Below are 115,343 nucleotides of genomic sequence, written 5' to 3'. Positions count from 1 at the left end.
AACCTTTATTCGAGTTCTCTGGAGCTTGCGCAGGTTGTGGTGAGACTCCATACATGAAACTGATCACTCAACTTTTCGGTGACAGAATGATGATCGCTAACGCTACAGGTTGTTCTTCAATCTGGGGTGGTTCTGCTCCATCAACTCCTTACACTAAAAATGCTGAGGGCAAAGGTCCAGCTTGGGCTAACTCATTATTTGAGGATAACGCTGAGTACGGTCTTGGTATGCAGCTTGGTGTTGAAAAAGTAAGAACTAGACTTGCTGACTTCATGAAAGAAATCGTAACTCTAGATATTGAAAAAGCTCCGTTTGAAGCATGGCTTGAAGGTTCTGCTGACGCTGCGGCCTCTAAAGCTGCAACATACCAGATCCTACCAATGCTTGGTAAAGATCTTGGTGATGCGAGAGCTAACGAATTACTAGCAGAAATCGAAAGCTTAAAAGACTACCTAATCAAGAAATCTGTATGGATTATCGGTGGTGACGGCTGGGCTTACGATATCGGTTACGGCGGTCTTGATCACGTTCTTGCTTCAGGCCAAAACGTGAACGTATTCGTATTCGATACTGAAGTTTACTCAAACACTGGCGGTCAGGCTTCTAAATCTACTCCAGTTGCAGCTACAGCTCAATTCGCTGCTGCAGGTATGAGAATCAAGAAGAAAGACCTTGGCCTCATGATGACGACTTACGGTTACATCTATGTAGCTCAAGTTTCAATGGGTGCTGATAAGAACCAAACTATCAAAGCGATCAAAGAAGCTGAAAGCTATGATGGTCCATCACTAATCATCGCATACGCTCCATGTATCGCACACGGTATCAAAGAGGGTATGGGAAGAACTCAGAACCAAATGAAAGAAGCTGTTGAGGCTGGTTACTGGCATACTTGGAGATTTGACCCACGTGTTGCAGAACAGGGCAAAAATCCATTTACTCTAGATTCTAAAGAACCGACTAAGAGCTTTAGAGACTTCTTATTATCAGAAGTTCGTTACACTAAACTTCAAAAAGCATTCCCAGAAGTTGCAGAAGAACTATTTGCAGTTGCTGAGAAGCAAGCTAAAGAGCGTCTAGCTAGCTATGTTAGATTCTCAAAAATGGAGTACTAATCCATAAAAAGAAAGCCATCTCGAAAGAGATGGCTTTTTTATCGCTTGAAGACGTTTCAAATCATTGTTTAACCATATGGATTTTGGGCATCAGTAGAAAAAGGGGTGTGATATGATGAGTGAAGCAAATCCAACACTACATGAAGTGCTAGTCGCAAAGTTTGACAACGATACAGTCGCAGAAATGTTAATTGAAATACTTAACGACAACGACATTCCTGTACATACGGTATATAAGGGGCTTGGAGAAGCCAGTCTTATTTATCTGGGAATGAATCAAACCGGTGTCGAACTTTATGTCGGTGAAGACAACGTTGAAAAGGCAAAAGAAATAGTCATGCAGTTTACTAATGAATAAGTCGCCAAGTGGCGACTTATTTTTTATGCAAGATCGTCGATGATATTGTTGGCCCATTTGTCGGAAAACAACCGGTAGAATCCGAGGACGGCTTTTGTCACTTCTTCTAAAGAGACGAGCGCGACACAGATGTAGATGGGGAGCCCCCAAACAGCGGTCGACAGAAAGGCCATAGGAACTCCGATCAAGTAGACGCTTGAAATCTCCATGACGAGCGAATAGGTCGTATCTCCTCCACCTCTAAGCGTACCGATGATCTGGAGCGCGTTGCAGATTTTTAAAGTCATGAAAAATCCTATGACATACATGATGTTGACGGCGTTGTCACGCACCAGGTCCGAAACGTTGTATAGCTTTACAAAGAGTGGTCCGGTGAGCATGAGAAGACCGCCGAGTGCGATACCGCTCATGACGGCGAGCATATTGAAATAGCGTGAATACTTGATAGCCTCTTCCCTTTTGTTATCGCCAAGAAGATTGCCTATCATCACGGCAGCGGAGCTTCCGATGCCGAATGCGAGTACGAAAAAGATCCTATCCACAGTCTGCGCGATCTGAACGGCCGCATATGCCTCGGTGCCTGACCTGGCGTAAGCGGCGACATACAATGAAACTCCAATCGACCAGAAAAATTCATTTAAAATGACAGGGAAAGACTTTTTGAGTATTTTTGCTGCAAAGACCCTGCCAAAATCGAAGTAATCGCGTATCTTCGCACGTAGGGGATGATCGCTTGTGAAAATCCGTCCGATGATAATGCTGAACTCGACAAGTCTTGCGATCACAGTCGCAATGGCCGCTCCGACTACTCCAAGCGCCGGGAAGCCCAGCAGACCGAAGATCAGCACCAGATTCAGTATGGAATTTGTTATAAGAGAAGCGACGCTTGCGACCATGGGAAGCTTGGCATCGCCCACCGACCTGGAGGAGATGGCAAAGCTGAAACTGACCGCTGTGAAGAGGTAACTCCAGCCGACGATACGCATATAGGACGCGCCGAGTGAGATCACACCGACGTCTTTAGAAAACAAGCCAAGTACCTGACTCGGGAAAGCGATGGCCAGCACCGAAAACACGACGGCCCCGATAAGGCTGATTGTCAGCGCGACGCCCAGGGTCTTGTGTATGCTGTGTAAATCCCTTTTACCCCAGAACTGTGCGACAAACATCGCTCCTCCGCTGTTTGTTCCAAAGAGCAGAAGAACGAAAATGAAGAACAACTGATTGCCTAGTCCGACAGCGCTGATGCTGCGCTCGCCAAGCTGTCCGATCATGACCACATCGAGTAGGTTGAGGGATGAGGAAATCACGTTCTGAACCACAACGGGAACTCCTATCGTCAGCAGGGTGCTAATGAATACTTTATCTTTAAACATTTGTTTTATCATAGATACCTCCAATCCGCATAAAAAGAGTATAGCATAAGTGATTAAACGTATGAAAGTTAATACTTGCAGGTGTACTATCACAGCATTATTACCGATAACTAGTAATTTGTGCGCACTCTCTGTTATAATAGGAATATATGATTGAAAGAGAGGGATAGATTATGGAGAAAATTGCTATTATAACGGATTCAAGCTGTGATTTGACCAATGAACAGCTAGGCAGTAACAATATTGAAATGCTATCACTGAAGATTATTTATAAAGACCGAGAGTATAGAGATAGAACCGAGATAACTTCCGATGAGATTTACAGGAATCTTGGTATTGAGGTTCCAAAAACCTCGCTACCAGCTCCTGGAGATGTGCAGGAACTTCTTGAGAGGCTAAAGAGTGAAGGATTCACACATGTTCTTGGAGTATTCATTTCTTCGGGGCTTAGTGGAACCTTCAACATGGTCAAGCAGATCACATCTGATTTTAAGGAGATGAAGGTCTCGCTTGTCGATTCAAAGTCCCTGTCGCTCGGCTTAGGATTTGCGGTGCTCGAGGCGGCGAAGTCGGCAAGGGAAGGCATGGAATTCAACGACCTGGTTGAGCATGTGAAATCCTTGCGTCAGAAGATAAACACCTACTACGTGATAAAGACGCTTGAATATCTAAAAAGAGGCGGTAGAATCGGTAAGGTCGAAGGTACCGTTGGTGATCTACTCAACATCAAACCCATCATTTCAGTAAATGAGGAAGGCGTCTACTATACCTATAAAAAGGTAAGGGGCCGAAAAAAATCAATTGTCGAACTGATTGAGATCGTCAAGTCTCACGCGGGTCAATCGATCAAAGTAGGCGTGCTTCATGGCGATGCGGAGGAAGAAGCTTTTAAGATCAAAGAGGTCATCGCCACATTTGACTATGTTAAAGAGGTCGTGCTGGAACAGATCAGCCCGGTACTTACCGTGCACACAGGCCCGGGCCTACTGGGTGTTGTCATTCAGGAGTTGACTTGATGAATATTAAATTGATTATTGCCTATGACGGTACACACTACGCCGGATGGCAACGGCTGAAAGACAAAAAATCTATTCAAGGTAAAATAGAGGAAACGCTGACTCAGCTTCTTGAAGAACCCATCGAGATAATCGGTGCGGGTAGGACGGACGCGGGTGTTCATGCGATGGGACAGGTCGCGAACTTTAAAACAGTCAAGAAGGTAGATCCTAAAAAGCTCAAGACGGACCTCAATCACTATTTGCCTGCCGATATCCGCGTACTGGCTGCTGAAAAAGCGGACCCGAGGTTCCATGCAAGACATAATGCGACAGTAAAGCACTATAGGTACAATATCCAGCAGGATATCGTGCTGCCCTTTGAAAGGGATTACAGTGTTCAAGCCGAGAAGCAGCTCGACCTAGACGCCATGCAAAAAGCAGCCAACATACTGATCGGCAAACACGACTTCACCAGCTTCACCAATGTGAAGATCGGCAAGAAATCACCAGAAAAGACGATTGAAGATATTTTTGTTTCAGAAGAAGAGGGGCAAATCACCATCGATTTCTTTGGAGACGGATTTCTCTACCATATGGTCAGAAAGATTGTAAGCACCCTGCTGGCAGTCGGATACGGAGAACTTTCATTCCTTGAGGTAAGAAGAATACTCGATGCGAAGAACCGTTCAGAAGTTCCGGGACTTGCTCCGGCAAAGGGACTGTTTTTAGTACAGGTCATGTATAACGATGAGGACGATGCGTAAAAGCGCATCGTTTTTTTGTGCTCATTATGCTATGATTAGGTTTAGGGGGAACTATCATGAAGTGGGACTATCAGAGGCTTGAAAAACAACTTGAATACCATCCGCAAAATGCAATTGAAGAAATTCGAAGGCATTATTGCCATGCCTACCATATGGATAGCCACAAGCGGTTTGAACTGCTGTATCTGATAGCGAAAGGCACTTATTTGACCGGCAATTACCAAAGTGCCAAAGCCCTCTCTGATTACGCTCTTTCTAACGCAAGCTTATCTCTACTCGAAGAAACAAAATGGCTGAATCTAAAAGCGGGTGTGCTCAATATCCAAGGATATTTTGTCGAAGCTCATGATCTGTATCAGCAGTCGGTTTATCGTGCGAAGCTGATGAACAGAAATGACCTGCTTTATAAACTATATAACAATCTGGGATACATATCGAACGACCTTCAGGCATACCGTGAAGCCTGCGGTTATTTTGAAAAGGCGATTGAAAATGACGATTATGGCGGAAACGGCCATTTAGGAATGTATTGCCACTATGCTTTCGCTCTTTCCGGAGTAGGCCAACAGGACAAAGCCCTCGAACTGATCGACGAGGTCGTGATGAAAATCGAGCAACAGCTCGGCAAGCGGTGGCTGGGCTTCGCTCTAGAAAGCAAGGGGAGGATACTTGCCTCAGTCGGAAGAGAGCGTGAGGCACTTGCTTGTTTTAGAAGGGCAAAACATCAGTTTTTAAAAACTGATATTAAAAAGGATCTTGCTATGCTCAACAAGCGAATGGCTGAGGTCTACCTGAGACTCGGGGAGACACAGTCCGCTACTGAGTGTTTTGAACATGCGACTGAAGCCTTGATCGAGTTGGATCTGGCACGACTCATCGGCAATAGTTTTTATGAACTGGGTTGTTTATATGAAAAGTCGGGCAACATTGAACAATGTCTTGAAAACCATAGAAAACATGTGGAACTCAGCAGTGAGATCCACCGGCATATCAAGAAGCAGCAGATTGACAGACTCAACGCCAATGTCGAAAGGCATAGGCTCAAAAGTGAAAAGGTGATTGCCAACAGGCAGTCGGCCTTACTTGAAGAGATGAACGTCAATCTGGTGAAGGAAACCAAAGCGCTAAATATCGCCACTCAAAAGCTTGATGAACTTGAGCGGTTTTCGATGGCGCTTGCAAAGACTAGGTCAAAGGACGACATCTACCGCTTGTGTACCACCCACCTTCCAAGGATGATCGGCTATTCAGATTTTTTAGTCGGATTTTTATCGGAGGACAAGCAGCTCATCGATTTCGAGTACATAGAATCAAAAGGTGAAATCCTTAGGAACTTCAAACAGGACCTGACCTTTCCAAGCTATGCCTATCATGCGATCAGCTCGAAGCAGACGGTCAGAATAGGAAGTGATAGCTTTGATTTCAATCAGTCATTTAAGGGAAAGGATAAAGGGGCCGGACCATCACAGTCGATGATGTTTGTTCCGCTTTTGACATGCGAAAACTCCATTGGAGTGATCAGTGTGCAGCACCATCATATCGATTACTACAGCGACTACGACGAGGCCCTGTTCAATCTGTTCGGCCTGGTGGTCGCCGGTGCTTTAAACCTTCACGACAAACAAAAGGAAATCGCCAAACAGCAGGTCATGCACCATCATACCTTAGTCGCCTTAAGGGATAAGAATTTCGAACTGAAAGAAAAATCGAGCATGGACCCATTGACCGGATTGTTCAATAGGACGGGACTTGCAAATGGCATTTCGCAGTGGATGATGAGTACGCCTATGCCATGTGAGATGGTGGTGACCGTGATGGACCTTGATCATTTTAAGCGCTTTAACGACACCCATGGACATGTCAATGGCGATAGGCTGCTGAAATTGCTTGGGAAACTGATTAAGGATAAATTTGTTAAGGACGATTTTTTAGTGACAAGATTTGGCGGGGAAGAGTTTCTTGTGATCGCATCGGCAATTCATGTCAGAGCGATCGGCCAAGCCTGCGTAGAACTCTTAGAAGAAGTTAAGGGACTGACAACCCTTTTGGATCTGAATGACAAGGTGACGATCAGTATCGGCATACATACTGGGATTCTAACAAAGGAAGCTGATTTTTACAATTTGATCAAGGCTGCCGATCAACAACTGTACCGTGCCAAATTACAAGGACGAAATCAAATTTCGACTGCATGAGGAGTGGCGTTATGGGACTAAGCCAACAAGAGATAGGAATACTTAGCAATGAGCTGAATATGGCAATGTCGACGAACCCTATTAAGGCCTATGAGCTGGTGGAGGACCTGTTAGGAAGTGTTGAAGCGCAGGACGACCTCGACTTCTATTTTGAGTTGCTTTTAAAAAAAGCAAACATAGAACTCACATTAAGCCATTACAGCCAGTCGCTAAATTCAATCAATCATCTGATTGCCATGTGTTATGATCATGAAAACTATACCATGCTATGTAAAGCGTTCAATTCAAAAGGTAACGCACTTGCCGAGCTTGGTGTCACGGATAGGGCGCTCAACGCCTATATGAAGACCATGCGACTGGGTGAGGAGCATAAGGTGGAGCTTGTGATGAGTGTCGGTGCCAATAACATCGGTGAACTCTACAACGACCTTGGCGATATCGACAGCGCATACCATTATTACGAGCTTGCCTACAAGCATCTGGATGAAACCACATCCAATCGCAACCTATACCACAGGCTCAAGTCGATCATCCTGATCAACCTAGGTGAAATCGAGGCGATGAGAAAAGCCTATGAAAAGGCGATGGACTACTGCAATCAAGTGTACGAGCTCTCCAATCGGGAGAATGTCGATCTGGAACTCTCGCATGTGAAATACGTGGAGATGATCGTTCACTTCGGTAGAGGTGAGTACGAGTTGATGGATGCCAGGTATAAGGAATCCATCGAGATCTGCCAGCAGTTGGAGGACAACAGGAACTTGATCAGGACCATCATCTACTATTCCAAGCTGAAGGGACAGCTGGGCGCGGACCTGACCGAAATCATCGAAATTCTTGAGTTCGCAAGGAGTCTGTCGTTGAAGGAAGGTAATTTGATTCCACGTATGGAACTGCATGTGGAGCTTGCAAAGGCATATGATCTGATAGGGGATCAAGAAAAGTCCATAGAGTACTTCAAGGCGTATCAGACGCTTGAGAAGGAACATAGCAAGCAGATCAATCTTCAACAGATCAATGCGATGCAGATCAGGTTTGAAATCGAGGAGTCTTTGGAAGAAAGAGCGGTGGTCAAACAGAAGAATGAAGAGCTAAGACTAAAGTCTGATGAGCTTGTGGCAAAAAAGAACCAACTGGAACAAGCGTATACACGCATTCAGCTGATCAGTAAGATCGGTCAGCAGATCACATCCACACTGGACCTTTCAGAGATCATGTTTTCGGTGTTCAACAGTTTGAGATCGCATATGCCTATCGACGCCTTTATCATGGTGATGCTCAACGATGAGGGCACGCATCTTGTGAACCTGACCACTTTTGAAGAAGGTCAACTCGAGTCGGATATTTGCATTTCGATAGAGGATCCCAATAGCCTTTTGGCAAAAGTCTATCGTGAGTCGTCGCTGGTAAGGTCTGGTGATGTCGCTTTAGAAATGCCTGAGTTTAGCGAGAAGATGCTTGTGACAAACGAGATTGCCGTACAATCACTGATTTGTGTGCCGCTACGTTATAATGACAATGTCATAGGTGTGTGTTCTGTGCAGTGTTATGAAAAGGATGGTTATGATGAGGACCAGTTCGATTTGATAAACGCCCTAAGCGCTTATCTTGCCATCGCGATAAACAATGCGAAAAAGTCGAAAAAACTGGAACAGGAAATCACAACGAGGCTTAAGGCCCAAAGGGAGCTCGAGAGGTTAAACGCAGAGCTAAAGAACATTTCTGAGATAGACGGTCTGACAAAGGTGCCTAACAGAAGGCGGTTTGAAGATGTCTTTGAGCAGCTCTTTGAAATCGCGATGATTAAAAAGACAGAAATCCATCTGATGATGATTGATATAGACTACTTTAAAATGTTTAACGACCATTATGGACATTTAAAGGGTGACGAAGTATTGATAGCGGTCGCGCAAAAGCTAAACAAGGCGTTTAGGTTTAGCGGACGTCTGTTTGCCAGATATGGTGGAGAGGAGTTTGTGGCTGTGATGACGGACATCACCTCAGAGGAGGCGTATGTTCTCGCTCAGGAACTGAGGACAGCCATTTCTGAGCTTGGAATCATCAATGAAATGACGACGACAGGTTTTCTGACGATCAGTATCGGACTTGCGACCATCGTACCCAAAGAAAACGACGAACGCAGAATGCTCATCCTTTTTGCAGACGAATGCCTGTATGAAGCGAAGAACAAAGGCAGAAACCGTGTGGAAGTACATAACTATAAGAGTAAAGAGAATGCATAGGCATTCTCTTTATTATAATCTGTTCAGCTATAATCTATTTTTAAACCGCATCTCACCGTTTTCAGTCAGCTCAAACGTCAGGTTAGACTGATAGATTTTCTGGTGAGGGTGTTTTCTCATCTCGTCAAGGAGCGAGATGAATTGCTGGATGAACATTCGGATGGTGATGGAAGAAAAGGCGAGCTTACTTTTTTTCATCTCCATAAGGACCAAATGGCAGGCGTTTTCGAAGGTAGGCATCTCCATCTGAGCGTAGGCGACCTGGTAGATACTCATGATGTTCTCACTGATCAGGTATAAGTCATCGGTTGTCAGAGATGCGATATCAAAGAGTTGCTCCTGATGGTTTTTCATACCTTCTACAAGGCCGAAACGCTGGGCAAGGGGAATATGGCTTGCAACTCCTGTTGAGGGATCCATGTAAAACTCTGGAGTTCCGGCAAGGATGACCCCGAAATTTCCAAGTGCTCCTCCAAATTGCGAATCGATGATTTCTCTTAGGGTCGCATAGGTCGACGTTCTGCTGTCCGCCCTTAAGCTGCGGATCAGGTCCAGCTCGTCGATCATAAGTATGAGTCCCTTATGGCCGAGTAGTGTCACAAGATGTGAGAAAGCCTTGATAAAGTGAAAGGCGTTGTTCTGATCGATTGTCCCGACGATTCCAAAATCGCGTTTTGCAGCTGCGGGAATATTCTTATCACCACGAAGCCAGGCTGCGCATACGTGAGCCTTTTCGGTGTCGTTTACAAGGGATGCCCTGATATAGCCTAAAAAGGCCCTGCTGAAGGAATCGTGATGCCTGTTCATCTCATCGATGACGAATTTGATCTGATGGCTTGCAAGGCTCCGGTCCGGTGAGTGCCTTAAATTATCGATCCAAATGCCGAACATGTCTTCGAATGAGGCCATGTTTGAACCGTCTGTGGCATATAGGTTGTGCATGATTTCATGGTATAGCTCATCCAGGCGGTTTAACTTGAATCCCTGATCGATCGTGATTTGAGAAACGACAAAACCACGTTTGACGGCCTCATACCTAAAGTGACTGAGCGTATGACTTTTACCGCTGCCGTATTCACCTTTTATCAGAAGTGCGTTTGTCTTATTGTTTTCCAGTTCCTCGATAAAAAGTCTCAACCTGTCGGTGATTTTCTTTCTGTCGATCGTACCACTAAGTATGGGTCCTGGAACGACTCCCATTCTAAATGCGTTTAGTAAGACAAGTGCGTCGGTCTGTGTCAAAGCGGTCACCTCCTTCATTACCATTCTAGAGTAATTTTACAATAAAAACAATGTATCAGTTAAGTTGACTATCCGATTAAGGGGAGGTTGCGATGAGCGTAATCGTTATTGGCAGTGGCCCGTCTGGACTGATCTGCGCACTTGAATGCGCCAGAGCCGGTCTTGAAACCACAATTATCGAAAAAAACAAGGTCTTGGGTAAAAAAATACTTGCCTCAGGAGGCGGGATGTGCAATTATACGCACGATGAGGATAAGGATATCCTCATGACCCATTATGGAACAAAAGGAAAACAGCTGAGACATGCCCTAAAAGCATTCGACGCAAGAGATGCGATCGCCTACCTCAGATCACTTGGCGTTGAGCCTTTGATCAGGGAAGATGGCAAGGTTTTTCCTAAAAGTCTGAAAAGCAGCAGTGTCATCGAAGCATTTGCCGGCGCGCTGAAAGAGTTTAAGGTGAAGATCCTCATGGATGAACCGGTGACCGGTGTGGAGGCTGTGGATGGGAAGTGGCTGGTCAGAACACTTAAGGATGAGTATACAGCATCGACGGTTGTTGTGGCGACTGGGGGAGCAAGTTATCCGCTTCTGGGGACCACAGGAGACGCCTATGCCTGGTTCAAGGCGCTTGGCGTAGACATTATGGCCATCAAGCCGGCGCTTACGGGTATCTCATTAAGTGACGCCTTTACCCCTTTATCAGGACTTAGCTTTAAAGGGGTGACACTGACGATCCTGAGAAAGGGCGGGCAGGTCCTGAGGTCTACGGATGACCTGCTTATCACTCATAAGGGGTTTTCAGGCCCGCTTATCTTGAATTCGAGCAGAAGCTTTGAACCGGGCGATGTCCTATCCTTTAATTTTTTGGACATGGATAAGTCCCAGTTCGACCGTTTTCTTATCGATTCGGCGACCCAAAACGGAAAAAGGCAGTTGAAGACGGTACTGGAGACGCTTGACCTACCAAAGGCCTTCATACTGGAACTCCTAAGTCGATCTGGGATTGACCCCACCTTGAAGATGAGCGAGGTATCCAAAAAGAACAGGCAGAGTCTAGGAGCGATCTTTACAGATTATAGAATAAGCGATTTCAAGGCGATCGGATTTAAACAGGCGATGGCAACCTCAGGCGGTGTTTCGCTTGAAGAGGTCTCACTAAAGACCTTTGCGCTGAAAAAGCACAAAAGAATATACGCTGTCGGTGAAGTTGTTGACATAGATGGCGATACAGGTGGGTATAATATACAAGCAGCACTTAGTATGGGATATTCTGCAGCAAAACAGATCGTGAAGGAGGAACTTGAATGAGCGACACGCTGATTGTATTTTATTCTTTAGAAGGAAATTGTAAAGGTATCTCCGAGCACCTTTCCAAAAAGTTCAACTTTGATACGTTGGCGCTTAAGCCTATCCATGATCTGGATCCAAACAGCATGAGCAAGCACATTAAAGGAAGGATTCAAGTCCTTTTAAATCAGCAGGTGGTTCTAGAGCAGTCGGATATCGACCTGTCCAAGTACAAGACCGTCATTATCGGTTCACCGGTTTGGATGGGAACTTTCGCTTCGGCGATTCAGACCTTCTTGGATCTTGCCACTTGGACGGATCAGCAGATCGCCCTGTTTGCGACTTTCGACAAGGACTGCGGACACATCTTTGAGAAATTCGGCGATGCGCTTGAGGGTTTTAAGATCATCGGTCAGGAAGCGTTCGACATTGAGAAGCAAAATGAGGATGAAATCTTCACAAGGGCTGAACTTTGGGTGAGAAGCATGTTTGATTTATAAGTAAAATATTAGGTGTCAGATATTTGGACACTTAATAATTGCTTACGTATTGACAATGAGTATCAATTCGAATAAGATTAGGGTATAAGATATGAGAACGACTATCAGCATCAAATTCTATAGTCATTTACTACTCAACTAGGAGGGATCGTATGCCTTTATCACATACAAAAAAGGGACAGACCGTAGTGCTAAAAGAGATTTCTTGGGGTAAAGAACTCAAAAGAAAATTGAACAATCTCGGCTTAACCGACGGTGTGAAATTAGAAATAGTCAAACATTCCAAACTGGGACCTTGGATCATCGAGGTTAGAGGTGCGCGTCTGGCGCTTGGAAGAGGAATCATCGATAAAATCGAAGTTGAATTAGCATAGTAGACAATTATAAGAAAGTATTGGCTCAAGTCAATACTTTTTAAAAGCTCGACGATGAGAATGGTTTTCATTACAAAAACGTATTATATATGAGGAGTAATAGCATGTCAACGATCAGAGTAGCTCTGGCAGGAAATCCAAACTGCGGAAAAACCACATTATTCAACGCCTATACAGGCGCCAAACACTATGTAGGAAACTGGGCGGGTGTGACAGTTGAAAAAAAATCAGGTGAATACAGATACGGCGACTATACGATAGAGGTCATCGATCTGCCTGGTACCTACAGCTTGTCGCCAAACTCCCTGGAAGAAAAGATCGCACGCGATTTTATCATGAGCGATGCCGTCGATGTCGTAATCAATATCGTTGACGCGTCGGCACTGGAGAGGAACCTTTATTTGACGACCCAGATCATTGAAACAGGCACGCCGATGGTGGTTGCGCTCAACATGATGGATGAGGTTGAAAAAACAGGTGGTACGATAGATATTGATGGTTTAAGCGAGAGGCTCGCAGTGGACTTCGTACCGATTGTAGCTGTAAAGAAGCGCGGACTTGAAGAAGTGATGGAACGTGTCATCGCACTTGCTGAAGGCAAAGTAGCCTACCGTCCGGTGGCGCCGGTCTACTCAAAGAAAGTGGAAGATGCGATTGAAAAGCTTCAGATGCAATTACCTCAGAGAAAAGACGCGCTACGTGTGATCGATGGAGATGAGTCCTTTATTCTGACGCACAATATCAAGATGGACGGACTCCAGAACATCACAGAAGCGGTGACCAAGGAACGATACGATTCTGTTGAAATCATCACAAGAAATCATTTTTTCATAAAAAACAGAAATTTCCATAAGCTTTCGGATGCGGTGGATACGCTGATGTTAAATCCTGTATTCGGGATTCCCATGTTTATCCTGGTGATGCTTGGCGTGTTCAAACTGACCTTTGATTTAGGTAACATCGGACTTGATTACATCGACGTGTTCTTTAGCGACTATCTCAGTGTTTGGGTCAGTGAGGCATTTATCACCATGGGTGTCGCCGAATGGATGAGAGCCCTTGTCGTGGATGGGATCATCGGGGGTGTAGGCGGAGTCCTTACCTTCGTGCCCAATATCGCAATCATGTTCATCGCAATCTCTTTTCTTGAGGATTCTGGCTATATGGCGCGTGTCGCCTTTATCATGGACAAGTACTTAAGAAGAGTCGGACTCAACGGCAAAGCTTTCATTCCAATGATCTTAGGGTTCGGATGTAATGTGCCTGCGATCATGGCGACAAGAACCCTAGATAACGAAAAGGACAGGTTGCTCACGATTCTAATCAATCCCTTCATGTCATGTGGTGCTAGACTTCCTGTATATGTTCTGTTTGCAGGAGCATTCTTCCCAGGCAACGAAACGCTTATCATGGGCTCGTTATACTTTTTAGGAATCGTCATCGCGCTGCTTGCGGCGTTTGTCTTAAGAAAAACAATTCTAAAGGCCGGAGAATCCCATTTTGTAATGGAGATTCCCCCTTACAGGCTTCCAAGTGTGAAATCGCTTTTGATTCACGTATGGGAACGTGTAAAAGGTTATGTATATAAGGCAGGTACCGTCATTTTCGCGGCTTCTGTTATCTTATGGTTTGTGATGAACTTCAACTTTAGTGGAATGGTCGAGATGAATGAGAGCTTCGGCGCCTCCATCGGGGGAGTCATCGGCTACTTCCTTACGCCTCTCGGATTCGGTTCATGGCAGGCCGGTCTTTCTCTTTTGACAGGTCTTGTAGCCAAGGAAGTGGTTGTGTCGAACATGGCGATCGCCTTCGGTTTTGCCGAGGACATAACAGCTGCAGGATTTTACCAGAACATGAGCGGGTTTTTCACACCGATAGCTGCGTATGCCTTCTTGGTATTCGTCCTACTCTACACACCTTGTGTGGCGGTTATCGGAGCGATAAAGAAAGAGACCAACTCTTGGAAGTGGACAGGTTTCTCAGTGGTTTATCAGTTGGCGATAGCTTGGTTTGTAGCCATGCTAGTCTATCAAGTAGGAACATTCATCTGGGGGTAATCAAATGGGAACACTCATCACAATTCTACTGGCGGTAGGAATAGGAATACTTGTCGCCATCAATGTGAAAAACACCATCAAGAACACGAAAAAAGGATCCTGCAGCGGATGCCCGAGCGACTGCTCGAGCGGTAGCTGCAGCACCAAGGTCAATATTGACGACTTATAAGAGTACTATCAGCCATGTGGATTCTAGCCGCATGGCTTTTTTTTTCTGCAATAGTATGATTGCAGAGTATTTAAAGGAGGACTGATTATAAAACCACACTAAGGGTTCTTTTTATGCAACTCTTTTATTACATTGTTTTTGCTCATTTGAAACCAGCTGAAACTTTTCATCTGAACATGTACTTTTAAGGCGCTGCGCTTGAAATGCAAGGAAGGATAGGTAGGTGAGTGATTATTGCCTTGCTTTTGGAGCGGAGCGTCTTAGGGAGAGTGAGATTTGATGAATGGCGGATAGTTATTAGGTGAATGAAGAATTGTTATGACCAACCCTTAGTGTGGTTTTATAGATGGCACTTCTCTTACATCCTCTGATTTAGAGTTTTGGGAGCAGTGCATATTTTGAAAACCACACTAAGGGTTCTTTTTATGCAACTCTTTTGCTAGCTAGCGGCTGATCATTAGGTGCTGGCTGGCATTTTTCAATTGAACATATACTTTTAAGGCGCTGCGCTTGAAATGCAAGGAAGGATAGGTAGGTGAGTGATTATTGCCTTGCTTTTGGAGCGGAGCGTCTTAGGGAGAAGGTGAGGGAGAGTGAGATTTGATGACTGGCGGATAGTTATTAGGTGAATGAAGAACTGTTATGACCAACCCTTAGTGTGGTTTTATAGATGGCACTTCTCGTACATCCTCTGATTTAGAGTTTTGGGAGCAGTGCATATTTTCAAAACCACACTAAGGGTTCTTTTTATACAACTCTTTTGCTAGCTAGCGGCTGATCATTAGGTGCTGGCTGGCATTTTTCAATTGAACATATACTTTTAAGGTGCTGCGCTTGAAATGCAAGGAAGGATAGGTAGGTGAGTGATTATTGCCTTGCTTTTGGAGCGGAGCGTCTTAGGGAGAAGGTGAGGGAGAGTGAGATTTGATGAATGGCGGATAGTTATTAGGTGAATGAAGAATTGTTATGACCAACCCTTAGTGTGGTTTTATAGATGGCACTTCTCTTACATCCTCTGATTTAGAGTTTTGGGAGCAGTGCATATTTTGAAAACCACACTAAGGGTTCTTTTTATACAACTCTTTTGCTAGCTAGCGGCTGATCATTAGGTGCTGGCTGGCATTTTTCAATTGAACATGTACTTTTAAGGCGCTTCGCTTGAAATGCAAGGAAGGATATTAGGGCTAGGAAGGATTGCCTTGCAGTTGGAGCGGAGCGTCTTTAAGAAAATGTGGAAGTCCACTTTATGCATTCCCATATCTGCTATAATGAATTAGGAGGTTTTCTTATGCCGATAAAAAATAAATTATTACATATTCTACCGATCGCCCTTGTGCTTATGATCGGAATCTGGTTTGACGATGTTCAGGGGGTTCGCTTTTTCACCCTGTTCGGATTGTGCGGGTTGATCGTATTACAGCACGTTTTCAGGGTTTTCTTTCATGAGGACAGGCGTGTTTTTATGACCTTTGTTTTAGAGATCCTGTTGCTGGTCATTTTAGAGATGCAGTCGCGCTATGTGGTCAATTACTTTTTCCATATCGCTTATCTCACGCTCCTGATCGATATGACATTCGGAGTCGCTGGTGTGAAGTGGTATCTGCTTGCCGGAGCCGCCGTGGCGGCATCCATGCTTAAATACGTCTACCTTTTAAGTATCAGCTTAAGCGTTGGAAACATCGCACAAACGGCGTTTTTGGGTCTTGTAGGCATCTCGCTGATTGTCGCCCTTTCACTCTTTAAAGAGATCGACGCCCAGCGTAGTGAGAAGGAAGTGCTCTACCAGGAACTGTTGAAGGCGCATAAGCAGCTCAAAGCCTATTCCGATCAGGTCAAGGAGCTTGCCGCCCTGGAAGAACGCACAAGACTCGCCCGTGAGATACACGACACCCTCGGGCACGACTTGATAGCGACGGTGATGTCGCTTGAAATGGCTCAAAGAAAGTCTGAGGATGATGAGCTAAAAGCAATACTGCAGCAGGCGAAAACCTCTGTGAAGAAAGGGCTAAGTGACATCAGACAGGTCGTCAGCGCCTTAAGGCTGCCGTCTGAGCGCTTGGGTGTAAAGGAGATCGAAAACCTGATCTCTGAATTCGAGAGCAAGAGTGACTGGACCATAATAAGGACCATCGATGTACCAGAGGAAGACCTAAATGAGCAAACGGTCACGACGCTCTTCAGGGTGGTTCAGGAGTCGCTAACAAATATCGCGAAGCACGCCCATGCAAGCTTTGTGCAGATCATCATCATCAAAGAAGAGGCCGGAATCGTGTTCAGCATCGCTGACAACGGAATAGGCGCACAGGATTCTGGTGAAGGGTACGGTTTAAAGGGAATCACAGAGCGGGTTGAGGCCTTATCCGGTGCCGTCAAATTTGAAACAGACAAAGGCTTTACCGTAAAAGGGATACTGCCGCTTGGGGGAGACCATGATTAGAATAATGATAGCAGATGACCAGCTCATCGTGCTTAGCGGATTGAAGACAATACTCAACATGGAAGAGGACCTAGAAGTGGTCGCCACCGCACCGGACGGTGAGGCGCTGCTCTTTGAACTGAAAAATCAGACATGCGATGTGGTCGTCATGGACATACAAATGCCTAACCTTGACGGTGTCGAAACCACCAAAAGGGTCAAGGATCTGTACCCCGAGGTTAAAGTACTGGTGCTCACCACCTTCTTAGACGACAATTACGTACTCGACGCACTCAAGTACGGCGCATCGGGCTACCTGCTAAAGGATACTGCGCCAGATGAGATTGCAAACGCCATAAGGACCGTAAGCGGAGGCGGCACACTCCTTAACGAACACGCTGCGACAACGGTGATGGCAAGGTTAAAAGGAACAGTCCAAGCGCCTGTAAGGAATCCGATAATCGATGAGCTTACCCAAAGAGAAGTGGATATCTTGAAACTGATCGGTCAAGGGAAGAGCAATAAGGAAATCGCAAAGTCGCTCTTTATCACGGAGGGAACGGTAAAGAACAACATCACACGCATGCTCTCAAAGCTTGAACTCAGAGACCGGACACAGCTTGCAATTTTTGCGATTCATAACAATGTCGTAGGCTAAGGACGCCCATGTGAGGCGCAGTAGTGACAAAAGTAATGGTTTAAACCATAAATCGAATGACTTTTGTGAGATTCGCGACACGTGAGGAAAGCCTATACTGGTATCAGGAGGTGTGGTTATGAAAAACACAGGCATGATTTTATTGGCATTAGTATTGGTACTTGCACTCGTCGGGTGTCAGTCCAAGGACTACGACAATTACCTTGAAGCGGTCGAAAGGACAGACCAGGTGCAAAGCGGTGTACGTGAAATGGAAATCGGTTACGGCCTTCAGGTCGATGAGGCCAAGATGGAAGGCGTGGACATCGAGCTGTTTAAGGCGATGAACAACATTGAACTGACGCTTACAGAAACCTTCGACAAGGAAGCGGGCAGGACCAAGTTTGATATCTTCACAGTATTCGGCGGTATAGGCATCGACAGTCAGGTAGTCGCTTCGAGCGATAGGGTCACAGTCGAGATACCGCTTTTAGGAAAATATGTTTACTTGAATCCCAAGGAGTTGAGTATGGATGAAGAGGTCCTCTCAGGCGCTGTGGTATATCAGCTCGATGAGGACACGCTAAAAAGTATCGACAAGGCGTATAGGGAAAGCTTTGGCGAAGAGGATGTCTTTAGGGGTGAGAATACGGTAATGGATACTCCGGACGGACTTGTGAAAGCGACTAAATATGAAGTGAGGATCAGCGATCCCGCACTTAGGAAATTCGCAAAAGAAGCACTAAGCGCTTTAGGGCAGGATGAAAACATAGACGCCTATCTGTCTTCCAATGAAACTCCACTAAAAAAGGAAGAGCTGATGAGCGCGATTGAAAAAGTGATCGATACGACTAAGCTCATGGAATTTGAGATCATCCATTACCTGGACCACGACGGTTATGTGATCGATAGAAGATTAAGCCTTGTCGCCAGTCTTGAGAATGAGGAAAGCTTTATCACAGGATTTAGGTTTGACATGCATATGACCCTAGGAAAAATTGGTGATGCGGTTTCTATAGAATTTCCGGATGTGGATGAGAAAGACATGATTCCTTTAGAAAACCTAGAAGAGGAACTCCCGAAACTGCTGGAGAGTTTCGATAAAGAATAACGGAGGCGAAGAGGATGTTACTTAAGGTTGAAAACCTAAAAAAGAACTACGGTACTTTAAAAGCCGTGGATGGAATAAGCTTTGAAGTGGAAAAGGGTGACCTGATCGGCTTGCTCGGACCCAATGGAGCAGGAAAATCGACGACGATTTCGATGATTTCGACCTTAATCGTCCCAAACGGGGGCACCATCAGCTACGGCGGAAAAGATATCGTCAAGAATCCAAAGGCGATACAGAAGCACCTTGGCATCGTCCCTCAGGAAATAGCCCTTTATCCGACGCTTAGCGGCATGGACAACATGAAGTTCTGGGGAAAGGCCTACGGGCTCAAAGGCCAGCATCTGAAGGACCGGATTGAAGTGGTATCTGAGATCATCGGTATCAAGGATAGGCTGAAGGACCGCGTGGACAAGTATTCGGGCGGTATGAAAAGAAGGCTCAACATCGGAGTGGCACTGCTTCACGAACCCGAGCTACTGATCATGGACGAGCCCACAGTGGGTATCGACCCGCAGTCGAGAAATCATATTTTAGAGACTGTCAAAGAACTCAACAGGCAGGGGATGACAATCATCTATACCTCCCACTACATGGAAGAGGTCGAGTTCTTATGCGACAAGATCAGCATCATGGACAAGGGTAAAGTCATCGCAAGCGGTACAAAAGAGGAGCTTCTTGAACTGGTGCCCCACAATGAACTGCTAACGGTCACCTTTGACAGGATAGAGGACGACCTGCTTGGAATCCTAAAAGGAATAAAAGGCGTTTCAGAAGTGAAACGCAAGGAGAACAAGGTCGAAATGATCGTTGAAGAGAACAATATCTTGAAGCGAATGATCGAGACACTTCAAGACACGGAGTATGAAGTGCTTTCGATCGATATTGAAAAAGCGAATCTTGAAACGGTGTTTTTACAGCTAACAGGTAAAGCGCTCCGAGATTAGGAGGGGACCTATGATGTTTATAAATCTATTGAAGCGGGATCTCAAGACAGCGCTTAGCGACAGGCAGGCGATCCTTACGCTGATCGTGATGCCCATCATCCTTGTGACCATACTTAGCTTTGCCCTATCGGGAATCTTCGAGGATGGAGCACCGGTATCTGTCATACAAGTCGGAGTCGTTTTCGATTATGAGGCGAAGGCACCTTCTGACTACCTGAGGGACACTGCTGCGGTGCTACTGCTTGATGATGCGGCGCTCAGCCAGTTTGACAGTGTGGAAGCGCTCGACTTTGAAGAACTGTTTATGACTGACTTTTTAGGAGCAGAGGAAATCGAGGAACTTGTCAGTGCGAAAGTCATGGACAGGGAGACGGCCTATGAAAGGGTCAAAGAAGGAAGTCTTGACAGCGTCATCATTTTTGACGGGAATTTTTATAGCAATTATATGATCAACAGTGCGACACCCCTTAAAAACCAGGCACCCATTCAAGTGGTGTCGAACAACGACAATTATCTTAAGAGACAGATCATCGAGATGCTGGTGGACGGTTTTTCCACCCGTATGGAGGAAATGTGGACTGTCAAGAACCTGATGATGGGTGAACTCTTGTCAAAAGGGGATGTGGCTATGTTTGAACAGCTGGGTACCCAGCTAGAAGCGCTGTTTTCAGCTGATGCCACAGGGGAGATGCTCGCCTTTAGCCAAGAAGTGATCAAGGGCAGGACGACCGTGACGGCACCGGCCTACTATACGATGGCCATGCTGGCGATGTTTCTGCTCTTTACAGCAGGCTACGGGTCAAGGCTGATGCTCGAGGAGCAGGAGGCCTATACGCTTCAAAGGCTTCATATGACAGGCGTATCCAGATGGATGATACTCATGAGCAAATTTGTACTGATGTTCCTTCTTGGCATGGTCCAGCTGGTCGCCATGGTGATGTTTTCAAGCATCGTCTTAGGTGTCGTTTGGGGAAGTCTGCTGGCTGTAGTACTTACAGCAAGCGCGTCGATTTTCGCAGTTGCCGGTATGGGACTAATGATCGCGGTGTATACCGTGAGAACCGGTAATTTCAAAGTAGCCAACATGCTTGAGTCCTTCATCTTTCAGGTCATGGCCTTTTTAGGAGGCAGCTTCATTCCCTTGTCGGTGCTGCCGGGATTCTTTAAGACACTCAGCAAACTGACGGTCAACGGCCTTACTATGAACGCGTTCTTGCAGAACATGCAGGGGTTCGACATGAGCAGCTACCGTTCGGATCTGTTTGCGCTTATCGCAATGGGAACAGCGTTTCTTACCATAGCGATTGTCGCCTACGGCAGAAAGGGGAAAACACATGAGAACACTATTATGGCTGAAACTTAAAAAACTCAAGGACGACTATAAGATCATGCTTGTCATGATGGTTCTCTCCATCGCTTTTGTCGCCATTTTCAATATGGCAGGCTATAGCGGTTCTGCTACGAGGATCGGTATCGAACGGTCAAGCATGGGTTGGGATGTGGAAGTAGAGGCAAGACTTGAAGGCGGTTCCAGCTACGAAATCATATGGTTTGAAAAGGGGCTTGGAAGCACTGCCCTTGATAAGACTGAAATAGATGTCCTATACGTGGTGGACGTGTACAGCGATGAAAAGATCGAAGTCAGCAAGTTCAAACTGAGAGAGGATATGAACGCCATCGCAGCCGAGCAGGCCTTCGAAGGAAAGTGGCGAGGACTTCTCTCGAGGGATGCGCTTGTCGACAAGGTAAGTGCTGTCTTATCGGGGATGTCGGGTACAAGCGCAGAGGCGACCTATTTAAAAACGGTCGACTACTTCGACAAGCAGGACCGCCGCGGGGTGGACATGATGCCTGTCGTATCGAGTCTGATCGAAACAGACAGCATCTGGTCGGGATATGACAGTTCCCTTCACGGACTGATCGGCTTCACCATCATGTTCGCCATGTACACTGTTACCTTCGGCGTAGGTGATATCATCACCGAAAAGAAAAACTACACTTGGCAAAGGGCGCTCGTGTCGCCGATAAAAAAATATGAAATCATGTTCGGCCATCTGGTGAGTATCTTCGTCTTAGGATTTTTGCAGATCATGACGGTCTTCATTTTCGGCCAGTTTGTCCTGAAGATCGATTGGGGAGTGGGCAACCTGGTGCCTGTCGCCATTCTGGTAGGTGCGTTCAGTTTTGCGATCACAGGCATGGGCCTTCTGCTTACGGGTATCGTCAAGTCGATGAGCCAACTCGGTGCCACAGCACCGATCCTGATCACCGGTTCTGCCATGCTTGGCGGGTGCATGTGGCCCCTTCAAATCGTAAATTCCAAAGTGATGCTCATGATGGCCAACTTCACGCCACAAAAGTGGGCCATAGAGGGCATAGAAAACCTAACGATGTACCACCTTGGAACAGACACAATCGCCACACCCCTCATCATGCTTTTGATCATGGGAACCCTGTTCAGCATCATAGGCTATGTGCTTGTAGACAGGCAGCAGGTGACGTGAGGGGTTTAAGAGAAGTGATATGGTTTAATAGAGTTAGGCGGGTGGAAACACCCGCTTTTGTTTTGCTTTTGCGAGGGTAGACATAAAGGGTCAAGTTTGTGGGGGGAGATGCCGATAATGTATGTATAACATGTAGATTGGATGTGAGACCATGAGGATAAATCGTGATTTGATGCAGGCTGCAAAGCAGCTTTACAATGATTTGAAAAGTCCTGAGGCGAATGCTGTAGGGGCTACGACTATAAAAGAAAACGGGACTCCTACAAATGAGAGTCCTGATTTGAGTGGGCTGACAAAAGAAACGCAGGATGGTGTCAAGCTGCTTACTTCTTTAGGTGTCGAAGCGACACCCGAGACGATTGATGCTGTCAATAAGTTCATGACTGAAGCACCTGGTACGACGGCTGAAAAGCTGATGGCTATTTCGATGATCGTGGACAAGGGAATGCCCCTTTCTCCGATGCTGATGTCGGATATCCACAATTCGCGCACAGTGTCGCTTGTGGATTTCATAGCCCCTCAGAAAGCCCCTGTGAGGGCGGGTCAAAAACAGGAGGAAGCCCTTGCGGATACAGGTAGTGCAAAGAATGCCGTGCTGTCTGTCGTCACATCGCTTGACGGTCTTTTACTGGATTTGTTGGAGGCCTTATCTACAGATAATCCACAGGTTGTGGACAGCGCTGTGGATAATACTTTTGACCAGGCGAGTTACGAACAAGCCAAAACCGACCTTTTGGGAGTTACAGAAAAAGCATCGGATGATGAGAATAGGTCTTTGCAGCATGAACCTAAAGGGCACGGCGAGCACTCTATAGGACATCAGGGTAAGGATTTTCTCGATGAGGACCATCTGGTGGAATTACTGGAGCAATTGACTGAAGCGGTAAAAGAAATGCCTGTGGACGAGGTGCAAGCGCTCGCATCCATGATGGTAGAGGCGCTTCCGCAGCAGGTAAGGATGGTGCTTGAGGAGACGGTCACTCCAAAACTTGCCCAGGTGAGGAACGAGTTCAATACCTTCAGAAAAGAAATCAACAGGCAATTGAACGACATTGTCTCAAAAGAAATACCGATGCCTAAAGAACACAAGGTACAGCTGCTTGACAAGCTGATCGATAAGTTGGATCAGGCGGTGATGAAATCGGAGATAGGGCTATATATCAGCCTCAAAGGCGAAAGGGACTTGTTAAAGCAGTCCGCTGTGCTTTCTGAGGCCAAAACCCACTTGATGAAGGGTGATATCGTAAAGGCCGAGGACCTTGTAAAGCAGGTCGTAAAAGCCATCGACGAGATGACATTCAAGCCTACGCTTAAAAAGGCGGTGGTTGTGATGCCGCTTGTTCAGTCCAAGCTTCAGGACGGTATTGGCTATGAGGATATCAAGGAATGGGGCAGGGACATGGTGGAGGAGTTTTCAAACAGTGAAAAATCACCCGCTGTTCTGACGCACTACCTAAGAAGGATGGGCGTGAACCACGAAGCCGAGGTTTTTCAAAAAGTCTTCGGGTCTGAGGGGAACAAGGCTTCTGAAACGATGCCGTCAAAACCCCTTGAAAATCTTAAGAGCATGCTGATGAGCCTGGCAAAAACAGGTGCCACAAGCGCTGAGCAGGAAACCGTCGCAAAGACACTATCGCATATCAACGGGCAACAGCTTAACATGAAGGTGACCGACAAACCGCAGCCGCAGCAGCTGATGATCAACATACCCATGAGTCTTGAAGGGCATCTTACTGACGTCAAGGTCTTTATCAAATCAAAACAGAAGGACATGAAGGTGGACTGGGAAAACTTCAACATGTTCTTCGTGCTCGACACCAAGGCTTTTGGTGATGTGGGAATCAAAGTGGCTTCAATCGATAAGAAGGTCAAGGTTGAGGTGCTCAACAACAATACAAATGCAGAAGCCGCCATCAAGCCGCTTACGGAAATGCTGAAAAACTATGTCGAGGATGTCGGATTTTCTGTCACAGGGATCAACTTCAATTCTTGGGGGAACGAGCATCCTACAAAAACGAATCCTCCAAAAGAAGTTGCGAAGCCTGAGCCCTTTTTAAGAGAGAACAGGGGGTTTGACTTTAAGGTATGATGACACCTAAAAAGCAAAGTGAAAACACGCAGATCGCAAGCGAACTGTTAAAGAGAAGCGCCACTCCCATCGAACAGGAGCTTGAAAGGCTTTCTGAGGAACTGGACACGGATATCAGAGACAACCTTCCGCCGCAAATGCTTGCAGTGGTGGTTGGGGTGCTAAAATTAATTGAAGATATCGAGGAGAAAAAAGATGAAGATCAATAAAGTGAGCAAATCGGGCGCAGCCCCTTCCAAAGTGAAGGCGCCTCAGGCTGTCGAAGGGACTTCGTTTTCTGACCTGATGGGTGATAAGAGAGAAAGCGACACGAGGCATGAGCTTGAACAGCTGATGCTTGCCATCCGGTCTGAGGGCGACAAGCTTGTGGATGCCAAAAACATCGAAGTGCTCGTGCACTACAAACGCATGGTAAAAGACTTTGTTTCAAGAGCGGTGGATTTTGCTTTTGAGATACAGGATAGAAAAGGTCTTTCCAGGTTCGGTAGGGGTAAGGTGCTCAAGGTGGTATCCCAGATTGACGCCTCACTCGTTGAAATCACACAGGAGTTTCTTGCTGAAGAAAGAAACAGGATCAAACTGCTTTCGAAAATCGGAGAGCTTCAGGGCATGTTGTTGAACATCTACGCTTAATCTTCGGAAACGTTTGCACCATAAAAATTTATTTATTGTGTTGACAGGAGGGGACAAATGTCATACACTCATATACAAATCAACTTGATTCTTCAAAAGCGATGACGAGAAGAGTAGGTTTAACAAAGTTTTCAGAGAGCCGGTGATGGTGTGAATCCGGTAACGGGAGTTAAATTGAAGAACATCTCCGAGCAGCTGACCGAAACTTTTTAGGAGTAGGCTCAGACGGGTTCAGACCGTTATATCTGTTAGGTATCGTAATCACCGTACCGAATGAGTGGGAAACCAACTAGAGTGGCACCGCGGAAGTCAAACCTTTCGTCTCTTATATACAGAGATGTTAGGTTTTTTGTTATTTTTGGGATGTTGGACTAGCTAACCTTGCCCGACTGAAATGACAATGCTCACTTCCACTCAATCGTAAAAGAAACGTGGCAACTACGTCTATTAAACGATAAAAGGAGAATTGTTATGAAAACAAAAACTAAAATCCCTACAGGTTATGTATCACACTTAAGTCTGATGGAGACTGAAATAGCGATTAAGACATTAAAGGACTACTTTGAGCGTACACTGGCTAAAAAACTGGACCTTTTAAGGGTTTCGGCGCCGCTCTTTGTAAAGCGTGAAAGCGGACTCAACGACGACCTAAACGGGGTTGAGAGACCCGTCGGATTCGACCATGAGGATTCTAGGGTCGAAATCGTACATTCACTTGCCAAGTGGAAGCGTATGGCTCTAGGAAGATACGGATTTGAAGTAGGCAAAGGCCTATATACCGATATGAACGCGATCAGACGCGATGAAGTGCTGGATGAACTCCATTCGATGTATGTCGACCAGTGGGACTGGGAGAAGGTCATCACAAAAGACATGCGAAGCGAAGCGACATTAAAAGAAATCGTAGAAGCCATCTACAGCGTATTTAAAGAGACGGCTGCACATATGAGTGCGATCTATCCTGTCCTATCCTTCGACCTTCCAGAGGAGATCTATTTCGTATCTACTCAAGAGCTTGAAGACATGTATCCTGAAATGTCGACAAAAGAACGTGAGGATGCGATCACAGAAAAACTAAAAGCCGTATTCATCAGCAAGATAGGCCATGATCTGGTTTCTGGAAAACCACATGACGGAAGGGCTCCTGATTACGACGACTGGACGCTAAACGGAGATATCGTCTTTTGGAACCCGGTTCTGAAGCAGGCTTTCGAGCTTTCGTCGATGGGTATCAGAGTGGATGAGGACGCCCTTGAGAAACAACTTGAACTGAGAGGCGCTTCGGACCGCCTGTCAATGCCTTTTCACAAAGCACTGATGGACGGTGAACTGCCCTATACCGTAGGTGGCGGAATCGGCCAGTCGAGAATCTGCATGTTCTTCTTACAGAAGGCTCACATCGGCGAGGTTCAGGCAAGTATTTGGGATCAGGAGACACACAGTGTTTGTCAAAAGCATGGTGTAGTGCTTTTATAAGCATACAGTAAAAGCGCTAATGGACACTTCTATCTGTGATAAACAGCTAGAAGCTTCCATAGCGCTTTTTAAGTTTTTTAATAAGTTTAGTCCATATCCGAATCGAGCTGCTCGGACAGGTAGACCGATTTGTTGGTGCATTTCTCGATCGCTTCCATGATGGTTCCCCTGAATCCGCTTTTTTCGAGTGAAAATAGCGCCTCTATGGAGGTGCCACCGGCTGAAGTGACATTGTCCTTAAGCTGTCCTGGGTGGACGCCCAAGTCTCTTACCATCTTTGCAGACCCGAGAACGGCTTGCGATACGAGCTTGTAGGCCTGGTCGCGGTTCATTCCCTTTAAGACAGCACCGTCTGCAAGGGCTTCGATGAACATGTAGACGATGGCGGGGGATGATCCCGAAATTGCGGTTACCACATCCATCAGTTCCTCGTTGACTACTTCAGTATCGCCAACACAGTTGAAAAGGGCCTGAGCGACGTTCATGTCCTCAGCTGTCGCGTGTTTGTTTGTGCAAAGCGCCGTCATCGCTTCTCTTACGAGTGCGGGAGTGTTGGGCATGGTTCTGATGACCTTCACCTTTTTACCGAAGCAGTTTTCAACATAGTCGGTGCTTACACCGGCTGCGACTGTGACGATGACTTGGTTTTCACTTACAAGATCTTTTATCTCATCGATGACTGTCTTGTAGTATTTGGGCTTGACAGTAAGGATGACGATATCTGCGAATTCTACGACCTTGCGGTTGTCATGGGTCACCCTTATCCTAAAGTCTCCACGGATCTTTTCGAGACGTTTGTTGCCCGGATTGCTGGCTTTTATAGCACTGGGAGAGAATTCACCAGAACTGATCATGCCCGAAATGAGCGCGTATGCGAGGTTGCCGCTGCCGATAAATCCTATCTTTTTTTCCATGCCTACCTCCTGGTTTTATTTTTAGCATAACTTGACACAGGTACTTGCGCAAGTGATGAGAAAAGATGTATATTAACAATGTGTAACAATTACCCTATTATATAAGGAAAACTAAAAGGAGACAAGGAAATGTCTAATATAAAACGATTTGATGCGGGAATCGATGCCAAGCGAATCGTCATCAAAGTAGGAACCAGCAGTTTGACCCATCCGTCAGGTCTCTTGAACATCAAGAAGATCGAGCAGCTTGTGAAGCAGCTGGCGGATCTTAAAAACAGCGGGGTAGAGGTGATCCTGGTCTCTTCTGGAGCCATCGGCGCAGGGATGGGAAGGCTTAAGGTGGACAAAGCCAAAAGCACCCTTCGCGAAAAGCAGGCGCTTGCGGCTGTGGGGCAAAACATACTCATGCATATGTACTTCAAGATGGCTGCAGAATACGGATTCGATGTGGGTCAGGTCCTGATCACGCGTGAGGACATCGTCGATGTCGAAAGGGGAGCCAACTCGAAAAATGTGATTGAGGCGCTTCTTGAAATGGGTGTCATGCCGATCATCAATGAGAATGACGCAGTGGCTGTCGATGAGATCAAGTTTGGAGATAACGATAGGCTTTCTGCTATGGTAGCGCAGCTTATCGACGCCCAGTGGCTGATTCTCTTATCTGATATTGACGGACTGTACGATGCAAATCCTAAAGAGGTGAAAGACGCCAAGCTGATCAGTCATATCCTCGGACTATCAGACGAACATAGATCTTTTGCGGGTGATTCGTCGACCAATCTGGGTACAGGTGGGATGACGACTAAGCTGATGGCTGTCGAAATCGCGCAGGAAAAAGGTATTCAGACGATCATCGCAAACAGCGATCAGGCAGATGTGATAACAAAAATCATGGACGGTGAGTTGATCGGAACATGGTTTGAAAGTGAGGAAAGCTAAATGATGAGCGTACTTAAAATATGTGAACTTGCCAAGCAGGCATCCTACAGACAGGGTGCCTATAAGGAACACGAACTCAATACGGCGCTGCTTTCTATCGCTGAAGGCCTTCGTGTGAACCAATCGGCGATCCTCAAAGAAAACGAAAAGGATATCCAGGCGGCTATCAAGGCAGGAATGAGTCAAGTGATGCTCGATAGGCTTAAGCTTACAGGGGAACGGGTACTTGATATGGCGGCAGGTGTCACCTCGCTTACCTTTTTAAAATCCTCCCACGGCAAGGTGCTTGAATCGAAGGTGCTTGAAAACGGACTCACAATCGAAAAGAGAAGCGTTCCCTTCGGTGTGATAGGAATGATCTACGAGTCCAGACCCAATGTCACGGTGGATGCCGCAGCCATCGCAATCAAGACAGGAAACGCGATCGTACTTAAAGGCGGAAAAGAAGCGATTCACACGAACCGTATCTTGGTTGAGATCATGAAAGAGGCACTTGAATCAAACGGCATTAGACCCGATGCCATAGGCTTTATCGATTCTGTGGATAGGACCGCTGCCGCGGAACTTTTGACGATGAGAGGATATATCGACATCCTGATACCAAGAGGAAGCGCAGGGCTTATCAACTGGGTCACTAAAAACGCCCAAGTGCCTGTCATAGAGACGGGTGCCGGGAACTGCCACATCTATGTCGACAAGGACGCCAACTTCACTATGGCGCTTGCAATCATAAAAAACGCGAAAACTCAAAGGCCTTCTGTATGTAATGCCGCTGAAAAAGTGCTGGTCCATAAGGAGATAGCAGAAAGCTTTTTAGCGGCCCTTGCAAGGGAGATCGGCGACAAAGTCACCTTCAGGGTCGACCCGCTGGCAAAAGCCTATCTGAAGGAATCAGAGCTGATGCTTGCAGACGAGTATTTCAAGGAATACCTGGACTATATCCTGGGCATTGGAATCGTAGACGATGTCTACGGCGCAGTGGACTGGATCAACAGACACAGCACCCACCATTCCGATGCCATCATCACTGATGATACGATCATCGCCGATTACTTTTTAAACATCGTCGACTCAGCGGCAGTCTACCACAACGCGTCCACCAGATTCACAGACGGAGCGGAATTCGGATTCGGCGCTGAAATCGGCATCGCCACCAGCAAGATCCACGCAAGGGGACCGATGGGCCTTAACGAAATGACAACCTACAAGTATGTCGTGATCGGTAACGGGCAGATTAGAGGGTAAGGGTTAGATTTCAGCGCTCCTTCAGAACGAAAGCTCGCGTGGTCGCTGGCCTTGTGCCAGCCCTCTTTTCCGTAATCTTATTTGGTAAATAGCAGAGCGGGTAGGTTTTATGTCTAGCCTCTCTTAAAACTATTTTATGGATTCATAAAAAAGAGTGGTTCCATATCAAAAAAAGCCGATCGCGAGATCGGCTTTTACTTTATTTTTGCTCCAGATACTGATCTAGCCCTCGGGATCTGAGTTCACAGGCGGGGCAGGTGCCGCAGCCGGATCCTATGACGCCGTTGTAGCAGGTGAGGGTTTCGTTTTTGATGATGTCGAGCACGCCGAGCTGGTCGGACAAGGCCCAGGTTTCTTTTTTGTCGATCCACATGAGTGGCGTATGCAGAACGAAGTCGAAGTCCATCGCCAGGTTTAAGGTCACATTGGTCGATTTGATGAAGACGTCCCTGCAGTCGGGATATCCGCTGTAATCGCTCTGCGACACGCCTGTGACGATATGGCTGACTCCTCTTTGCTTTGCGAAGACGGCGACAAAGGTAAGGAACAAGAGGTTTCTACCGTCCACAAATGAGTTTGGCGTGGTCTCGTTCTCTTTGACGTGTTCGACAGGAATGTCCACCCTTGTAAGGGAGTTGGGAGCAAGCTGGTTCAATAGGCTCAAGTCCAATATGTGATGCTCGAACCCGTGGTTCTTGCAGATGGTCTTCGCACACTCGAGCTCTTGGATATGCTTTTGTCCGTAATCGAAAGAGACGGCGATGACTTCACTGAAGCGTTCTTTGGCCCAAAAAAGGCAGGTGGTGCTGTCCTGTCCGCCGCTGAATACGACGACTGCTTTTTCATGATTCATGGTTAGACTCCTTTGGCATCGGGGTGCCAGATTATTTTATGAAGTTGAAGTTGAAGTGTCACGCCGTTCAGGCGGTGCTTTTTCATAAAATCGACCATCGCCTCTGGGGTGATGCTTCCAAAGACCGGGCTGAAGTAGATGTTGGTGCGGCCTGTAAGCGAGTACTTTTTGATGATGCTGTACGCCTCATCCATGTCGGCTTCAGAACCGATGACGAATTTTACGGTATCCTGTTTTCTGATAAGCTCCAGGTTTTCAAGGTGCATGGACTCAGTCATGCCGCTGCTAGGTAGCTTGTAGTCCATGATCAGATCGACAGCGCTTAAACCCTCATGCTCCAAAATCGGTCTGATCGGAACAGAACCGTTGGTCTCGATGTCGATCTTATAACGGTCGCTAACGAGTGCGGTGAGAAGTTCAACCGACTTATCGACAAGCAGCGGTTCGCCGCCTGTAAGTGTCACATGTTCAAGACCCGAAGCAAGTATGCTTGATTTTATCTCCTCTGCGCTCATCTTCACACTAGGCGCATCAGGAGTGATCGCCCATGCGGTATCGCAGTAGCTGCATCTAAGGTTGCATCCCTTTAAGCGAACGAAGGTGGCGAGTTTGCCAGCGTTAAGTCCTTCTCCGTTGATGCTGTCGAAGATCTCCACAACGTCATATAGCGTATCAGACATGAGAAACCTCTGAATAAGTGGCACGGTTTGTAGGAGTTTCAAAAACGGTCACACCGGACAGGTTGAAGCCTTGCGCCTTTAAGGCGTCGTGAAAATGTTTGGCAAAGCATTCCGCCGTCGGTCTGAAGTCGATTTTGATGATTCTGAAACCCTCGTCAGAAAGTGCCTCTATCGTTTTTGCCTTTAAGGTTCCTTCTTCATAGATCATGCTGTGGTCGTAGAAGTCAACTAGGTCCTTAAGGGCTTTTTTTATGTCGCCGAAATCGACGACCATGCCTTTCAACTGGCCGCTGTCATGAAGCTGCTCGGCAAGGACGGTCGCTTCGACCACCCACCGGTGGCCGTGCAGGTTGCTGCATTTCCCTTCGTAACCCGATAAAAAATGGGCGCTGTCGAAATGACTCTGTGCTGTTATCGTGAACATGGTATACCTTCTTTCGATAATTGTTTTAAGCCGTATATGGCACATCCTAAGGCGCCGTTGAACGAGGGATCATCAAGTACGATGACCTCGTCGTAATCCGCTTTCAGATAGTGGATGATCGCTTGATTGTGTGAAACGCCGCCTGATAAGAGAAGGGTCTTCCCCTTGAAGGCGGCAAGCATCGGCTTTAGCCTGTTGTAGAGCGAATGGTTGACACCCGCATAAAGCGAATGCATGTCCGCCCCTCTGGCGAGCTGGCCGATCAGTTCGGATTCTGAAAATACGGCGCAAGTGGCGTTCAGATGCACTGGGTTTTCATGATAGCTGCTCATTTCGTCGAGTGGAACGTCGAGTACGTTTGCCATGTTTTCGAGGTATCTTCCACAGGATGCCGCACATTTTTCGTTGAGCTCAAGATCTGTCAGCAGGCCTTTTTCGACTCTGATGACCTTTACGTCCTGTCCACCAATGTCAAGAAGGATGAAGTCCTTGTGGTTTGATTTATAGAGTGCTCCCCAGGCATGCGCCTTTAGCTCGTTGACGGCAGTGGATCCTGAGAAAGCCATGTGGTTTCTGCCGTAGCCTGTGGTGTAGATGGCATCAAAGGGTGTCTCGCTGATCAGATACGACTTAAAGGTGAGCGTATCGCCTGAGACGCAGTAGTCCTTATAGAAACTGACGGTGCTGACCTGATGTTTGTAAGTGACATGACCGTCTTCTAGGATGACCATTTTCACGTAGCGGCTACCGCAATCAAGACCTAGAACTCGCATGTGACACCTTCTTTCTTATCGTGAAGCATATCAAGATAGGCTTCTATCCTAAGTTTGGTTCTGGCATCAAGCACGGTGCTGGTATCGCCTTCGATATGGAGCACGGGGATATCCAGATGATGCTTGATCAAAATGTCGTCTATGGCCCGGTGGCAGAAAGCCTGTGTATAGTGGATGATGCCATCGATCCTTCTAAGGCTAAGCTGCTCTCTGATCGACTCGATTCTCGTCTTATTGTCATAGGGATACGTGTAATCCAGATACTGCTCGTTGATGGATAAGGCCAAGCTTGCCCTAGGGAAAGCGAACTCATTTTGCACCTCGTTGTAGACCACCATCGCATCAAGTGTTTCGATATAATCGTAAAGATCGCCTGTCATGGGTGGAACCCCAAGGTAGGCGAGCCTTAATCCTTTTGTGTTGACGGGCCTTTTAAGCATTTCCTTGTAGGCGTCTTCAAGCGTCTGATGAAATTTCTCAATCCCGACACCACCTAAGTCGCTCATGGCCACCTGGTAGAGATGGTTCTCAAATCCACCGGCCTGACCGGTGGTGACCGTAAGCGCGTCGATTTGTGAAGAAAGCTCCCGTAAGGGAGCAAGCGACAACCTTATCGCCTCGACCGCTTCGGTTGTGACTCCAAACTGGCTTTGGAGCGTCATTATCGAATGTTCCAGCCTGTGTGCATCTCGTCCGTGTGGAAACCCAAAGTCATACAATTTGATTCCCTTGAGCTCGAAGATGTCAAGAAGGCATTTCGTGTTGGTGCAGTCGCCTTCGGTGACGCCTACTACTTCTGTGATTCCGTTTTCGATACATGCGCCGTAGATACCTTTGATCCAGGCGCACATGCTCTTAGGGAATCCGTCGCGTTCTGCAAGTTCGATATACCTGTTGGGCTCATCGCTTGTGACAAACAGGTTGTTCAGGTCTACAGGAATCCTGCCTGCTGCAAGTAGAATCTCGATGGGCACGGTGGTGGTAAGTCCTATTTTAGTCATACGTTTCCTCTGTTCTTATTGTGAAAATCCCTCTTTTGGGCAATAAAAAAAAGCCCACTAGGGACTAGACACACTGCTGGAGTGCGCCTGGCCTAGTTTTAGTTATAGACAGGATGGTTACGAACTGTCTGTTATTAATCTCCGAGTAGTTTATCATGTTACAAAAAAAATGACAAGGTTGATTATACTCAAATAGTGCGGGCTTTATTTGTGTAGAAATTCATAAAATGTGGTAAGGTAATAGTAGGATTTTATAGCGGTTATTAAGGATGGAGGTACATATGAAAACTGAAATGCAGGCAGTACTTAAGTATCTGCAATCAGCAGGTGCTGAATATGCGGATATACGGCTCGTGGATACGCTCGTCGAGCAGATCGAGACGGAGAATCAAAAGGTTAAGAACATTGCGAACTCAAGATCAAGAGGTGTCGGAGTCAGAGTCATCTACGACGGATCCTTGGGATTCGCCTCAAGCCAGGACACGGTGGACTTGGAAAAAACGGCAGCGAAAGCCCTGGAAATAGCAAAAGCGAGCAGAGAACTTCAGAAGACTGCGATCACGTATTCAAAGAAAGAAGTGTTTGAAGACCATTATGTCACACCCATAAAAATCGACCCATTTAAAGTGCCGCTTGAACACAAGGTGGACTACCTTATAAAGTGCGAACGCGCGATGGCGACTTCTGCGGAGCTTTCTAAAACAGAAGGCATCATGATCTTCCAATTACAAGATAAGGTCTATGCGGATTCTGAAGGAAGCTTTATCACGCAGACCCTTTATGAGTCAGGTGGCGGTATCAAGGCCTACGCGACCCACGAAGGGGATACGCAGGTAAGAAGTTATCCAAACAGCTTTGAAGGAGATTTCGGTACAGGAGGCTACGAATATGTAGAGGATCTCGACATGCTAAACTATGCCGCTCAAATCTCCATACAGGCATATAATCTTGTTAGGGCAGAGGAATGCCCTAAAGGCGTATATGATGTGCTGATCGACAGCGATCAGATGCAGCTTCAGATCCATGAGAGCATCGGGCACCCCCTTGAACTGGATAGGATCTACGGATCCGAACTCGCATTCGCAGGAGGCAGCTTTGTCACTGAGTCCATGGTGAAAGAGGGCTTCAAATACGGTTCCGAGCATGTCACTGTGGTTTCTGACGCTCTGACAAGCGGAGCCCTTGGAACCTACGGGTACGACGATGACGGCGTAAAGGCGATGAGTGTCACTTTAATTGATAAGGGCATCTTGAAGGATGTGATCACCTCTAGGGATACGGCAAGTGTGTTCGGAAGCGTTTCGAACGGAGCCAACCGCGCGGACGGATGGCAGAACCTTCCGATCGTGAGAATGAACAATATCAGTCTTCTTCCCGGTGACTTCGAGTTGTTCGAACTGATCGGTGGAATAGAGGACGGACTTTACCTGAAGACCAACAAGAGTTGGAGCATCGACGATATGAGGGTCAACTTCCAGTTCGCAACAGAGATCGCCTACGAAATCAAAAACGGAAAACTGACAGGCAAGATTTTCAAGAACCCTGTCTACTCAGGTATCACTCCTGAGTTCTGGGCAAGCTGCGATGGCGTCGCGAACAAGAATTACTGGAAGGTGTTTGGAACTCCAAACTGCGGTAAGGGACAGCCTATGCAGGTCGCGCATGTCGCGCATGGATCCTCTCCTGCAAGATTTAGAAATGTAAAGGTAGGTGTGTAAGATGTTATCTAAAAATAGAGCATATGAAATCATAGATCTGATCACGAAATCGTCAAGATTCTACACGACGGTGACCATCGCCGCCAATGAGACGGGACTTACAAGGTATGCGCATTCAGAAATCCATCAAAATGTGGCTACAGAGGATGCTGAAGTGAACATTGTCGTTTTCGACGGTGAGAAGCTGGCGAATGTCTCTACAAACGTCTTGGATGACGATGCGATTCTTGCAGCGCTTAACAGCGCCGAACTGAAACTGCCCTTATTGCAGCCGAGCGGCATGGCTTTTGAAGAGTTAAAGGACCTTGCTCCGATTGAAGTGGAGGACCTGGACCTAGGGTTTGAGAGCAAGTGGGGAATCTCACAAAGGGCGAAGGCGGTAAAGGCTGCAGTGGAAGTGCTTGAAGATGGATTTGAACTGGCTGGAGCCTTTGAAGTGAAGCATACGGTCTATGCCTGGGGCAATTCGCACGGCGTAAGACGTTACCAGTCCGGATCGAACGCCCATGTCGAGGTGATGGTACTTCACGAAAGTGGAGCTAGCGGATTTAACGACTGCGTGTTCACCACACCTGACTCGCTACACTTCGATGAAATTGTAAAATTCGCCCTCGAAAAGGCCATACTTGGACAGAACAGCATCAGTATCGAACCGGGCGTATATGATGTGGTGCTCGAACCCCTTGCTGTGAACGATCTGGTTTCTTATACGGCCTATCTGGGATCCAACGCCAAATACCATGAAGACGGTCTGAGTCCTTTTACGGGCAAAGTAGGAAAGGCGGTTGCAAGCCCGCTTGTGACGATGACTGACGACCATACCAATAAGGAAGTGTCGGGTCTTGCCTTTGATTTTGAGGGCTACGAAAGACAAGTGCTAAACGTCATTGATAAAGGTGAGTTTAAAGGGATCGCCCACGATACTCAAACCGCCAAACATGCCGGTGTCAGCACTACAGGTCATTCAATGGGCTACAAGGGCGAGGGCGGCATACCTTTTAATATCGTAGTCGATAAGGGAAACCAAACCGGCAGTGATCTGATCAAGGGTCTTAAGAGAGGTCTCTTGGTCAGCAGGTTCCACTATATGAATGTCGTGGATCCGATCGCAGGCCAGCTGACAGCACTTACAAGAGACGGTCTTTTCCTCGTAGAGGACGGTAAAATCGTCGGTGCTGTGAAAAACCTGAGGTTCACAGATTCGATAGAACGGATCCTTAAAAATGTGGATGCGGTTTCTGAGGAAAGAATCACAGCTCCTAGCTTCTTTGGTACAAACCTCGTACCTGGAATGAGAGTCAAGGATTTTGTGTTTACAGGAAGAACCACTATCGAAGAATAGGACTAGACTGTCTTACCGAGTCAATAAAAACAAAGGCGTTGAAAGGCGATAAACTCCCTTTCAACGCCTTTTTTAGGTGCTTGCTTTGCATCTTCAGTCGCTTGCATCCCTTGCCTGTTCTTCGAGTAATCTGACAAACTCTTTCACCTCAAGCGGTCTGCTGAAATAATAGCCCTGCATGATTTCGCAGCCGCTTTCCTTCAAGAAATTCACCTGATCCACATTCTCCATGCCTTCAGCAATCAGATTGACCTTAAGCTTATTTGCCAGTGTGACAATCATCGAGGCGATCGCTCCGTCGTCGCTGTGGGGGTAGTCCTTAATGAACATACGATCCAACTTTAAGGTGTCAAAATCGAACTTCTTGATATAGCTTAGCGAAGAGTACCCTGTGCCGAAATCGTCCACTTCAATTCTGAATCCGTCCTGACGCAGGGCATGAAGGACTTCGCGGGCTTCTTGATTGGCATGCAGGAGGGTACTTTCTGTAATTTCAAGCGAAAGGTCCTCAGGTCTTAGGCCAAAAGGCGACATGGCATATTTAAGCTGGTGGTAGATCTGCTGCCAAGTCAGCTGTTGAACCGAAATGTTGACAGCCAGCCTGATGTGGATGCCTTTTGACTTTAGATCGCGTTGAATTTTTATGGTCTCCTTGAGTACGAACTCACCGATGGGTAGAATCTGCTTTGATTCCTCTGATAGAGGAATAAAGATGTTGGGAGGCACGTACTGATTTTTATTGAACCATCTTAAAAGGACTTCTCCACCGACGATCTTACCCGTGTTCACATTGAACTGTGGCTGGATATTGAGAATGAACTCATCTTTTAAAATGGCTTCTTTTAGTTCTCTGAGCATTTGAAACTGCTCGGAAGAAAGGTCCGCTACAGAAGGAGCGTAAACCGACCAGTCGCTTTCCTTGTTTACCTTGCAGTGATTCAGAGCGATCGTAGCGAATTTTATGAGTTGGGAGATATCCTCGCTATGGGCCGGATAGGTACTGATCCCGATGCTGACAGAAATATGGATCGTCTCATCACCGATATGGTAGACCCCGCCCAGCATGCTTTGCAGGTGGCTGACGATGAGAGGAACCGGCTGCAGGGCCTGATGGCACAGGATGAACTCGTCACCGCTGAGCCTGCTGATCTGGTAGTTCTCCTTTTTGAGTGATTCCAGTCTTTCGGCTACGCTCGTGAGGAGCTGATTGCAGACATGCACTCCGAACAATCCGTTTAGCAGTCTAAAACCGTCGATATTTATGATGATGATAAAGCGTTGAGTTTCAGGGCTTGCGAGAATGCTATTCGCAACTATTTTTTTAAAGTGTGTTTCATTTGGTAATCCGGTCAGCTCATCGAACTGCTTTAAGAACTGCAAATTCGAACTTTGTCTATTGATGATCTTGATGTGTGATTTGATGTCCTCTGACATGATGACCAGCGATTTCGCTACGATGCCGATTTCATCCTGCCTTGCTATGATGGTTTTTGGAATACTCAAATCGCCGCTGACAGGTGAGCTGTTTTGTAAAAGTGAGGAGATATCCAGTAAAGGCTTTGACAGATACCTGCTCATGAAATGGGCGAAGAGGATGGATTGGATCAGTGAGAGAAACATGGTGCCTGCGATAATCAGGATATATTGCCTTCCTGGTGTGAAAAAGTCCTTTGATGTGAACTGAACACCCAAGATCCATCCGTTGCCGAGTGTTTGTGTAAAAGCATGTTTTTTCTGATTTTTGATCTTATAGTTGAATTCACTTAGTTCAGCGGGTACGACCTCGTCGAAAGCCGCCTTGAAATAGGCATAAGTGCCGTCATCGGGGTAAATAAGGGGTTCTCTTTCACCGTTCAGCAAAAAAGCGTAGCCGTTGTCAAGCAGTCGCATTTCTGTGGTCGCACGTTTGACATTCTCATAGGTGATCTCGGTTCCGACGACTGCGAACAAGGTTCCGTCGATATGGTAAGCCTTGGTCAGTGAAACGACCTCTATTGCCTTACCGTTATCGAATGTCCAGGAATAGGGTCTGGTCCAATTCGAGGTATTTTTGTCAATTGCTTCGAACCACCACTGTTTCGCATCGGTAGGAAGGGGACCCTCACGAAAATAGGAAAGAGGAATGTTCGATTGACGTTCCACCAAAGCATCACCGTTCTGATCCGCATAAAAGATATCAAAGACTCTTCCTGTCAGTTCGGGATTGAGGTAGATGTAGGCCGTGTGACTTAACAAGTGGTTTTGAGCAAGTCTCTTGACATGAGAATCCCAGCTATCCATCAGAAACTGCAAGTAGTCCGGATCGTGGATTCTTGTAGGATCTAACTCGTCATCGATAAGTGAAGTCAATGAACTGATAATCTTATCTGCAGAGGTGATGTCCTTTTCGAGTGTCTGGACCATCGCTTCACGGGCAAACCGGGCGCTTGTCACGGTAGATTCCCGAAGCGCATTGTTTCCATAGACCAATGTGATAGTTCCTAAAAATAGAATGTTGAGGAGACTGACAAGTATGAGAGTTGATAGAATCTGCTTATGAATGCTATTGAACATGCGCTCACCACCTTTTGATACTTTGATACCCTGTATTTTTTATAATAACCGAAGATTCACTAGAGACGCCGTATAAAGTGAAAGGTCAAACTCACTGACCGGTGAGCCTTGTGCAGCTAGCGACCAGCAAAATGTGATACAATGGTCAAAAGGGGTGATGGGATGAGTTTGGATGGGGCTAAATGGATTGTCGGGCAGTTGAAAAGAAAGGGATATGAAGCCTACCTTGTCGGTGGATGCGTCCGTGATATTTATATGAATGTGGAACCTAATGACTTTGATATTGCGACGGGAGCGCTTCCGGATGAGGTGATGGCCATTTTTAATAACTGCATCCCCACAGGAATCGACTTTGGCACGGTGACTGTAATCCTGGACGGTTCGGATTTTGAAGTGACGACTTTCAGAAAAGACTCAGGATACATGGATGGCAGAAGGCCGAGTGTTGTTACCTTTTCAGGATCGATTGTCGAAGACCTGTCCCGCAGGGATTTTACCATGAACGCGATGGCCATGTCTGAGCAGGGTGAAATTGTGGACCCCTTTAGAGGAAAATCCGATATCAGGAAAAAGCTGATCAGGACTGTAGGAAAAGCGGAAGAACGGTTCAATGAGGACCGGTTAAGAAAACTTAGGGCGATTCGTTTCGCAGCTCAGAAAGGCTTTGATCTGGATGTTGAGATCATACGGGCGATAAAAAACGATACAAGCCTTATGGGAGTCAGTGTGGAGCGGATTTTTGTCGAGATGAACAAGATCCTGCTTTCTGATAGGGCGGATCTTGGACTGGAACTTCTGAACGAGTGTGGTCTCTTAAATGAAATACTGCCCGAAATGGTTCCTTGTATCGGCTTTGAGCAGCATCATCCGTGCCATAAATGGACGGTCTTTGAACATACCAAACAGGTGGTGGTAAACACGCCAAACACTGCGGCCCTTAGGTGGGCCGCCCTGCTTCATGATATCGGTAAGCCCGCCACCTTTGAACTGGATGACAAGGGAATCGGGCATTTTTACAGACATGAGAAACTCTCCCTTGAAAGCGCTGCAAATATTTGCAAGAGACTCAAGATGAGTACGGCGCTATCTGAAGAAATACTTCTTTATATAGCACATCATATGAGCATGCCGGTTTTGACGGAGAGAGCGGTAAAGAAGTGGATGAGAAAGATAGGACCTGAAAAAGTGGATGACATGCGGCTCTTCTTATTGGCGGACGCGAAAGGTACCGGTACGCTCGAAGACGACGCTTATTACATAGAGCTTAAGGAGCTTGTAGCGACCATAAGAAAATCTCCGCAGGTCTTCGACAGAAGCGCGCTTTCAATTGACGGCAACCTCCTGATGGATAGGTTTGAACAGTTGAAGGCTAATCCGAGGCTACTTAGCCCGCTACTTGAACATCTGGTCGAAATATGCCTGCATTCTTCAGAAATGAACCGAATTGAGACCTTGCTTAAGCTCAGTGAGGAATGGATTGAAAAGATTACAGAAAAATCACAAAATTGACCTTTTCAAGATGATAGAATAATACAGGAATACTTTGTCTATCAGATATGCTGATAGGAACTATGGAACGGAGAGAATGGTTATGGGTAAAGACGATTTAATGAAGATGTTTTCGATGATTGTAGGTGTTTTTATTGTTTTCTCGGTGTTCAGAAGTTGGGAGAACAGCGGCAAGGTGGCTTTTGCCAAAGACGCCGAATCGATCATCGTCTATGATGTTTCCTACGCGCAGGGACGGATGATGGAAGCGACGGATCTTGAAAAGGTCATTCTTAAGACCGTTGAGGAACCCAACCTGTTCTTCAAGAGCATCACACATGATGACGATAAACTCACTTGGGATGGTGACTACTACGGTAGAATAATAACGAAGGAAGGTGAAATCATTCATGTGAGATTCAGCGACTTCGCCTACGTATTTGAAAAAGAGGACTACGAAGGGCATTTCAGATTCAGACTGTCGAATTCCGATAGCTGGATGTTCTATTAGCGCTTTACTCTATTAAAACAAAAGATATCAATATTCGGTTGCATTTGACAGTTACTTTGGTATAATGAGGCTGATAAATTATTAAGATAACTCAAAGCATTGGGTTATTTTTTAAAACGCCGTGAAAACGTTTGCCTGTGCAATTTGTTAACGAAGGTTAACGATTTCCCCGCTTGTTTTTGTTGAGTGAGGTTTGCTGGCGTGCTATCATAAATGTGGGTGCACATCACTTTTGATGTGTAGATAAAATGGTTGTATGTGAAAGTAGAAACGCTCTACATCACATCATATAAAAAATGGGAGGTCATGACATGCATAAAAAATTGTTTATTCCTGGTCCAGTAGACGTTCGTGAGGATGTTCTTCAAAAAATGGCTACGCCGCAAATCAGTCACAGAGGTAAAGAGGCTACTGAGCTTCAAGAACGTATTTCTAAAAGAATGCAAAAGTTGATGTTCACTGAAAACGACATTATCTTAAGCACTACCTCAGGTAGCGGTTTGATGGAGATGGCTGTGAAGTCACTTACAAAAAAACGTGCGGCAGTGTTCTCAGTCGGCGCATTTGGCGACAGATGGTTTAAAATGTGTACGGCTAACGGTATTCCTGCTGACAAGTTCAAGTCTGAAACCGCAGCACCTACAACACCTGAAATGGTTGAAGAAGCACTTGCTACAGGAAAATATGATGTCGTGACTGTAACGCATAATGAAACGTCTACAGGTATCATGAACCCAGTGGGAGAAATCGCTAAAGTGGTAGCGAAATACCCAGAGGTCATGTTCTGTGTGGATACGGTATCTTCACTTGGCGGCGCGAAAGTGCCTGTTGACGAGTGGGGCATCGACATGTGTATAACATCTACTCAAAAATGTTTAGGTCTTCCTGCGGGTCTTGCAATCGCATCTGTTTCAAACAGAGCGTATGAGAGAGCAAAGACTGTTGAAAACAGAGGGTTATACCTTGACTTAGTAGAAGTTGTCGATAAAGTTAGAAGCGCATACCAGTACCCATCTACTCCATCACTTGCCCACATGTTCGCACTAGATTATCAGTTGGAGCAAATCGTTGAAGTGGAAGGTATCGAAAATAGATTCAACAGACATTTTGAAATGGCTGAAGTGGTAAGAGCTTGGGCGGATAAACACTTTAAAATGCTTCCAGAAAGACAATACGCGTCGAACACGCTTACTACAATGTGGAACACAAAAGAAATCAGCGTCGCTGACCTAAATAAAGAGCTTGCAAAACGCGGTTGGATGATTTCAAACGGCTACGGCGACCTTAAGGAAAAAACTTTCAGAATCGCGCATATGGCTGATACTCAAATGGAAACACTACAAGAATTACTTAGAGAAATCGAAGACATCTTGGGTCTTGAATAGTCGATAAGCTTTAATCTTAGGAGGATTCCAATGCTTAAAATATTAGCAAATGACGGTATGGACAAATCGGCTGCACAAGCACTTAGAGACTTGGGACACGAAGTGATCACCGAGTACTTCGAAGGTGAAGCGCTGGTTGAAAAATTAAAAGAAGTGAACGTGCTTATCGTACGTTCAAAAACAAAAGTTAGAGAAGCCCTTATCGACCAGGTAGCAGGCGGAACACTGAAGCTTGTCATCCGTGCGGGCGTGGGTATCGACAATATCGATCACCTATACGCTGAGTCAAAAGGCATTGCAGTTAGGAACACGCCTAACTCAAGCTCGGCATCAGTTGCTGAACTTACAATCGGACATATGTTCACATTGGCCCGTCACCTTCACATGGCGAATGTGACGATGAGAAAAGGTGAATGGAACAAGAACGCCTATGCGGGTATCGAACTTGGCGGAAAAACACTAGGCCTTATCGGTTTTGGTAGAATCGCCCGTGAGACTGCAAAACGTGCAAAAGCTATCGGCATGGACGTCGTGTATTATGACTTGATGGGTGATGCCGGCGTAGAAGGATTCACTTCTATGGCATTTGATGATGTACTAAAATGTGCGGATTTCCTATCGCTTCATATCCCGTTCTTTAAAGATAAGGGTGCGACAATTTCAGATGCTCAATTCGAGATCATGAAAGACGGCGCTTACCTGATCAACTGCGCTCGTGGTGGAGTAGTTGATGAAGCGGCACTTCTTAGAGCCCTTGACAGCGGTAAGATCACAGCTGCCGCACTTGATGTGTTTGAAGAGGAACCATCAAAGAACGAAGCGATCTATACGCATGACAGAATTTCTTTAACACCTCATATCGGTGCCTCGACTGCTGAAGCGCAGGAGCGCATCGGTCAAGAGACGGTTGATACGATTACAGGTTTTTTCAAATAAGGCTGTAGAAGTTTTAGCTAACAAAGTACCGCTCAGCTGAGCTGAGCGGTATCTATTTAACTGGCGGGCAATCGCTTTCATACACTAAAGTGAATTATTTTGGAGGATTATTATGGCAGTAGTTAGACCTTTTAAATCATTAAGACCAAGACAAGATATCGTCGAAAAAGTAGCTTGTTTACCATACGACGTAATGAACAGACCTGAAGCGAAAAAAATGGCTGAAGGAAATCCTGATTCATTCCTACATGTTGTTCGTTCTGAAATGGATGTACCGGATGAGATGGACGCGTACGATCCGCTTGTGTATCAGACTGCTAGAAAGAACCTAGACAAGTTCCAAGAAGACGGTATTTTGGTTCAAGATGAGACTCCACGTTTTTACATCTACAGACAATTGATGTGGGGCCGTGTTCAAACTGGTATCGTAGGTTGCAACTCGATTGACGAGTACATGAACGACACGATAAAAAAACACGAATTCACTCGCCCTGTTAAAGAGCAGGACAGAATCAACAACTTTGATTACTGTGATGCCAACACAGCGCCGATCTTCCTGACTTACAAGAAGAACGACGAGATCAACCACATGGTAAACGAATGGATCAAGTTCCACAAACCTGTATATAACTTCATCTCTGATGATGAAATCACACATATCGTCTGGGAGATCACAAGTGAAGAAGTGAATAGCCGCATCGAGGAAATCTTTGCCGGTATCGACTATCTTTACATCGCTGACGGTCACCACAGATCGGCATCTTCTGTTAAAGTAGGTATGAAGCGTCGTGAAGAGTTCCCTAACTACACAGGTGAAGAGGAGTTCAACTTCTTCATGTCGGTTATCTTCCCGGATGAGGATCTGTTCATCATGGACTACAACCGTGTGGTTCAAGATTTAAACGGTCACTCTACAGAAGAGTTCTTCAACATGATCAAAGAAAAGTTTGATGTTGAAGAAGTTGGTACTGAAGTGTACAAGCCTATGGTCGCTAAGACATACGGCATGCACCTTGAAGGCAAATGGTACAAACTTACAGCAAAAGAAGGCATTTACGATATGAATGACCCTGTAGGAAGACTTGATGTTTCCATTCTTCAAGAAAACCTTTTAAATCCTGTTTTAGGAATCGAAAACCCAAGAACGGATAACAGAATCGACTTCATCGGCGGTATCAGAGGTCTTGAAGAACTTGAGAGACGTTGCACGGTGGATATGGCGGTTGCATTCAGCATGTACCCGACTACGATGGACGACCTTATCGCTATCGCAGACGCTGGCGAAGTAATGCCTCCAAAATCAACTTGGTTTGAGCCAAAACTCAGATCTGGACTATTTGTTCACAAATTAGCCGACTAGTCGGTTGAAGATGGCTACCTCATGTTATTTGAGGTAGCCTATTTTTATTGTCCGCTATTCTTGCTATAATAAGTGGGGACTTAGAAGAAAAGGATGGCAAAAATGAATGTGATCGGTCAAACAACTAAAATTGAAGATAAGGAATTTGGATTGGCTTGGTATGGAGCTCTCTTTTATGTGATGGTGCTATTGGTTCTTCAGATTTCGATCAGCATTGTCGTGTACCTACCGATGAAGTGGATCGACAGTGTTTCGCTCTTAGCATCGTTTTTAGCAGGGGCAGCCTTGCAGGTCACCGGATATTACATCTTTATCAGATGGGCTTTTCTCAGAAAAGGCTTTGCATTTGACTTTAAAAAAAGAACACTCGGGCATCGATCGGCCAAAAACCACATCATGCTCTTAAGCTTTTTTCTTGCGGTGTTCGTCACGGCCTTTATCTCGCCGATGATGGCCCCGATTGAAGTTTCTGAGGCGCTTGAAAAATTCTCGCAGACACTCCAGCAGTTCCCGATGATTGGCCTAGTGCTGATCCTAGTCGTCGCACCTGTTTTTGAAGAAATCATCTTTAGGGGAATTCTTTTGCGTGGAATGCTAAAAAAGCACAATCCCATGATCGGAATCGTGCTTAGCGGTGTTCTCTTTGGTGCTTTTCATATGAATATCCATCAATTTGTCGCGGCATCGTTACTGGGAATCATGGCTGGATGGATCTATTACAAGACAGGCAGGTTGTGGTACTCGATGTTCATGCACTTTTTCTATAACTTTTCAGTGATCATGGTGAGCGCATTGTCTTATGGCAGTATCGAACCGAATAGGATTCTTTGGATTCCTGCGGCTGGATCTGCCCTTGTGATCCTACTGACTGTAAAAAGCATGTATAGGTCGCTTTCTAAAGACGTCAAATCAGACTGACGACGACACCTATCCCAAAGGCGAGCAGTATGGGGATCATGGTTAAAAAGACATTGTAAAAGCCCAGCATGTAGACAAGGAGTCCGAAAAAGAGAAGACAGGGTATGATTCTGCTAAGGTATTCGGGGCTGGATACTTTGATCTGGTACCGTACTTCGGTGAAGATGGAACGAAAGACTTTCATACTTTCTCCTTTTGACAGTTAACTTGCCTGACATAGCTACAATAATCCGATAACAAATGAAATGGCAAACGCCAGTAAGATTGGATACATCAGGGCGACAACGATAAGCGGTCCGCACCAGTACACCAGAAGTCCGATGAAGAAGATGCACGGAATGATCTTTCCCAAGTATTCCGGATCGCACTGCTTGATATGGAATTTCACTTCCTTATAGATTGATTTGAAGATTCTTGTCACGGATTCGTCCCCCTCTTATTATATTAAGGATAATCCGAATTGTCAGAAAATTCAAATGTTGAAACTGTAATGTGTGTTACTCTTATGTAACAAGTATAGCACCTGATTTTAAAAACTGTAAAATCAAGAACGAAAGCACCCGACCAAGGAGGATGAAGATGACAACTGGGCTCGTAATGGGTAAGTTTATGCCCTTTCATAAGGGACACATCGCACTGATTGAATTCGGCCTGACCAAGGTGGATCATCTAATTGTCCTTATCGTAACAAAAAAAGACGAAGAGATACCTGTAGAAGTACGAGAGAAATGGTTGCAGTCGCACTATAAAGACCAAGCGGTGACGGTTGAAATATTTAGACATGACTTGCCCCATGATGGCGGTTTCGGTGAGGAAGATATGTTAAAATGGTGTGAAGCCATTGCAAGCCGGTATCCGGATATCGACGCCTTCATCTCTTCTGAGGCGCATGGCGATTTTTTAGCGAACTACATGGGTATCGAACATATCAGCTATGAACCCGACCGGTGTTCTTTACCGATCAGTGCGACAGAAATCAGAAAGAATCCGAAGGAATATGGAGAGTATCTGACAGAAGAGGTAAAAGCATATTATGGGTTTAGTTAGGAGTAGACAGTGGGAAGATTGACTTTAGTCACCGGTGGTGCCAGAAGCGGAAAAAGCACCTTTGCCGAAAAATTGGTCGCAAGCTTCGGTGATAACATATGCTACATCGCGACATCGATTCCTTTTGACGAGGGCATGATCGACCGGATAAAAAAACATAAGGAGCAAAGGCCGAGCGACTGGGACACCCTTGAAGCTTATGAGGACATTCACCTTCATATAGCGAAGAGGACTGGAAACTACGACGCATACATATTGGACTGCATCACGCTGCTTGTGACCAATCTGATGTTTAAGGACATGCCGGATTACGATACCCTTGATTTTGACGGCATAGAAGGCATAGAGCGTATGATCGCTGAGCAGATCGACCTGATGGTTCAGGCCATGAGACTTGCTGATGACAATGTCGTTCTTGTGACCAATGAGGTCGGACTTGGCATCGTACCGGAAAACAAGATCGCCAGGGTCTATAGGGACATCGCAGGCAGGGTCAACCAACAGCTTGGTAATTTATGCGACGATGTCTATCTGGTTGTCTGCGGACAGGCGATGCATATCAAAAAGGGAGAGGTGATAGGATGAAACCGCTTATTTTGATGCTGCAGTTCTTAACGAGAATTCCAATCAATGTCGTCATCGAATGCGACGAGACTGATTTTAAAAAGGGCATCTACTGGTTTAGCGCAGTAGGTGCTATTTTAGGTTTGATGCTCACTGGAATCGCCTTCTGGTTATACAGGTACCTGAACGATCCGTGGATGTCCGGGATACTACTTACCATGCTGCATGTGCTCTTTACAGGCGGCCTTCATCTGGACGGCGTCGCTGATAGCGCGGACGGACTGCTGAGCAACCGCGAACCCAAAAGAATGCTTGAGATCATGAAGGATTCGAGAATAGGATCCAACGGGGTGATCGCACTTATCTTTGTTCTTGCCCTAAAGACGGTAGGATTCAAGCTGATGGTCGATTACGGGCTCTTTTGGGCGATCTTTGCCATGCCTTTGGTTGCAAGAGCTGCTGTCGTATATGCCTTTTGGCGGGGCACAACCCCAAGGGAACAAGGTATGGGAAACCTCTTCATCGGGCAGGCGTCAGGTAAGGAGATGGCGGTGAACATGATATTGCCTCTGCTTTTAATGCTGAAAATCGGCTATATGCCTGTCGCGATTATAATTTCTTTCTTATTCACCCATCTGTTGATAAGTGAAAGCAATAAGAAGATAGACGGCATCACAGGGGATGTTCTAGGCGCGATCATCGAACTTAACGAGGTGGTGTTCGGTCTTGTGACGCTTGTCGCGGTTTCCTTATGGTGGTTTTAATGAAAACGATCTATTTTGTAAGGCACGGCGAATCGACCTTCAACCTGGAGAAGCGCTTTGCGGGCTGGTCGGACTGTCCTCTGACAGCAAAAGGGAATGAACAGGCAAGAGAAGTATCACAAAGGATAAAGGAATTTAAAAAGATAAGTAAAATTGTCTCATCGGATCTTTTGAGAGCGCACGACACGGCCCTAGCCATGGGTACCACCTTAAATCTACCTGTGACGGTGGACGAGAGGCTGAGGGAGGTCCATTTAGGCGACTGGGAAGGTCTCACGATGGACGACCTTGAAAGGGACTACTCTGAATTGTTGGAGACTTGGTTTAGCGACCCTACACGATTTCGCTATCCGGGCGGTGAATCGATCGCCGATATGCTCGTTCGTGTGGAGGATTCGATTGAGACACATCTCAAGGACTGTGACACTGTCCTAGTGGTCGCACATGCGGGTGTGATCGGAAATATCCTGGCCAAATGGCTGGTCGGCGACATAAGAAAGTCGTCTGCCTTTAACATCAGAAACGCGAAGATTCAAAAAATAGTCATCGATAAGGAATACAGCTATCTGGACATGTTGAACGGTTAGCATGCAAAGGAGACATCATGGCAGTTGCATTTATGGTCGCAGGCGCGTCGAGCAATGTGGGCAAGACTACGGTCACTTCCACGCTGATGCACGTTTTAAAATCCAAGGGACTCACGGTACAGGCCTTTAAATGTGGGCCGGACTATCTGGACCCTACCTTTCATGCCTTTGTAACCGGCAGACCTTCTATCAACCTCGACCTCCATATGATGGGTCAAGAGGGCGTGAGAGAATCCTTTCACAGGCATATGCAGGGTGTGGACGTCGGAGTCGTGGAAGGTGTGATGGGAATGTTCGATGGCGGGGATTCGAACCTTGACAACGGAAGTGCGGCCCATCTATCAAGAATACTCGGTATTCCCGTGATTCTGATTGTGGACGGCAGCGGTGTGGCCACAACACTTGCGGCAAGCGTGCTTGGATTCAAGCTTTTTGACGAGCGGGTAGACCTGAAGGGAGTGCTTGTGAACAAGGTGGGTTCTGGAATGCACTATTCGCTTTTGAAAGAACCGATCGAACGCTATACGGGTGTAAAGACCTTAGGTTACATCGAAAAACATGCATCCATCGACCTTGACAGCAGGCATCTGGGACTTAAGCCTGCGAGCGAAGTGGAGAACCTTAGCGGGATGCTTGATTTTTTAAAGACACACACAGACCATACGGTCGATTATGAAGAACTGTTAAAATCGGATTTCGAGTATGTTTCACAACCGGTAGCGATATTTTTAGAAGCAAAAGCAGAGTATAGGATTGCTGTTGCAATGGACGCGGCATTCTATTTTTACTATCAGGATAATTTGGATACAATGAGACGTGCGGGTATGGAGCTGGTCCCCTTTTCACCGATAAAAGACACATCGCTGCCTAAAGACATCGATGCGATTTATATCGGAGGCGGGTACCCTGAGCTTCATGCGAAAGCACTTTCTGAAAATAAAGCACTTTTAAAAGAAATAAGAAAGTCGAGCCAAGAGGGTCTGCCCATCTACGCGGAATGCGGAGGGATGATGTATTTGACCCGTTCGATAGAGGACATGAACGGCACAGCATATGAGATGGTAGGCGTATTTGATGGAAGGGCAAGGATGACTGAAAAACTTCAGCGCTTCGGTTATGTGGATGTACACCTGAATGAGGATACGATCCTAGGTGTGAAGGGCACAGAGCTAAAGGGTCATGAGTTTCACCGCTCGACAGTGGACTGGAACGACACAGACCTGTGCTACACCGTAAAGAAGTCCTACCGGTCTACAAAAACATGGCGATGCGGTGCGTATGTGAACCATACCTTAGGCGCATACGCCCATCTACACTTTGGAAACAGACAAGAGGTCTTGGAGCCGCTTTTAGAATGCATACGTAAAAGGAGAACAGCCAATGGCTAAATCGGTAATGATTCAGGGAACAGCATCAAGCGTAGGTAAGAGCATACTCACGGCAGGTCTTTGCCGCGTGCTGAAACAGGCGGGATTTAAGGTTGCGCCCTTTAAGTCGCAAAATATGGCTCTAAATTCGTTTATCACAGAAAAAGGGGACGAAATGGGTAGGGCCCAGGTCGTACAGGCGGAAGCCGCAGGCATCGTACCTGATGTGCTGATGAATCCGATCCTGCTTAAGCCGTCCACCGATAAAAAATCGCAGGTCATCCTAAACGGTAAAGTATACAAGAACATGTCAGCCGTCGAATACCACGAGTTCAAACCTGAACTTAAGGTCATGGTCAAAGAGACCTATGACAAGCTTGCATCGGATTATGACTATATCGTCCTCGAAGGTGCCGGTTCGCCTGCTGAAATCAACTTAAGGGAAGGCGATTTGGTGAACATGGGAATGGCGGAGCTTTCGGATTCGCCTGTCATCCTCGTAGGAGACATCGATAGGGGCGGAGTGTTCGCTTCGCTTTATGGAACCATCCTGCTACTTGAGGAAGAAGAAAGAAAACGTGTAAAAGGCGTGATCATCAACAAGTTCAGAGGAGATGTGGAGATTCTTAAGCCAGGACTTAGGATGTTTGAAGAACTTGCGAAGGTTCCTGTTCTTGGCGTACTGCCTTACATGGACTTGAAAATTGAAGACGAAGACAGCTTGGCGGAACGCTTTAGAAGAAAATCGAACAACGGAGCCGAGGTTACTGTGGAGGTCCTTTACTTACCGCATGTCTCCAATTTTACAGACTTCAACATCTTTGAAACGCAGGAGGATGTGAACTTAAAATACGTCATGCGCGGCGACAGCATCGGAAATCCTGATATTCTGATCATCCCAGGATCGAAGAATACGATCGAGGACATGGTGTATCTTCACAGGACGGGTCTTGCCGAGCAAATACTTAGGGCGCATCGAAACGGCGCGCTTGTCATCGGTATCTGCGGCGGTTACCAGATGCTGGGAGAGAGAATAAGCGATCCCCACGGAACGGAGTCTTCTGTAGAGGCTGTGAACGGACTGGGGCTGCTTGGAATCACCACGACTTTCGAGCCTGAAAAAACGACGACGCAGGTGAAGGCGAAAATGGCATCACTTCCAGGCAGGTTGGAACCCTTAAGTCATATGCCGGTTAGCGGGTATGAGATCCATATGGGGCAATCTGAACTTAGCGGGGACTCGGCACATGTCCTACGCATCAATAAGGAACTGAATGTCGATGTGGACAGGGCGGATGGAGCGGTCAGATCCGATGGATCCGTTTTCGGTACCTATCTGCATGGCATCTTTGACGAGGTGGCCTTTGTAAGAACACTTTTAAACATCATTCGAAGAGAAAAGGGTCTTGATGACATGGCTAGTTCTGTAGATACCTTTGAAGCATATAAGGAACTCGAATATGAGAAACTTGCCAACCAGATGAAGGCACACCTTGATATGGACGCGATCATGGACATCATCGATGGGTGGCATTCGTGCTAACGCTCACACTTGCCATGATGCTCGACGCCTTTTTAGGTGATCCGATTTACTCATGGCATCCTGTCCGGCTTATTGGACTGCTGATCGGATTTTTAGATAGAAAGCTTAATAAAAGCGAACACTCGAACCTGAGTAAGCTCGCACTTGGAGCAGTACTGGTCATAAGTGTGATCCTTGTCAGTGCTTGGGTCTATACCGCTGTAATCGCCGCATGCCTGTATCTGCTTGGAAACTTCACGTGGGTGATTGAAGCGCTACTTGTCTATCAGCTGCTTGCCACCAGATGTCTTTACGACGAAGGTGCGAGGATACTCAAAGTGATCGCATCAGATGATTTGAAAAAGGCGCAGGAAGAAATCGGTTATCTGGTGAGTAGGGACACGGGGTCGCTTACGATGCAAGACATCAAAAAGGCTGCTGTAGAGACTTTGACAGAGAATATCACCGATGCGATCGTCGCACCGGTGTTCTATTATGCTTTGTTCGGTCTGACGGGGATTGTCGTCTATAAGGCGATCAATACGATGGACAGCATGATCGCCTATAAGAACGACCGCTATCTTTACTTTGGAAGAGCGGCGGCCTATCTTGACGATGCGGCGAATTTCATTCCTGCAAGAATCGCGGCGGGGCTTATCATGCTCGCAGCACTTATCAGTAAGGATAATGTCAAGGACAGTCTTAAATGCTATAAGGCTCATAGAGGGTATCATGCAAGTCCCAACGCTGGGTGCACAGAATCGGCGGTGGCGGGAGCCCTTGAAATCAAGCTCAGCGGTCCGACCTTTTATTTTGGAGTGAAAAGTGAGAAGCCTTTTATCGGATATGAAAATCATCCGATATCGGAGGCACATATAGGGAAAGTGATGCGCTATATCCTACATACTTCTGTGATGATGTGGATGGTAGCGGTTTTAATACAGATGGTGGTCAGATGATGAAGAAATTCGAACATGGTGGGGCGGTCTATAGGGCTGCCCACGAGTGGGGTGTGGATATCGATGAGGTGCTCGATTTTAGTGCGAATATCAATCCGCTGGTGACAGTTGAGCTCCTTAACAGATGGACCGCTCCGTATATGAAACAGATACTTCATTACCCCGATGTGGAGTATCACGAACTTAAAGAAGCGATATGCAACTACCATCAGACGAATCGGGAGCAGCTTGTGCTCGGTAACGGAGCCACAGAGCTGATCCATGCCCTAATCAGATATTTGAAACCGAAAACGGCAAGGCTGACAGCGCCTACCTTCGGTGAATATGAGAAGGCGCTTTGCTCGGTAGGGGCTGAAATCGAACTCATCGGCACAGCTAGTGAGTGTCTTACAGTCGACCTGGACCGTCTTTTTGACGATTCAGAGGGGGTGGATGTCATTTTTGTCTGCAATCCCAACAATCCTACAGGCAAAAAAATCTGTACGGATGCTTTAAAGGAAAAAATGAGCATTTTACATAAGAATACGACCTGTATCATTGACGAGGCCTTTATCGATTTTACCATAGAAGGCGAAAAAAACAGCGTGGTCGACATGTTAAGCCAGTGTCCAAACGTGATTATCCTAAGATCTGCGACGAAGTTCTTCGGTATACCCGGCCTTCGGTTGGGTTACCTGATGTCGGACAATCAAAGGCTTGTCGAATCCTTGACAGAAACGATGCCCGTCTGGCATATCAACGTGCTGGCGGCAGGTGTTGTCATCGAGGGGTTAAAGGATAAGGATTTTCATGACCGGACGAGAAGGTATGTGGATACCGAAAGAAAGTTTATCGAGAAGGGACTTGAGGGTTTAGGGATCCATTACTACAAGTCATGTGTCAACTATCTCTTGATAAAATCCCCTATCAGGCATCCGCTGGATCAGGCGATGGCTCCATATAAGATACTTGTGAGAAGCTGTGAGAACTATAACGGCATACGGGAGAACATCTACCGCATTGCGGTGCGTACAAGAATGGAAAATGAGCGATTGTTATTCGCCTTAAATAGGATTATGGAGGAAACTACATGTTAAAAGCGATTATATTAGGCATCATCGAGGGTCTGACTGAATTTTTACCGGTCTCGTCTACGGGGCATCTGATTCTGACCAATCACCTGCTGTCCTTTGAAGGACCCTTCGCCAACGTGTTCAGCGTGGTGATTCAGATGGGTGCCATCTTGTCGGTGGTCATCTACTTCTTTAAGGATCTGGTGCCCAAAAGCACAAAAAAGAAAGATATGACGCAGTTCGCCTCCCTTTGGTCAAGAGTTGTCCTCGGCATCTTGCCTGCTGGAATTATCGGTGTCCTGTTCGAAGATAAGATCGATGAATATCTATTTAACCCGACAGTAGTGGCGATCGCCCTGGTTGTCGGTGCGATTTGGATCCTTTTGATCGACAAACCTACAGGTGATAAGCTGACGATAGATGAGATCAATAAGATCAGTTATCCGAAGATACTGGCTATCGGAGCATTTCAGTGCCTGGCACTGATTCCTGGCATGTCGCGTTCGGCGATGACGATCATCGGCGGACTGATCATGGGCGCGTCAAGAAAGGTAGCTGCAGAGTTTTCATTCTTTATGGCGATACCCGTACTTGGGGGAGCCGGACTGATCAAGCTGATCAAATACGGTGTCGATTTCACATCGGAGCAGTGGAGCATACTCGCTGTAGGAACCTTTGTCTCCTTCGTTGTGGCCTATCTTGTCATCGCCGCGTTCATGAGCTTCATTAAGAAACACACATTCAGACCCTTCGCTTATTATAGGATAGTACTTGGTATTCTTGTTTTGTTGTTAGCATAGTTGTCAGCACAAAGGAGGGCAACATGCCTAAAGTCGCACTGAGAAAAGTAACCGCTTACGATGAAGCGGTGATCAGAAAAGAGCTGATAAAGGCCATTGACGATCTTGGGGGACTTGGCAAGTTCATTTCACCGGGAGACAAGGTCATGCTGAAGCTCAATCTACTGATGAAGAAAAAACCGGAAGAGGCGACTACGACCCACCCGACCTTTGTCGAGGCGCTAGTCAACATTCTGCATGATTTTGGTGCTGTCGTCCTACTTGCCGACAGCCCGGGAGGACCATTTAATCCAGGCAGATTGAAAGGGATCTATGATGCCGGCGGTTATCAGGATGTTTCCGATAGGACCGGCGCCATTTTAAATTATGATGTCAGCGAATCCAAAAGGGAGTGCGAGCCGGCAAAGTTCTTGAAGACCCAAACGGTCATGCATGCGCTTGACACGGTGGACCACGTGATTTCTGTTTCCAAACTGAAAACCCACGGCATGATGAAGTTTACAGGAGCTGTGAAGAATCAGTTTGGAATTGTTCCGGGCGTGCTTAAAGCCGAGTATCATTTTACGATGCCCAAAACGGAGGATTTCGCTGATGCGCTGATCGATATCTGCATGTGTGCGAATCCCGTGTTAAGCTTTATGGACGGAATCGTAGGGATGGAAGGGGATGGTCCCTCTGCGGGAACGCCAGTCGATATCGGTGCTGTAATTGTTTCTGAAAGCCCCTATCATCTTGATGTCGTGGCGACTCAAATCATCGGAATCGATCCTATGAGTGTTCCTACAATCGAGCAATCTGTCAAAAGACAATTGATTCGGTCTGACTTTAGTGATATTGTCTTAGTAGGTGAAAGAGTGGAATCCCTAAAGATGGATTCTTTCGAAGTGCCAGAAATCCGTAACGTCGGTTTTTTAGAAGCGGTGCCGAACTGGTTGAGAAAACCGGTCGATCATCTTTTAAAAACAAAACCGATATTCGACCATGATACCTGTATCGGCTGCGGAGAATGCGCGAGCAGTTGTCCACCGAAAGTAATAGAGATGAAAGATAGATTGCCTTATGTGCATTTGGAAGGTTGTATCAGATGCTTTTGCTGTCAGGAGCTTTGTCCGGCGAAAGCGGTTGACATCCATAGGTCTTGGTTGATGAAACGTCTGTTGAAGCTTTAAATTAAAAACGTTTTGACTAAGAGGTATCAGGGTAGGTATATAGTGTGATACACACTCAGGAGAGTAAGTTATAGGAGGTATCAGCGTGAAAGCAGAATATATTAATCCATTTATCAAAGCAAGCACCGAGGTGCTTAAAACAATTGCGAACTTAACCTTTACAACAGGTGCGCCATATTTGAAAAGCAGTCCGTTTGGTACGGATAGCTTAATCATCTTAGTAGGTATCACAGGAGAAATGCGAGGACAGGCTGTCATCTCGATGGATACGGCGATGGCTAAAAACGTCGCGTCCAGCATGATGATGGGAATGCCTGTCGATGAGATCGATGAAATGGCAAAAAGCGCCCTTTCTGAACTCGGAAACATGATTATGGGAAATACGGCGACTTTACTTTTCAACAACGGAGTCAACATCGATATCACGCCGCCCACGCTTATGATTGGAACGGACATTCAGATTTCTTCTGGAGATATGAGGACGATTGGCGTTCCTTTATCATGCGATATGGGTAAAATCACGATTGATATATCGGTTAAGGATTAAAAATGTTGAATATTGTCCTTTACCAACCCGAAATTCCACCGAATACAGGAAACATCGCCAGGACCTGCGTGATTACAAACACCAGGCTTCATCTGATCAAACCCCTGGGGTTCTCCATAGATGATAAGTCGTTGAAACGTGCCGGCCTTGACTACTGGGAGCTTCTCGATTTGGTCGTCTATGAAAGTATTGAAGAGTTTTTAGAAAAGCACGGCGATAAAAAAATCTTTTTTGCGACAACGAAGGCGACAAGTTACTATTCGGATGTCAGCTATTCAGATGAATGCTTTATCATGTTCGGTAAAGAAACATCCGGACTACCAGCCTGGGTTCATGAGCAGTACGAAGATAAGCGAATCAAGCTGCCCATGAGAAACCATGAACTGGCAAGAAGCCTGAACCTTAGCAATGCAGTCAATATCATCTTGTTTGAAGCCTTAAGGCAACTGGACTTCCCACATATGAAATAGCAACTCAACCTTGGATATGCTAAAAGTGCATGTCCTTTTTTGATGGAACCGATGGTTTTTTCAAGCTTTGATTAAATAAACCCTTAACGCACAGATAACCTATTTAACACAAGTGGTGTTTTCTTAACATAGACTTAACATTCATAACAAAATTATGGTGTATGATGTATGGGATTAATAAATTTGAGAAATTGCCTATTAAATTTTGGAGGAAACAATGGAAGGTTTATCACTTGATATGATGGTTGCACTACTAAGCGGTCTGGCGCTGTTCCTATACGGAATGAAAATAATGTCGGACGGTCTTGAAAATGTAGCCGGTAGCCGCATGAAGCGCATTGTTGAACTGTTCACAAAAAATCCAGTAGTCGGTGTTGCAGTCGGTGCTGGTGTTACAGCGATTGTACAAAGTTCGTCTGCCACAACAGTAATGGTTGTCGGTTTTGTCAATGCAGGGATTATGAACCTGACTCAGGCGATCGGACTTATCATGGGTGCCAATATCGGTACCACGATCACCGCTCAGATGGTCGCGTTCAAATTGACTGCTGCTGCGCCATATGCCATCGCAATCGGCGTAGGTATCCTGTTCTTCGGAAAGAGTTCAAAATCAAAAAACTACGCATCTGTAATTCTTGGATTCGGTCTATTGTTCCTGGGAATGCACGAGATGAGCGGTGCCATGAAACCGCTTAGGGATCTTCCGGCATTCAGAGATTTTATCATAACATTAAGCGAACCGGGTGTGTTTAATACACTTGTCGGTCTATTCGTAGGTTTCGCGTTCACAGCGGTTGTACAGTCAAGTAGTGCCACAACTGCCTTACTTGTAGCGATGGCTACAGACAACATCATCACTATCGAAGTGGCATTCCCTATGCTTTTGGGTGCCAATATCGGTACGACGGTTACAGCCATGCTTTCAAGTATCGGTGCGAGCAAGACTGCAAAAAAAGCGGCGCTTATGCACTTGTTCTTCAACGTGGTAGGATCGATTTTCTTCGTAATCCTATTTATCGTATTTAGAGAACCTGCTGTCAACTTCATGCACAGCTTAGGAAACGACGTTCAGCGTCAAGTAGCCAATACGCATACGATCTTCAACGTGACAAATACGATCCTTATGCTACCGTTTGCAGGCTACATCGTTAAACTGGTCAACTGGATCATGCCAACGACGGACGAAGATCTTGCAGGAGAAAAACGTCTGGATGACCGTATGATTGAAACGCCGATATTCGCGATTCAAGCAGTCAACAACGAAGTTAACAGAATGGGTCTATTGGCGATCGAATCCTACAGGAACTCGATTGGCGGATTTATCGATATGGATGAAAAACGAATCAATGAAACATTTAGAATTGAAAAAACAATCAACGACATGGAAAAATATATCGCCGACTTCCTGATCAAGCTTTCAAACAGCTCGCTGTCAAATGATGAGCGTGTGGCGATCGACAACCTCTTCAATACGATCAACGACATTGAACGGATCGGCGATCACGCAGATAATGTGGCAGAGCTCGCAATGCACAGGACAGAGCACAAATTGAAATTATCTGAACATGCGCTCAACGAGCTCAAGTATATGAGTGAAAGAGTCGAAAAGTCGATTATTCAATCTATCGAAGCCTTACAGTTGACGGATAAGGAACTTGCAAACAGCGTCATCGAGCGAGAAGGCGAAATCGACATGCTTGAAAAGAACTTGAGAAAAGAGCATATCAAGCGACTTAGCGAGCAAAAATGTTCTGCAGCCTCTGGTGTTGTTTTCCTAGACGTCATCAGTAACCTAGAGCGTGTCGGCGACCATGCCTCGAACATCGCACTTTACGTATCTGATAGAGTGGAATAAGTAACAATTATCATTAAATTTAGGCCTCTTGTGATTCTTCACAAGGGGCTTTTCCTTTTCTAAATGGTGAACAATCAGGGATTTTAGTGTATAATAATTCTAGTGCCATTATGTAAGGCACAGTAACTTATTGAGGTGACATATGGCAATTCGAATAGTAACGGATAGTGTGGCGGACGTACCGGCTGCACTCGTAGAAAAACATAAGATAACTGTAATGCCGCTTACAGTGAATTTCTCAGACGAGTCCTATAGGGATGGTATCGATATTTCGAAAAAAGAGTTTTTTGAAAAATTGGCGACATGTCAAAAATTACCGACAACCTCTCAAGTGACGCCAGGACTTTTTTTAGAAGCGTTCAACGAAATTCTTGATCAGGGAGATGAACTGATTGGAATATTCATGTCTTCAAAATTAAGTGGCACCTATCAGGCGGCAGTGAGCGCAAAAGAGATGATCGGCAGCGACAAGATACATGTTATCGATTCAGGGCTTGTCGCTTTTGCAATAGGTCAGATAGCCGTCGCCTTATCCATTTTAGCTGAAAACGGAGCCGACATGGACTATTTGCTCGAAACCGCAGACCAGATGATTGAAAAGACATCGTGCAGATTCATCGTGGATACGCTTGAGTTCTTAACAAAGGGCGGACGGTTAAAACCTGCTGAGGCGCTTGTAGGAAATTTACTCAATATCAAACCGATCCTTACGATGATCGATGGAGAGTTAAAATCCGCAGGCAAGGCTAGAGGTAGAAAAAAAGCGATGAAATCCGTCATGGACTGGTTGGATACCTCAAACTTCGACTTGAACAATAAGATGGTCAGTCTATATCATGCTGTAGACGAACAGTATAAGGAAGAAGTGAAAAAAGCGCTGCTGGACAAGTACCCGCAGATGCTCTTAACCGAATCCGAGGTCGGTTGCGTAGTTGGAACCCATTCTGGACCAGGCTGTGTCGCGATGAGTTTCATCGACATCAATCTTAATGAACTTAAATTTTGGAGGTAAGGAAGTTGACATACGATGTAATTATCATTGGATCGGGTCCTGCGGGACTAAGTGCAGGTTTATACGCGGCTCGTGCTAAGATGAAGACCCTGATCATAGAAAAGGAACGCGCCGGTGGACAGATTGTCACGACCCATGATGTGGCAAACTACCCTGGAGCGCCTGTGGGAACTACCGGTCCTAGTTTGACAGAACGAATGGTTGAACAGGTCGAGCAGTTCGGCGCAGAGCGGTTGACCGCTGAAGTGCTTGAAGTGGAGCTTGAAGGTCAGGTAAAGCGACTGGTAACCTCAGAAGGCGCTTTTGAAGCTAAATCGATTATCATCGCCACAGGAGCGCATCCTAGAAAGTTGGGTCTTGAGAATGAGGAAAAATTCATCGGACGTGGAATATCCTACTGTGCCACATGCGACGCCGACTTTTTCAGCGGCTTGCCTGTGCTTGTCATCGGAGGTGGTGACACAGCAATAGAAGAAGCCCTCTTCTTAACAAAATTCGCCAGCGAAGTGACGATCGTTCACAGAAGAGATGAGTTTAGAGCTGCAAAGTCATATGTTGAAAAGGCGATGAACCATCCTAAGATCAAAACGATCATGAACGCTTCTGTAAAGGAGATCGTTGGTGATAAAAGGCTTGAAAAGGTGATTTTGGAGAATACGAAGACCGGTGAGATATTTGATTACGAGCCTGAAGGTGGTTTCTTTGGAATCTTCGTATTCGTCGGTTATATCCCAAATACAAATATTTTCGGTTCACAGTTAAATTTTGATAAAAGTGGATATATATTAACCGATGAGCTTATGAAGACAGACCTCAAAGGTGTGTTTGCTGCAGGAGATGTAAGAAGCAAAACGCTCAGACAGGTTGTAACAGCTACTTCAGATGGCGCGATTGCCGCTGTCGAAGCCGAAAAACACGTGGATCATCAATAAGTTTTAAAAACGTTTTCCTGTGTTTATGAAGTGTTAACAAACTATTTATGTTACTTGCAATTAGCGGAGAGCCTGCAAAAACACAGTTTGGGGAATGGACAACTCGCCATAATTCAGTTATAATCTCTTACGTAGAATGTTCTGCATAAATCACCTAAAGTATTTGTGTAGTTTCTACATAAGGGTTATATAAAGCAGCTGTTATAATAATAGCTGTGAACTCGGGTAAACTTAGTTTAGGCTTACATAGATAAAGATTTGCTTGTCTAACTTAAGTGAAAACCCGGACAATGACAAGGAGGAAGTTTTAATGAAAAGAGTATTAGCTTTATTACTAGCAGTAATGTTAGTGGCTTCTTTAGCAATCGGTTGCACTAAACCTGCTGAAGAAACTGAAACTGCAGACATCACTATCGGTCTTGTTACTGATGTCGGTGGTATCGATGACAAATCGTTCAACCAAGGTACTTGGGAAGGTATCGTTAGATTTGCAGAAGAAATGAACGTTGCAGAGGGCGACTATAAATTCGTTCAATCAGCTACAGATGCTGACTATGTGACTAACCTTTCTACTTTTGCTGATGACGAGCTTGACATCATCATCGCTCCAGGTTTCCTTTTTGGAGACGCGATGACTGAGGTTGCTACAGCTTACCCAGAACAAAAATTCTTAATCATCGATATGGTTGTAGATCTTCCAAACGTTGCTTCTGCAGTATTTGCTGAGCACGAAGGATCATTCCTTGTAGGTGTTGCCGCTGCTCTTAAAGCACAAGATGCTGGTAAAGACACAGTAGGTTTCATCGGCGGTATGGATTTCGACCTTATCCAAAAGTTTGAAGCTGGCTTTGAAGCTGGTGTTGCTGCTGTTGATCCAAACATGACTGTTCTTATCGAGTATGCTGGCGATTTCGCTAACCCTCCAATCGGACAGACTCTTGCAGCTAAAATGTACGATGAAGGCGCTTACGTAATCTACCACGCAGCTGGTGGTACTGGTAACGGTCTTATCAAAGAAGCAAAAGATAGAGTTGCAAACGGCGAAGACGTTTGGGCAATTGGTGTAGATAAAGACCAATATGCTGACGGTATCTACGAAGGTGAAAAATCTGTAATCCTTACTTCAATGATGAAACGTGTTGATACTGCTGCTTACAAAGTTTCTGAGCAAGTAGTTAACGACGCTTTCAAAGGTGGCGTAATGGTATTCTCACTAGCTAACGATGGCGTTGGTATCCCTGCTGAAAACCCTAACTTGACTGATGCTTGGGTTTCAACAATCAACGAGTTCGCTTCAAAGGTAAAAGCTGGTGAAATTGAAGTTCCAACTTTACCAAACCGTTTAAAGTAATCATTTTAAATGATTTTAAAGAGCCCTATACAAGGGCTCTTTTTTTATGTGATAAATATAGATTTTGACAGTTAAAAACTGTTATAATGGGTATGAGTGAGTTTAAAGCAGGTTTTTTTGTTGGAAAATCATTTGATTGTAAAGGTTTTCTAACGTTTTACCTCAAAGCGGGAAAACGGTTGCTGTTTTTTTGTAGAATAACACCATATCGCAAGTGTTACTTCTTGATGTAAAATTTTCGCATTGGCTAAAGTTAGGTGGTCAATGTGAGGGATGGATGCGAGACATTCAGAGAGATAGCATGTAATGGAGGAGTTTCTGTGAGCTATGTAATTGAAATGCTAGACATCACAAAAGAATTCCCAGGAATTCGCGCCAATGATAATGTAACCCTAAAAGTTGAGAAGGGTGAAATACACGCATTACTTGGTGAAAACGGAGCTGGGAAGTCTACGCTTATGAGTATCCTATTTGGACTATATAAGCCGGAGTACGGAACCATCAAGGTTCGAGGGCAAGAGGTTACAATCGATAGCCCGCATGTCGCCAATGATTTGAAAATCGGGATGGTGCACCAACACTTTAAATTGGTAGAAAACTTTACTGTTACCGAGAATATCATTTTAGGCCTAGAACCTAAAAAGTCTTTCGGTCGTGTCGATATTGAAAAAGCTGCGCAAAGAGTAAAAGAAATTTCTGAACAGTATGGTATGGCGGTTGACCCATATGCAAAGATCGAAGATATTTCTGTAGGTATGCAGCAACGTGTTGAAATTCTGAAGATGCTTTATCGCGAAGCTGACATATTGATTTTTGACGAACCGACTGCGGTACTTACTCCGCAGGAAATTACAGATTTAATGGAAATAATGAAACAGTTTGCCGCTGAGGGTAAATCAATCATCCTTATCACGCATAAGCTCAAGGAGATTAAAGCTGTTTCTGGAAGATGTACCGTACTTAGACGTGGAAAACTGATCGGTACAGTCGATGTTGCCGATGTCACTGAAAAAGACCTTGCTGAAATGATGGTCGGACGTGAAGTCGAGTTTTCTGTAGAAAAAGCAGATAAAGTGCCAGGTGAAGCAGTACTCGAAATCAAGAACCTGAACGTAAAGAACAGCCGTGGTATCTACGCGATTAAAGATCTGAGCCTTGAAGTCAGAAAAGGTGAGATTTTAGGCGTTGCGGGTATCGACGGTAACGGTCAGACAGAACTTATCGAATCCATCACAGGTCTTAAGGACATTGAATCCGGTCAGATTCTTCATAACGGTAACGATCTTGCGAAATTGTCGATCAGAAAACGTACTGAATCTGGAATAGGGCATATACCTGAAGATAGACATAAGCATGGACTGATCCTAGACTTTAGGTTGGATGAGAATATCGTACTGCAAACCTATTATCAGGCACCTTATTCTAAAAACGGAATTCTGGTTCCAGAAGCCATTGAAAAGAAAGCTGCTCAAATCATCGATGAGTTCGATGTCAGAAGCGGTCAGGGACCGATGACATCCGCCCGTTCGATGTCAGGCGGTAACCAGCAAAAGGCGATTGTAGGACGTGAGATCGATAGAAACAACGATCTTCTTATCGCCGCACAGCCTACACGCGGTCTCGATGTCGGTGCGATAGAATACATTCATAAGCGTATCGTCGAGCAAAGGGACAACGGTAAAGCTGTTCTACTTGTATCGCTTGAGCTTGATGAAGTGTTGAACGTCTCTGATAGGATTGCAGTGATATACGAAGGTGAGATTGTCGGTATGGTCAACGCGAAGGATACAAACGAAAACGAGCTAGGTCTTATGATGTCTGGTTCAAAAAGAGTAGGTGTACCAAATGAATAAATTTATGAACTATATCACAGATGAAAAAAACTTTAAGATAGTAGTGCCTATGATCGCCGTGTTCAGTGCCTTCCTTGTAGGAACAATCATCATGCTGGTCACCGGTGAAAATCCTCTGGAAGCCTTTAAGGCGATACTTAGGGCCATAACCGGAATGAACCTTGATAAGATCGGTACGGATAAGTTCTTTAACTCTAGAATGTTCGGTGAGTTCATCACAACCATGTTACCGATCACGCTTACCGGTCTATCGGTCGCGTTCGCTTTTAGAACAGGCCTTTTCAACATCGGAGCTGAAGGTCAGCTGATGATGGGTGCGATGGCTGCCACAGTTGTGAGCATCCTTGTAAAAGCGCCTGTGTTCATCCACCTTCCGCTTGTTATCTTAGCTTCAATTCTTGCGGGTGCTCTTTGGGGTCTTATTCCGGGGTATCTTAAGGCAAAGTTCAACATGCATGAGGTTGTTGTAACGATCATGCTCAACTACACGGCGCTTTACACATCCAACCTGGTACTTAAAGCGTTGCCTGGAAGCGATAGTGTTAAAACGGTAAAATCGCAGGTGACGGGTACGCTAAGAAGTGAGTTCTTATCAGACCTTACAAACGGTTCAAGACTTCACTGGGGATTCGTGCTTGTGATCATCGCAGTATTCGCATTCTGGTATATCATTGAAAAGACCACATTCGGTTATGAACTGAGGGCGGTAGGATTCAATAAAGAAGGCGCGCGTTACGCGGGTATGAAAGTAAACCTGAACATCATGTATTCTATGGCAATCGCTGGTGCCTTTGCAGGACTTGCAGGAGCTATGATTTCTGTAGGTACATTCGACTACGGACGTGTTATCGCAGCATCTGAAGGATACGGTTTTGACGGTATCGCTGTTGCGCTGCTTGGTGGTAACACCGCTATCGGTACAATCTTCGGCGGCGCGCTGTTCGGTGGTCTTAAGGCCTCTCAACCGCTTATGCAGTCCAATGGTGTACCGCTTGAAATTGCGAAGATTATTTCTTCACTAATGGTACTGTTTGTTGCGATGAAGTTCGGTATTCAAGAAATTCTCAAACGGCAACGTCTGTTAGCAGCTAAAAAGGAGGCGAAATAATGTTTACAATCGACACGCTCTTTTCTATGCTGTCACTGACACTGATCTATGCCACACCTATATTGATCGCTTCACTTGGCGGACTTCTAAGTGAACGAAGTGGTGTTGTAAATATCGCACTTGAGGGTCTGATGATGATCGGCGGATTTGCAGGCGCGACTGCGACTGTGCTTCTTCAAGATGTTTTCCCGGTAGCTGTGACTCCTTGGGTAGGCGTATTTATCGGTATGTTCTTTGGAGCCTTGATTTCGGTGATTCATGCTTATGTAAGTATCAACTTGAAGGCTGACCAGGTAATATCCGGTACTGCCATCAACTTACTTGCAGGCGGTCTTACGATCTACTTTGCTCAAATCATTTTCAACCAACAACGTACAGAAACATTCAGAAACGGTTTTGTTAAGACGAATATCCCTTTCTTAAGAGAAATTCCGATTCTTGGACCGATCTTCTTCACTAACATCTATTACACTGTTTTTATCGGTCTTGCGCTGGTAGTGGCGGTATGGTATGTGGTATACAAGACACCTTTCGGTATGAGACTAAGAGCGACGGGTGAAAATCCTCAAGCGGTGGCAAGCATGGGCGTGAGCGTTCTTAAGATGCGTTATTACGGCGTTATTCTTTCTGGTGCGTTCGCAGGTATGGCTGGTGCTATCATGGTTCTTACGCAAGATACACAGTACACGGGCGTAAGTATCCACGGTACGGGCTTTATCGCTCTTGCCGCACTTATCTTCGGTAAGTGGAATCCTTGGGGCGTGCTTGGAGCAAGTACCTTCTTCGCATTCTCGCAAGTGTTCGCAATCTATGCGAATAACTTCGAATGGGCGCAGTCGTTCCCACTTGAAGTATTCAAAGCACTACCTTATGTCTTGACGATCATCGCACTGATCATCTTCAGCAACAAGTCCGTAGGACCTAAAGCTGCCGGTGAAATCTACGATGTCGGTAAACGATAAGTTCTTCAAAACATAAAAAGCTGCCCTCGGGCAGCTTTTTTTTATGCTTACGATCACTTATGCTGTTGACATAAAACTGTTTTTCAGCTATCATTACACAGAGCAAAATTAAATACGACACCCATAATAAGTTTACACGGGAGGTAAAATTATGAGTACATCAGTTCACGCTGCAGAGATTAATGCGGCTCCAGTTGGTATGTCTTTACCGAGACTTTTGGTTCTTGGTTTACAGCATGTTTTCACTATGTTCGGCGCAACGGTCCTAGTACCGATGCTGACGGGTCTGAATGTTGCTGTATGTCTATTTATGGCAGGTGCGGGTACGCTACTGTTCCATTTAGTGACAAAGGGCAAAGTACCAGCTTTTTTAGGTTCATCCTTCGCATTCCTAGCACCGATTTTCGCTTCTAAGGCGATCGCAACAGAAATGGCGATCAACGCTGGCATGGTAGTGGACGGTATATCCGGTTCAGCTTCCACCGACTTTATCAACAGTTATGTTACTGGCGGTATCGTGGTTGCCGGTCTTGTCTACCTTGTGATGGCAGGTCTTATCGCGCTTGTCGGTGTAGAAAAAATATTGAAGTTCTTCCCGCCGGTTGTGACCGGTCCTATCATCATGGTCATTGGACTTAAACTTGCTCCTGTCGCAATCGGTATGGCAGGATTTGATGGTGGAGCAAATGCTCCGATGGCATGGCTCGCATTCCTCAGCTTTGCAGTAGTTGCAGGAATCAGCGTATACGCCAAAGGATTCTTAAAGGTTCTACCAGTCATGATGGGTCTGCTTGTTGCGTATCTTGTGGCTTTAGCTACAGGAAACGTTGACTTCACACCTGTTGTAAAAGCTGCTGCAACACCATTTGCCCTACCTGGTTTCACGCTTGCTAAATTTGATTTGTCAATCGTGCTCATTACAGCGCCTGTCGCACTTGCTACCATGGTCGAGCATATCGGCGATGTCATCGCAATCGGCGAAACAACGGGTAAGGACTACATCAAAGAACCGGGGTTACAAAGAACCTTGATCGGTGACGGTCTAGCAACATCGTTCTCCGCCATGTTCGGCGGTCCTGCAAATACGACTTATTCAGAAAACACAGGAGTGCTTGCGCTGACAAAGGCCTTCGACGTGAGAATCATGCAGATTGCAGCAGCATTCGCGATGATCCTTGGATTAATGCCTCCAGTCGCAGCTCTGATTCAGACGATTCCGACTGCGGTCGTCGGTGGAACAGCGGTTGTCTTGTTCGGTATGATCGCTTCAGTGGGAGCTAAATCACTTGTGGACCATAAGGTGAATTTCAACGAATCAAGAAACCTTATCGTAGCGGCAGTCATCCTAGTGCTTGGTCTTGGCGGTGCGGTTATCAAGTTCGCAGTAGTCGGAGTCAACATAGAGTTCGGTGGACTAGCGCTTGCTGCCCTTGTCGGTATTCTTTTGAATGCTGTATTGCCTGAGACGAAAAAATAGGTATTCCTATCAAAATAACAATCGATGCCGGGCGAATGCCCGGCATTTCTTTTTGGTTTTCCTGGCGGCTATCAGCTATCACCGTCCGCTGCGATGTGCTATAATAAGAGGGGCAAGATTATAGGGCAAGGTGGGGTTATGAAACTTAATTTTTCATTGAATTTAGAACAATCTCAAAAGCTGGTCATGACACCTGAATTAAGACAGGCGATTGAGATTCTACAGTATAACGCAATTGAACTCAATCATCATATTCACGAAGAACTGATGACCAATCCCGTGCTTGAAATGACGGACAAGGACAATCTCGTGGCGGATTATGAATCCAAGCTGCATGAGATTGCCGAGCGTATCGATTGGAAGGCGGTTGTCTCAGAAGGGGACAACTTTAAACACACCTACCAAAAACCGGAAGAACGCGAAGAATATACGATGGACAACATGGTCGCCGATGAAGAGTCCCTTCACGACCATTTGCTTTTTCAGCTGCATTTTACGCTACTTGACGACAGGCAGCTTACTGTCGGACAGTACCTGATTGAAAATATCGACCATACCGGCTACCTGAGAGTGGACGATGAGCATGTGAAAGCCACATTCGATATCGGTGATGACGATCTTGAAGAGATCGTTCAGACCATACAGACCTTCGAACCGTATGGTGTCTGCGCAAGGGACTTGCAGGAATGCCTGCTCATTCAAGTGCAGATGAAACGCATTCAAAACAAGCTTGTCATCGAAATCATCAACCATCATCTAGAAGATTTAGGTTTTAACAGACTCAAGGTGATTGCAAAATCACTTGACGCTTCTGAAAAAGCAGTGCAGGAAGCGGTCGATGTCATCAGAAATCTCGATCCCAAACCTGGACTGATGTTTGCTACCTTAAGAGATGTGAAATATATCGTGCCCGATGTCGTTGTCAAGGAGGTTGACGGGGAGAATGTGATCCTTGTCAGCGAATCAAGCGCTCCCAAGCTCAATATCAGCAATTACTACAAGAGCCTGATTCAAAATGCCTCGACAGAAGAGGCGACGACTGAATATCTGAATCAGAAGCTTGCGAATGCCCTGAAGCTTATCAGGAGCATCGAGCAAAGGAGAAATACGATCTATAGGGTCGTGGAATCGATTTTAGAGTTTCAGGCTGATTTTTTTGAAAAAGGCACCATGTACTTGAAGGTCCTCAACCTTAAAGATGTCGCCGAAAAGATAGGTGTGCACGAATCGACCGTATCAAGGGCGGTGAACGGCAAATACATGCAGTGCCCACGTGGTACCTATGAGATGAAGTACTTTTTCCAAAGCGGAGTATCCAGCGCGATAGGAGACGGAATATCCTCTGAGAGCATCAAGTCGATCATAAAGGAACTTGTCGACAAGGAAAACACCGCGAAGCCCATCAGTGATCAGACCATCGCAAACGAGATAGACAAGGTGGGAATCAAGGTTTCTAGACGGACGATAGCAAAATACAGAGAAGAAATGGGAATACCAGGGTCTTCAAAGAGAAAAAGATATTAATTCAGGGACAGCATTCGGTGCTGTCCTTTTAGTTTGTTTATGCTATCTTACAAGATAGCGAGCCTTGTTTTGTAAACAATTCATGAACAGATAAATTCTTAGCATGTTAATGCTTGTATTGTGGTAGGGGCTATGCTAAAATAGCTTTGGAGATTTTTTTTAATCCTTGTGGGACTAAAAGTGGACCCGAGGACGAAAACAGTCCCGACAGGTGAGGTGACATGATGATAACCTTTAAAGATAGTATTGATCAAATGAGTCGCATTGTACCCGAAATCAAGGCGCTCATTCCTTTGAGATACCGGATCCTTTATCTGGTCAGCTATTTACAGCCGATCGGCAGAAGGAACCTGTCGCTTAAGATAGGTATCACAGAGAGGATCATTAGAAAAGAAGCCACGGTGTTGAAGGAAGCAGGTTTTCTGGATTTTACTTCAGAGGGCATGATCTTGACACCTGACGGCAAATACATGTTAGACCTTCTGGCGGACTACGTCGAGGAATTCGACGGGCTAAGAGGGCTTGAAACGCGTGTGGCGACGAGATTAGGTATAGCAAGAGTCATCCTTGTACCCGACGATGATGACGAAGGGCTTGTACTTAAAGAAATCGGCGCTCACTGCGCACAAGTCCTTTTCGATCTTTTACCAGAAGTGAAGACACTAGGAATTACCGGTGGCTCCACTGTGTTTGAAGTAACAAAGGCCATGCCCCAGCTTAGCGCGGAGCACTCCGATATCGTAGTGGTTCCTGCAAGAGGCGGGGTCGGCAATGAGACAGAACATCAGGCGAACACCATGGCAGAAAAGATGGCAAAGAAAATCAAATGCCAGTATGAAATGCTCTTTATCCCAGATTCGCTTTCAGAAACATCAATACAGCTTCTGAAAAATGAACCGGGCATCAAATCGACTTTTGAAAAAATGCAGCAAATCGATACCTTGATTTTCGGAATCGGTCACGCGGAAGCGATGGCTGAGCGAAGAGGCTTACCCGAGGAGCGCATTAAGGAAATTGTCGAAAAAGGCGCCGTGGCCGAATCTTTCGGATTCTATTTCAACCGAGAGGGTGAAATCGTAGACGAAATAAGCACGCTGGGAATTACTCTAGAAAAAGTTAAATCATTAACGAGAGTAATTGCTGTTGCAGGGGGTAAAGATAAAAGCGAGGCAATCATTGCGGTATCAAAATTAAATCCGCATTTGATATTAATTACAAACGAGAGCGTGGCAACGCAAATTCTTGATGCTACAAAAGCACAGGAATCACTTTAAGGAGGAACTTAAAAATGGCAACTAAAGTAGCGATTAATGGTTTTGGTAGAATTGGTAAATTGGCTTTTAGAACAATGTTCGGTAACCCAGCATTCGATATCGTTGCAATCAACGACCTAACAAGTGCGGCTGATCTTGCATACCTTTTAAAGTATGATACAGCTCAAGGTAACTACAAAGTCAACGAAATTTCTGCAACTGAAGATTCAATCATCGTTGATGGTAAAGAAATCAAAGTTTACGCTCAAAAAGACGCTAACGACCTTCCATGGGGCGAAATCGGTGTAGACGTAGTCATCGAATGTACTGGTTTTTACGTTTCTAAAGAAAAATCAATGGCTCACATCAACGCAGGTGCTAGAAAAGTTGTTATTTCTGCTCCAGCATCAGGTGACCTTAAAACAATCGTATTCAATGTAAATGATGATGTATTGACTGCTGACGATCATATCGTTTCAGGTGCATCTTGTACTACAAACTGCTTGGCTCCAGTTGCTAAAGTTCTTAACGATCAATTTGGTCTTGTTAAAGGATTCATGACAACTGTACACGCTTACACTAACGACCAAAACACGCTTGATGGCCCTCACCCAAAAGGTGTTGCTACTAGACGTGCTAGAGCAGCTGCTGCTAACATCGTGCCAACAACAACTGGTGCTGCTGTTGCTGTAGGTAAAGTATTGCCAGAACTTAAAGGTAAACTTGACGGTATGGCTCTACGTGTACCAACAATCACAGGTTCAGTAGTTGACCTTGTTGTTGAACTTGAAAAAACTGTAACTGTTGAAGAAGTTAACGCTGCTATCAAAGCTGCTGCTAACGAGACTCTTGGTTACACAGAAGATCCAATCGCATCTTCAGATGTAATCGGTTCAAGCTTTGGTTCATTATTCGATGCTCTTTCAACTTCAGTTATGACAGTTGACGGCAAGCAACTTGTAAAAATCATCACTTGGTACGATAACGAAATGTCATACGTTTCTCAATTTGTAAGACTTGCTGAGAAAATGGCTACAATGTAATTGAATTAAATAAGTGCCTTGAGGGTCTTCACACTGAAGACCCTCAAGGACTGTTTTTATGTAGTTCAGGAGTTGAGTTTCAATATGAGTGAAAAAGTTTTTTTCCCTGATATTGAAATTTAAATCGATAATCAAACTGATTATTGCCCCAATTATTTAGGAGGAAAAATTCATGGCTAAGAAAAATGTGACAGACTTAACTGTCAAAGGAAAAACGGTGCTTGTTCGTGTCGATTTTAACGTTCCTATGAAAAACGGAGAGATCACAAACGACAATCGTATTGTAGCCGCGCTACCAACAATCAACTACCTAATCGAAAATGGTGCTAAAGTGGTTGCTTTCTCACACTTAGGTAAACCAAAAACAGATGAAGATAAAGTAGCGATGTCATTGAAGCCTGTTGCTGAGAGACTTGCTGAACTATTAAATAAACCGGTAAAATTCGTTCCTCAGACTCGCGGTGAAATCCTTGAATCTGAGATTGGCGCATTGACTGAAGGTCAAGTCCTAGTGTTTGAGAACACTCGTTTTGAAAAAGGCGAAACAAAGAACGATGAAGAACTAGGAAAATATTGGGCTTCACTTGGTGACGTATTCGTAAACGACGCTTTTGGTACTGCTCACAGAGCTCATGCGTCAAACAGTGGTATTTCAGCTCACCTTGAGTCTGCTGCAGGATTCCTCATGGAGAAAGAAATCAGATTCATCGGCGGCGTTGTTGACGCACCGGTTAGACCCCTTGTAGCGATACTTGGCGGAGCTAAGGTTTCTGACAAAATCGGTGTCATTGAAAACCTGATCGAAAAAGCGGACAAGATCCTTATCGGTGGCGGCATGATGTTCACCTTCATGAAAGCACTGGACAAGAATATCGGTAAATCACTTTTAGAAGAAGATAAAGTAGAACTTGCTAAGAGCCTGATGGAAAAAGCTGCTGCAAAAGGCGTTGAGCTTGTACTTCCTGTAGACGTTGTCGCTTCAAAAGAGTTCAGCAACGACGCTCCATTCAGAACGACAACTATCGACGAGTTGACATCAGAAGAAATGGGACTTGATATCGGTCCTGATTCAATCGCTCTCTTTGCCAAACACCTTGAGGGTGCGAAAACTGTCGTTTGGAACGGTCCAATGGGCGTGTTCGAAATGTCGAACTTCGCTAAAGGCACAATCGGTGTTTGTGAAGCAATCGCAGGACTTGAAGGCGCTCAAACAATCATCGGCGGTGGAGACTCTGCAGCTGCTGCGATCGACTTAGGTTTCGCAGATCAGTTCTCGCACATCTCTACTGGTGGCGGAGCATCACTTGAGTACCTAGAAGGAAAAGTATTGCCAGGCGTAGCATCAATTTCAGAAAAATAGAATAGCATCCTTAGGAGGATATGAATATGAGAGTACCTTTTATTGCAGGTAACTGGAAAATGAACAAGACAATCGCTGAAGGTAAGGCATTTATCGAAGCGATCAAGAATGAGATCGCTGGTACGGACGTAGAAGTCGGCATCTGCGCACCTGCTACACTTCTTAAAGACTTAAAAGAAGCGACTGCAGGTACAAAGATCAGAATCGCAGCTCAAAACATGCACTTTGAAGACGATGGCGCTTTCACTGGAGAACTTGCTCCAGCTCATCTTCTTGACATCGGTGTCGACCTTGTTGTCATCGGTCACTCTGAAAGAAGACAATACTTCAACGAAACGGATGAGACAGTCAACAAGAAAGTACTTAAAGCAATCGCTGTAGGAATCGATCCTATCATGTGTATCGGTGAATCTCTTGAAGAGAGAGAAGCGGGCAAGGAAAAAGATATTGTTAAGGCGCAAACAGTTGCCGGTCTTAAAGACGTGAGTGAAGCGGACCTTTCCAAAGTGGTCATCGCTTACGAGCCGATCTGGGCGATCGGAACCGGTAAAACAGCTACAGCTGAACAGGCAAACGACATCATCGCCTACATCCGTTCGATCCTTGCAGATCTTTACTCAGAAGAGGCAGCTGAAGAAGTACGTATTCAGTACGGCGGAAGCGTTAAACCTTCGAACGTTGAAGAAATCATGAATCAATCTGATATCGACGGCGCACTTGTCGGTGGCGCATCACTTAAAGCAGAAGATTTTGTTCAACTTGTCAACTTTTAATAAGTGACTGTTGAAACAGGCTTCTAAGGAGAAACTTATGAAAAAACCTGTTGCATTATTGATACTCGACGGTTGGGGATACAGTGAACTGGTGGACGGCAACGCGATTGCCGCCGCCAACACGCCTAACTTCGATAGATATATGAAGGATTACCCGAATACGATTATCGCCGCAAGTGGTAGAGAAGTTGGTTTGCCACCGGGACAAATGGGTAACTCAGAAGTAGGACATTTGAACATCGGTGCGGGTAGGGTAGTCTATCAGCCACTGATGAGAATTACAAAAGCAATCGAAGACGGTGAGTTTTTTGAACATCCTCAGGTATTGAAGGCGGTTGAAAATGCCAAGAAGCACGATTCAGCCATGCACCTATTGGGACTTTTATCGGACGGCGGGGTACACAGCCATATCGAGCATATCAAAGGCTGCCTAGATCTTGCAAAAAGAAACGGTCTTAAAAAAGTTTATGTTCACGCATTCCTAGATGGTAGGGACACACCGCCTAGAAGCGCTTACGGTTATGCCGAAGAACTTCAAAACTACATGGATGAAATCGGTGTGGGAGCATTCGCATCGGTCGGCGGCCGCTACTATGCGATGGACCGCGACAACAGATGGGACCGTGTTAAACTTGGTTACGACGCACTCGTTAACGGTATCGGTCAAGTAGCCGATTCGGCACTTGTTGCGATTAAGAATAGCTATGATGCCGACACGGATGACGAGTTCGTATTACCTACTGTCATTCAAAAAGATGGCAAAGCGGTTGCCAATATCGACAACCACGACTCAGTCTTCTTCTTCAACTTCAGACCTGACAGAGCCCGCCAGATCACACGTGCGCTTACGCAACCTGGTTTCGACGGTTTTGAAAGAAAGGAACTGGAGCTTGAATACGTTACAATGACAGAGTACGATAAGACATTTGTCGGACTTGAACCTGTATTTGTGGCCGATTCGCTTGAAAGCACTTTTGGAGAATATATTTCTCAACAAGGACTCAACCAGCTTAGAATAGCAGAAACTGAAAAGTACGCACATGTTACGTTCTTCTTCAACGGCGGTGTCGAAGTCGCATACGAAGGTGAAGACAGAATACTTGTCGAATCGCCTAAAGTAGCAACTTACGATCTACAGCCGACAATGTCAGCACCCGGCGTGACGAGCAAGCTGCTCGAAGCGGTGGCATCTGACAAGTACGATGTAATCATCGCAAACTACGCAAACCCTGATATGGTCGGTCATACCGGCGTATTTGATGCGGCAGTCAAGGCGATTGAAGAAATCGATGCTGATTTTGGAAAAGTCGCAGACGCGATTCTTGAAAAGGGCGGCGCTGTACTCATCACTGCAGACCACGGTAACGCGGAGCAAATGATCGATCCGAACAATGGCGCGATCTTCACAGCACACACTACAAACCCTGTACCGCTGATCATAGCCGGCGTGGGTGATGTAGAGCTTAAAGAAGGCATGAAACTTAGTGATCTTGCACCGACGATGCTTGGACTTCTCGATCTTGAGAAACCGGCACTTATGAGCGGTGAGTCAATTATAAAATAATACTAACTGGAGGTAATCAAATGTCAACAATCGTAGGCGTATATGGTAGAGAAATTCTTGATTCAAGAGGTAACCCAACAGTTGAAGTTGAAGTTTACTTAGAAGACGGCGCAATGGGCCGTGCTGGTGTACCATCAGGTGCATCAACAGGTGCTTTTGAAGCAGTTGAACTTCGTGACGGCGACAAATCTAGATACCTAGGTAAAGGTGTTTTGAACGCGGTTAACAACATCAACGAAATCATCGCTCCAGAAATCGTAGGTCTTGACGCTACTGATCAAGTACTTATCGACAAAATCATGATCGAGCTTGACGGTACACCAAACAAAGCTAAATTAGGCGCTAACGCAATCCTTGGTGTTTCTATCGCAGTTGCAAAAGCTGCTGCTGAGTCATTAGACGTTCCAGTATACCAGTACATCGGTGGTACAAACGCTAAGACGCTTCCAACTCCAATGATGAACATCCTTAACGGTGGTTCACATGCGGACAACAACGTGGATATCCAAGAATTCATGGTTATGCCTGTTGGTGCTGTAACGTTCAAAGAAGGCTTAAGAATGGGTACAGAAATCTACCATGCTCTTAAAGCGGTTCTTAAATCTAAAAACCTTGCTACTGGTGTAGGTGATGAGGGTGGTTTCGCTCCTAACTTACCATCAAACGAAGACGCTCTTAAGGTGATCGTTGAAGCAATCGAAAAAGCTGGTTACAAGCCAGGCGAAGAAGTAGTACTTGCACTTGACGTTGCTGCTACAGAGCTTTGGAACGCTGAAAAAGGTCTTTATGTTCTTGAAGGCGAAGGCGTTGAATACACATCTGCTCAAATGGTTGACTTCTACAAAGGTTTAGTTGCTAAATACCCAATCATCTCAATCGAAGACGGTCTTGACGAAGAAGACTGGGCTGGCTGGAAACTACTTGTAGATACAATCGGTAAAGACGTTCAAATCGTTGGAGACGACCTATTCGTTACTAACACTGAAAGACTTAGCCGTGGTATCAAAGAAGGCAGCGCTAACTCGATCCTTATCAAACTTAACCAAATCGGTACACTCACTGAAACTCTAGACGCTATTGAAATGGCTAAACGTGCTAACTACACAACAATCATTTCACACAGATCTGGTGAGACTGCTGAAAATATCATCGCTGATTTAGCGGTTGCTACTAACGCTGGTCAAATCAAAACAGGTGCTCCTGCTAGAACTGACCGTGTTGCTAAGTACAATCAACTTCTTAGAATCGAAGATATGCTTGACGAAACTGCTAAATATGCTGGTTTATCTGCATTCTACAACCTTAAGAAATAAGCTTTAATCGATAGATTCGATAGTATTTTAAGCGAATATGCTTTATAATGGTGAAGGGGTCCAAGTACTTGGGTCCCTTCACTTACAATTTAATAGAGAAAAGTGAGTGGTGGTATACTCACAATTGGAAACCCAACAAAAATAATAGCAGGAAATCGTTTACCTACAACAGGCAACCGTTTTCATAGCGGTCTGTGTTTTATTATCATTGCTAAACTCTTAACGCTATGTTAAAATTGCTTTGTTAAAAAAGGAAAAGGAGGTAATGACCATGGCAATATTCTTTACGGTATTATTAGTTATTTCATGCTTAATCCTAATCATCAGTATTTTGATGCAATCAGGTAGAAGTGCAGGTTTATCTGGCGCAATCGGCGGCGGAGCTGAACAGCTTTTTGGAAAATCAAAAGCTAAAGGCTACGAAGCAATGTTTGACAAGATTACAAAATTTGCAGCAGCAGCATTTATCGTTTGTTCACTACTCGTTGCAATTTTGCAATAGTCTATTATTCTGGGAGGTTACACGATGAATTTCGGGATCATCGCGCCAATTGTAGGTATACTAGCACTTATTTTTGCGTACATGCAAGCACAAAAAATCAATAAGGTTTCAGCAGGAAATGAGCGAATGAAGGAAATTTCTTCATACATACAAGAAGGAGCTATGGCTTTTCTTAAAAGACAGTACCGCTCATTATTTATTTTTGCGATCATACTATTTGTTGTAGTATCAGTGGGCATAGATTACAGAACGGGAATCAGTTTTGTTATCGGGGCTCTTTTTTCAGCTTTAGCAGGCTTCTTCGGAATGAAGGTTGCCACTAAGGCGAATGTAAGAACTGCCAACGCCGCAATGGAAAGCGGAATGAATAAAGCTCTATCAGTTGCCTTTTCGGGTGGCGCTGTTATGGGTATGTCGGTTGTAGGTCTTGGCCTTTTAGGTCTTGGTATCCTTACACAGATTTTTCAATTTGATATTCAGTACATCACAGGTTTCAGTTTAGGTGCGTCTTCAATCGCACTATTCGGTCGTGTTGGTGGCGGTATCTATACAAAAGCTGCCGATGTCGGTGCAGACCTTGTCGGTAAGGTAGAAGCAGGAATTCCAGAAGATGATCCACGTAACCCAGCGGTTATCGCAGATAACGTAGGGGACAACGTAGGTGATGTCGCTGGAATGGGTGCTGACCTTTTTGAATCGTATGTAGGTTCGATTGTTGCAGCTGTAACACTTGCGACTGCTGGTTTTAAGCTTGGTAATTTACCGGAAGGCGCTATGATCTTCCCGTTCATGCTGTCTTCAGTAGGTATTCTTGCTTCAATCGTGGGTACGCTGTTTGTACGTGGTGACGAGAAATCGGATCCTCATAAAGCGCTTAAAATGAGTACATATGTGAGTTCTGGACTTGTTGTCATTGCAGCGTTCTTCTTAAGTAGAGAATTCTTAGGAAACCTTAGCGGTTTCTTCGCAGTAATCTCAGGTTTAGTCGCAGGTCTTGCAATTGCTTACTTTACAGAAGTATATACTTCTGGTGATTACAAATCGGTTAAAAAGATTGCAGAACAGTCTGTTACTGGTCCTGCAACTACAATCATAAGCGGTCTTGCAGTAGGTATGATCTCTACTGGAGCACCAATCATCATCATCAGTGCGGCTATCCTTGCTGCATATCAAGCTGCCGGTCTTTACGGTATCGCACTTTCAGCAGTAGGTATGTTATCCACTGCCGGTATTACGGTTGCGGTTGACGCATACGGTCCAATCGCGGATAACGCAGGCGGTATCGCAGAAATGTGTGAACTACCAAAAGGCGTTCGTGCCATCACAGATAAGCTGGATGCTGTCGGTAACACGACTGCGGCTATCGGTAAAGGATTTGCGATCGGTTCTGCAGCTCTTACAGCACTTGCACTATTTGCATCTTATTCACAAGCGGTCAAGCTTGAAGCGATTGATATTCTTAATCCACGAGTGGTTGTGGGTCTGTTTATCGGTGGTATGCTGCCGTTCATCTTCTCTGCACTTACGATGGAAGCTGTCGGTCGTGCGGCATTTGAAATGATCGAAGAAGTTCGTCGTCAATTTAGAGAAATTCCAGGTATCATGGAAGGTAAGGCAACTCCTGAGTATGCTAAATGTGTAGATATCTCTACAAAATCAGCGCTTAAGGAAATGCTGGTTCCTGGTGTGATGGCTGTTCTTGCTCCAATCGCGGTTGGTTTTGTCCTTGGTAAAGAAGCTCTAGGCGGCATGCTTGCCGGCGCACTTGTTACAGGTGTGCTAATGGCGATCTTCATGTCAAACGCAGGTGGCGCATGGGATAACGCTAAGAAATATATCGAAGAAGGTCACTTCGACGGTAAAGGTTCTGAAGCGCATAAGGCGTCAGTTGTCGGTGATACAGTAGGTGACCCGTTCAAAGACACATCTGGTCCATCTATCAATATCCTGATCAAATTGATGACGATCGTAGCACTTGTATTTGCTCCATTGTTCATGTAGTTGAAAAGACTTTTAAAGCTTAGCGATTAGCCTTTAGCGATTAGCAAAAACTTTAAAAATAGAAAGCTTGGATCTTCGGATTCAAGCTTTTTTTATGCAATAAAAAAGACCGGCTCAGCCGGTCTCAATTGATGGTTCGATTTCTATTCTTCGTCTTCGTGGTCTTCGCCCCAAAGTTCCATGAACACAGCGCCAACCTTGTTGTATTCCTCATCTGTTTCGATGCGGTCAAGTTGTACGTTTTCGCCGTCTTCAGTGTAGGCGTAGATGTAGACTTCTTCGCCGTTTTCAGGAAGTAGAGCGATGTACTCTTTGCCTTCAACATCGAAAGTGCCGATAACAGCGCAAGTCACGTCTTCGCCGTCTTCAGTCTGAAGCGTCAATGTCTCCATTTCGCCGTGGTCGTGTCCACAGCCGCAACCGTCGTCATCTCCACCGCAACATCCTTGGTCAGAAGTTCCGCCGCAGCACTCTTCGTTTTCGTGCTTGTGTTCTACTTTTGCCTCAGTATCGTGATCGTGGCCACAGCCACATTCATGTTTGCCCATAATAAGCCTCCTATTTGGTTTATATGTGTAGTTATTAAATGTCGCATTAAAATGCTATATCCATTATACATTGTTTTAACGTGAAAGTAATGTGAACTTTTTATGAATACTTGATTAATCAACATTAAATAGGCAATAAGAGGAATATAGCGTATGATAGAACTATATACATAAGAAAGAGATGGTGCACGATGAACATTACAAAAGACATGGTACTTAAAACCTTAGAAGACGCAGGCAAGCCCATCTTAGATGTGGATCTATATAGTGGATTCAACCTCGATAAAACGGATGGACCTGCATTTTTAGAACTGCTTGACTCGCTAGAACTTGAAGGCAAGGTCATTAAAACTAAAAAGGGAAAATACGCGCTTCCGATTCTGATGAACCTGGTGCTTGGCAAATTGGTCACGACACAAAAAGGTTTCGGTTTTGTCATTGCCGAAAATATGGATACAAAGGACATCTTCATCCCGGCAAGCGAGCTTAACGGAGGAATGAACGGCGACTTGGTCTACTGCAAGATCACAGGTAGTGAAAGTGAAGGCAAAAGAAAAGAAGGCGTGATCGTCAAGATCATCAGACATGCCAACGAGCAAATCGTCGGTACCTTCGACAGCAATGAGACTTTCGGATTTGTCATCCCCGATGACAAGAAGCTGTCGATGGATATCTATATTCCATATAGAGGATTCGGCGGTGCCAAAAAAGGTCAGAAGGTGGTTGTTAAAATTACAAAGTGGCCCGAAGGCAGAAGAAACCCTGAAGGTGTGGTCACAGAAGTGCTTGGATTCATCACCGACAAAGGCGTCGATGTGCTTTCTGTCATCAAGAAATTCCAGCTGCCTGAAGAATTCCCTAGAAAAGTGCAGCGTTCTGCGGAGCGTGTGCCAGAAGAAGTCGAACTTGAAGCGATGGAAGGAAGAAGGGATTTGCGCGGTGAGACGATTGTCACCATCGACGGGGCAGATGCCAAGGACCTTGATGACGCTGTCCATGTGAAAAAACTCGAAAACGGCAATTATGTGCTGGGTGTGCATATAGCAGACGTCACGCACTATGTCAACGAAGGCAGCAAGCTCGATGTCGAAGCGCTTAAGCGCGGTACGAGCGTCTATCTGATCGACCGGGTCATACCCATGCTTCCTAGAACGCTGTCAAACGGAATCTGCAGCTTGAATCCTAAAGTGAACAGATTGACCTTGTCCTGTGAGATGGAAATCAGCCCTCAAGGCAAAGTAGTCAAACAAGAAATCTATGAATCCGTGATCAAGACCACTGAAAGAATGACTTATACGGATGTGAGCGATATCCTAGAGAATGTAGACCGCCCAGAACTTAAGCAATATGAGGAACTGGTTCCGACATTCAATCATATGCAAGACCTGTGCAAGATACTCAGACAAAGACGTGAAACCCGCGGGGCCATAGACTTTGATTTCCCAGAACCTCGAATCATATTAGATGAGGAAGGCACTCCGATAGAGATCGTCCAGCGGGAACGCCGAATCGCAAACCGGATTATCGAGGAGTTCATGCTTATCGCAAATGAAACCGTCGCAGAATATATCTTCTGGCTCGAATACCCCTTTGTCTACAGAATACATGAAGATCCCGATCCTGAACGTATTGTGACCTTCAACAAGTTCCTGCACAATTTCGGGTATGAGCTTAAAATGCAAGAAGACGAGCTTCATCCAAAAACCGTGCAGCAGCTGCTTGAATCTGTACAAGGGAAAAAGGAAGAGCATATCATCAACAAGCTGATGCTCAGATCGCTTAAGCAAGCCAGGTATTCGCCGGTCAACGAAGGACACTTCGGACTTGCAGCGGAGTATTACTGCCACTTCACCTCGCCTATCAGAAGGTATCCAGATCTGCAGATCCACAGGATCATCAAAGAGGCGATCAAAGGTAAACTGACAGCACAAAGAATCAGTCAGTTGATCCCAATCGTTGATTATGCGGCCAAACAGTCTTCAGAACGGGAACGTGTCGCGGAACAGGCGGAGCGTGAAACAGACGACATGAAAAAAGCGGAGTTCATGCTACCCTTTATCGGTCATACCTTCAATGGAATCATTTCATCTGTCACAAGCTTCGGTATCTTTACAGAGCTAGACAACACCATCGAAGGACTCACAAGAGTCAGCATGCTCGAAGACGACTACTACCTATACGATGAGGAAAACATGCGCATGATAGGAGAACGTACCAAAAAGACGTACTCGATAGGCGATCCTGTAGAAGTAAGGGTGGACAAGGTAGATGTGGGACTTCGTGAAATCGACTTCTATATACTACGAAAACTTGATTAATTAGTGACGTATTAAGTAAAACGTGAGTAGTTGGCCTTTTTAGGGGTCAACTACTTTTTTTAGATAAGATACTCTATTTACCACATCAAAGTTTTAAGGTACACTACCACTAGAGCCTAAAAAAAGGAGAATCTATGAAAAAACTAATCGCGCTTGATCTTGATGGCACACTGCTTAAAAGTGACCATACCATCGGAGAAAAAACAAAACATATACTGAATCAGCTATATAACGACGGACACCATATCACTATCGCTACAGGCAGAATTCTTCAGTCAGCGACTGTGATACCTCAAATGCTTGGTTTTCCATGCCATTTGGTGGCCTGCAACGGAGCAGTCGTCTTCCACAGGGAGAACCGACCGGTCAAAAGCCACACCTTCAGCTATGAGCTTGTCAAAGAGATCATCAGCATCATGCATGAAGAGGGCATCTATTTTCACCTGTACACAGAAGATACCATCTACTGCAACCGCATAGAGCATACCGCAAAGGCCTTTGAGAGGTCGCTTACAGAAAGTGAGCACAGCCATGTGAAGGGTGTATTTGTCATCGACAGCGCAGAGGAGCTTTTAGCGAAGCGCCCGAACATCTTTAAGTTCGGCATCTATCAGGATGGAACCTATGACTTTAACAAGGTCAGAGCTCGCTTTGACGCACTTGAGGGCATTGAAACGGTGTTTTCCAACACCAATCTCTTGGATCTCATGATTGACGGCGTCTCAAAGTGGTCCGGCATCGACGAACTCGCAAAATCACTGGGAGTCGAAAATGAGAATGTGATCGTCTTCGGAGACAACGAGAACGACCTTCAGATGATCAGAGGCGCTGGGGTCGGCGTGGTGATGGGCAATGCGAAAGAAAGCATCAAAGCCCATGCCAACCATATTACAACAAGCAATGACGAAGATGGGATCTATACATTTTTGACCGGCTACCTGCAAGGAGAATAAAATGGAACGTTCACTTGATCAGATTAGAAAAGACATCGACAAGGGAAACGCAAAGTGGATTCAGGCGTGGAAAAACCAGGATTCAGTAGCGTTATCAAACGCCTTTCATCCAAACGGAGCGATCCTCACAGATGGCGGCGCAATGATGCACGGCAGAAAAGAGATCGCTGAGGGGATCGGCCAGACCATGAAAAGAATCGGTAGGGCGGTCTTTACCATTGAAACAATCGATGTGTACCATGTAGACGGTGATATCTACGAAAAGGGGAAATACACATTGACGACAGAACATACGGAAGATTCATCCGGCAATTTTGTGGTCGTATGGAAGTACGGCGAAGACGGTGAGTTGTATTTTTACAGGGACATAGGCATCTAGGTCATTCAAAAGGGGATAAAGGGGTATTTAATGGACGTTTCATCTAAAAAGCCGTCGCTTAGGGCGGCATATGGCATGTTGTTCTTCTCGGCCACAGGCTGGGCGATCAGTACGATAGTAATGAAGCTTTTTATCGACGAGCTACCGGCGTTTCATCTCATGCTGGGTCGATTCGCACTCGCGGCACTCATGTTCGGAATCATCAAAAGAAAAAGCATAAAAATGACCAGAAAGCTCGCTTTTCACGGAACCTATCTCGGGTTCTTCCTGTTCCTTGCTTACTATTTCGCAGTGATCTCATTGAGCTACACCACCGCGTCAAAGTCAGGCTTCCTGGTGGCGTTATCCGTACTTTGGGTTCCGCTTGTGCAGCTGGTGTTTAAAAGGCAAAAGCCAAACAAATGGGTGGTGCTCTCAGTAACCACTTCGCTGATCGGCCTATACTGGATCAGCGGCCTAGACGGACTTGGATTCAACAGCGGCGATGCCATGGCGATAGGGTGCTCTGTGGCCTACACGGCCTACATCATGCTCATTGACAAGTACACGCTTGAAATGAACGAAGACCAGATGACCTTTGTCATCCTCCTGGTGGTAGCGATATTCTCATTGATTTCGACCCTGATATTCGAAGGACTCGACCTTAAGATACTCATCGACGGATGGTTGCCTATCCTTGTCATCAGCGTATTCGGATCAAGCCTGTCTACCTACTTTCAAACCAGAGCCCAACAGGTGGCTTCTCCAGAAAGCGTAGGGATCATCATGCTAGGCGAACCGCTCCTAACCCTTCTGATGGCAATCTTCATTTTAAAGGAATCGGTGACGACCATGGGACTGATCGGTGGAAGTCTACTGCTTGTATCACTCGTGATAGCAGTCGTAAAAAAGGTCTGACGATAGACGTCCATAATAAAACAATCCAGTTACAAAACGGCTGAAAATATTGATTTTAGAGGGTTTGTGTGTTAGAATTTAGCATGAAAAGAAAGTAGATAAAAGGTGAATGACATGGCGATTGGCAAACTGCTTGCTAACAATAAAAAAGCATACCACGACTTCTATATCGAAGACACCATAGAAGCGGGCATCGTTTTAACCGGTACCGAAGTGAAGTCTTTTCGTGCAGGGAAAGTTAGCGTAAAGGAATCCTACGCCGAAATCAAAAACGGAGAAGTCTGGATAAAAGGCATGCATGTGGCGCCATACGAATTCGGCAACCGCATGAATCCCGACCCTCTGAGAGTCAGAAAGCTTTTACTGCATAACAGGGAAATCAAGAAGTTGATGAACCTGACTTCTCAAAAAGGATACACGATCGTGCCTCTGCGTGTCTACATCAACACAGAAGGAAGAATGAAAGTGGAACTCGGCATAGCGCGTGGTAAGAAAATGCACGACAAACGCGATGCCATGTCCAAACGCGATTCAGATATGAGATTGAAACGCGAGATCAAGAACCGTAATCAAGATTAAAGAAGTAAACCTTTAAGATCAAATGCTATTTCGCTCTTCGAGCGACTCTTCTACATTGAACAAAAAACGTTCAATTGGCCAGAGGGGCGCATTTAAAGGATAAATAATGCGCATGATAATGCGTATTGTTCATCCTTTAAATGGGGGTGCACTGGTTTCGACGGGGATGTTGAGCATAAGTAAGCGAGCCGTGTTTTTTGAATCTGGGGTACACGTAAAAGAACTGGGTTCATAATTTAAACGCTAAAAATAATTACGCTTTCGCAGCTTAATTAAGCTGCAGTCCGCCTTCTCGTTATAGGACCTGGTCACTGTCTCCTGAGAAGTGCCGACTCACACAACCTTTACAGTGAACAAAGCTGGCGCTCGTCTCGACGCCAGGGGGTAACTCAGAGACTTGCTCCTACACTCTGCTAGTCACGGAGTTAGTGTAGGAGGACAATTTATACGTGAATGCGCTCGGAGAAAGCTTATGTATTGCATGTTCGGACGTGGGTTCGATTCCCACCACTTCCACCAAATAAGGTAGAGCCTTGATATATCAAGGTTTCTATTTTTTTTTGTACTAATTCCCCACATTTTTCCCACATGAGTATTATTACAGAGCTTTTTAAATCAAAAGTTACTGTATTATCTAAAGATTGTTTCTAATTGTTTTATAGCATCGTCCTTTGATTTTTTATCAACGTGGGTGTAAACTCTTGCAGTTGTTTCTATGTTTGAATGTCCCATCAAAGTAGCAGCAGTTTTAATTGGAACATTCTTTTCAGCGAGTATAGTACAAAAGGTATGACGTAGTCCATGAAAATTTACTACGGTATCTATTTTTAGTTTCCTTTGAGTTTTCTTCCATCTATCATTAAGATGATCGCCTCTTAGAGGGGTACACATGTTTGAAGTAAATAGAAAATTAGAAGTTTTAAATGCAATTCCTAGATTAATGTGTTTTTCTTTTTCTGAAAGTATATGCGATTTAAGAGAAGTTATTAACTTTGAAGGTATCGGAAGTGATCTATTGCCAGCTTTCGTTTTAGGTGGACTAATTTGAATAATTGATCTCCTTTTACCGTGTTCATCTGTAACAGATACTCTTCCAAGTGTAGCTTTAATAGTTATAGTCCCTTCTTTAAAGTTAAGATCATCATGTGTTAAAGCACAAAGCTCACCTTCTCTAATTCCAGTCAGAAGTACAAAAACATAGATAAATAGAGACTTATCTGTAGCAAATGCATTTAATAGCTTAGTAACATTCTCTCGAGATAAATACTTTATATACTCCCTGGGCTCTACTTTTCGCAAGTTAACGTTATCTAAGGGGTTATAGGTGATTAGTCTTTCTTTTATACAATACTTAATAAAGGTGGAGAGTAAAAGATAAACCCTTCTAGCAGTGTCAGGACTTTTCATTTGGTTTATGTGCTTTTGTATTTCTATGCTCTTTAGATTGATTAGCCTAGTATTGTAAAAATTTGAAGGTTTAATCCAGTGTCGATGTATTGTTTCATATCGGTTGTATGTGCTTAATGCAAGGGTTGGCTTGTGTACATAAAGAAGCCAACTTTCAAATAATTCTCCAAATGAAACTTTATCATAATCAGGATCAAGCCCTTTGTTTATTCCTTCTAAATACTGATCTCGCTTAGCATGAGCTTCTTTTTTTGACTTACCTAAAAATTCCTTCCTAATACGTTTGCCTTTCACATCAAAACCTATTGTTGCTGTTACACGATAATAGTTAATTCCATTTTTTGTGTAGTTAGTTTTTTTAGCCATAATACATCACCTTTCAGGTTAATTTGATGCATCAGAGACAGAAAAATGCTATAATTGACGTGTAATCTAGGCTTCTGAGTCTTTGATGCTCATAGTCTGTGAAACGCCTCTAATGCGCTACATTAGGGGTTTTTTGATGATTTGTTTACTATTTTCTTTGTGATCTTAAAAAATCAGCATATTCTATTACTTTATTGATTTCGTCTTCAGTTAGATCATTATAAATCCTATTGAATTTTGCATTCACTTTTAGACCATCATTTTTGTTATAAGTCAATGTCTTGATATATTCAAGAGATACGTCATAAAATGAAGCAATGTCATACAAATGTTCATTTTCAATTTCAACTGAATTATTTTCATATTGCTCATATACTCTTGCTTCAATATTCAATGAGCTTGCTATAAATTGAATACTATAACCAGATTCCTCACGCAATTCTTTCAATCTTTTTCCAGTTGTAGTTCCAAACAATCCTAAATCAATATTAAGTAACTCTAAACCTTGTAATTTATCTGGTGTTGTCGAAAGCGCTTCTGCAAAGTGTCTGAGTTTAGTTTGATTCACATCTGTTAACCCTTTTTCAATTTTATTGATTGATGAACGGGATTTGTATCCAAGTCTATTCGCCAATTCCTCCTGTGATATACTAAGTTCTTCACGCCGTTTCTTAATTTGCTCTCCTATTGGTTTTCCTAATATCAAATTATCACCTCCTATAAGAACAATATATCATCAAAAGAAAAAAAATCAACAAAAACAATATATTTTGAAAAATTTTGTTGAAATTAAATCGACGCGATGTTATTGTTGAAGTGTAGAATATAATTCAACCTTTAAAGGAGGACTGTCATGGCTGATTCAAAAAAGTTGCGTGAACATATTCTTAAATCAGGGCTTAAATACAAGTATATAGCTCAAAAACTTGGAATTACGTCGGCTGGGCTTAAACTAAAGATCGACAATGTCAATGAGTTTAAGATTAATGAAGTTAACATGCTTTGCATTATTCTTGGAATTGATGATCTAAATATTAAAGAAGATATTTTTTTTGATAGCGTGTTGAATTCAATTCAACACAAGTGGTGATCATATGGCTAAATGGATGTCACTCTCCGCTTATAAGAAAGAAACTCAACTTAGCAAAGAAAGCATCTTAAAATTGATTGATGTCGGCGAGTTAATAGCAGTAAAAACGGAAGGGGGTCACGTAAGAATCAAAGTAGATGAGAACCCTGAATTAAATAATCTAAGGCAGGAGTTGGATGAAGTACATGGTCTAATTAAGGGTCTATGCAATCACTTGGGTTTAAAAAGGAGTTAAGTGAGGTGAGTAATGAAAGGTTACATATATGATTGGCGTAAAGAATTAGACTCAGCGATATGGTTGATGGAACCGATGTATCATAGGATATGGCAGTATCTCAAGTATAGGGCTAATCATTCTAAAGCCCAGATACCAAATCCAGATGCTACAACCGCAACGATATTACCTGGTCAAGTTGTGACATCTCTAAGAAAAATTTCATATGGGGTGGGGTACTACCAAGGAAAATTGAAAAAAGAACCAAATGTAAAAACGGTGAGAAAAATTTTGTCGTGGCTAGAGAATGTAAATATGATAACTGTAAAAAGTAACAGTTGGGGAACAGTTATAACAATTAATAATTGGGAGTTGTATCAAAAAAACATGGTGAAAGGTAACACGAAGTCTACAGAAGAGAAACAGTTGCTGGATACTAATAATAAATGTAAAAGTAATGATAATGAATGTATAATCAATTCTTTCATTGAGAGTGATAATATTGAGAAAATAATTGATGACCCTAAAAGTATCTCCAATCAAATCGCAAAAGAATTTATTTCTTTAATCCTTAGGAATAACCCAAATGCAAGAGTTCCAAAAAAGGGAAGCAAGCAATTTGAAAACTGGACGACTGAAATAGAGAAATTGCATAGAATTGACAAAAGAGAGTGGGATGAAATCAGCAAGGTACTCAAATTCAGCCAGTCAGATAATTTTTGGTCTACAGTCATTCTCAACCCTAGTAAATTAAGAAATCAATATGATCAATTGTGGTTGAGGATGTTGAAACCGAATGAGAAGATGGGTGCCGAAAGTAAATTGAGTCGATTAAAACGGGATATCAACAATCCAAGGAGTGAGTTAAATAGGTTTTTAAATGAAGAGGAGGAATTTGATGAATAAATCGGAATTTGCATGGCAAATGGGAAAACTCGAAACATTCTATCCAAGTTTTAATGTGACCGATGACAAAGATACATTGAAAACATGGTATAGTATTTTTGAATTTGAAGATGCGGAATTATTTTCTGAAGCAGTTGGACATTTTATTACAACATCAAAGTACAATCCAAGTGTAGCAGGATTAAGAGAAGCAATGATTGATGTAGCTAGTCCTAATCTACCAAGTGTTGATGACGAATTTGAAAAGATAAAAAAAATAATTACTATTCAAGCAGGTAGTGATGAACGAAGAACGTTATATAAATCCTTACACAATATTACAAGAAAAGCACTTGAGTCTATTGGTGGTATTGAAGGGGTAAGGAAAGCGCCTGACTATGGTAAGGCTAAGCAAAACTTTTGTATAGCTTTCAATCGGTTAGTAAATGAGCCAGCTCTGCGTGCTTTAAAGTCAAAAAGTATAACAGAAGAAATTAAGCGAAATGTTCTAATGATTGGTACTAAATCATCTGAGCTATCATGAGGAATTTGTTCATGTGAAATAATAATGGGGGAGGTAGTGGTGAGGAAAAAAGAGAATCTAACTGTAAAAGAGGAACTATTTGTTCAAGAATTAATAAATGGCTCCTCGCAAAGACAAGCCTATAAAGATGCTGGATATAAAACTGATACCATGGATGATGAATTAATCGACAAGAAAGCGTCAGAAGTTTTCAATCGAGCACATGTCAAAGAAAGGTATGATGCTTACAGAAATAGAGTTATTAAAGAGGCTGAGGATGACTGTATAATTACTGCTAAGGAAGTATTACAAGAGCTTAAAAGCATTGCTATGGATGATATCAATAATTATGTTTCCTATCAAACAGTTTTAATAAAAGTGGGTGAAACTAAAGATGGAGAGTGTATTTATGAGCAAAGGACAGTTGTTCAGTTAAATGATTTAGAAAATATCGATACAAAGAATATTAAGGAACTCAAGGTACTAAAAGACGGAAGAATATTCCTGAAGCTGTACCCAAGAGATGATGCTCTAGAGAAGTTAGGACGGCATTTGAAGCTATTTGTTGATAGAATTGAAGCCACTGTTGATAGTGAACTTATTGTTAGATTAGAAGGCGATTTAGAGGAATGGAGTCATTAATTTAAAGTGAGTTTTATTCATTGAATAGTATCTATAGTTTTTAGAAAATTGTATATCAACAACAAGCCTTCTACTGTAAGTTGAACTTTTGTAGAGGGCTTTTATATTTTTTGCTATATAAATCGATTATTTAGGCAATTAATTATACTAATCGAGTAAAAATATGGATAGTAGCGTGCTTTAATGTGTATAATATTAGTAGTGCTTAAAACGAAGCAAATACCCCAAAATAGGTCTTGTATAATCATAGTAAGTTATCAATATAAATGATTAAGTGAGGAAAAGCCAATGAAGACAAATTTCATATTTCTAAAAGAAAAATGGCCAACATTAGCAACTCTTGGTCAATTATCTGAAAAAAACATTTATCAAGATCCCAACACCTCGTTGATTAAGTTGGGGATGTTTGGTGAACTTTTAGTTGATTTTATGTATGCCTATGATGACCTTGAAACGCCATTTGAAAATACACAAGTGAATAAACTTAAGGTATTAAAGCAGAATGATCTACTACCTTACGAGATTGATAATATTTTACATACGCTTAGAAAATCAAGAAACAAAGCAGCACATGAAAACTATAGTGTTGTTAATGATGCAATGGTAAACAATAGTCTTGCCTATAAACTGGCAGTATGGTTTATGAAAATATATGGAGACTGGCAGTTCGAAGAAGTTGCTTATATAGAGCCAGTAGATCAAAAGGATAAGGATCTAACAGAACTTTTAAAAGCGGAAACAAAGCTCTTGTCAGATGAATATGACTTAAGAGTAAATGCTCTAGAACTTGAACTTAAACGATTTAGAAAAGAGTATGACTCAACTAAAGTAGATGAACGTAAAGAAAAATCAAGAAAAGTAGCTTCACTCATTAAATTAAATGAAAAAGAAACACGTAAAATAATTGATGAACAACTGCGAATGAGTGGCTGGGAAGTGGACTCTAGTGAGTTAACCTATTCCAAAGGAACAAGACCAGATAAACGAAAGAATTTAGCCATATCCGAATGGCCAACTGATGCTGTTGGTTCAAGAACTAAAGGCAGAGCGGATTATGCACTTTTTGTAAAAGAAGACTTTGTAGGCATCATTGAAGCTAAAAGAGGAAGTAAAGACATTCCTTCAGATATTCAACAAGCTAAGCAATATGCAGCTGCAATTAAAGAAGAACACAGTGAATATGTCATTAATAATTGGAACGATAATAAAGTGCCTTTTATCTTTGCAACCAATGGCAGAAAGTATTTAAAACAAATTGAAGAAAAATCAGGTGTATGGTTTTTAGATGTTAGAAAATCAACCAATCATCCTAAAGCACTCCAATCATGGCACTCACCAGAGGGTCTAATGAACTTGCTCTCTAGTGATATTGACGATGCCCATCACAAGCTAAAAGAAGAACCCTATCAATACTTACAAGATCCAAAAGGCTTAGGTCTTAGAGATTATCAAATAGACGCCATTAAAAGTGTTGAAGCAAGTATTGAAGCAGGTCAAGAGTCAATCTTAATTTCAATGGCTACTGGTACGGGAAAAACAAGAACAACCATTGGATTAGTCTATAGACTGATTAAAAGTGACCGTTTTAGAAGGGTCTTGTTTCTTGTCGATCGCTCATCACTTGGTGAACAAGCAGAAGATGCTTTTAAAGATAGTGTGATTGAAGACCTTCAAACCTTTAATAGAATATATGATGTAAAAGTACTTGGAGAAAAAACTCCTGAACTCACAACTAAACTTCATATATCTACAGTGCAAGGCATGGTAAGAAGAATTCTGTTTTCTGAAGATGAAGTACCAGCAATAGATACCTATGATTGCATCGTGGTTGATGAAGCGCACAGAGGTTACATCCTAGATAAAGAAATGGGTGATGTTGAACTTGAATACAGAAATCAAGATGACTACATCAGTAAATATAGAGCAGTCATTGAATACTTTGATGCTGTAAAAATTGCGTTAACTGCGACACCAGCCTTACATACAACTTCAATATTTGGTCAACCCGTGTACAATTACTCTTACAGAGAAGCTGTAATAGATGGGTACTTAGTGGATCATGAACCACCTCATCAAATTACAACTGAATTAAGTGATAATGGCATAAGTTATAAACAAGGCGATGTTGTGCCAATTTATGACCCAATCACCAATGAAATTATTAACAGTGCTGAAATTCCAGATGACATTAATATTGAAGTGGAACAATTTAATAAGAAAGTCATCAATGAAAATTTTAACAGAGTAGTACTTGATGAAATCACTGACTATATAAGCCCTGAAGGACCTGATAAGACATTAATCTTTGCAGCGACAGATTTACATGCAGACATGATTGTAAGGCTTCTAAAAGAGATATACGAGGCTAAAGGTTATCTTATAGAAGATGATTCTATCATGAAAATCACAGGTTCAGTTACCGATCCACTTGAAGCAATAAAACGCTATAAAAATGAAGTGAATCCAGTAATTGCTGTAACGGTTGATTTATTAACAACGGGCATCGATGTGCCTAGAATCAGTAACTTAGTCTTCATGAGACGAGTTAGATCTAGAATTCTATATGAACAAATGTTAGGAAGAGCAACAAGATTATGTGATGACATTGGTAAAACACATTTTAATATCTACGATGCTGTAAAACTATATGAAGGACTTGAAAAAGTAACCAATATGAAACCAGTAGTTGCATCAGCTTCCGTATCCTTTGAGGATTTAGTTGCAGAACTTAATCAGTTAGAAAATGAAACACAGAAGAAACGCCATATCGATGCAATAGTCGCAAAGCTTCAAAGAAAAAAGAGAACATTAAGCGGTGAACACTTAGAACTCTTTAAAAGTTATACAGGTGGTCTTGAACCAGATGAGTTCATAAAAACTATCAGAAACGGTGAACTAAGTAAAGCGGTTGATATGCTTACAAACAGTAAGGAACTGCTCATCTTCCTTGATAAAAAGATATACAATCCAAGACAAATCATCTACTCAGATCATGAAGATGAACTAACAGGACATGAAAGAGGGTACGGCGTAGCTGAAAAACCTGAAGACTATATGCACGAATTTGCTAAGTTCATCAAAGAAAACATGAATAAAATTCCTGCACTTGAAATAGTATGCCAAAGACCGCAAGAACTCACTAGAGCATCGCTCAAGTCACTCAGATTAGAACTAACAAAACATGGTTTTACTGAAGCAAACTTAAATACAGCTCATAATTCAATGAAAAACGAAGATATTGCGGCAGATATCATTAGCTTTATCAGGCAACATGCTCTTGGTGATGCCCTTGTTAATCATGATGATCGTATTAGAAATGCCATGAAGAAGGTAAAACAACTTCAGCAGTGGAAACCAAATCAATTCAAATGGATTGAAAGAATTGAAAAGCAATTGTTAAAGGAATATATCATCGACAAAGAATCCTTTGGAGATGCACCATTTAGTAATGATGGTGGCTATGATAGAATCAATAAGCAACTTAATAACCGATTAGATGAAATATTAGTCGTATTAAATGAAAATCTATATAACAACAGGGAGACTGCATAAAAATGAATACTCAAGAAATCGTAAGCAAACTATGGAACCTATGTAACGTACTAAGAGATGATGGAATCACATATCATCAGTATGTGACTGAACTTACCTATATTCTATTTTTAAAAATGTCAAAAGAACGTGGTGAAAAAGTAGAAAGTAACATACCAGAAGAATACAGATGGGATAAACTCATAGCAAAAGACGGAATTGAACTTAAGAACTTTTACCGTCAATTACTACTCGACTTAGGTACAAAAGGCAGTGGTAGGATCAAAGAGATCTATACCAATGCAAATTCAAATATAGATGAACCTAAAAACCTAGAAAAGATAGTAAAATCTATCGATCAGCTAGATTGGTACAATGCCAAAGAAGAAGGTCTAGGTAATCTTTATGAAGGCTTACTAGAAAAGAACGCCAACGAAAAGAAATCAGGCGCGGGACAATATTTCACACCAAGACCACTCATTAACGTGATGGTTGAATTAATTGATCCTAAACCAGGCGAAAAATGTAATGACCCTGCTGCAGGCACCTTCGGCTTTATGATTGCTGCTGATAGTTATATAAAACATAAAACAGATAATCATTATGACCTAAGTGAAAAAAAAGCTAACTTCCAAAGAGTAGAAGCTTTTACTGGTTGTGAACTTGTGCAAGAAACACATAGACTAGCACTGATGAATGCCATGTTACATGACATCGAAAGTGACTTAGCTTTAGGTGATACCTTGTCGAGTCTTGGAACAAAATTTAAAGATTTTGACGTTGTGCTAACTAACCCACCATTTGGAACAAAACAAGGTGGAGAACGTGCATCACGTGATGACTTAACATTCTTAACATCAAATAAGCAGTTAAATTTCTTGCAACACATTTATAGATCGCTAAAAAAAGATGGCAATGCAAGAGCGGCTGTTGTACTACCAGATAACGTATTATTCCAAGATGGTGACGGTAATAAAATACGTGAAGACTTAATGGACAAGTGTAACCTTCACACGATTTTAAGACTTCCTACAGGTATATTCTATGCACAGGGCGTAAAAACAAACGTCTTATTCTTTGAGCGTGGAAAAACAGAAAAAGGTAATACAAAAGAAGTTTGGTTCTATGACCTTCGAACTAATATGGAGAACTTCGGTAAAAGAACTCCGCTTACTGAAAAACATTTTGATGCATTTAAAGAAGCTTATTTAGCTGAGGATAGAACAAAGGTTGATGACGAACGCTTTAACGTATTTAAAGTAGAAGACATACTAGCTAAAAAGTCGCTTGATTTAGGACTTATTAAGGATGACTCATTAACAGAATATGATGATCTTCCAGATCCAATAGAAAGTGCTGAAGAAGCAGCAGCAAAGCTTGAAGAAGCAGCAGATCTCCTAATGAGTGTTGTTAAAGAATTAAGACACTTGGGGGGGAGTAGGTAAGTGATGAAAAAACATGAAAATAATAACACCACTACTAACGAATCTAGACACCTAGAATCATTTAAGCTACCAGATAATTGGGTGTATACAAGTATAAAAAGTTTAGTTAAAGAAATGAGATCAAAGAAGCCTAATGATCTCAATTTAGAATATTTTAAATATATAGATATAGATGCTGTTGACAATAAAGCGCATAGTATTAGGTTATATAAAAATCTCGAAACCGCAGATGCGCCAAGTCGAGCAAGTAGGGAAATTAGGAAAGATGATGTAATATTTTCGCTAGTTAGACCATATTTAGAAAATATTGCATATGTTGTAGATGACTTTGATGATATCATCGCTTCCACTGGATTTTATGTTCTTAGGTCAAATGGAAGTTGTATACCTCGTTATATTTACTATTATCTATTGAGTGATTCGTTCATTAACAATACCATGAGTTATATGAAAGGGGACAATTCACCATCAATAAGAAAAAGTGAATTTGAATCTTTGCTGGTAGCATTACCTCCAATACAAGAACAACAACGCATAGTCAACCGCATCGAATCCCTATTCGAAAAAATTGACAAAGCCCAAGAATTAATCGAAGAAGCTCGTGAAGGCTTTGAAAAACGCAAAGAAGCAATCCTAGCCAAAGCATTTCGTGGGGAGTTGACGGCTAAGTGGCGGGAAGAGAATGGAGTAAAATTAGATAGTTGGAATCATGTCCAATTAGATGAAGTATGTCTGAAAATAACAGATGGAACCCATCAAACTCCTCAATATTCAGAACAAGGATTTAAGTTTTTATCTGCAAAGAACATTAAAAATGGAAGAATAGATTGGGATAATATAAAATTTATACCCCAAGAATTGCATGAAAAATTATATGGCAGATTAGCACCAACACGTGGAGATGTTTTATTATCTAAAAATGGTTCAACAGGAAAGGCAGCAATTGTAGATGTAGATGAAGTTTTTGATATTTATGTAAGTTTGGCTCTTTTGCGACCTAGTGAAAAGATTGTACCTGAGTATTTGTTGTTGGTGGTTAATAGTCCTATGTGCTATGCTCAATTTTGCAAACATTTGACAGGTATTGGAGTACCTAACTTACACTTAAGAGATATTCGAAAAACAATGATACAGTTACCATCGACAGAAGAACAAAAGGCAATAGTTTCGATATTGAAAGCACTTTTAAATGAGGAAGAATACATCGCTGATTTAACGAACCAAGGTAGTAATATGGAATTGTTGAAAAAATCCGTCTTAGCCAAAGCATTCCGAGGTGAACTTGGAACAAATGATCCAACTGAAGAATCAGCAATCAATTTACTAAATGAGATTTTGGCAAACAAAAGTAAAAAGTGAATAATTGAAGGAGATGTTATGGAATACAAACATTTTGGCTATGATTTTATTGAACGAACCACAGAACTAATTAAATCAACAGCGTCAATTTATGAAAAGTATGATGTAACTTACCTTCTAAATTGCTGTTTTGGATTGATTACCATTCCAAGAGAAACTATGATCAAACAGATTCCCAAAATAGATTTAAAAACAGCTCAATTTGGAGAAATCAATGTTGAAAAGATATCAAAATCTTAAATTTGGGATAGATCAACAAATAAATATGTTGATGATTATTCATTGAGCAATCTAGTGAAGCATCTTAGAAATGGCATATCGCATGGCAACAAAAAATAAGCATTAACAACATATGGACAAATTGAATCATTAGAAATCATTAATCAATTTAACGATGAAACTAACTATGAAATTGAATTAAAAGAGATCGAATTATAATGATTTGAGTATCTGTAACAGAAAAATTTTTAGTTATTGGAGGAGCATATATGAGCTATCGCATAGGGTCACTTAATCTGTTGAAAAGCTATAGAACAGAGGAACAAGGTCGAGAGTTTTATGGGTTTATATATGATTTGATTGCAGATGAAGGGCTTGATATTATTGCTTTTCAAGAAGCTAAAAATAGAATAGTGATTGATGGTATTTTAAGAAACCTTCCTTCATATTGGACAGGTACTCACGTATATGGAAGTGAATTTTCGTTTATATGGAATTCTAATAGAATAGTAGAATGCTCAAGGAATAGTGAACCAAGAATATATAGTGATTATAGATCCTCAGATCGTATGAAAAGAGATCCATTGTATGGTAGATTTTCTCCGAGGTATCTTGATTCGAGTAATGAATTTCGCTTGATAAATATTCATGTTGAGCATGGAGGAAACGATTCGCTTGATAGTATTATACGACGAAAAAAGGAATGTGAACTTGCCAAAGGTGTTATTCATCAAAAGATAGATACGCATCGTTATGGTAATTTTAAACGAGCATTTACAGCTATTCTTGGTGATTATAATATTGATAGCGCGTTGTGTAATTCTATTGAACCACAGAATATCCATACTTTTCAAGATGAGAAAACAACACTAAAGAAAAGTGACCCTGGCTATGCAAGTAATTATGATCATTTTAGTTTCAATGTTCTAAAGAATAGTAGTGTTCCATATACTATTTCACGGATTGATGCTGTTAATCATTACTTTTTTGGTGACTATAAAAAATATAGGGAAAATGTATCTGATCATGTTCCAGTTAAAATTGAAGTGTTTTAGGAGGGATTATTATGGAAAATTCTGATTTTGTTACACCATTGTCGAATAATGAAAAGCAAAAGGTTGCGTATGCACTCAATCTCTGCGCAGTTTCGATTGCTCAAATTATTGATAGCAAGGATATAATTGTTTTGAAGCAAGAACGTGAGGCAATACTTAGTAATCTTAATTTGCAAAATTATGTTAAACATCCAGCATTACTAGATGTTTTAAAGCAAATCCTTGATACAATTACTTACCTTGAAATTCAAGCCGGTGACATGAGTTTCATTGAAAAGGAGTATCAGCACAAACTCAAAAATGCAATTTGGTCTGCAGTACCGAGTCCAGGTGTCTTATTTGCAGGTGGGGATCCTTTGACATTAGTTATTGCTGTTTCAGCACAAATTGGAACGGGATATATGAACTATCGAAGAAATAAAAGTGAGTATTTACTTGACAAAGAACGTAGCGAGTGGGAGTTAAAGCGACATGAACTGGAACAATTATACGGATTGCGTTCACAATTGTTTGAAACAGCATGGAAATTGTCATTGGACTATAATTTTGATGATAAATACCGTTTAACTCAAAAGCAATTATCTCGCTTTAGCGAGGCTCTTTTGGAGCCAGATCATATAAAAAGATATGAACGTCTAGATGTTATGTCCGACAAATTTCATGCATTTCCTCCATTTTGGTATTATAAGGGCAACGCAGCGATGGAAGTTTACAGAAGCGAGATAAGTAGTGTTATTTCTTATGATTATAAAGAACATGCAATTAATTCATATAATAACTTCCACACAGGTAATTTTGAGTTTTTGCGTGAAGATATAATAGCTGCATCATGTTGTATAGAACACATATCTTTGCTTGCTCCTAATGATGTTCTTGTACCACAATTACTTGAGAGAGCGTTGAGATATGCTGGTGAAAATTATGATCTACTTCAACAAAGTATTTTTGTTAATCTTAGTTTAGGAAATTTAGATGATGTAATACTTCCGCTAAGAGAAATGATAGCGAATGACTATAATGTTGGACTAAATGCTATTCTATTGAGTAGAATATACTTTGCACAGACTAAAAAAAATGAATATGAGAAACTGGCTTTAATTGCAGGTGTTGATAATGTATTACCATGGTCTAACAATACAGATGAATCAGAGAAATTACTAGTTGATAAGAGAAAATTAGAGCTTTCAGATGAGTATCTAGCTATGGCAAGACTAATATCGCAAAGACTCAAAACTAAAAAGAAAACATCAGATAACAAACAGATGTATGAAGAGTTTAAAGAGATATCAAAGCATGTGTTAAAATACTCTGGAAATCATAATGAAGTACAAAAACTTTTCGATTTAGCTGAAAGAAAACTAAATATAGCAATTGTTAATTCTGATGACGATCAAATTGATGTTTTTTTTGAGTCAACTAAAGAGGTGAGCAAGGAAATACTAAAAGTTGATTTTCATTTACGAATTTCTGAGGAAATGCCAAAAATTATTGATAAAATGAATCATATTGTCAAACTTTGAATGGTGAGAATCGACTAAAATAATGGAGGTACTCTAAATGCAGAATAAATTGATTATTGTAATCGTACATAAATCTGTTTCTAGCTATGCTAAAAAACTAGGAGAATTAATTGAAGAACGAGATGTCTCAGTCTCATTTATGACAATAAAAGAATACATGAAAATAATTCCACAAACCTATTCGGACCTAGATGAAGTCAAGTGTATTTTTCTTGGGACAACCTTGAAGGGTGAATCAGGTATGCCGAGTATTACTTCTTGGACGTATGATCGATTTGCATGTCGTATTGGGTTCAAGGGAAATAAATGTGTTATTTTTGCACGTGATAACGAATTACAATACAATGAATACAAAGAGTTTAAAGATTATTGCAAAAGTATGAATCTCGATCATCCAGATGTAGTAGTTCCTTCCGAGAACTTAGTTCTAGAAAATGCAGAAGCATTAAAAAACTTTATTGGTATAAAGAATAACAAATCCATAAATAAGGCGCAATATAGTACTCTATTGTACGAGTTTAATGGAAAATTTTATGATATGTTCCTCAACAGTGAAGATGAAGCTGAGAATAATGAAGCAGATTGTCATTCTGAAGAAGATTTAAAGAAGAACCTAAAATATTTAAAAAGTCTGGCATTAGCTAATATAACCTTAAAGCAAGCTGTTTTATGTCATGGAGTTATTCACTCAGCTGCAGTTGCATGTTATACAATAGGTTTTATACCTATCCCATTAGTTGATACAGTTCCAATGACAGCAACACAAGTTACAATGATAATTAGTTTGGGGAAGATTTTTAACAATAAACTCACAAAATCTGACGCTCAAGTAATTCTTAAGACCGCAAGTGCTGCACTTGCAGGAAGAGCACTTACAAAAAATGTACTTAAATTCATACCAGGTATTGGTTGGACAATCAATGGCACAATTGCAGGTACTATAACTGAAATCCTTGGCTGGACTGTTGCAAATGAATTTGCAGAAAAAAACAATTAGCATAGATTGATTTGGTTTATATTTTATAATTAATGAATTTAACCTTTATGTTAATTATCTTAAAGATGCATATGACTCATGCAATGCTATTTTATGATAGCAAAGAGTGATGATTAATTTTTAATAAATAAAATAATGATGGATGCATTTTATAATCGCATTGGCCTTACTTACGAACACTAATCATCCTTTCAGTAACTTAAACTTGATTTAATACATTCGAATAACTAACACATTTATCAAAACTAGTCTATCTGACTAGTTTTGATAATGCTAAATCAACTTCAGTGAGAATAGTTACTCTATGTGTAATTATTTATATTGTAATTTTACTTGTTGTTGACTTTTATTTATTCGAATAAAATTTTAGCTTCCCACAATAATCCCACAGCAGAAATCAATTGAATAAGCATAATAATCATTTGATTTCAACAGAAGTTACCAATATGAATACTTTTGAAAGTATTCATATTGAATAAACTTCTATTAAGAGATTCCCACCATCTCCACCATAAAACAAAGAAAACACCATCAAATTTGATGGTGTTTTCTTTGTTTTATGGCGGAGATTTACTTCAAGCGAACTTACTGTGTTCGCGTCGCCCCACCGGCCAGTTAGCTTGTATTATAGGTAACGTAGAGGTGCCGCCGGAGGCCATCTCTTTCATTATGAACTGCATGCATTATCACTCAACAACTCCAGGAGGATAGAATGTTGTTGGGGGGAGTTAATCAACCGTTTTTTATAAGAAGTTTAGCAATGAGGAAGACACGATAGGAATAACCATTATTTCTTCTTAAAATAAGTACTTTTCACCCATTTTCTATTTAAAAATAAATGCGAACCAACAAGTGCGACCAGCGTCCACCCAAAGATCGGGTGAACAGGGTAATAGAGACCTTTTGATAGTAAAACAGGTCTGAAGAGAACAGATAGGATCAGTAATAAAAAATCAATAAATAGTACGGCATTTACTATCTTTAGCATTTTCATAATTCACTCCTTTTGTCTGGTCTTATACCCTTTGTCAATCTATAAACTCAAATCAACTTGACTTAAAACGAAACTTTTGGGGTATATAATGATCGGAGGTGATGAAAAAGATGAATCGAAAAACTCTAATTTTTATACTTTTGACGATACTTATATTAACAGCATGTTCTACTGATACAAACACTAAAGCCATAACTGAGGATACCACAAACAGCATGGCAAATGAGAATATGAAAACGATAAATGTCACAGCCTATCAGTTTTCGTATGAACCTTCAACCATTGAATTGAAATTAGGAGAACCTGTCAGACTGGTCCTAACGTCTTCAGATGTAGATCATGGCTTTTATGTGAAAGAGCTTGATATCAACGAAAAAGTTTCACCGACTAAAGAAACCATTGTTGAGTTCACACCCGATACATTAGGTGAGTTTAAAATCATATGCTCAGTTTATTGCGGTGGGGATCATAATGATATGGTTGGAATTGTTAGAGTAACAAACTGATAGTGGATTCATAAAAAGAGACTGGCTTTTTGCTGGTCTCTTTTACATAAGACTGTAGTGAATTTAGCGAGTTAATGCGGTTATGCTCTACATAGGACTAATTTCATGTTTTACTTCCATCAGGGAACGAAGTTTTTCATTTGAGGAAAATATTGTAACACGACCATTTGCACCTTAATAGAATGTACAACTAAACATAATCATGGATTCCCACCAAAAACGATAAAACAAACTGAACAAAACCAGGTTGTTTTTATGGATGTTTACTACAAGTGAATGTAGACTGTTCATCCGGCTTCACCGGTTTATGAATATAATCGTTGATTAAAGGTTAATTTAAAGGTGCCGCTGGAGGTGATACACCTTAAAAAACAAATGCCAAACTAATGTTACAATTTGCTTAAATATCGCCAGACATTAGTCTATTTTGGTAAACTTGTTATAGATAAATCAACATGTGGGCGAGCGGAACGGTATATTTTCAGGTTGTGTTAGCTTTATGTTTAAAAATAATGAAGGAAAACATATTATTAAGTGTATAAGTGATATGTCGTATATCACAGAATAGTAACTATAATGAAAAGTTATTTAGGAGGGCGACCATGCACTATAAGATAAAAGGATTCAACCAACTCACAACCAAGGAGCTATATGACATCTTGAAGTTGAGACAAGACGTCTTTATCTTGGAGCAAGCGTGTCTCTATCCAGATATCGATGGCAAGGATCAAGCATCTTACCACGTTTTAGGCTATATGCAAAAGGACTTGGTGGCCTATGCGAGAATTCTCCCGCCAGGCCTATCTTATCCTGAAACATCCATTGGCCGAGTAGTAACCGCGGCTTCTCAAAGGGGAAAAGGGCTTGGCTTAGGTCTTATGACAGCCTGTATCGATTACATAGATAGCGAGCTAAAGGAAAGCTCAATCAGAATTTCAGCCCAGGCCTACCTTATGGAATTTTACCAAAGCCTAGGCTTCAAACAAGTATCACAGGAGTACTTAGAAGACGATATTCCCCATATGGAAATGTTAAGAGGTGAATGATGAAATCTTATAGAAAAGAATTGTGGTTTAACATACCTAGAAGAAGAGGCTTTGCAAATATCACACCTGAACTAGAGAATGCACTGGAAGAGAGTGCTATACAAGAAGGTTTACTGCTGTGTAATGCCATGCATATCACAGCCAGTGTCTTTATTAACGACGACGAACCCGGCTTACATAGGGATTTTGAAAAATGGCTGGAAGGGCTAGCCCCAGAAAAACCCTATAGCCAGTATGACCACAACGGCTACGAAGACAACGGTGATGCCCACCTAAAAAGAACCATCATGGGAAGAGAAGTCGTTGTCGCCATAACTGAGGGAAAACTTGATTTGGGACCTTGGGAACAGATTTTTTACGGGGAGTTCGATGGCATGCGTAACAAAAGGGTATTGGTCAAGATTATTGGTGAGTAATTGAACCTCTCCTCATTTATTTTATTTATATTCGTAGGGGTGTCGCTGTGTGCGCCCGGTGTATTTTACTTGTGAGGTATGATTAATGTTAACGTATACAGATAAAGACATAAGAAATCATGTGGAAGAAATTTTTGATAGGGTAGAGGCAATTATCCCCATTGGTCATCACGATATCAATAGAAACCTTGTTTATAAGGTGACGACAGCAGAAAAAGACTACGTGATTAAGTACTACTTTAAAAAAGATAAGTGCTGTAATGAAGTTAGAACCATAAAGCTACTCACTCAAGCAGGCATTAAGTGTCCTGGCCTAATAAAATCAGATGTGACCAAAGACCATATTGAGTATTCAATAATTGAGTTTGTAGAAGGGGTGCCCTTGATTGATGTTCAATCCAAAATGACTGAAAAAAACCTAAATGAGGTCTACTTTAAAATGGGACAAACCCTGGCAGAAATACACAGCATCAAAGACTTTGACCACTTTAAAACCTGGGAAGTCAATGAAGAAAGCCAGCCCTGGGTACATAGTTTTAAGGCATCGATAGAACACGACCTAGATCGTTTTTTTATAAAGTACGACCCGGAGGAGCACGACGCCTTTCCACTTATCAAAAGAGCTTACACAGAGGTAAAAAACAACCTAGATGCCTTTGATGTGGTTGAAAAAGCGGTACTGTGCCATCACGATTTTAGTCCCAGAAATATAATGGTGAGCCCTTTTGGTGACGACTACCAAATGACCTATGTCTTTGACTTTGAACACAGTAAACCATCAGCCGATATCTTGGACATAATCGACACTGGGCTCATGATAGAAGAGCAGCTCCCCCAAGTAACCGATGCCTTCTACAAGGGTTATAGAAGCGTTAGAAACTTTAGTGAGGACCACTTTAGCAGTTTAAAACGACTGGTCAGCTTTTATATCGCCATTGTCATATGCTCCTGGTCCAGGGAGAGTGCTCCGGACTTTTATGACTTTGGTATTTCACTGATTGAAGAAAACCTGGAAGAGTAAGTGAAAACCGACGTAGCGGCAGATGCCCTTAAGGCTTGTTATGGGGCTAAAGAGAGACTGAATAGTGATTGTAATTTCCAATCAAAAAAAACTCATGATGTTTTGTCATCATGAGTTTTTCTATAGAAAGCATAAACTACTTTTTCAAGGTAGCTTCAAACCAGTCACGAGTTGCTTGGTCAGTAGTGATGGATAGTTGCTTTAAAAGGTCATCGGTGTCTGCGATTTTTTGCTCGTGAAGTTGACTTAAAAAGCGATAAAATGCTTCAACACCAATTTTGAGGCGTAGGTTGTGTAGTTTTAAAGCCCCCTTGGTATAAAGAACATCAAAGGCTTGTTCATGATTGCGATCAATGCCCCAAATAGCGGGTAGGTCTTTTGTGATATCGACATAGAGGTCTATGAGCTGATCAAATCGCTCTTTACCGATAAAGGCTTCAACAGCAAGTAGACACGAATACTCTGCAAATGATTCGTTTAACCAGTCTTGCCATGAGATAGTAGAGGCTTTACTCCACCATTTGTGGGCAATCTCATGTGAAAGGTATTTGAAAGCGTAGATATCAGGTGCATACTTTGGATGATTATCCTCTGAAATGGCATCAATATCTGGAAGGATGACTAGACCTGGTCTGTTATAGCCGCCACCACTTGTTCCATTACCTCTTGGAACTACTACAATGCTCTCATGTTGAGAGTCGATACTTCCAAACTTACTTTTGAAAAAGTCCAGAACGTGCTGGGTTTGATTGCTGAGTAACTCTGTGCTTTTTTTGTTTTTTTCATCTAGGTAGTAGACATCAATCGTCGTATTACCAGAAGTAACCGAATAACTCTGTTGGTCAAACCTATCGGAAGCCATGAAGGTTTGAGTGGGGAAGGGGCTTGTTATTCTAGCTTTCCATACACCATCTTCGTAGGTATCAAAAGGAGATACCAACTGATAGCTTTTATCTGTAAATTTCAACTGTGTGCTAAAAAGTGAAGCTGAATAGTCGTCCTTTAAGGGGAACCATGGTGTATAAAGACATAATTCAACCCATCCCTTTTCAATGCAGTTAATCTTGAATTCGCTGACTTGACCTATAGTACTCGTATACTTGAGTTTAAGATAGGCGTCGTCAAGCTTGAAAGCCGGATCATCAAATGCAACTTTTAGCCTGCTACCTTCAGCGATAAAGGGGATACGGAACGGTGGCTCTATTTAGCAAGTATATGCACAGCTATCGGCGGAAAAGCAAAGTATCTTCATGAAACAAGCTTGGAAGGGTTTGATGTACCTGCCGGTATTGTGCTTTCTGTTGAGTATTTTAAGCACTGGAATGACTTGATTGATGCAGCGCCCTTATGGGATGTGTTGTCAACAAGACCGACTAAAGCATTGTGCGAGAAACTGAAGACTATGGCCTATGGGTTTGAGTTTAACGATGAGCAGATTGGAACATTAGACAGTGCGCTTATGGAAATGCCGGAGAATGCGATTTTTTCTGTCAGATCCTCTTCGCCCGAGGAGGATTCCGACGATATCAGTTATGCCGGGATGTATGAAACTGTTTTAGGTGTAAAAAGGGTCGATCTGACTAAAAGTATCAAGAAAGTTTTTGCTTCAATGTTGGACTATCGCGTTGTTGAATATAAGCGATTAAATGGAATATCAATAAAAAGACCGAGAATCGCGATCATCATTCAGGTGCAGATTGATTCTGAAATCAGTGGTATAGCTTTTTCTATTAATCCACAAAACAATTCCTATGATGAAATCGTGATTAATGCAAGCTTTGGCCTCGGGGAGACAATAGTATCCGGAAGAGTTACACCTGACATATACATCATTGATAAAGGTAAAAATAGTATCGCTGAAAAGGCCGTTAATGATAAATCACGTATGCTCCGCTTAGACAAAGATGGAGGAACAAGGGAAGTTGAGAGTACAAAAAAGAATGTGCAAGCACTGACCGATGAGCAAATATTCATGGTAGCTGAACTTGCAGTTAACTGTGAAAAGTTTTATGGAAAACCAATGGATATAGAATGGGCAATTAGTGGGGAAAAGTTGTATTTGCTGCAGGCACGACCAATAACGGGTTATTTTAAGCTTTTCAATGAAATGCTCACAGAACCGGGAGAGAAGAAGTACCTGTATTTAGATTTGATTGTTCTTACACAAGGGTTTTCCACCTCGCTGTCTGTACTTGGTCTGGACATATGGAAACAGTTGATGGAACGCTCAATGTCATTCACCGATGGCGAAGGTGGTATCCTGGTCAATCTCCATGGCAGACAGTATTTGAACGTATCCAATATGGTTAAGGCACTAGGCATCAAGAGCACAATGGGAACGATGGGTAATTATGATCTGCCAACAAGAAGAATTGTCGAAAGCATTGATTTTAAAGATGAGTACTTACCTGAAATTAGAACAAAAAAAATGAAAAAAATGCTTACTGATAGCTTGAAAACAATGTTGAGAGCCTTCCCGATGATACTGTATGGTTTGATTACTCAAGAGGGAGTACTGAAAAAATATAAAGAAAAATCAGATGAAATTTTTGAATACTGCAAGCTGCATTTGAACGAGGAGAAAACATTTGACGCACTCGTTGATGAAGGAATGAGCGCTTATGGGGAAATGGTCAAGTATGCCTATGCCATCATGATCTCTGTCATTTTTTTACCTAAGAAAATCGATAAACTATTTAGAGGCATGGAGGTAGATGATTCAACTATTTTGCTAAACATGGATTTACCCGGCAATCCAACTGGCGAAATGGGTAAGTCAATGATCAAACTTGCTTCGTATGATGGTATTCAAAGGACAAAAACTAAAGACGAGTTCCTTAAATTGTTTAATGCGAATAACTATTCTAAAGGATTTTATGATGACTTCGAGAATTATGTGAGGAAATTTGGATGCAGGTGTTATAAGGAAATTGATATTGCCGCATCACGATACTATGAGCGACCAGAGGTCTTATTCGAACAGCTGAAACAAATTGATATTGGAGACAATGCGGTAGTATCAGTAAAGGATAGACGGTTGGAAGCGTATCAAAAGTTGTTGTTGATCGCGCAAGAGAACGGATTTGAAAAAAAGTTCATAAAATACGAGAAAAAATATCATGAGGTTATGGGTTATCGTGAACTACCCAAATATATTTATGTTGTTATAACAGACATGTTTCGCAAACGTGCATTGGTTTTGGAAGAGCGATTTAAAAAAGAGGGAAGGTTAAAGGAAAATGAGCGTATTTTTGATTTAACGATAAGTCAACTTTCCAAGGCCGAGAGGGATAGAGAGTTGGACCTACAAGCGCTCATTGAAAAGAACATGGAAACTAGAAAAGAAGTAAATGACTTAGAAGCTTGGCCATCGGTAGTCGATAGCCGAGGGAAGATATTCAGGTATGTTCGAAAAAGTGAAGAAGGCGAGCTGATAGGTGATCCAATTTCTCCAGGGGTAGTGAGAGGTGTAGCGAATGTACTGCTGGATCCATATGAAAAATCCATTCACAAAGGTGAGATACTTGTCACCAGATCAACTGAACCGTCTTGGACACCTGTTTTTATCAATGCATCAGCGATTGTTTTAGAAATCGGAGGTCCGCTTCAACATGGAGCAATCATAGCAAGGGAATATGGAATTCCATGTGTGAGTGGGATAAACGATGCTGTGGAAACTATTAAGAACGGTGATCTAATTGAGGTAGATGGCACTCGAGGAAGTGTGAAAATCATAGGAAAACAGGAGAAGGCCTAAACAGAGGGAATACCCACACTGAGGAAGAGAAGTGTTGGAGAACGGATTTAAGCTTTGAGCTTGTTAGGTGGGAGGGTAGACATAAAGCCTACCCGTACAGGAGATAAAGCCTAGCGGGTTATGGTGAAAAATACCAAACGGCAGGGCGCATTTGAATTAAACGTACTGGCTGAACGGCCTTTGAAAAAACCGATGTGTCAAAGGCTGTCATGCTTATAAGTTAGCAAGGGGGGATCGTGAGTGTCGGAGATGAAGTATATTTTTGGACCGGTTCCTTCAAGGCGCTTGGGGCGTTCGCTGGGCGTCAGCCCTATTCCCCACAAGACGTGCAATTATTCCTGTGTTTACTGCCAGCTAGGTAGGACCAGCCTGCTTACAAATACGAGAACCGAGTTCTATCCTGTAGATGAGATATTGAATGAACTGAAAAGTGTGGTAAGTGGGAAAGTCGAGTTCGACGTGGTCACCATAGTTGGTGAGGGTGAACCGACACTCTATTCGGATCTTGGAGCGCTGATTGGCGGGATTAAAGGGATAACGGATAAGCCGGTTGCGGTGATTACAAACGGTGCGCTTTTGGCGGATAAGTCCGTAGCCAGGGAGCTGCTTGAAGCGGATATCGTAATGCCCTCGCTTGACGCATCGAATGAGCAGCAGTTTAAACAAATCAACCGTCCTCACGGGCGGATAAAATATGAAAATATGCTCAAGGGGCTGATTGAGTTTTCCAAGCTTTACAAGGGCGAGCTCTGGCTTGAGATCATGCTGATCAAGGGCATGAACGACGACTTGGAATCGCTAAATGCCTTTTCCGTTATATTAAAAAATGTGACTTACAAAAGAGTTTATCTCAATTCGCCGGTTCGTCCGCCTGCAGAAAAGGACGTGTTCGAAAGTGAAAAGGAACAAATGGCGAAAGCTGTGGAACTACTTGGTGGAACCCCGATAAATATGTTATGCTCGGGTAGCTTTCATAGTGGAATATCAGACGACTTTGAAGCGCTGGTCAGCATCATCAAGAGGCATCCGATGAATCAGTTTGAGATCATGGGTTTTTTACAGTCTAGGAAATGTGCTGAACCGGAAAAATTCATTGAAAGGCTCAACACCACTGAATATGTAGTGGCGGTCAATTATAAAGGCTACTCGACTTATAGGATGAGGAATCGATATGGAAGCGAATAATGGTGAGGAAAAGGGTTACATACACATCTATACGGGCAACGGCAAAGGAAGAACAACCGCTGCTTTCAGTCTGTTTAGCTCGAGCGACTTGATTGCAGTCCTCGAAAACCGGGCAAAACATGTCGAGGTCATCATGACGGGCAGATATGCGCCTGAAGAACTTTTGGACTATGCGGACCTTGTCACGGAGATGAAAGAAATCAAATACTACTATCAGCAGGGGGTCCTTTCTAGAAAGGGTATCGACTGCTAGTGTTTTGCAAATGCATAGGAAGTCGTCGACTGCTCCTAAGGTATTCTTTATTGAAGGGTCAACGGGGGAGTTGGACATATGATAGGCAATAGAAGCATCCCTTCAGAGCGCAAACTCATGGATGAAATCCATCATAATAAAAAAGTGGCTTTATGATAACAATATTGTTAAACATAAAGCCACTATTTCTATGCTTTAGACGGATAATTCCCTATCTAAATAATATTTCGCACCTGCTATTACAATCGCTCCACCAATGAAGTTTCCTACGGTAACAACGCCAAAACTAGTTAAAATACCTGTTACCGTGATATTAGCCCCATTTATGAGTGCCATCATCAGGTAAAACATGTTTGCAACAATATGCTCAGTTCCGCTTAGTACAAATACTGCAATAGGGAACCAAATTGCCATAAGCTTGCCTGGGACTGTTTTGGCACTGTAAGCCATCATCACGCCAGCGCAAACGATGATATTACATAAGATCGCACTAATGAACATTTGTCCAATAGGCATTGTAGTTTTAGCCACCGCACTACCAGAAACTATATCGATCATATGTTCACTGAATATGCCTGCGCCAGTTGATAAGTAAGCCATAATAACGGCACCAACAAAGTTTGCACATAAAACCGTGATCAGCATTTTCATAAAACTGTCTAGTTTAATCTTTTTTTTGTAAACACTTAAAATGGCCATACAATTACTTGTAAATAACTCACTTCCTAACAATAAAATTGCCATGATACCCGTTGGGAATATTAAAGCTCCCAAGAACTTACCAATACCTGGGTCTACAGTGTAAGCAACCAATTTAAAATACCCTATGGCACCCATCGCGATAAACATTCCGGCTAAAACACCTTGAATAATAAGTGCCGTCACCTTTTTTTCTGTCTTACTCTCTCCTGCATCAACAATATAGTCGATAATTTCACTAAACGGTTTCATAGCTTCTCCTAACATAATCAATGAATTTTAATAACAATAACCAACGGCTATGATAACATATCTGTAGGCCGTATTCAATGAATATACGCTAAAGTGAGGACCTAGGACTTGTTTTGCATATATAGACAACTCATCTGTTATACTAGTTATATGTGAAGGGTAGTTGGCCATTACAAGTAATTGGAAGGGCGGAAAAAATCTGCTTGTGAATAAAGAAGAGTTGAAGTAGTGAATAGGTCACGTAGGCTCTGTTTTGTTGTATAATAAGAGTCTATTGAGAAAAATACACGTAAACTATAAATCAGAAATATTGAAGGAGGAAAAAGATGAGATTGATTTCATGGAATATCGATTCTTTGAATGCCGCTTTGACAAGCGATTCAAATAGAGCGGTATTAACAAGAAAAGTAATTGATACGATTATGGAGAAGGATGCGGATGTAATAGCCCTACAAGAAACTAAGTTGCCTTCAAAGGGACTAAGTAAGAAACATGTGGAGCATATGGCTGAGTATTTCAAGGGATACTCCTATGTACTTCGAACGTCTCAGGAACCGGCTAGAAAAGGCTATGCTGGTACAATGTTCTTATATAAAGACAAGTACTCTCCGCAAGTTTCGTACCCTGAGATTGAGGCTCCGGATACCATGGATTGTGAAGGTAGAATCATTACGTTGGATTTTGGTGATTTTTATCTGACTCAGGTCTATACTCCAAATGCAGGAGATGGTCTGAGAAGATTAGAAGAAAGACAGGTTTGGGATGAAAAATATGCCGAGTACCTTGAGGGTCTAGACAAGGAAAAGCCGGTTTTGGCGACGGGAGACTATAACGTTGCCCATAAAGAGATTGACCTAGCGAATCCACAAAACAATCTGCGCTCACCAGGTTTTACAGTTGAAGAGCGTGAAGGCTTCACCAATCTATTGGGCAAAGGCTTTACAGATACCTTCAGACATCTTCATGGTGATGTGACAGGGATGTATACATGGTGGGGTCAAAGGGTAAAGACAAGCAAAATTAACAATTCAGGCTGGAGGATCGATTATTGGTTGGTTAGTGACAGGCTTGCCGACAAAGTTGTAAAATCAGAGATGATTGACTCCGGTGAAAGGCAAGACCATACGCCAATTCTACTAGACATCGATTTGCATTTAAATCAATAGATTCTACGTGTAAGAGAAGATGATAAAACGTACCGGCTACATTCAAAGGAGCATATGCCTCTGTGGATGTAGACGGTACGTTTTTTATGGTCGCCAAAACTCGTAGTGACCATGAGTATATGCTCAATAGATCAACCCACACTATGTTTGATATTCTCCCCTGAACGACTCTTCTGTTCATGTTCATCCATCATTCTTCTCAATCGTGTAAGCTGCCTTTCGATGGCGCTTATTTTACTTCGTTCTGCAAGTTTTGGTCCTATTCCGCCGTATTCAAGCGTCACATACTCAAGATTATGACAGTGGTTGAATAGCCACTTTGTGATGAGATAATCCTCTTCTTTCATTTCCTCGTGCCCATCTCGGGTGCCGTGATTATCCTTTATCACGCCATTCAAATGAAGTTCGACCACACGGTGTAGCGGAAAAGTGGTCAGGTAGGCTTCAAGAGGAAGTTGGTAATGGTCTGCTGTCACTCTTGCGTGACCGATATCCAAAATCATGTTGATGTCGCATGATTCACATAGCTCGTGAAAAAGGCTTGGTTTGCCGGTAAGTTTAAGATTGCCTCGGCTTTCGTAGTAGGTCGAATAGGGGTAGTTCTCGATGACCAGGGGCACGTTCAACTTTTGCTTGAAGGTGTGTATGACGGATTTCATGCGCTGAATCGCTTCCTCGTCGGTAGGTTCATGGTCAAAGTCCTCTTCTTCTAAAAAGCAGTGAAGTCCTGTGATGGGTGAGGCGCAGTCTTTAATGAAACGGTTTATTCTGTCGAAGTCGACCGCTTCTACATCAGGCATGGTCGTTCTTTCTGAATGGTCCAGATAATGTACCATCAGCGGTTTATAAGCGGATGCCCTTTCAAGATAGGGTTCGAATAGTTCGCCCATGCATAGTTTCATATAATCAATCGAAACTTTCTTTTCGTTTAAAAGCTCAAATAATTCTTCAGATAGATTGCAGCCTAATTTCATAGCCATCCTCCATGTTTGTGTGTACACAATGTCCAGTACTATCATTGTACCTGATTTAAATTCGCGGATGCCCTTTTTAAGATAAGCTTAATATTGGGAGTTTAAACCATGGACCTTGCTCATATCTTTCCGATCACATTAAACAAGGTGATGTACACGGCGATGCCGAAGTTGATGTACACGGCAAAGGTTAGTCCGAAGGCCATGTATTTGCCTATGTTGTCTTTGATTGCCCGCTGCTTGACGATCAGCTGTGAAACCAAGTAGGCGACAAGTGCAAGGATGGTGATGACGCCAAAGAGCACGGCGTTGCTGCTGAACAGTTCAGGAAATACTTCTGCTAAAGAATGGTCGGGGTTAGCCTTTGTTATCAGTGCGTAAGCAACGGCTGAGAGATGGGCAAGCATAGTCGCAAGCCTGATCAGCGCCGGGGACCGCTTAAGTGCGCTTAGACCAAACAGCACCGCAAAGGCGCAAAGCAGTCCGGATCCCGCTAAAAAACTGCCGTAGAGCAGCGAACCGATAAAGACGATGAGCACAGACGAGACCATGCGCTTTAAGGAGACGTCGGTATCTTCAATAGAATCCTTGATGATCTTCGGATGATTGCTGGACACCATGATGTTGGTTGCCACGGTATTGTAGTCAAGCCACAGCATATAGTCGTAGTCTTCCATTTTAAACCGAAGCACCGATTTGTTCAGGCGCTTGTCATTGGACAGATGGCGCATGGTTGTAAGACCGCTTTCTGTGAGGGTCGCCTCGACAGTGTTCCAGCCGAACTCAGTACGGGTTGAGAAGGTCAGAACAACATAACCGCTTCCTATCTCTTCGATAAGCACGGGCTCGTTGCTGTAGGTCTGCCTGCTGTAATGGTTGGACGCCATGTCTGCAGAGTCCAACTGCTTTAGCAATACGCCAAGGTAACTGATGCCGTTTCGATCATCTGCAAGGTTATATGAAATGACTATGGTATTATCCTTCTTTTTTAGTTGTGAAAAATGACCGACATCCTGTAAAGCCAGCCCCTCTGCAAGCGTATGAACGGCATCAGAATTACCGGACAAGGGCATCACCATGAGTTCTGAGGCCTGATCTGTCGTATAGGCGATATAAAGCGTATTGTCAATCACGGTGGAGAGCATATCGTTAAAGCCAGGAGTCGACTGGTGATAGATGATCCTGCCTTCATAAAAGACATAGGCATCGTCCTTGGAGTAGGTACTTAGCGTGACACCATCTGTATGCTTGTAGTTGAATGGTCCATTGTGATGGGCGATAGCTTCAAATAGTTCGGAGGTAGGGTCATAGCGATAAACGTACAAACCAGTATTTTTGACAGCGTAGTAGTAGAGGTCCTTGTCTATTTTTGTGACATAGAGGGCGTTGATATCTTTGGCAAACCCTTTATGGGTGCTTTGTGTCAGCCCGCCTGCGTCAGTGCCGAACTCTTTTACGATAAGGTCGTCTTGAACGCTGTAGGTGATACGAAAGGTATCAGCACTGGTTTGAACGCCTGTGTAGTGGTACGTCTTGAAGTTGCTAAGTTCTTCAACGAGTAGTTTTCCCTTGCTCCAATCATCAGCCGGCAATGCAGTCAACATGCTGTAAAGCACCCAGGTGAAAATTGCTGTGGTGATTAACAGCGGCACAGCAAACGCTAGTTTCCATGATAGGTGTTTCATCCTTGACCTCCTCAAGTACTTTTATAGAAATCACGGCAGTACTTATAATATAAGTATACTACACGAGAATAAGTCTGAAAAAAATAACGCAACAAAGGATCAATTTTCTTGATGTACATATCCAATACTTGGGTATCAGACTGGTAGACGATTATTGGAGGCACCTATGCTCAGCAAACTCAAAACGAAGTTATCCTATCAGTTATCACTAAATATCGTTGTAACTATCACATTCATGATACTGGTTATGGGTGTTTCGGTTATGTTTTACATGAATGCTGCAATTGAGAATGAACTTTCGAATAGGATCGCTGCAGAAAATGAGTTTGCCATTTACATGGTGGAATCTTTCTTTAAGAACGCTTCGACTAAAGTCAATCAATTGGGCCTTGATAAAGACATACAACTCTATTTGAAGGAAGTTAAAGCCCATGATGATATCACAACACATCCGTTATACAATGAAGTGTTGGATACGCTAAAAATCATACAGTTTAGTGATACAAATGTTTCGTCTTCATGGGTTGCCAACGAAAGCGCCAGTTTTTATATTGATAGCGCGAACATTATTTCCGGCGAAGATTACATAATAACCGAACGTCCGTGGTACAGGCATGCGATCGATCACAAGGGCATTAGTTATACTGAGCCCTATCGAGACTGGGGAACAGACAAGATGGTGATTACTGCAATACAAGCGCTCCATGACGAGGATGATCGAATCTACGGTTTTGCCGGTGTAGACTTTATGTTGGAAGTCTTACCGGACATCATGAACAAAATCGATGTAGGATCGAATGGAAATGTATTTCTTCTCGATCGAGAAGGGGCTTATCTTTATCACAAGGATGCAAGTAAGATTCTAGCAGGTAGAATGATGGACGATTATCCAGAGCTGTCACCGTTTTTGTCTTCAGAGAGCAAATCAGAAAAGGAGATTCGAACGGTCAACATAAGCGGCAGATCCTATTTTATTTCTTATCATTCAGTAGGACTGACTAACTGGTCGATAATAACCATCATAGAAAAGAATGAGGTATTACAGAACTTATATCTATTTGTCACCTATCTAATGTCAATCATGATTTTTTTAACCGCGGTTCTAGTGTTGTTGATCGTCAGAATCATTCAGAGAAAGATGAAACCCATATCGGCACTGACTGCCTACGGATTGGAGATCGCTGGTGGTAATCTTGAAGAAACACCACCCTATGAATATGCGAGCAGAACGGACGAAATGGGAGACCTTGCGAGATCGTTTGTGACAATCACAGAAGTGTTCAAGCAAAAGAATGTTCAACTTGAAGAACTGGTAACTTCGCAGTATGAAGAAATTCAGCAGCAATACCACTATATACTTGAAAAGGAAAAGATGTCTTCTCTGGGGTCGCTCGTTGCGGGTGTCTCACATGAAATCAACACTCCCCTTGGAGTGGGTGTGACAGCCTCGTCGTATCTTTCGGAGTTGATAGATGAGCTTGAAGCTACATTTAAGGAAGGTAAGTTGACAAAAGGAGACTTGACCCAGTCAATTGAGAGTCTCAAAGAAGCGTCAAGGGTTGTATCGGTGAACCTCGACCATACTTCCGAACTGGTTCAGCAGTTCAAATCGATCGCCATCAATCAAAATGATGAGAAGCTGGCAACCTTGTATCTATGTAGCGAGATCAGCAGCGTGATTTCAAGTCTGAAATCCACTCACAGAGATAAGCATATCGTAATTGACAACACATGCAGCGATGCGATAGTGATGACCAGTTATACAGGTGCGGTCATTCGAGTATTTACAAATCTGATCATGAATTCGATGCTTCACGGATTTGATGCGGGCGATGAGGGGTTGATCCGTATCCGTGCGATGCAAGATGGCGAACTTGTTCGGATTACGTATCAGGATAATGGAAAAGGACTTGAAGAACATGTACTCGAACACATTTTCGAGCCCTTCTTCACGACGAATAGAAACAAGGGTAACAGCGGACTTGGCATGTATATCGCTCATAACCTTGTAACACAAACCCTTAGTGGCACCATCTCTTGTGAAAGCGAACCTAATGAAGGTATTCTCTTTACCATCGTGCTACCAATGCATTTAAAACTAGAGGATGACCTATAGCATTTGAAAATCCGCTTTTCTTGACAGAAAGCGGATTTTTTAGTTGAAACAAGGTTAGCTATGTCATTTTTGGTGTACTAAAATG

Annotated in this window: 105 protein-coding genes, 1 other RNA gene and 1 other annotated feature (1 of these 107 cut by a window edge); of the genes, 87 read left to right on the top strand and 19 right to left on the bottom strand. The window is 43.3% G+C overall.

Translation table 11 applies throughout. The annotated features are described in order from the left end of the window. Together nifJ and DWB64_RS07140 are read left to right on the top strand one after the other, a co-directional pair. Positions 1–1,115, top strand: partial view of a pyruvate:ferredoxin (flavodoxin) oxidoreductase gene (gene nifJ / locus DWB64_RS07145; protein ID WP_129487526.1) — the end only. 2,410 nt of this gene lie to the left of the window's left edge; the window shows 1,115 of its 3,525 coding nt (coding positions 2,411–3,525); its start codon lies off the left edge, out of view; the stop codon is at positions 1,113–1,115. 112 nt (positions 1,116–1,227) lie between these two features. Beyond that, complete coding sequence (locus DWB64_RS07140) at positions 1,228–1,473, top strand: putative signal transducing protein (protein ID WP_129487525.1); 246 nt, start codon at positions 1,228–1,230, stop codon at positions 1,471–1,473. A 23-nt stretch (positions 1,474–1,496) separates the two neighbouring features. Here DWB64_RS07140 and DWB64_RS07135 read toward each other — a convergent pair whose 3' ends face one another. Beyond that, entirely contained in the window at positions 1,497–2,861 is a 1,365-nt protein-coding gene (locus tag DWB64_RS07135) for an MATE family efflux transporter (protein WP_129487524.1), read from the bottom strand. A 161-nt stretch (positions 2,862–3,022) separates the two neighbouring features. On the opposite strand from DWB64_RS07135, the gene DWB64_RS07130 reads away from it, so the two are divergent. The 4 genes from DWB64_RS07130 to DWB64_RS07115 are packed head-to-tail and all read left to right on the top strand — an operon-like array spanning position 3,023 to position 9,049. Continuing rightward, positions 3,023–3,865 (top strand): DegV family protein, encoded by an 843-nt coding sequence (locus DWB64_RS07130; protein WP_129487523.1) that lies wholly within the window; start codon positions 3,023–3,025, stop codon positions 3,863–3,865. Then, on the top strand, positions 3,865–4,611 hold the full coding sequence (gene truA, locus DWB64_RS07125; RefSeq protein WP_129487522.1) for a tRNA pseudouridine(38-40) synthase TruA: 747 nt from the start codon (positions 3,865–3,867) through the stop codon (positions 4,609–4,611). Before DWB64_RS07130 ends, truA begins: the two co-directional genes overlap by 1 nt. A 56-nt stretch (positions 4,612–4,667) precedes the next feature. Beyond that, positions 4,668–6,806, top strand: a complete 2,139-nt coding sequence (locus DWB64_RS07120; protein ID WP_129487521.1) for a diguanylate cyclase — start codon at positions 4,668–4,670, stop codon at positions 6,804–6,806. 11 nt (positions 6,807–6,817) lie between these two features. Then, the gene (locus tag DWB64_RS07115) at positions 6,818–9,049 is read left to right on the top strand and encodes a diguanylate cyclase (RefSeq protein ID WP_164980293.1); all 2,232 of its coding nucleotides are present in this window, start codon (positions 6,818–6,820) and stop codon (positions 9,047–9,049) included. A 27-nt stretch (positions 9,050–9,076) separates the two neighbouring features. Here the strand turns inward: DWB64_RS07115 and DWB64_RS07110 are convergent, their stop codons facing one another. Further along, the gene (locus tag DWB64_RS07110) at positions 9,077–10,291 is read right to left on the bottom strand and encodes a BREX system ATP-binding domain-containing protein (protein WP_164980292.1); all 1,215 of its coding nucleotides are present in this window, start codon (positions 10,289–10,291) and stop codon (positions 9,077–9,079) included. A gap of 92 nt (positions 10,292–10,383) precedes the next feature. Between DWB64_RS07110 and DWB64_RS07105 the strand changes: the two genes are divergently transcribed. The 15 genes from DWB64_RS07105 to asnA all read left to right on the top strand — a co-directional run bounded on the left by DWB64_RS07105 (position 10,384) and on the right by asnA (position 26,490). Then, positions 10,384–11,601: an NAD(P)/FAD-dependent oxidoreductase gene (locus tag DWB64_RS07105; protein WP_129487518.1), complete on the top strand. Its 1,218-nt coding sequence runs from the start codon at positions 10,384–10,386 to the stop codon at positions 11,599–11,601. Further along, the gene (locus tag DWB64_RS07100) at positions 11,598–12,080 is read left to right on the top strand and encodes a flavodoxin (protein WP_129487517.1); all 483 of its coding nucleotides are present in this window, start codon (positions 11,598–11,600) and stop codon (positions 12,078–12,080) included. Before DWB64_RS07105 ends, DWB64_RS07100 begins: the two co-directional genes overlap by 4 nt. A gap of 152 nt (positions 12,081–12,232) precedes the next feature. Next, positions 12,233–12,454 (top strand): FeoA family protein, encoded by a 222-nt coding sequence (locus DWB64_RS07095; RefSeq protein ID WP_129487516.1) that lies wholly within the window; start codon positions 12,233–12,235, stop codon positions 12,452–12,454. Between the two features lie 104 nt (positions 12,455–12,558). After that, on the top strand, positions 12,559–14,511 hold the full coding sequence (gene feoB / locus DWB64_RS07090) for a ferrous iron transport protein B (RefSeq protein ID WP_243118954.1): 1,953 nt from the start codon (positions 12,559–12,561) through the stop codon (positions 14,509–14,511). A 4-nt stretch (positions 14,512–14,515) separates the two neighbouring features. Further along, entirely contained in the window at positions 14,516–14,680 is a 165-nt protein-coding gene (locus DWB64_RS07085; RefSeq protein WP_129487514.1) for a FeoB-associated Cys-rich membrane protein, read from the top strand. A 1,288-nt stretch (positions 14,681–15,968) separates the two neighbouring features. Further along, positions 15,969–17,117 carry a sensor histidine kinase gene (locus DWB64_RS07080; protein WP_164980291.1) on the top strand — a complete coding sequence of 383 codons (1,149 nt, stop codon included), beginning with the start codon at positions 15,969–15,971 and terminating at the stop codon, positions 17,115–17,117. Next, positions 17,110–17,754, top strand: a complete 645-nt coding sequence (locus DWB64_RS07075; protein WP_129487512.1) for a response regulator transcription factor — start codon at positions 17,110–17,112, stop codon at positions 17,752–17,754. The genes DWB64_RS07080 and DWB64_RS07075 overlap by 8 nt, the downstream gene beginning before the upstream one ends. Before the next feature lie 118 nt (positions 17,755–17,872). Then, positions 17,873–18,844 (top strand): hypothetical protein, encoded by a 972-nt coding sequence (locus tag DWB64_RS07070; protein WP_129487511.1) that lies wholly within the window; start codon positions 17,873–17,875, stop codon positions 18,842–18,844. A gap of 14 nt (positions 18,845–18,858) precedes the next feature. Continuing rightward, positions 18,859–19,788, top strand: a complete 930-nt coding sequence (locus DWB64_RS07065; RefSeq protein WP_129487510.1) for an ABC transporter ATP-binding protein — start codon at positions 18,859–18,861, stop codon at positions 19,786–19,788. Positions 19,789–19,798: 10 nt separating this feature from the next. Further along, complete coding sequence (locus DWB64_RS07060; RefSeq protein ID WP_129487509.1) at positions 19,799–21,151, top strand: ABC transporter permease; 1,353 nt, start codon at positions 19,799–19,801, stop codon at positions 21,149–21,151. Further along, positions 21,123–22,292: an ABC transporter permease gene (locus DWB64_RS07055; RefSeq protein ID WP_129487508.1), complete on the top strand. Its 1,170-nt coding sequence runs from the start codon at positions 21,123–21,125 to the stop codon at positions 22,290–22,292. The genes DWB64_RS07060 and DWB64_RS07055 overlap by 29 nt, the downstream gene beginning before the upstream one ends. A gap of 151 nt (positions 22,293–22,443) precedes the next feature. Then, a complete protein-coding gene (locus tag DWB64_RS07050; RefSeq protein WP_129487507.1) occupies positions 22,444–24,381 on the top strand; it encodes a hypothetical protein in 1,938 nt (645 codons plus the stop codon). Beyond that, positions 24,378–24,590: a hypothetical protein gene (locus DWB64_RS07045; protein ID WP_129487506.1), complete on the top strand. Its 213-nt coding sequence runs from the start codon at positions 24,378–24,380 to the stop codon at positions 24,588–24,590. Before DWB64_RS07050 ends, DWB64_RS07045 begins: the two co-directional genes overlap by 4 nt. Beyond that, positions 24,577–25,014 (top strand): YaaR family protein, encoded by a 438-nt coding sequence (locus DWB64_RS07040; RefSeq protein WP_129487505.1) that lies wholly within the window; start codon positions 24,577–24,579, stop codon positions 25,012–25,014. Before DWB64_RS07045 ends, DWB64_RS07040 begins: the two co-directional genes overlap by 14 nt. Positions 25,015–25,106: 92 nt before the next feature. Continuing rightward, positions 25,107–25,343, top strand: a binding site (T-box leader). 142 nt (positions 25,344–25,485) lie between these two features. Further along, positions 25,486–26,490, top strand: a complete 1,005-nt coding sequence (gene asnA / locus DWB64_RS07035; protein ID WP_129487504.1) for an aspartate--ammonia ligase — start codon at positions 25,486–25,488, stop codon at positions 26,488–26,490. Positions 26,491–26,576: 86 nt separating this feature from the next. Here the strand turns inward: asnA and proC are convergent, their stop codons facing one another. Next, on the bottom strand, positions 26,577–27,404 hold the full coding sequence (proC, locus tag DWB64_RS07030) for a pyrroline-5-carboxylate reductase (RefSeq protein WP_129487503.1): 828 nt from the start codon (positions 27,402–27,404) through the stop codon (positions 26,577–26,579). Positions 27,405–27,533: 129 nt separating this feature from the next. Here proC and proB point away from each other — a divergent pair, with 129 nt between their 5' ends. Beyond that, positions 27,534–28,343 carry a glutamate 5-kinase gene (gene proB, locus DWB64_RS07025; protein WP_129487502.1) on the top strand — a complete coding sequence of 270 codons (810 nt, stop codon included), beginning with the start codon at positions 27,534–27,536 and terminating at the stop codon, positions 28,341–28,343. Beyond that, positions 28,344–29,588, top strand: coding sequence for a glutamate-5-semialdehyde dehydrogenase (locus DWB64_RS07020; protein ID WP_206736653.1), 1,245 nt, complete (start codon positions 28,344–28,346; stop codon positions 29,586–29,588). 199 nt (positions 29,589–29,787) lie between these two features. Here DWB64_RS07020 and queC read toward each other — a convergent pair whose 3' ends face one another. From queC to DWB64_RS06995, 5 genes are read right to left on the bottom strand one after another with little or no spacing between them, the layout of a single operon-like run. Beyond that, positions 29,788–30,441, bottom strand: a complete 654-nt coding sequence (gene queC, locus DWB64_RS07015) for a 7-cyano-7-deazaguanine synthase QueC (protein WP_129487501.1) — start codon at positions 30,439–30,441, stop codon at positions 29,788–29,790. Between the two features lie 2 nt (positions 30,442–30,443). Continuing rightward, positions 30,444–31,121: a putative 7-carboxy-7-deazaguanine synthase QueE gene (gene queE, locus DWB64_RS07010; protein WP_129487500.1), complete on the bottom strand. Its 678-nt coding sequence runs from the start codon at positions 31,119–31,121 to the stop codon at positions 30,444–30,446. Further along, positions 31,114–31,545 carry a 6-carboxytetrahydropterin synthase QueD gene (gene queD, locus DWB64_RS07005; RefSeq protein ID WP_129487499.1) on the bottom strand — a complete coding sequence of 144 codons (432 nt, stop codon included), beginning with the start codon at positions 31,543–31,545 and terminating at the stop codon, positions 31,114–31,116. Before queD ends, queE begins: the two co-directional genes overlap by 8 nt. Continuing rightward, complete coding sequence (locus DWB64_RS07000) at positions 31,533–32,318, bottom strand: acyl-CoA dehydratase activase (protein WP_129487498.1); 786 nt, start codon at positions 32,316–32,318, stop codon at positions 31,533–31,535. Before DWB64_RS07000 ends, queD begins: the two co-directional genes overlap by 13 nt. Next, on the bottom strand, positions 32,306–33,319 hold the full coding sequence (locus tag DWB64_RS06995; RefSeq protein ID WP_129487497.1) for a 2-hydroxyacyl-CoA dehydratase: 1,014 nt from the start codon (positions 33,317–33,319) through the stop codon (positions 32,306–32,308). Before DWB64_RS06995 ends, DWB64_RS07000 begins: the two co-directional genes overlap by 13 nt. A gap of 281 nt (positions 33,320–33,600) precedes the next feature. Between DWB64_RS06995 and DWB64_RS06990 the strand changes: the two genes are divergently transcribed. Beyond that, the gene (locus tag DWB64_RS06990; RefSeq protein ID WP_164980290.1) at positions 33,601–35,037 is read left to right on the top strand and encodes a TldD/PmbA family protein; all 1,437 of its coding nucleotides are present in this window, start codon (positions 33,601–33,603) and stop codon (positions 35,035–35,037) included. A gap of 1 nt (position 35,038) precedes the next feature. Then, on the top strand, positions 35,039–36,379 hold the full coding sequence (locus DWB64_RS06985; protein WP_129487495.1) for a TldD/PmbA family protein: 1,341 nt from the start codon (positions 35,039–35,041) through the stop codon (positions 36,377–36,379). 93 nt (positions 36,380–36,472) lie between these two features. Here the strand turns inward: DWB64_RS06985 and DWB64_RS06980 are convergent, their stop codons facing one another. Continuing rightward, complete coding sequence (locus DWB64_RS06980; RefSeq protein WP_129487494.1) at positions 36,473–38,932, bottom strand: EAL domain-containing protein; 2,460 nt, start codon at positions 38,930–38,932, stop codon at positions 36,473–36,475. Between the two features lie 162 nt (positions 38,933–39,094). Here DWB64_RS06980 and DWB64_RS06975 point away from each other — a divergent pair, with 162 nt between their 5' ends. From DWB64_RS06975 to DWB64_RS06950, 6 genes are all read left to right on the top strand, one after another. Then, positions 39,095–40,441 carry a CCA tRNA nucleotidyltransferase gene (locus DWB64_RS06975; protein ID WP_164980289.1) on the top strand — a complete coding sequence of 449 codons (1,347 nt, stop codon included), beginning with the start codon at positions 39,095–39,097 and terminating at the stop codon, positions 40,439–40,441. A gap of 82 nt (positions 40,442–40,523) precedes the next feature. Continuing rightward, positions 40,524–40,931, top strand: a complete 408-nt coding sequence (locus DWB64_RS06970; protein ID WP_129487492.1) for a hypothetical protein — start codon at positions 40,524–40,526, stop codon at positions 40,929–40,931. 311 nt (positions 40,932–41,242) lie between these two features. Continuing rightward, positions 41,243–42,316, top strand: coding sequence for an alanine--glyoxylate aminotransferase family protein (locus DWB64_RS06965; RefSeq protein ID WP_129487491.1), 1,074 nt, complete (start codon positions 41,243–41,245; stop codon positions 42,314–42,316). A 30-nt stretch (positions 42,317–42,346) separates the two neighbouring features. Continuing rightward, entirely contained in the window at positions 42,347–43,252 is a 906-nt protein-coding gene (locus tag DWB64_RS06960; RefSeq protein WP_129487490.1) for a D-2-hydroxyacid dehydrogenase, read from the top strand. A 112-nt stretch (positions 43,253–43,364) separates the two neighbouring features. Next, a complete protein-coding gene (locus DWB64_RS06955; RefSeq protein ID WP_129487489.1) occupies positions 43,365–44,612 on the top strand; it encodes a DUF1015 domain-containing protein in 1,248 nt (415 codons plus the stop codon). Positions 44,613–44,705: 93 nt separating this feature from the next. Beyond that, positions 44,706–45,530 carry a type II CAAX endopeptidase family protein gene (locus tag DWB64_RS06950; RefSeq protein ID WP_129487488.1) on the top strand — a complete coding sequence of 275 codons (825 nt, stop codon included), beginning with the start codon at positions 44,706–44,708 and terminating at the stop codon, positions 45,528–45,530. On the opposite strand, the gene DWB64_RS06945 is transcribed toward DWB64_RS06950, so the two are convergent. Together DWB64_RS06945 and DWB64_RS06940 are read right to left on the bottom strand one after the other, a co-directional pair. Further along, positions 45,517–45,714, bottom strand: a complete 198-nt coding sequence (locus tag DWB64_RS06945) for a hypothetical protein (RefSeq protein WP_129487487.1) — start codon at positions 45,712–45,714, stop codon at positions 45,517–45,519. The genes DWB64_RS06950 and DWB64_RS06945 overlap by 14 nt on opposite strands. Positions 45,715–45,750: 36 nt before the next feature. Beyond that, positions 45,751–45,951: a hypothetical protein gene (locus DWB64_RS06940; RefSeq protein ID WP_129487486.1), complete on the bottom strand. Its 201-nt coding sequence runs from the start codon at positions 45,949–45,951 to the stop codon at positions 45,751–45,753. A gap of 158 nt (positions 45,952–46,109) precedes the next feature. Between DWB64_RS06940 and DWB64_RS06935 the strand changes: the two genes are divergently transcribed. The 29 genes from DWB64_RS06935 to DWB64_RS06795 all read left to right on the top strand — a co-directional run bounded on the left by DWB64_RS06935 (position 46,110) and on the right by DWB64_RS06795 (position 78,261). Next, the gene (locus tag DWB64_RS06935) at positions 46,110–46,577 is read left to right on the top strand and encodes an adenylyltransferase/cytidyltransferase family protein (protein WP_164980288.1); all 468 of its coding nucleotides are present in this window, start codon (positions 46,110–46,112) and stop codon (positions 46,575–46,577) included. Positions 46,578–46,586: 9 nt separating this feature from the next. Then, the gene (cobU, locus tag DWB64_RS06930; RefSeq protein WP_129487484.1) at positions 46,587–47,162 is read left to right on the top strand and encodes a bifunctional adenosylcobinamide kinase/adenosylcobinamide-phosphate guanylyltransferase; all 576 of its coding nucleotides are present in this window, start codon (positions 46,587–46,589) and stop codon (positions 47,160–47,162) included. After that, the gene (cobS, locus tag DWB64_RS06925) at positions 47,159–47,905 is read left to right on the top strand and encodes an adenosylcobinamide-GDP ribazoletransferase (RefSeq protein ID WP_164980287.1); all 747 of its coding nucleotides are present in this window, start codon (positions 47,159–47,161) and stop codon (positions 47,903–47,905) included. The genes cobU and cobS overlap by 4 nt, the downstream gene beginning before the upstream one ends. Beyond that, a complete protein-coding gene (locus tag DWB64_RS06920; RefSeq protein WP_164980286.1) occupies positions 47,905–48,492 on the top strand; it encodes a histidine phosphatase family protein in 588 nt (195 codons plus the stop codon). The genes cobS and DWB64_RS06920 overlap by 1 nt, the downstream gene beginning before the upstream one ends. Positions 48,493–48,509: 17 nt before the next feature. Next, entirely contained in the window at positions 48,510–49,880 is a 1,371-nt protein-coding gene (locus DWB64_RS06915; RefSeq protein WP_129487481.1) for a cobyrinate a,c-diamide synthase, read from the top strand. Next, positions 49,873–51,402 carry a cobyric acid synthase gene (locus tag DWB64_RS06910; protein WP_129487480.1) on the top strand — a complete coding sequence of 510 codons (1,530 nt, stop codon included), beginning with the start codon at positions 49,873–49,875 and terminating at the stop codon, positions 51,400–51,402. Before DWB64_RS06915 ends, DWB64_RS06910 begins: the two co-directional genes overlap by 8 nt. After that, the gene (gene cbiB, locus DWB64_RS06905) at positions 51,396–52,340 is read left to right on the top strand and encodes an adenosylcobinamide-phosphate synthase CbiB (protein WP_129487479.1); all 945 of its coding nucleotides are present in this window, start codon (positions 51,396–51,398) and stop codon (positions 52,338–52,340) included. The genes DWB64_RS06910 and cbiB overlap by 7 nt, the downstream gene beginning before the upstream one ends. Then, positions 52,340–53,416 carry a threonine-phosphate decarboxylase CobD gene (gene cobD, locus DWB64_RS06900; protein ID WP_164980285.1) on the top strand — a complete coding sequence of 359 codons (1,077 nt, stop codon included), beginning with the start codon at positions 52,340–52,342 and terminating at the stop codon, positions 53,414–53,416. The genes cbiB and cobD overlap by 1 nt, the downstream gene beginning before the upstream one ends. Further along, the gene (locus DWB64_RS06895) at positions 53,410–54,192 is read left to right on the top strand and encodes an undecaprenyl-diphosphate phosphatase (RefSeq protein ID WP_129487477.1); all 783 of its coding nucleotides are present in this window, start codon (positions 53,410–53,412) and stop codon (positions 54,190–54,192) included. Before cobD ends, DWB64_RS06895 begins: the two co-directional genes overlap by 7 nt. Before the next feature lie 23 nt (positions 54,193–54,215). After that, the gene (locus DWB64_RS06890) at positions 54,216–55,361 is read left to right on the top strand and encodes a DUF362 domain-containing protein (RefSeq protein ID WP_129487476.1); all 1,146 of its coding nucleotides are present in this window, start codon (positions 54,216–54,218) and stop codon (positions 55,359–55,361) included. A gap of 85 nt (positions 55,362–55,446) precedes the next feature. Further along, positions 55,447–55,908, top strand: coding sequence for a chemotaxis protein CheX (locus DWB64_RS06885; RefSeq protein WP_129487475.1), 462 nt, complete (start codon positions 55,447–55,449; stop codon positions 55,906–55,908). A 2-nt stretch (positions 55,909–55,910) separates the two neighbouring features. After that, positions 55,911–56,378 (top strand): tRNA (uridine(34)/cytosine(34)/5-carboxymethylaminomethyluridine(34)-2'-O)-methyltransferase TrmL, encoded by a 468-nt coding sequence (gene trmL / locus DWB64_RS06880; protein WP_129487474.1) that lies wholly within the window; start codon positions 55,911–55,913, stop codon positions 56,376–56,378. A 217-nt stretch (positions 56,379–56,595) separates the two neighbouring features. Beyond that, entirely contained in the window at positions 56,596–58,233 is a 1,638-nt protein-coding gene (locus DWB64_RS06875; RefSeq protein WP_129487473.1) for a Na/Pi cotransporter family protein, read from the top strand. A gap of 142 nt (positions 58,234–58,375) precedes the next feature. Then, positions 58,376–59,245 (top strand): DegV family protein, encoded by an 870-nt coding sequence (locus DWB64_RS06870; protein WP_129487472.1) that lies wholly within the window; start codon positions 58,376–58,378, stop codon positions 59,243–59,245. A 5-nt stretch (positions 59,246–59,250) separates the two neighbouring features. Continuing rightward, positions 59,251–60,177 carry a thioredoxin-disulfide reductase gene (gene trxB, locus DWB64_RS06865; protein WP_129487471.1) on the top strand — a complete coding sequence of 309 codons (927 nt, stop codon included), beginning with the start codon at positions 59,251–59,253 and terminating at the stop codon, positions 60,175–60,177. Between the two features lie 310 nt (positions 60,178–60,487). Beyond that, positions 60,488–61,528, top strand: coding sequence for a BMP family protein (locus DWB64_RS06860; protein WP_129487470.1), 1,041 nt, complete (start codon positions 60,488–60,490; stop codon positions 61,526–61,528). A 320-nt stretch (positions 61,529–61,848) separates the two neighbouring features. Next, positions 61,849–63,381 carry an ABC transporter ATP-binding protein gene (locus DWB64_RS06855; protein WP_129487469.1) on the top strand — a complete coding sequence of 511 codons (1,533 nt, stop codon included), beginning with the start codon at positions 61,849–61,851 and terminating at the stop codon, positions 63,379–63,381. Next, positions 63,374–64,489, top strand: a complete 1,116-nt coding sequence (locus DWB64_RS06850; RefSeq protein WP_129487468.1) for an ABC transporter permease — start codon at positions 63,374–63,376, stop codon at positions 64,487–64,489. The genes DWB64_RS06855 and DWB64_RS06850 overlap by 8 nt, the downstream gene beginning before the upstream one ends. Next, positions 64,489–65,451: an ABC transporter permease gene (locus tag DWB64_RS06845; protein ID WP_207713439.1), complete on the top strand. Its 963-nt coding sequence runs from the start codon at positions 64,489–64,491 to the stop codon at positions 65,449–65,451. Before DWB64_RS06850 ends, DWB64_RS06845 begins: the two co-directional genes overlap by 1 nt. A 151-nt stretch (positions 65,452–65,602) precedes the next feature. Continuing rightward, positions 65,603–66,928 carry a uracil-xanthine permease family protein gene (locus tag DWB64_RS06840; RefSeq protein WP_129487467.1) on the top strand — a complete coding sequence of 442 codons (1,326 nt, stop codon included), beginning with the start codon at positions 65,603–65,605 and terminating at the stop codon, positions 66,926–66,928. A 138-nt stretch (positions 66,929–67,066) separates the two neighbouring features. Further along, a complete protein-coding gene (rpoN, locus tag DWB64_RS06835) occupies positions 67,067–68,452 on the top strand; it encodes an RNA polymerase factor sigma-54 (protein ID WP_164980284.1) in 1,386 nt (461 codons plus the stop codon). Between the two features lie 221 nt (positions 68,453–68,673). After that, the gene (locus DWB64_RS06830) at positions 68,674–69,726 is read left to right on the top strand and encodes a sugar-binding transcriptional regulator (protein WP_129487465.1); all 1,053 of its coding nucleotides are present in this window, start codon (positions 68,674–68,676) and stop codon (positions 69,724–69,726) included. Positions 69,727–69,740: 14 nt separating this feature from the next. After that, positions 69,741–70,748 (top strand): type I glyceraldehyde-3-phosphate dehydrogenase, encoded by a 1,008-nt coding sequence (gene gap, locus DWB64_RS06825; RefSeq protein WP_129487464.1) that lies wholly within the window; start codon positions 69,741–69,743, stop codon positions 70,746–70,748. Between the two features lie 172 nt (positions 70,749–70,920). Further along, complete coding sequence (gene pgk / locus DWB64_RS06820) at positions 70,921–72,108, top strand: phosphoglycerate kinase (RefSeq protein WP_129487463.1); 1,188 nt, start codon at positions 70,921–70,923, stop codon at positions 72,106–72,108. 26 nt (positions 72,109–72,134) lie between these two features. After that, positions 72,135–72,881, top strand: a complete 747-nt coding sequence (gene tpiA, locus DWB64_RS06815; protein WP_129487462.1) for a triose-phosphate isomerase — start codon at positions 72,135–72,137, stop codon at positions 72,879–72,881. Between the two features lie 37 nt (positions 72,882–72,918). Further along, on the top strand, positions 72,919–74,445 hold the full coding sequence (gene gpmI / locus DWB64_RS06810) for a 2,3-bisphosphoglycerate-independent phosphoglycerate mutase (RefSeq protein WP_129487461.1): 1,527 nt from the start codon (positions 72,919–72,921) through the stop codon (positions 74,443–74,445). A 20-nt stretch (positions 74,446–74,465) separates the two neighbouring features. Then, positions 74,466–75,758, top strand: a complete 1,293-nt coding sequence (gene eno / locus DWB64_RS06805) for a phosphopyruvate hydratase (RefSeq protein ID WP_129487460.1) — start codon at positions 74,466–74,468, stop codon at positions 75,756–75,758. Between the two features lie 271 nt (positions 75,759–76,029). Continuing rightward, positions 76,030–76,260 (top strand): preprotein translocase subunit SecG, encoded by a 231-nt coding sequence (gene secG / locus DWB64_RS06800; RefSeq protein WP_129487459.1) that lies wholly within the window; start codon positions 76,030–76,032, stop codon positions 76,258–76,260. A 24-nt stretch (positions 76,261–76,284) separates the two neighbouring features. Then, positions 76,285–78,261 (top strand): sodium-translocating pyrophosphatase, encoded by a 1,977-nt coding sequence (locus DWB64_RS06795; protein WP_129487458.1) that lies wholly within the window; start codon positions 76,285–76,287, stop codon positions 78,259–78,261. Between the two features lie 143 nt (positions 78,262–78,404). Here DWB64_RS06795 and DWB64_RS06790 read toward each other — a convergent pair whose 3' ends face one another. Then, entirely contained in the window at positions 78,405–78,809 is a 405-nt protein-coding gene (locus DWB64_RS06790) for a DUF1292 domain-containing protein (RefSeq protein ID WP_129487457.1), read from the bottom strand. Positions 78,810–79,000: 191 nt separating this feature from the next. Here DWB64_RS06790 and rnr point away from each other — a divergent pair, with 191 nt between their 5' ends. The 6 genes from rnr to ssrA all read left to right on the top strand — a co-directional run bounded on the left by rnr (position 79,001) and on the right by ssrA (position 84,454). Further along, entirely contained in the window at positions 79,001–81,127 is a 2,127-nt protein-coding gene (gene rnr, locus DWB64_RS06785; RefSeq protein ID WP_129487456.1) for a ribonuclease R, read from the top strand. A gap of 134 nt (positions 81,128–81,261) precedes the next feature. Beyond that, on the top strand, positions 81,262–82,080 hold the full coding sequence (locus DWB64_RS06780; protein WP_129487455.1) for an HAD family hydrolase: 819 nt from the start codon (positions 81,262–81,264) through the stop codon (positions 82,078–82,080). 1 nt (position 82,081) lies between these two features. Then, positions 82,082–82,459 carry a DUF4440 domain-containing protein gene (locus tag DWB64_RS06775; RefSeq protein ID WP_129487454.1) on the top strand — a complete coding sequence of 126 codons (378 nt, stop codon included), beginning with the start codon at positions 82,082–82,084 and terminating at the stop codon, positions 82,457–82,459. A 30-nt stretch (positions 82,460–82,489) separates the two neighbouring features. Beyond that, positions 82,490–83,356 (top strand): DMT family transporter, encoded by an 867-nt coding sequence (locus tag DWB64_RS06770; protein WP_129487453.1) that lies wholly within the window; start codon positions 82,490–82,492, stop codon positions 83,354–83,356. A gap of 114 nt (positions 83,357–83,470) precedes the next feature. Continuing rightward, entirely contained in the window at positions 83,471–83,935 is a 465-nt protein-coding gene (gene smpB, locus DWB64_RS06765) for an SsrA-binding protein SmpB (protein WP_129487452.1), read from the top strand. A 142-nt stretch (positions 83,936–84,077) separates the two neighbouring features. Next, positions 84,078–84,454: a transfer-messenger RNA gene (gene ssrA / locus DWB64_RS06760) on the top strand. 111 nt (positions 84,455–84,565) lie between these two features. On the opposite strand, the gene DWB64_RS06755 is transcribed toward ssrA, so the two are convergent. After that, positions 84,566–85,708 (bottom strand): site-specific integrase, encoded by a 1,143-nt coding sequence (locus DWB64_RS06755; RefSeq protein WP_129487451.1) that lies wholly within the window; start codon positions 85,706–85,708, stop codon positions 84,566–84,568. A gap of 148 nt (positions 85,709–85,856) precedes the next feature. Beyond that, positions 85,857–86,414 (bottom strand): helix-turn-helix domain-containing protein, encoded by a 558-nt coding sequence (locus tag DWB64_RS19230; protein ID WP_164980283.1) that lies wholly within the window; start codon positions 86,412–86,414, stop codon positions 85,857–85,859. A 147-nt stretch (positions 86,415–86,561) separates the two neighbouring features. Between DWB64_RS19230 and DWB64_RS06745 the strand changes: the two genes are divergently transcribed. From DWB64_RS06745 to DWB64_RS06690, 12 genes are all read left to right on the top strand, one after another. Beyond that, a complete protein-coding gene (locus DWB64_RS06745) occupies positions 86,562–86,798 on the top strand; it encodes a hypothetical protein (protein WP_129487450.1) in 237 nt (78 codons plus the stop codon). A gap of 4 nt (positions 86,799–86,802) precedes the next feature. Then, positions 86,803–87,033 carry a hypothetical protein gene (locus tag DWB64_RS06740; RefSeq protein WP_129487449.1) on the top strand — a complete coding sequence of 77 codons (231 nt, stop codon included), beginning with the start codon at positions 86,803–86,805 and terminating at the stop codon, positions 87,031–87,033. A 12-nt stretch (positions 87,034–87,045) separates the two neighbouring features. Continuing rightward, positions 87,046–87,918 (top strand): hypothetical protein, encoded by an 873-nt coding sequence (locus tag DWB64_RS06735; protein WP_129487448.1) that lies wholly within the window; start codon positions 87,046–87,048, stop codon positions 87,916–87,918. Then, positions 87,911–88,441 (top strand): replicative helicase loader/inhibitor, encoded by a 531-nt coding sequence (locus tag DWB64_RS06730; protein WP_164980282.1) that lies wholly within the window; start codon positions 87,911–87,913, stop codon positions 88,439–88,441. Before DWB64_RS06735 ends, DWB64_RS06730 begins: the two co-directional genes overlap by 8 nt. Before the next feature lie 39 nt (positions 88,442–88,480). After that, entirely contained in the window at positions 88,481–89,062 is a 582-nt protein-coding gene (locus tag DWB64_RS06725) for a terminase small subunit (RefSeq protein ID WP_164980281.1), read from the top strand. Positions 89,063–89,350: 288 nt separating this feature from the next. Beyond that, entirely contained in the window at positions 89,351–92,614 is a 3,264-nt protein-coding gene (gene hsdR, locus DWB64_RS06720; RefSeq protein WP_129487445.1) for a type I restriction-modification system endonuclease, read from the top strand. A 2-nt stretch (positions 92,615–92,616) separates the two neighbouring features. Next, entirely contained in the window at positions 92,617–94,038 is a 1,422-nt protein-coding gene (locus DWB64_RS06715) for an N-6 DNA methylase (RefSeq protein WP_129487444.1), read from the top strand. Between the two features lie 3 nt (positions 94,039–94,041). After that, positions 94,042–95,397, top strand: coding sequence for a restriction endonuclease subunit S (locus tag DWB64_RS06710; protein WP_129487443.1), 1,356 nt, complete (start codon positions 94,042–94,044; stop codon positions 95,395–95,397). Positions 95,398–95,415: 18 nt separating this feature from the next. After that, a complete protein-coding gene (locus DWB64_RS06705; RefSeq protein WP_129487442.1) occupies positions 95,416–95,637 on the top strand; it encodes a HEPN family nuclease in 222 nt (73 codons plus the stop codon). A gap of 248 nt (positions 95,638–95,885) precedes the next feature. Next, positions 95,886–96,671: a hypothetical protein gene (locus DWB64_RS06700; RefSeq protein WP_129487441.1), complete on the top strand. Its 786-nt coding sequence runs from the start codon at positions 95,886–95,888 to the stop codon at positions 96,669–96,671. A gap of 11 nt (positions 96,672–96,682) precedes the next feature. Further along, the gene (locus DWB64_RS06695; RefSeq protein ID WP_129487440.1) at positions 96,683–98,191 is read left to right on the top strand and encodes a hypothetical protein; all 1,509 of its coding nucleotides are present in this window, start codon (positions 96,683–96,685) and stop codon (positions 98,189–98,191) included. A gap of 37 nt (positions 98,192–98,228) precedes the next feature. Beyond that, positions 98,229–99,188 carry a YcjF family protein gene (locus DWB64_RS06690; protein ID WP_129487439.1) on the top strand — a complete coding sequence of 320 codons (960 nt, stop codon included), beginning with the start codon at positions 98,229–98,231 and terminating at the stop codon, positions 99,186–99,188. Between the two features lie 787 nt (positions 99,189–99,975). Here DWB64_RS06690 and DWB64_RS06685 read toward each other — a convergent pair. Then, positions 99,976–100,182 (bottom strand): hypothetical protein, encoded by a 207-nt coding sequence (locus DWB64_RS06685; RefSeq protein WP_129487438.1) that lies wholly within the window; start codon positions 100,180–100,182, stop codon positions 99,976–99,978. A 101-nt stretch (positions 100,183–100,283) separates the two neighbouring features. Between DWB64_RS06685 and DWB64_RS06680 the strand changes: the two genes are divergently transcribed. The 4 genes from DWB64_RS06680 to DWB64_RS06665 all read left to right on the top strand — a co-directional run bounded on the left by DWB64_RS06680 (position 100,284) and on the right by DWB64_RS06665 (position 103,171). Next, positions 100,284–100,688, top strand: a complete 405-nt coding sequence (locus tag DWB64_RS06680; protein ID WP_129487437.1) for a cupredoxin domain-containing protein — start codon at positions 100,284–100,286, stop codon at positions 100,686–100,688. 602 nt (positions 100,689–101,290) lie between these two features. After that, positions 101,291–101,734: a GNAT family N-acetyltransferase gene (locus DWB64_RS06675; RefSeq protein ID WP_129487436.1), complete on the top strand. Its 444-nt coding sequence runs from the start codon at positions 101,291–101,293 to the stop codon at positions 101,732–101,734. Further along, positions 101,734–102,150: a secondary thiamine-phosphate synthase enzyme YjbQ gene (locus DWB64_RS06670; RefSeq protein WP_129487435.1), complete on the top strand. Its 417-nt coding sequence runs from the start codon at positions 101,734–101,736 to the stop codon at positions 102,148–102,150. The genes DWB64_RS06675 and DWB64_RS06670 overlap by 1 nt, the downstream gene beginning before the upstream one ends. A gap of 85 nt (positions 102,151–102,235) precedes the next feature. Continuing rightward, complete coding sequence (locus tag DWB64_RS06665; protein ID WP_129487434.1) at positions 102,236–103,171, top strand: aminoglycoside phosphotransferase family protein; 936 nt, start codon at positions 102,236–102,238, stop codon at positions 103,169–103,171. 136 nt (positions 103,172–103,307) lie between these two features. Here DWB64_RS06665 and DWB64_RS06660 read toward each other — a convergent pair whose 3' ends face one another. After that, positions 103,308–104,138 (bottom strand): M1 family aminopeptidase, encoded by an 831-nt coding sequence (locus tag DWB64_RS06660; RefSeq protein WP_129487433.1) that lies wholly within the window; start codon positions 104,136–104,138, stop codon positions 103,308–103,310. 246 nt (positions 104,139–104,384) lie between these two features. Between DWB64_RS06660 and DWB64_RS06655 the strand changes: the two genes are divergently transcribed. From DWB64_RS06655 to DWB64_RS06645, 3 genes are all read left to right on the top strand, one after another. Continuing rightward, complete coding sequence (locus tag DWB64_RS06655; protein WP_348983829.1) at positions 104,385–106,928, top strand: PEP/pyruvate-binding domain-containing protein; 2,544 nt, start codon at positions 104,385–104,387, stop codon at positions 106,926–106,928. Positions 106,929–107,177: 249 nt separating this feature from the next. Beyond that, the gene (locus DWB64_RS06650) at positions 107,178–108,113 is read left to right on the top strand and encodes a radical SAM protein (RefSeq protein WP_207713443.1); all 936 of its coding nucleotides are present in this window, start codon (positions 107,178–107,180) and stop codon (positions 108,111–108,113) included. Beyond that, positions 108,100–108,366 carry a cob(I)yrinic acid a,c-diamide adenosyltransferase gene (locus tag DWB64_RS06645; RefSeq protein WP_129487430.1) on the top strand — a complete coding sequence of 89 codons (267 nt, stop codon included), beginning with the start codon at positions 108,100–108,102 and terminating at the stop codon, positions 108,364–108,366. Before DWB64_RS06650 ends, DWB64_RS06645 begins: the two co-directional genes overlap by 14 nt. A gap of 195 nt (positions 108,367–108,561) precedes the next feature. Here the strand turns inward: DWB64_RS06645 and DWB64_RS06640 are convergent, their stop codons facing one another. After that, positions 108,562–109,317: a formate/nitrite transporter family protein gene (locus tag DWB64_RS06640; protein ID WP_164980280.1), complete on the bottom strand. Its 756-nt coding sequence runs from the start codon at positions 109,315–109,317 to the stop codon at positions 108,562–108,564. Between the two features lie 326 nt (positions 109,318–109,643). On the opposite strand from DWB64_RS06640, the gene DWB64_RS06635 reads away from it, so the two are divergent. Then, complete coding sequence (locus DWB64_RS06635; RefSeq protein WP_129487428.1) at positions 109,644–110,483, top strand: exodeoxyribonuclease III; 840 nt, start codon at positions 109,644–109,646, stop codon at positions 110,481–110,483. Positions 110,484–110,614: 131 nt separating this feature from the next. On the opposite strand, the gene DWB64_RS06630 is transcribed toward DWB64_RS06635, so the two are convergent. Continuing rightward, the gene (locus DWB64_RS06630; RefSeq protein WP_164980279.1) at positions 110,615–111,457 is read right to left on the bottom strand and encodes a DUF692 family multinuclear iron-containing protein; all 843 of its coding nucleotides are present in this window, start codon (positions 111,455–111,457) and stop codon (positions 110,615–110,617) included. Between the two features lie 119 nt (positions 111,458–111,576). Next, a complete protein-coding gene (locus DWB64_RS06625) occupies positions 111,577–113,142 on the bottom strand; it encodes a hypothetical protein (protein ID WP_129487426.1) in 1,566 nt (521 codons plus the stop codon). 166 nt (positions 113,143–113,308) lie between these two features. Here DWB64_RS06625 and DWB64_RS06620 point away from each other — a divergent pair, with 166 nt between their 5' ends. Beyond that, a complete protein-coding gene (locus tag DWB64_RS06620; RefSeq protein WP_129487425.1) occupies positions 113,309–115,258 on the top strand; it encodes a sensor histidine kinase in 1,950 nt (649 codons plus the stop codon). Positions 115,259–115,343 lie beyond the last annotated feature (85 nt).

The organism is Fusibacter sp. A1, assembly GCF_004125825.1.
In the GTDB taxonomy this organism is placed as follows: Bacteria; Bacillota; Clostridia; order Peptostreptococcales; family Acidaminobacteraceae; genus QQWI01.
Note: the sequence above shows the minus strand (reverse complement) of the source record. Positions and strands in the feature narration are given on the sequence as shown.

Bases quoted from the DNA above. Each gene is read 5' to 3' on its own strand.
- DWB64_RS07140 (WP_129487525.1), top strand. From the start codon at position 1,228: ATGATGAGTGAAGCAAATCCAACACTACATGAAGTGCTAGTCGCAAAG.
- DWB64_RS07135 (WP_129487524.1), bottom strand. From the start codon at position 2,861: ATGATAAAACAAATGTTTAAAGATAAAGTATTCATTAGCACCCTGCTG.
- DWB64_RS07130 (WP_129487523.1), top strand. From the start codon at position 3,023: ATGGAGAAAATTGCTATTATAACGGATTCAAGCTGTGATTTGACCAAT.
- truA (WP_129487522.1), top strand. From the start codon at position 3,865: ATGAATATTAAATTGATTATTGCCTATGACGGTACACACTACGCCGGA.
- DWB64_RS07120 (WP_129487521.1), top strand. From the start codon at position 4,668: ATGAAGTGGGACTATCAGAGGCTTGAAAAACAACTTGAATACCATCCG.
- DWB64_RS07115 (WP_164980293.1), top strand. From the start codon at position 6,818: ATGGGACTAAGCCAACAAGAGATAGGAATACTTAGCAATGAGCTGAAT.
- DWB64_RS07105 (WP_129487518.1), top strand. From the start codon at position 10,384: ATGAGCGTAATCGTTATTGGCAGTGGCCCGTCTGGACTGATCTGCGCA.
- DWB64_RS07100 (WP_129487517.1), top strand. From the start codon at position 11,598: ATGAGCGACACGCTGATTGTATTTTATTCTTTAGAAGGAAATTGTAAA.
- DWB64_RS07095 (WP_129487516.1), top strand. From the start codon at position 12,233: ATGCCTTTATCACATACAAAAAAGGGACAGACCGTAGTGCTAAAAGAG.
- feoB (WP_243118954.1), top strand. From the start codon at position 12,559: ATGTCAACGATCAGAGTAGCTCTGGCAGGAAATCCAAACTGCGGAAAA.
- DWB64_RS07085 (WP_129487514.1), top strand. From the start codon at position 14,516: ATGGGAACACTCATCACAATTCTACTGGCGGTAGGAATAGGAATACTT.
- DWB64_RS07080 (WP_164980291.1), top strand. From the start codon at position 15,969: ATGCCGATAAAAAATAAATTATTACATATTCTACCGATCGCCCTTGTG.
- DWB64_RS07075 (WP_129487512.1), top strand. From the start codon at position 17,110: ATGATTAGAATAATGATAGCAGATGACCAGCTCATCGTGCTTAGCGGA.
- DWB64_RS07070 (WP_129487511.1), top strand. From the start codon at position 17,873: ATGAAAAACACAGGCATGATTTTATTGGCATTAGTATTGGTACTTGCA.
- DWB64_RS07065 (WP_129487510.1), top strand. From the start codon at position 18,859: ATGTTACTTAAGGTTGAAAACCTAAAAAAGAACTACGGTACTTTAAAA.
- DWB64_RS07060 (WP_129487509.1), top strand. From the start codon at position 19,799: ATGATGTTTATAAATCTATTGAAGCGGGATCTCAAGACAGCGCTTAGC.
- DWB64_RS07055 (WP_129487508.1), top strand. From the start codon at position 21,123: ATGAGAACACTATTATGGCTGAAACTTAAAAAACTCAAGGACGACTAT.
- DWB64_RS07050 (WP_129487507.1), top strand. From the start codon at position 22,444: ATGAGGATAAATCGTGATTTGATGCAGGCTGCAAAGCAGCTTTACAAT.
- DWB64_RS07045 (WP_129487506.1), top strand. From the start codon at position 24,378: ATGATGACACCTAAAAAGCAAAGTGAAAACACGCAGATCGCAAGCGAA.
- DWB64_RS07040 (WP_129487505.1), top strand. From the start codon at position 24,577: ATGAAGATCAATAAAGTGAGCAAATCGGGCGCAGCCCCTTCCAAAGTG.
- asnA (WP_129487504.1), top strand. From the start codon at position 25,486: ATGAAAACAAAAACTAAAATCCCTACAGGTTATGTATCACACTTAAGT.
- proC (WP_129487503.1), bottom strand. From the start codon at position 27,404: ATGGAAAAAAAGATAGGATTTATCGGCAGCGGCAACCTCGCATACGCG.
- proB (WP_129487502.1), top strand. From the start codon at position 27,534: ATGTCTAATATAAAACGATTTGATGCGGGAATCGATGCCAAGCGAATC.
- DWB64_RS07020 (WP_206736653.1), top strand. From the start codon at position 28,344: ATGATGAGCGTACTTAAAATATGTGAACTTGCCAAGCAGGCATCCTAC.
- queC (WP_129487501.1), bottom strand. From the start codon at position 30,441: ATGAATCATGAAAAAGCAGTCGTCGTATTCAGCGGCGGACAGGACAGC.
- queE (WP_129487500.1), bottom strand. From the start codon at position 31,121: ATGTCTGATACGCTATATGACGTTGTGGAGATCTTCGACAGCATCAAC.
- queD (WP_129487499.1), bottom strand. From the start codon at position 31,545: ATGTTCACGATAACAGCACAGAGTCATTTCGACAGCGCCCATTTTTTA.
- DWB64_RS07000 (WP_129487498.1), bottom strand. From the start codon at position 32,318: ATGCGAGTTCTAGGTCTTGATTGCGGTAGCCGCTACGTGAAAATGGTC.
- DWB64_RS06995 (WP_129487497.1), bottom strand. From the start codon at position 33,319: ATGACTAAAATAGGACTTACCACCACCGTGCCCATCGAGATTCTACTT.
- DWB64_RS06990 (WP_164980290.1), top strand. From the start codon at position 33,601: ATGAAAACTGAAATGCAGGCAGTACTTAAGTATCTGCAATCAGCAGGT.
- DWB64_RS06985 (WP_129487495.1), top strand. From the start codon at position 35,039: ATGTTATCTAAAAATAGAGCATATGAAATCATAGATCTGATCACGAAA.
- DWB64_RS06980 (WP_129487494.1), bottom strand. From the start codon at position 38,932: ATGTTCAATAGCATTCATAAGCAGATTCTATCAACTCTCATACTTGTC.
- DWB64_RS06975 (WP_164980289.1), top strand. From the start codon at position 39,095: ATGAGTTTGGATGGGGCTAAATGGATTGTCGGGCAGTTGAAAAGAAAG.
- DWB64_RS06970 (WP_129487492.1), top strand. From the start codon at position 40,524: ATGGGTAAAGACGATTTAATGAAGATGTTTTCGATGATTGTAGGTGTT.
- DWB64_RS06965 (WP_129487491.1), top strand. From the start codon at position 41,243: ATGCATAAAAAATTGTTTATTCCTGGTCCAGTAGACGTTCGTGAGGAT.
- DWB64_RS06960 (WP_129487490.1), top strand. From the start codon at position 42,347: ATGCTTAAAATATTAGCAAATGACGGTATGGACAAATCGGCTGCACAA.
- DWB64_RS06955 (WP_129487489.1), top strand. From the start codon at position 43,365: ATGGCAGTAGTTAGACCTTTTAAATCATTAAGACCAAGACAAGATATC.
- DWB64_RS06950 (WP_129487488.1), top strand. From the start codon at position 44,706: ATGGCAAAAATGAATGTGATCGGTCAAACAACTAAAATTGAAGATAAG.
- DWB64_RS06945 (WP_129487487.1), bottom strand. From the start codon at position 45,714: ATGAAAGTCTTTCGTTCCATCTTCACCGAAGTACGGTACCAGATCAAA.
- DWB64_RS06935 (WP_164980288.1), top strand. From the start codon at position 46,110: ATGACAACTGGGCTCGTAATGGGTAAGTTTATGCCCTTTCATAAGGGA.
- cobS (WP_164980287.1), top strand. From the start codon at position 47,159: ATGAAACCGCTTATTTTGATGCTGCAGTTCTTAACGAGAATTCCAATC.
- DWB64_RS06920 (WP_164980286.1), top strand. From the start codon at position 47,905: ATGAAAACGATCTATTTTGTAAGGCACGGCGAATCGACCTTCAACCTG.
- DWB64_RS06915 (WP_129487481.1), top strand. From the start codon at position 48,510: ATGGCAGTTGCATTTATGGTCGCAGGCGCGTCGAGCAATGTGGGCAAG.
- DWB64_RS06910 (WP_129487480.1), top strand. From the start codon at position 49,873: ATGGCTAAATCGGTAATGATTCAGGGAACAGCATCAAGCGTAGGTAAG.
- cobD (WP_164980285.1), top strand. From the start codon at position 52,340: ATGAAGAAATTCGAACATGGTGGGGCGGTCTATAGGGCTGCCCACGAG.
- DWB64_RS06895 (WP_129487477.1), top strand. From the start codon at position 53,410: ATGTTAAAAGCGATTATATTAGGCATCATCGAGGGTCTGACTGAATTT.
- DWB64_RS06890 (WP_129487476.1), top strand. From the start codon at position 54,216: ATGCCTAAAGTCGCACTGAGAAAAGTAACCGCTTACGATGAAGCGGTG.
- trmL (WP_129487474.1), top strand. From the start codon at position 55,911: ATGTTGAATATTGTCCTTTACCAACCCGAAATTCCACCGAATACAGGA.
- DWB64_RS06875 (WP_129487473.1), top strand. From the start codon at position 56,596: ATGGAAGGTTTATCACTTGATATGATGGTTGCACTACTAAGCGGTCTG.
- DWB64_RS06870 (WP_129487472.1), top strand. From the start codon at position 58,376: ATGGCAATTCGAATAGTAACGGATAGTGTGGCGGACGTACCGGCTGCA.
- DWB64_RS06860 (WP_129487470.1), top strand. From the start codon at position 60,488: ATGAAAAGAGTATTAGCTTTATTACTAGCAGTAATGTTAGTGGCTTCT.
- DWB64_RS06850 (WP_129487468.1), top strand. From the start codon at position 63,374: ATGAATAAATTTATGAACTATATCACAGATGAAAAAAACTTTAAGATA.
- DWB64_RS06845 (WP_207713439.1), top strand. From the start codon at position 64,489: ATGTTTACAATCGACACGCTCTTTTCTATGCTGTCACTGACACTGATC.
- DWB64_RS06840 (WP_129487467.1), top strand. From the start codon at position 65,603: ATGAGTACATCAGTTCACGCTGCAGAGATTAATGCGGCTCCAGTTGGT.
- rpoN (WP_164980284.1), top strand. From the start codon at position 67,067: ATGAAACTTAATTTTTCATTGAATTTAGAACAATCTCAAAAGCTGGTC.
- DWB64_RS06830 (WP_129487465.1), top strand. From the start codon at position 68,674: ATGATGATAACCTTTAAAGATAGTATTGATCAAATGAGTCGCATTGTA.
- gap (WP_129487464.1), top strand. From the start codon at position 69,741: ATGGCAACTAAAGTAGCGATTAATGGTTTTGGTAGAATTGGTAAATTG.
- pgk (WP_129487463.1), top strand. From the start codon at position 70,921: ATGGCTAAGAAAAATGTGACAGACTTAACTGTCAAAGGAAAAACGGTG.
- tpiA (WP_129487462.1), top strand. From the start codon at position 72,135: ATGAGAGTACCTTTTATTGCAGGTAACTGGAAAATGAACAAGACAATC.
- gpmI (WP_129487461.1), top strand. From the start codon at position 72,919: ATGAAAAAACCTGTTGCATTATTGATACTCGACGGTTGGGGATACAGT.
- eno (WP_129487460.1), top strand. From the start codon at position 74,466: ATGTCAACAATCGTAGGCGTATATGGTAGAGAAATTCTTGATTCAAGA.
- secG (WP_129487459.1), top strand. From the start codon at position 76,030: ATGGCAATATTCTTTACGGTATTATTAGTTATTTCATGCTTAATCCTA.
- DWB64_RS06795 (WP_129487458.1), top strand. From the start codon at position 76,285: ATGAATTTCGGGATCATCGCGCCAATTGTAGGTATACTAGCACTTATT.
- DWB64_RS06790 (WP_129487457.1), bottom strand. From the start codon at position 78,809: ATGGGCAAACATGAATGTGGCTGTGGCCACGATCACGATACTGAGGCA.
- rnr (WP_129487456.1), top strand. From the start codon at position 79,001: ATGAACATTACAAAAGACATGGTACTTAAAACCTTAGAAGACGCAGGC.
- DWB64_RS06780 (WP_129487455.1), top strand. From the start codon at position 81,262: ATGAAAAAACTAATCGCGCTTGATCTTGATGGCACACTGCTTAAAAGT.
- DWB64_RS06775 (WP_129487454.1), top strand. From the start codon at position 82,082: ATGGAACGTTCACTTGATCAGATTAGAAAAGACATCGACAAGGGAAAC.
- DWB64_RS06770 (WP_129487453.1), top strand. From the start codon at position 82,490: ATGGACGTTTCATCTAAAAAGCCGTCGCTTAGGGCGGCATATGGCATG.
- smpB (WP_129487452.1), top strand. From the start codon at position 83,471: ATGGCGATTGGCAAACTGCTTGCTAACAATAAAAAAGCATACCACGAC.
- DWB64_RS06755 (WP_129487451.1), bottom strand. From the start codon at position 85,708: ATGGCTAAAAAAACTAACTACACAAAAAATGGAATTAACTATTATCGT.
- DWB64_RS06745 (WP_129487450.1), top strand. From the start codon at position 86,562: ATGGCTGATTCAAAAAAGTTGCGTGAACATATTCTTAAATCAGGGCTT.
- DWB64_RS06740 (WP_129487449.1), top strand. From the start codon at position 86,803: ATGGCTAAATGGATGTCACTCTCCGCTTATAAGAAAGAAACTCAACTT.
- DWB64_RS06735 (WP_129487448.1), top strand. From the start codon at position 87,046: ATGAAAGGTTACATATATGATTGGCGTAAAGAATTAGACTCAGCGATA.
- DWB64_RS06730 (WP_164980282.1), top strand. From the start codon at position 87,911: ATGAATAAATCGGAATTTGCATGGCAAATGGGAAAACTCGAAACATTC.
- hsdR (WP_129487445.1), top strand. From the start codon at position 89,351: ATGAAGACAAATTTCATATTTCTAAAAGAAAAATGGCCAACATTAGCA.
- DWB64_RS06715 (WP_129487444.1), top strand. From the start codon at position 92,617: ATGAATACTCAAGAAATCGTAAGCAAACTATGGAACCTATGTAACGTA.
- DWB64_RS06710 (WP_129487443.1), top strand. From the start codon at position 94,042: ATGAAAAAACATGAAAATAATAACACCACTACTAACGAATCTAGACAC.
- DWB64_RS06705 (WP_129487442.1), top strand. From the start codon at position 95,416: ATGGAATACAAACATTTTGGCTATGATTTTATTGAACGAACCACAGAA.
- DWB64_RS06700 (WP_129487441.1), top strand. From the start codon at position 95,886: ATGAGCTATCGCATAGGGTCACTTAATCTGTTGAAAAGCTATAGAACA.
- DWB64_RS06695 (WP_129487440.1), top strand. From the start codon at position 96,683: ATGGAAAATTCTGATTTTGTTACACCATTGTCGAATAATGAAAAGCAA.
- DWB64_RS06690 (WP_129487439.1), top strand. From the start codon at position 98,229: ATGCAGAATAAATTGATTATTGTAATCGTACATAAATCTGTTTCTAGC.
- DWB64_RS06685 (WP_129487438.1), bottom strand. From the start codon at position 100,182: ATGAAAATGCTAAAGATAGTAAATGCCGTACTATTTATTGATTTTTTA.
- DWB64_RS06680 (WP_129487437.1), top strand. From the start codon at position 100,284: ATGAAAAAGATGAATCGAAAAACTCTAATTTTTATACTTTTGACGATA.
- DWB64_RS06675 (WP_129487436.1), top strand. From the start codon at position 101,291: ATGCACTATAAGATAAAAGGATTCAACCAACTCACAACCAAGGAGCTA.
- DWB64_RS06670 (WP_129487435.1), top strand. From the start codon at position 101,734: ATGAAATCTTATAGAAAAGAATTGTGGTTTAACATACCTAGAAGAAGA.
- DWB64_RS06665 (WP_129487434.1), top strand. From the start codon at position 102,236: ATGTTAACGTATACAGATAAAGACATAAGAAATCATGTGGAAGAAATT.
- DWB64_RS06650 (WP_207713443.1), top strand. From the start codon at position 107,178: ATGAAGTATATTTTTGGACCGGTTCCTTCAAGGCGCTTGGGGCGTTCG.
- DWB64_RS06645 (WP_129487430.1), top strand. From the start codon at position 108,100: ATGGAAGCGAATAATGGTGAGGAAAAGGGTTACATACACATCTATACG.
- DWB64_RS06640 (WP_164980280.1), bottom strand. From the start codon at position 109,317: ATGAAACCGTTTAGTGAAATTATCGACTATATTGTTGATGCAGGAGAG.
- DWB64_RS06635 (WP_129487428.1), top strand. From the start codon at position 109,644: ATGAGATTGATTTCATGGAATATCGATTCTTTGAATGCCGCTTTGACA.
- DWB64_RS06630 (WP_164980279.1), bottom strand. From the start codon at position 111,457: ATGAAATTAGGCTGCAATCTATCTGAAGAATTATTTGAGCTTTTAAAC.
- DWB64_RS06625 (WP_129487426.1), bottom strand. From the start codon at position 113,142: ATGAAACACCTATCATGGAAACTAGCGTTTGCTGTGCCGCTGTTAATC.
- DWB64_RS06620 (WP_129487425.1), top strand. From the start codon at position 113,309: ATGCTCAGCAAACTCAAAACGAAGTTATCCTATCAGTTATCACTAAAT.